The organism is Dyella sp., assembly GCF_051954575.1.
Classification (GTDB): domain Bacteria; phylum Pseudomonadota; class Gammaproteobacteria; order Xanthomonadales; family Rhodanobacteraceae; genus Dyella_B.
Genome location: NZ_JBQCHP010000041.1, coordinates 1 through 88,877 on the forward strand (window position 1 = coordinate 1; position 88,877 = coordinate 88,877).

Consider the following 88,877-nt stretch of genomic DNA (forward strand, 5'->3'; position numbering starts at 1 on the left):
GGCGGGCGACAACGTGGGCCTGCTGCTGCGCGGCACCAAGCGTGAAGACGTGGAGCGCGGCCAGGTGCTGGCCAAGCCCGGTTCGATCACGCCGCACACGGAGTTCGAGGGCGAGATCTACGTGCTGTCGAAGGAAGAGGGTGGTCGTCATACCCCGTTCTTCAGCAACTATCGCCCGCAGTTCTACTTCCGTACGACGGACGTGACCGGCGCGATCAAGCTGCCGGAAGGTACGGAGATGGTGATGCCGGGTGACAACGTAAAGATCTCGGTGACGCTGATTGCCCCGATCGCGATGACCGAAGGCCTGCGCTTCGCGATCCGCGAAGGTGGCCGTACGGTGGGCGCCGGCGTCGTCGCCAAGATCACCAAGTAAGTGGATGAACGGAAATCGCCTGCCTCGCGCAGGCGATTTTCCTTAAGAGGCTTGTCACACGGCCGTAAACAGGCTATAGTCGCCAAGTTCTCGTTGCCGGATTTGTCCGGCGACCTACCGCGAAATGAGGCGCAGGAAGTGCTTCGAGTTCGCTAACAAGGACGTTGCGGGATCCCCGGGGCAGAGCTTAGTTCTCCGTCATCACAAGGTTTCCGCACACGCTATCTGTCTGGGCAGGCCGCAAAACGGCCTGCCCGGCGTTTTGAAGTCTTCTGGGTACACAGATGCACAGGGGCTTTCTGCAGGATCTGCAGTGCAGTTAAGGGTTGTGCGAGGTGGTGAGAAGCCACTTCGATTCACAAAGTCGTTCTTTAGATAACAGGACACGGTTATGGCGAACCAAAAGATTCGCATTCGGCTCAAGGCGTTCGATCATCGTCTGATCGACCGCTCGGCCAGCGAAATCGTCGAGACGGCCAAGCGCACCGGCGCTACGGTTCTCGGTCCGATTCCGCTCCCGACCAAGATTGAGCGCTACACCATTCTGGTGTCGCCGCACGTCGACAAAGACGCTCGCGATCAGTACGAAACCCGCACCCACAAGCGCGTGCTGGACATCGTCGATCCCAACGACAAAACCGTGGACGCGCTCATGAAGCTCGATCTCGCCGCGGGCGTTGACGTTCAGATCAAGCTTGGTTGAGCGATAGACAGGATACGAACATGAGTATCGGACTGGTTGGCCGCAAATGCGGCATGAGCCGACTCTTCACCGAAGATGGCCGCTCGATTCCGGTGACGCTGATTGAAGCGACGCCGAACCGCGTGACCCAGGTGAAGACGGAAGATAACGATGGTTACAGCGCGGTGCAGGTCACCGCAGGCGCCAAGCGCGCCAGCCTGCTGACCAACCCGGAAAAGGGCCACTACGCCAAGGCGAAGGTCGAGCCGGGTCGCGGTCTGTGGGAATTCCGCCTGAATTCGGCCGACGCCGGCAAGTATGCCGTCGGCGCCGAGATCAAGGCGGAGGAAGTATTTCAGGTCGGCCAGACGGTCGACGTGGCCGGCGTGAGCAAGGGTAAAGGCTTCCAAGGCACGATCAAGCGCCATGGTTTCACCATGGGTGACGCAACCCACGGTAACTCGCTGTCGCATCGTGCGCCGGGTTCGATCGGTCAGCGTCAGACGCCAGGTCGCGTGTTTCCGGGCAAGAAGATGTCCGGCCACATGGGTGCGGTCAATCGCACCGTACAGGGTCTGGAAGTGGTCAAGGTCGACGCCGAGCGTCATCTGATCGCGGTGAAGGGTGCCGTGCCGGGTGCTACCGGCGGCGACGTCATCATCCGCCCGACCACCAAGGGTTGAGGAGAGACGGCATGGAACTGAATGTTATTGGCGCCAAGCCTGTGACCGTGTCGGACGACGTGTTCGGCGGCGAGTTCAAGCAAGCCCTGGTCCACCAGGTCGTGGTGGCCTACCAGGCGGGTGGTCGCGCCGGCACGCAGTCGCAGCTTTCGCGCAGCGACGTGTCCGGTACCACCAAGAAGTTCAAGAAGCAGAAGGGCGGCGGCGCCCGTCACGGCGACTATCGCGCCCCGATCTTCGTTGGCGGCGGTGTGACGTTCGCGGCCAAGCCCCGCAGCTATGAGCAGAAGGTCAACCGCAAGGCCTATCGCGTGGCGATCCGCTCCATCCTTTCGGAGCTGAACCGCCAGGGTCGTCTGAAGGTGGTCGAGGGCTTCGGCATCGACGCCCCGAAGACCAAGGCGATGATCGCCAAGCTGGCCGAGCTCGAAGTGTCCGGCCGCGTGCTGCTGGTGTCGGAAGACACGAGCGAGGCGCTGTACCTGGCTTCGCGCAACATCCCCTATCTGCATGTGGTGGATGTGCTGGCGCTGAACCCGGTCAGCCTGGTCGGTTCCGACTATGTCGTGATGACCGTCGAAGCGGTCAAGAAGGTCGAGGAGTGGCTGGCATGAGCAACGAACGCATTCTGAATACGCTGCGCGCGCCGCATATCTCCGAGAAAGCGGCCCGTCTGGCCGAAAACAACCAGTACGTATTCGTGGTTGCTCCCGAAGCAACCAAGGCTGACGTCCGCGCAGCGGTCGAGAAGATGTTCGACGTCAAGGTCGAGCAGGTGAACCTCGTCAATGCAAAGGGCAAGGTCAAGTCCTTCCGTTTCCGCGCGGGCAGCCGTCAGGGCAAGCGCAAGGCGTACGTTCGCCTTGCCGAAGGCCAGACGATCGACGTGTCGGCCAAGGCCTGAGCCAGGAGTTCTGACAGATGGCACTAATCAATCACAAGCCAACCTCGCCGGGTCGTCGTGACGCCGTCAGCGTCCGTACCGAGGGGCTGCACAAAGGCGCGCCATACGCGCCGCTGACCGAAAGTCAGTCCAAGACGGGTGGCCGCAACCATTTCGGTCGCATCACCACGCGTCATCGTGGCGGCGGTCACAAGCAGGCCTACCGCATCATCGACTTCAAGCGCGACAAGGAAGGCATCGCCGCCAAGGTCGAGCGCCTGGAATACGATCCGAACCGCACCGCGCACATCGCGCTGCTGTGCTACGCCGACGGCGAGCGCCGCTACATCATTGCGCCGGCTGGCGTGTCGGTGGGTGACCGCGTGGTCTCCGGCCACGACGCCCCGATCAAGGTCGGCAACAGCCTGCCGCTGCGCAATATCCCGGTCGGTTCGACCGTGCATTGCGTGGAAATGAAGCCTGGCAAGGGTGCGCAGATCGCGCGTTCGGCCGGCGCCTCGGTGCAGCTGATCGCACGTGAATCGGGCTATGCCACGCTGCGTCTTCGCTCCGGCGAAATGCGCAAGGTGCCGGTCGATTGCCGCGCCACCATCGGCGAAGTCGGCAATGCCGAGCACAGCCTGCGCAAGCTGGGCAAGGCCGGCGCCACGCGTTGGAAGGGCATCCGCCCGACCGTCCGCGGCGTGGTCATGAACCCGGTCGACCATCCGCACGGCGGTGGTGAAGGCCGTACCTCAGGCGGCCGTCATCCGGTCAGCCCGTGGGGCCTGCCGACCAAGGGCTACAAGACTCGTAACAACAAGCGCACGCAGCAGTTCATCGTGCGTCGTCGCAAGTAATAGGAAACCGTCATGCCGCGTTCTTTGAAGAAAGGTCCTTTCGTCGACCTTCACCTCATCAAGAAAGTGGAAACCGCGGTTTCCACCAACTCCAAGCGTCCGATCAAGACCTGGTCGCGTCGTTCCATGATCCTGCCGGAAATGGTGGGATTGACCATCGCCATCCACAACGGTCGCCAGCACGTACCGGTACTGGTGAACGAGAACATGGTCGGGCACAAGCTCGGCGAGTTCGCGGTCACCCGCACCTTCAAGGGCCATGGCGGCGATAAGAAGGGCAAGTGATGAGCACCGAAGCCAAAGCGATCCTGCGCAGCGCTCGCATTTCAGCGCAGAAGGCACGCCTGGTAGCTGACCTGGTCCGCGGAATGCCCGTGGGCCGTGCCAGCGACGTGCTCCAATTCACCAACAAGAAGGCCGCGCACATTGTCCGCAAGGTGCTGCTGTCGGCCGTCGCCAACGCCGAGAACAACCTCGGCGCCGATGTCGACGAGCTGAAGGTCTCGCGCATCTTCGTGGACGAAGGTCCGGCGATGAAGCGCATGTATGCCCGCGCCAAGGGTCGCGGTTCGCGCATCCTTAAGCGCACCAGCCACATCACCGTGGTCGTTGGCAACTAAGAGGACGAAAGACGATGGGTCATAAAGTTCATCCCACCGGTATCCGCCTCGGCATTGCCAAGGACTGGAACTCGAAGTGGTACGCAAACAAGGGCGATTACGCCAAGTATCTCGCTGCCGACCTCAAGGTCCGCGAGATGCTGCGCAAGAAGCTCGCCGCCGCCGGCATCTCGAAGATCCAGATCGAGCGCCCGGCCAAGACCGCTCGCGTGACGATCCACACCGCCCGTCCGGGCGTGGTGATCGGCAAGAAGGGCGAGGACATCGAAAAGCTGCGCAAGGAAGTCAGCGACCTGATGGGCGTTCCGGCGCACATCAACGTCAACGAAGTGCGCAAGCCCGAGATCGATGCGCAGCTGGTGGCCGAGTCGATCGCGCAGCAGCTCGAACGCCGCATCATGTTCCGTCGCGCCATGAAGCGCGCCGTGGGCAATGCGATGCGCCTGGGCGCGCTGGGCATCAAGATCAACGTGTCCGGCCGTCTGAACGGCGCCGAGATCGCCCGCTCCGAGTGGAGCCGCGAAGGTCGCGTGCCGCTGCACACCCTGCGTGCGGACATCGACTACGGCACCGCCGAGGCGAAGACCACCTACGGCATCATTGGCATCAAGGTCTGGATCTACAAGGGCGAAATCTTCGACCTGTCCCAGGTCGGCCAAGAGCCGAAGGAAGAGCAGTCCGCCCAGCCGCGTCGTGAACGCGAGGGTGGTGAGGGTCGTCGTGAAGGGCGTCGCGATCGTGACGGTGGCGAAGGCCGCCGCGAACGGTCGGCGAAGTAAGGGAGAGTTGCCATGTTGCAACCCAAGCGAACCAAATACCGTAAGCAGTTCAAGGGCCGCAATGACGGCCTGGCATTCAGCGCCAACCTCGTCAGCTTTGGCGAGTACGGCCTCAAGGCCACCACGCATGGCCAGTTGACCGCGCGCCAGATCGAAGCGGCTCGTCGTTGCATCACGCGTTTCGTGAAGCGCGGCGGCAAGCTGTGGATCCGCGTGTTCCCGGACAAGCCGATCACCAAGAAGCCGATCGAGGTCCGCATGGGCGCCGGTAAGGGTGGCGTGGAATTCTGGGTCGCTCCGATCCAGCCGGGCCGCATGCTTTATGAAATCGAGGGTGTCGACGAGACGACAGCACGCGAGGCGTTCCGCCTGGCCGCTGCCAAGTTGTCGGTGCAGACCCAGTTTGTGACCAGAGCGGTGATGTGATGGCCATCAAAGACCTAACAACCAAGTCGGCCGAAGAGCTGAAACAGCACCTGCTGGACCTGCGCAAGGAGCAGTTCAACCTGCGCATGCAGAAGGGCACCGGCCAGCTCAGCCAGCCGCACCAACTGCGCCGTGTCCGGCGCGATATCGCCCGCACGAAGTTCGTGCTCGGCGGCAAGAAGTAAGAGGCGGCCGACATGAGCGACAACACCAAGCAGGCGCGCACCCTTGAGGGCCGCGTCATCAGCAACAAGATGGAAAAGACGGTCACCGTACTGATCGAGCGCCAGGTGCAGCATCCGCTGCTGGGCAAGATCGTGCGCCGTTCCACCAAGCTCCACGCGCAGAACGACCTGGGCGCGAACGAGGGCGACGTGGTGCGCATCGCGGAATGCCGTCCGCTTTCCAAGACCAAACATCACCGCGTGGTCGAAATCGTCACGCGCGCCGAAGGCTAAGGGGAGGGTGCAGCCATGATCCAGATGCAAAGCACGCTTTCCGCTGCGGACAACAGCGGCGCCAAGGAACTGATGTGCATCAAGGTGCTCGGCGGCTCCAAGCGCCGTTACGCCGCGATCGGTGACGTCATCAAGGTCACCGTGAAGGATGCCATCCCGCGTGGCAAGGTGAAGAAGGGCGAGGTCTACAACGCCGTGGTGGTGCGTACCGCCAAGGGCGTGCGCCGCGCCGATGGTTCGCTGATCCGTTTCGACGGTAACGCGGCCGTGCTCCTCAACAACAAGCTCGAGCCGATCGGCACCCGTATCTTCGGGCCCGTGACTCGTGAGCTGCGCGGCGAGAAGTTCATGAAGATCGTCTCGCTCGCACCCGAAGTGCTCTGAGGCGGAGAAGAACCATGAACCGTATCCGCAAAGGCGATCAGATCATCGTGATCGCAGGCAAGAACAAAGGTCAGCGCGGCGACGTGCTGCGTGTTGAAGGCGATCGCGTGTTCGTCTCCAACGTCAATCTGATCAAGCGCCACACCAAGCCCAATCCGCAGGCCGGCCAGGCCGGCGGTATCGTGGAGCGTGAGGCCTCGATCCATATTTCCAATGTGATGCTGTTCAACCCCGCCACGAACAAGGGTGAACGCGTTGGTGCCAAGACGCTCGCTGATGGGCGCAAGGTCCGCGTGTACCGTTCGTCCGGCGAGGTCGTGGACGCGTGAGGAACACGAACATGACGCGCCTTGAAACCTTTTACAAAGAACAGGTCATCCAGAAGCTCACCGAGCGCTTCGGATACCAGAACGTGATGCAGGTTCCCCGCATCACCAAGATCACGCTGAACATGGGCGTGGGCGAAGCTGCGGGCAACAAGAAAGTGCTCGAGAACGCCGTGGCCGATATGGCCAAGATCGCCGGCCAGAAGCCGATCACGACCAAGGCGCGCGTCTCCGTGGCCTCGTTCAAGATCCGCGATGGCTGGCCGATCGGCTGCAAGGTCACGCTGCGTCGCGCCACCATGTGGGAATTCCTGGATCGTCTGATCAACATTTCGCTGCCCCGCGTCCGCGACTTCCGCGGCGTCTCGGGCCGCGCCTTCGATGGCCGTGGCAACTATAACTTCGGCATCAAGGAACAGATCATCTTCCCGGAAATCGACTTCGACGCGATCGACGCCATGCGCGGTATGGATATCTCCATCACCACCACCGCCAAGACCGACGAAGAAGCGAAGGCGCTGCTGGAAGCCTTCAGCTTCCCCTTCCGTAATTAAGACGCGATCGCCAAAGAGAAATAATCATGGCAAAAACATCGATGGTTAACCGCGACATCAAGCGGTCCAAACTCATCAAGAAGCACGCCACCAAGCGCGCTGAGCTGAAGGCTATCGTGGTGAATCCGAAGTCCTCCTACGAGGAAAAGATGGACGCCCAGGCCAAGCTGCAGAAGCTGCCGCGCGATTCCAGCGCCAGCCGTCTGCGCAACCGTTGTGAACTGTCGGGCCGTCCGCGTGGCGTGTACCGTAAGTTCGGCCTCGGCCGCAACAAGCTGCGCGAAGCGACCATGCGCGGCGATGTTCCGGGTCTGCGCAAGGCCAGCTGGTAATTCCGTAGGCACCTCTTCTTCCGGGACGGGGTGCTCAAGGCGAGGACTAGTGTCCCGCCAGATGTTGTTCCGCCGGGCGCGCTGCAGTGATGCCACCGCCTGCGTTGTTTCGGCAAGCCGACCTCTTTCCGTGGGAAAGCGGTTTTTACGACTTTGTCGCAGCGATATTCGCAAAAGCTGGAAAAGCTGATATGATCGACGGTCTGCACGCCGCAGGCCGACCGCTTTGTCGGCTCACAATCTGAATTGATTTCCGGTTTTATCGGATATCGGTGCACTCTGAAGGAAGTTTTCATGAGCATGACTGATCCCATCGCCGATCTGTTTACGCGCATCCGCAACGCCCAAGCTACGGGCAAGCAGGCTGTCAGCGTGCCGTCGTCGAAGCTGAAGGTGGCGCTTGCCAACCTTCTCAAGAACGAGGGCTACATCCTCGACGCCAAGGCCTCCAGCACGGAGGGCAAGCCGGTGCTCGAGATCAAGCTCAAGTATTTCGAAGGCCGCCCGGCGATCGAGCGCATCGAGCGCGTCAGTCGTTCGGGCCTGCGCGTGTACCGCGGCAAGGACGAACTGCCGAAGGTGCTCGGTGGCCTGGGTATTTCGATCATTTCGACGTCCGCCGGTCTGCTGACCGACGCGCAGGCTCGCGCCAAGGGCGTGGGTGGCGAAGTCATCGGCCTGGTCGCCTAAGGAGTTCCCGATGTCTCGTGTAGCCAAGAAACCCATCAATCTGCCCAAGGGCGTCGAGCTCAAGATCGCCGAGGACAGCATTGCCGTGAAGGGCCCGAAGGGCACTTTGTCGGTCCATACGTTGCCGGGCGCTTCGGTGTCCATCGACAACGGCGTGGTCAACGTCCAGGTCGCCGAAGGCGCCGAAGACAAGTTCGGCGGCACCGTTCGCGCACTGCTGGCCAACATGGTCAAGGGTGTTTCCGAAGGTTATGAGCGCAAGCTGGAGCTGGTCGGCGTGGGTTACCGCGCTTCGATGGCCGGCAAGGCGCTCAACCTGAGCCTCGGTTTCTCCCACCCGGTCGTGTTCAACGCACCGGAAGGCATCACCCTCGAAACCCCGACGCAGACCGAAATCCTGATCAAGGGTTCGGACAAGCAGCTGGTGGGCGAGGTTGCCGCCAAGATTCGCGGTTACCGTCCGCCGGAACCCTACAAGGGCAAGGGCGTGCGCTATGCCGGCGAGAAGATCACCCTGAAGGAAGCCAAGAAGGCGTAAGGGGTTAGTACGCAGTCCCTGCGTGTGGAAGCGGCCATCCATGGCCGCACTCTTCACAAAGAGCCGATAACTGACCTCGATCTAGCCGATCCGTTTCCTGGAGATTTACGATGAACAAGAATGAAGCCCGTCTGCGCCGCGCCAAGTCCACGCGCGCTCACATCCGCAAACTCGGCGTGCCGCGCCTGTCGGTGCATCGCACCGGTCAGCATCTTTACGCGCAGGTGTTCGATGCTGCGGGCGTGAACGTGGTGGCTGCCGCTTCCACCGTGCAGAAGTCCGTGGCCGAAGGCCTCAAGGGCACCAAGAACCTCGAAGCCGCCGCGGCGGTGGGCAAGGCGGTGGCCGAGCGCGCCAAGGCTGCCGGTATCGAAGCGGTGGCGTTCGATCGCTCCGGCTTCCGTTATCACGGTCGCATCAAGGCGCTTGCCGATGCCGCCCGCGAAGCTGGCCTGAAGTTCTAAGTAGTACCCACAACAACTCCAAGCGGCACAGCCGCAAGCAAAAGTCCCGGATGGTCCGGGCATACGGAAAAGATAAATGTCTTCTACTGATCGCGAAAACTCAGACGGCCTGCTCGAGAAGCTGATCGCCGTCAACCGCGTGGCCAAGACCGTCAAGGGCGGCCGCCAGATGAGCTTCACCGCGCTGACCGTGGTCGGCGATGGCGAGGGCAAGGTCGGCTTCGGCTATGGCAAGGCGCGCGAAGTGCCGGTGGCCATCTCCAAGGCCATGGACCGTGCCCGCCGCAATATGGTGAGCATCGATCTGAACAACGGCACCTTGTGGTACGCCATCAAAGCCAATCACGGTGCGGCGCGCGTGTACATGCAGCCAGCCTCCGAAGGTACCGGGGTGATCGCCGGCGGTGCGATGCGCGCGGTGCTGGAAGTGGTCGGTGTGAAGAACGTGCTGGCCAAGGCGGTCGGTTCGCGCAACCCGATCAACCTGGTGCGCGCCACCATCAAGGGCCTGCAGGCCGTTGCCTCGCCGAAGCAGATCGCTGCCAAACGTGGCAAGACCGTGGATGAGGTGCTGGGCAATGGCTAACAACGAAAAAACCATCCGCGTCCGCCTGGTCAAGGGTCTGCGCGGCGTACAGGCCCGCCACCGCTTGAGCGTGAAGGCGCTGGGCCTGAACAAGACCAACGACGTCCGTGAACTGAAGGACAGCCCGCAGGTGCGCGGCCTGATCAACACGGTCTACTACCTGGTGCGGGTCGAGGAGTAATCATCATGCGTCTGAATGACATCAAGCCGGCAGCCGGTTCGCGCAAGACGCGCCTGCGCGTCGGTCGTGGTATCGGCTCGGGCCTGGGCAAGACCGCCGGTCGCGGCCACAAGGGTCAGCATGCCCGTACCGGTCGCAGCCATCGCCTGGGTTTCGAAGGCGGCCAGATGCCGCTGCAGCGTCGCCTGCCGAAGGTCGGCTTCCGTTCGCTGAAGAAGGCCGAGAGCCAGCAGGTGTTCCTGTACCAGCTCGCCAACCTCAAGGCTGACGTGATCGACGCTGTCGTGCTGCATCAGGCTGGCCTGATCGACAGTCGCGCCAAGAAGGTCAAGGTCGTCGCCAAGGGCGAGATCGGCCGTGCGGTGAAGCTGTCCGGTCTGCTGGCTACGGCCGGCGCCAAGGCCGCCATCGAAGCTGCCGGCGGCAGCGTGGAGTAACGCGTGGCCGCAGCCAAGGGCACATCGGTCGGATCGCTCGGTAAATTGACCGAGCTGCGTCAGCGCATCTTCTTCGTGATCGGTGCGCTGATCGTGTACCGCCTCGGCTCGTTCATCCCGGTGCCGGGCGTGAATCCGGATGCGATGGCCAACTTGATCGGCCAGAGCGGCGGCATCCTGGACATGTTCAACATGTTCTCGGGTGGTTCGCTGGGACGTTTCTCGGTATTTGCGCTAGGCGTGGTGCCGTACATCTCCGCATCGATCGTGGTGCAGATGATGGGTTCGGTGATCCCCAGCCTGCAGGCGTTGCGCAAGGAAGGACAATCGGGGCAGCGCCAGCTGACGATGTATACCCGCATCGGCACGGTCGGCCTGTCGGCCTTCCAGGCGTTCGGCATTGCCGTGGCGCTGATGAAGCAGCAGACCGCAGGCGGCGTGCCGGTGGTCTACATGCCGGGATTCGGTTTCATCCTGTCCTCAGTGGTCGGTCTGACGGCGGGTTCGCTGTTCCTGATGTGGCTGGGTGAACAGATGACCGAGCGAGGCATCGGCAACGGCATTTCGCTGCTGATCTTCGCCGGCATCGTGGCCGGTTTGCCGGGCGCGGTGGCGCACACCCTGTCGATGTCCGGCAACGGAGAGCTGAGTACGATCAAGCTGGTGATGGTTGTCGCGCTGGTACTGGCGGTGACGGCGTTCGTGGTGTTCATGGAGCGTGCGCAGCGGCGCATCACCGTGAATTACGCGCGGCGTTCGGGTGGGCAACGGTCGTACATGAACCAGACCTCGCACCTGCCGCTGAAGATTAACATGTCCGGCGTGATTCCGCCCATCTTCGCGAACAGTATCCTGATGTTCCCGGCGATGGCGGCCACCTGGGGCAATGCCAGCCACCAGTCGCGCTGGTTGCAGAACGTGGTGCAGGTGCTCACCCCTGGCGAGCCGCTGTACGACATCGTCTACGCGGTCCTGGTGATCACGTTCGCCTTCTTCTATACGGCGATCGTCTTCAACTCGCAGGACACGGCGGACAACCTCAAGCGGTCCGGCGCGCTGATTCCGGGTATCCGCCCGGGTCGTTCGACGGCTGACTACATCGATTCGGTTATGACCCGCCTGACTGGTGTCGGCGCCCTCTACCTGGTGCTGGTCTGTCTGGTCCCTACGTTCATGCAGAACGCCTGGCATGTTCCGTTCTACTTCGGCGGTACCTCGCTGCTGATCGTGGTGGTGGTGGTGATGGATTTCACGGCTCAGGTGCAGGCACACCTGGTCAGTCACCAGTACGAAGGTTTGCTCAAGAAGGCCAACCTGCGCCGCGGCTGAGGCGCAGGCAGGTCCCGGTGGAAGGTAAGCGGTGCCCAGGTGCCGCGGGACTTTCCTGACAGTTTGATTAAGGTTAGAATTGCGCGTTTACCGCGCTGAAAGCATCGGAGAAAGTACATCATGGCGCGCATTGCGGGTGTCAATTTGCCGGTCCAGAAACACGTCTGGGTTGGCCTGCAGAGCATCTACGGGATCGGTCGCAGCCGGGCCAAGAAGGTCTGCGTGGACGCGGGTGTGAACCCGAACGTACAGATCAAGTCGCTCAGCGAAGGCGAGGTGGAGAAGATCCGCCACGAAATCGCCAAGTACGTCGTGGAAGGCGACCTGCGCCGTGAAGTCGGCATCGCCATCAAGCGCCTGATGGATCTGGGGTGCTACCGCGGCCTGCGCCATCGCCGCGGCCTGCCGGTGCGCGGCCAGCGCACGCGTACCAATGCGCGCACCCGCAAGGGCCCGCGTCGCGCGATCAAGAAATAATTGGAATAAGTCATGGCAAAGCCGGTTAAGACCAAGAAGAAAGTCAAGCGCGTCGTCACCGATGCGGTGGCCCACGTGCAGGCCTCCTTCAACAACACCATCGTCACCATCACCGATCGCCAGGGCAACGCCCTCTCGTGGGCGACCGCCGGTGGCGCGGGCTTCCGCGGTTCGCGCAAGTCCACTCCGTTCGCTGCCCAGGTCGCCGCCGAAAAGGCCGGTCGTGCCGCTGGCGAATACGGCGTGAAGACGGTGGAAGTGCGGATCAAGGGCCCGGGCCCGGGCCGCGAGTCGGCGGTGCGTTCGCTGAACGCCCTCGGCTACAAGGTTCTCAACATCATTGACGTAACGCCGATTCCGCATAACGGCTGCCGTCCCCCCAAAAAGCGTCGCGTGTAAAGGAGCGCAACCATGGCACGTTATCGTGGAGCTACCTGCAAACTCGCGCGCCGCGAAGGTTCGGATCTGAGCCTGAAGAGCCCGGCGCGCGCGATCGATTCCAAATGCAAGCTGGAGAACAAACCCGGCCAGCACGGCGCCAACAAGCGCATGCGCATGTCCGACTACGCTGTCCAGCTGCGCGAAAAGCAGAAGGTCAAGCGCATCTACGGTGTGCTCGAGCGTCAGTTCAGCAACTACTACACCAAGGCGTCGACCCTCAAGGGCAACACCGGTGAGAACCTGCTACGCCTGCTGGAAAGCCGTCTGGACAACGTCGTCTATCGCATGGGTTTTGCGGTGACCCGTTCGCAGGCCCGTCAGCTGGTGTCGCACAAGGCGGTGCTGGTAAACGGCAAGAAGGTCAACATCCCGTCCTACCAGGTTCGCCCGGGCGACGAGATCGCGCTGACCGAGCGTGCGCGCAATCAGCTGCGCGTGCAAGAAGCCGCCACCGTGTTCGACACGATGGACCTGCGCCCGCAGTGGGTCGAAGTCGACGCCAAGAAGTTCGCCGGCACCTTCAAGTCGGTTCCAGATCGCGCGGATCTGCCGACCGACATCAATGAAGCGCTGATCGTCGAGCTTTACTCGAAGTAATCAACCGGAGCCCTGCATGGCAGTTTCGTCAACTAGCGTGCTGCGGCCTCGCGGCCTCAGCGTTGAACAGCTCGGACCGAATCGCGCCAAGGTGGTGGTGGAGCCGCTTGAACGCGGCTTCGGCCACACCCTGGGCAACGCGCTTCGTCGCGTGCTGCTCTCCTCGATCCCTGGCAGCGCCATCGTCGAGGTTGAAATGGATGGCGTGCTGCACGAGTACACCACCCTGGAAGGTCTGCAGGAGGACGTCATCGAAGTCCTGCTCAACCTCAAGGAAGTGGCGATTCGTCAGCACACGGGTGACGAAGTCACCCTGACTTTGTCCAAGAAGGGCAAAGGCGTGGTCACGGCCGGCGACATCGCCGTCGACCATTCGGTGGAGATCATCAATCCCGAACACGTGATCTGCCATCTCACCAAGGACATCACGCTCAACATGCGCCTGAAGGTGCGTCGCGGCGTCGGCTACCAGCCGGCCAGCGCGCGCCAGCATCCGGACGACGAAGCGCGTCCGATCGGCCGCCTGCAGCTGGATGCCTCGTTTGCGCCGGTGTTGCGCGTGGCTTACGAAGTTGACGCGGCTCGCGTTGAGCAGCGTACCAACCTCGACAAGCTGATCCTCGACATCGAGACCAACGGCACCATCGGTGCGGAAGATGCGGTGCGCAAGGCCGCTGAAATCCTCAACGACCAGCTGTCGGTGTTTGGCGATTTCTCGCGCCGCGAGAGCGCCACGGACAAGGCGGAGAAGGGCGGTTTTGATCCGCTGCTGCTGCGCCCGATCGACGATCTGGAGCTCACCGTGCGTTCGGCGAACTGCCTGAAGGCCGAGAGCATCTACTACATCGGCGACCTGGTGCAGAAGACCGAGGTGGAGCTCTTGAAGACGCCGAACCTCGGCAAGAAATCGCTCACCGAAATCAAGGACGTCCTTGGCGTGCGTGGCCTCGCCCTGGGCATGAAGCTGGAAAACTGGCCGCCGCCGGGCTTGTCGCACGGCATGCAGCTGGGTTGATGGTTTATCTGTGCGATCGTCCTTGATCGCGGCTACCGAAACGGTTGCGTTGTGGTGACCGTTTCGGTGTTTTGGAAAGTTCAAAAGCGGCCATCCATGGCCGCACTCCTCACAAGAGCGCTTGCTTCGATGGAGTTTTAAAGCCCGGTTTATAGGGCCATAAAAAGCGGGAAACCCGCGGGAAGCCGGCCATAAGGACCGGTTTTTCATAACAACAGACAAAGAGAGTCTCATCATGCGTCACATGAAATCCGGGCGTAAGCTCAACCGTACCAGCAGCCATCGCGAAGCGATGTTCAAGAACATGGCGTCGTCGCTGATCAAGCACGAGCTGATCCGCACCACGCTGCCGAAGGCGAAGGAACTGCGCCGCGTTGCCGAGCCGCTGATCACGCTCGCCAAGAGCGACAGCGTGGCCAATCGCCGTCTCGCCTTTGCGCGTCTGCGCGACAAGCAGGCCGTGGGCAAGCTGTTCGTGGAAATCGGCCCGCGTTACCGCGAGCGTCCCGGCGGCTACCTGCGCATCCTCAAGTGCGGCTTCCGCCCCGGCGACAACGCGCCGATGGCGTACGTCGAACTGGTGGATCGTCCGCGCGCCGAAGCGGCGGCCGAGTAAGCTTCGTTCCAAACTAGTTTGGACGTCCAAATGCGAGCCCTGGCCGGGTGACCGGCTGGGGCTCGTTGCTTTTGGAATTTAAGGAAAGCGCCTGCTGACAGCGTCGCGGGGAGCGGGTAATGTCAGCATCCCGTCCCTCGATCGCCCCACCATGAATCCCCTTCGCTGGTCCTATCGCGTCAGCTTTCTCGTTGGTTTTCTGGTCTGCGTGGGCCTGCTCGGTTTCGCGCTGTACGCCGAATACCAGTGGGGCCTGGAGCCGTGCCCGCTGTGCATCTTCCAGCGCATCGGCTTCATGGTCATGGCCGTGTTCTTTCTGCTGGGCGCGATCCACGGACCGCGCGCCGGCGGTCGCTGGTTCTACACGGGGCTGGTGCTGCTGGGAGCCGTGTTCGGCATCGCGGTGGCGGGGCGCCATCTGTGGATCATGTCGCTGCCGCCGGATCAGGTGCCCGCATGCGGCCCCAACCTGGCCTATATGTTCGACGCCTTCCCGCTGGCAAAAGTCCTGAAGATGGTGTTCACCGGCTCCGGCGAATGCGCCAAGATCCAGCCGATTCTCGGCCTGCCCATCCCGCTGTGGGCGTTGTTGTGGTTCGTCCTTCTATCCATATTGGCGCTCCGCGCGACGGTGCAGCGCGCGACGCCGAGGTTGCGTCCATGAGCCAGACCGCACGCTCCATCGAATCACTCAACTGGACCCCGACGTCCTGGCAGCAACGCGTCGCCTTGCAGCAGCCGCAATATGAAGACGCGACCGAGCTCAATCAGGCGATCGGCGAACTGTCGCAACTTCCGCCGCTGGTCACCTCCTGGGAAGTGCTGGCGCTGAAGCAGGCGCTGGCCGAAGCGCAGGAGGGCAAGCGCTTTCTGCTGCAAGGTGGCGATTGCGCGGAAAGCTTTGCCGATTGCACCAGCCCGATCATCTCCAATCGCCTGAAGGTGCTGCTGCAGATGAGCCTGGTGCTGGTGCACGGGCTCAAAAAGCCGGTGTTGCGCGTCGGGCGGTTCGCCGGCCAGTACGCCAAGCCGCGCTCGGCCGATACCGAAACGCGCGACGGCGTTACGCTGCCCAGTTTCCGCGGCGACGTCATCAACGGCCCCGAATTCACCCCCGCAGCGCGCCGCCCCGATCCGCAGCGCCTGATCCGCGCGCATGCGCATTCCGCGCTCACCATGAACTTCGTGCGCGCATTGATCGACGGTGGCTTCGCCGATCTGCATCACCCCGAATACTGGGATCTGGCCTGGGTGGAGCATTCGCCGTTGGCGGCCGAGTACCGCCGCATGGTCGCGGGCATCGGCGATTCGCTGCGTTTCATGGAAACCCTGGCCGGGCCGATCGCCGGTTTCACGCGCGTGGATTTCTTCACCTCGCACGAAGCGCTGCTGCTGCATTACGAGCAGGCATTGACGCGCCAGGTGCCGCGCCATCACGGCTGGTTCAATCTCTCCACCCATTTCCCGTGGATCGGCATGCGCACGGCCGCGCTGGACGGTGCGCACGCGGAATATTTCCGCGGCATCCGCAATCCCATCGCGGTGAAGGTGGGGCCGTCGGTAACACCGGAGCAATTGCTGCCGCTGATCGACGTGCTCAATCCCGAAGACGAGCCGGGTCGCCTCACACTGATCCATCGCATGGGTCACGCACAGATCGCCGCCAAGCTTCCCGCATTGCTCGAGGCGGTGAAGCGCGAAGGCCGCCGTGTGCTATGGGTGGCCGATCCGATGCACGGCAACACCGAAAGCACCTCCAACGGCTACAAGACGCGCCGCTTCGACAATATCCGCAGCGAGCTGGACCACGCGTTCGATATCCACGCGGCCGTCGGCACGCGCTTGGGTGGCGTGCATCTGGAATTGACCGGCGAAGATGTCACCGAATGCATGGGCGGCGCGCGCGATCTGAACGAAGCCGACCTGCAACGCGCCTACAAGTCGATGGTCGATCCGCGGCTGAACTACGAGCAGTCGCTGGAACTGGCGATGTTGATCGTGCGCAAATCCGGGCGCGTGAGCTGATCACGTAGGCTGGGATGACAATCCCAGCTTTATTTGCATGGCTGGGATTGTCATCCCAGCCTACGAGGCTTTTCGTATGCCGGCTTCCTTGCGCAGCCGCGCTTCCAGATTCTGCTGTCCGTCGGCCGCGTAAGCCTTGCAGGCCTGCGCATCGATCAAGGGATTGGGCTTGCCCGGCGCGATGCGTGCGGCCTTGTCGAAAAAGCCGTGCTGCGGATGCGGCGTCAGCAGGATGTCGCAAGGCAGCGCTGCCAACATCGCCAGTGCATGCCGATAACCCGCCAGGCGTTCCGGATGGGCCGGATCGGTGTAGCGATAGTCATCGGTACTGAGCAGTGAAAGGCTGTCGGCATACACCATCGGCAGGCAGTGCTGCTCCTCGCAGGAACGCCAGGTCCAACCGCTACTCCCGGGCGTGTGCCCGGGCATGGCGTGCATCTGCAACGCCAGCTGGCCGACGTGCACAGTCTGCCCATCGACCAGTACGCGAACCTTCGCAACCTTGGGATAGAACGGCGCCATGCCGTGCTGCGGATCGTCCGGATCGTCGCCGCCGAGTTTCAGCGCCTTGGCCGAAGCCGCGCTTGCGGCGACCTGCGCACCGCTATCGCGCGCCAGCGCGGCGATGGCCCCGGCGTGATCGCCATGCGCGTGGGTGTTGAGAATCAGCTTGATGTCCTGCACGCGAAAACCCAGCGCGCGGATGTTCGATTCGATCATCGGCGCGTTTTCCGGCAAGGTGCCGTCGATCAACACGTGACCTTCGGGTGAGGTGATCAGGATGGCGCTAAGACCATGCGAGCCGACGTAGTAGGTGTTGCCGTAGATGCGAAACGGCTTTTGCGGCTGGGTCCAGGTCGCGCGCATATCCGCATCGACGGCATTGGCATGCGTCGTCGCACAGGCCAGCAACGTGGCACATAAAGCAGGCCAGGGTTTCATGGAACCTCCACGCTGAAAGGAGGTGGCACCTTATTCGAAGGAACGGGCCAGGCCGAGCAGCTTTCGGCCAGCCCGATGCGCATTTAATGGCTTTGCGCGGGCGCCGGCGCGTAAGCGCTGCCATCCACCGTCGGCAGGAATTTCGGCGGCTGCCATGCATGCGTGTGCTGTTCGAAACCGTAGGCGATCGAAATCAGCGTCGGTTCGCTCCACTTGGCGCCGAAGAACACGATGCCCACCGGCAAGCCGTGCGCCCAGCCAGCCGGTACGGCGATCGAGGGATAGCCCGCCACCGCCGCCGGTTGCGAGGCGCCGCCGATGGTCGGATTGCCGCTGACGATGTGATCGCCAAGCACCAGGTCGGTCAGGTACGCCGGCCCCCATGATGGCGAAAGCAGCGCATCCAGGTGGTTCGCCTGCAGCGCCGCATCGATGCCTTGCGGCCCCGAGAACTGCTTGGCCTTGTTCAAGGCATCCAGATACGCCTTGTCGGTAAGCGGGCCTTTGGCCTGCGCCTGCTCGAACAGATCCTGCCCGAACCAGGCCATTTCGCGTGGCGCTTCCTGTTTGTCGAAGGCGATCAGGTCCGCCAGTGTTTTCACCTTCAGGCCTTGGCGGCCAGCGAGATACGCGTTGAGGTCATGCTTGAAGTCGTACAGCATCACGGTCATTTCCGGATCGCCGAGTTCGGCCAGATGCGGCAGCGTGACCGGATCGACAATGATCGCGCCCTGCGCTTTCATTGCGGCGATTGCTTCATCCAGCACGCGATCGGCATTCGGCTCGTTACCGGCAAGCTGGCGCACTACGCCGATGCGTTTGCCGCGCAAGCCGTTCGGATCGAGAAAACGCGTGTAATCGGTCGCATGCTTGTTTGCTTCCGCCGTGGCGGGATCCTGCGAATCACTGCCTGCCAGCGCAGTAAGCAACATGGCCGCGTCGGTGACATTGCGCGCGAGCGGGCCGGCCGTGTCCTGGTTGTGGCTGATCGGAATGATGCCGCTGCGGCTGACGAGACCCAAGGTCGGCTTGATGCCCACAATGCCGTTCATCGATGCGGGACAGATGATCGAGCCGTCCGTCTCTGTGCCCACCGCCGCCGGCACCAGGCCCGCCGCGACCGCCACCGCTGAGCCGGAACTGGAGCCGCATGGATTGCGATCCAGCGCATACGGGTTGCGCGTCTGCCCGCCGCGACCGGTCCATCCGCTGCTGGCATGGCTGGAACGAAAATCCGCCCACTCGCTGAGGTTGGCCTTGCCCAGAATCACCGCGCCCGCGTCGCGCAGACGCGTAACCAGTGAGGCGTCTTTTGCTGCCGGCGCATCCATCAAGGCAAGCGAACCTGCGGTGGTCAGGGTGTGATCGCCGGTGTCGATGTTGTCCTTCAGCAGCACCGGCATGCCATACAGCGGGCTGTGCAAGGGACGGCGTTTCGCGTCGAGTTTCTCGGCGATCTTCAACGCATCCGGATTGACCTCCAGCACCGCGCGCAGCGTCGGGCCACTTTGGTCGATCTGCTGGATGCGCGCGATGTCTTCCTGCACCAGCGCCTTGCTGGTCAGCTTGCCAGCGTCGATGTCCTGCTGCAGTTCGGTCACGCTTCGCCATGCCACATCACCGGCGTTCTCCTGGGCCAACAGCGCGGCGGAAGGCCAAAGGGCAAGCACGATGGCGGCGCCTAGCAGCGGTCGTCGGAACATGGCAGTACTCCCCAACAAAGCATGTGGCGTGATGCCGCAGCATAACCGCAGGCGTCGTGGTTGGCGCGTGGCGGACCCCTATACTTCCGGCATGGGTGCCAGGGGCCGGACCAACATGTCGACACGATTTTGGTGGGCGCTCGCTGTGGCCTTGATGGGCTGTAACGTGGCGCACGCCGATCCATCGAGCGTGCCCGACACGCTGCAGCAGCGTATTGCGGCGTGCACGAGCTGCCACGGCGTGCACGGCGAAGGTTCTTCCGGCAGCGGTTTTTTCCCGCGCCTGGCGGGCAAGCCGGCCGGCTATCTGGTCTTGCAAATGCAGAATTTCCAGCGCGGGCTGCGCAAATACGCGCCGATGGAATACACCGTGCGTCCGCTCACGCTCAGCTATATGCAGGAGATCGCTGCGTATTTCTCAGCGCAACAGGTGCCCTATGCGCGCAAGCCGCTGCCTGCGCTGGCTCCATCCGCGCTGCAGCGTGGCGAGCAACTGGTTACCGCCGGCGACCCCGCGCGCAAGATACCGCCGTGCCAGGCGTGCCACGGCACGCAGCTCACCGGCACGGAGCCGTTCGTGCCGGGGCTGGTTGGCCTGCCGTACGACTACATCAGCTCGCAGCTTGGTTCGTGGCGCACGGGTACGCGCGCATCGGCGGCGCCCGATTGCATGGCCGAGATCGCCAATCGCCTTGCGCCGGCGGACATCACCGCGGTTTCAGCGTGGCTGGCGAGCCGTGAGGTGCCCGCCGATACGCACGCACAAGCGGCAGGCTCGATCACGCCACCACTGCATTGCGGGGTACTGCAGGCGCAGGGGAGCGGCCTATGAATCGACTGCGTGGGTTATGGATGGTGCTGGTGGTGCTGGTGCTGGTTGCCGGTGCGTGGCTGTCGCAACGGCATACACCTGCATCGCCGTCGCCGGAAGATCCGGCGATCGCCGCCACTTTGAAAGATCCGCTCGTCATTGCCAAGGGCCGTTACCTGGCCGCGGCCGGCGATTGCGTTTCCTGCCATACCATGCGTGGCGGCGCGCCTTATGCGGGCGGGCGCATGTTGCCCACGCCGTTCGGCAATATTCCGGCGCCCAACATCACGCCGGATGGCGAAACCGGCATCGGTGCATGGACATTCAGCGACTTCTGGCGCGCCATGCATGAAGGTGTCGGGCGGAACGGCGAGCTGCTGTATCCCGCGTTTTCGTATACCTCGTTCACCAAGGTGACGCGCGACGACGCCATCGCGCTGTTTGCATACCTGCGTTCGCTGCCGGCCGCGCGCCAGCCGAATGCGCAGCTTGAACTGCGCTTTCCCTACAACGTGCGCAGCACGCTCACCGCGTGGCGCGCGATGTATTTCAAGCCGGGCGTATATCGGGCCGACCCTTCGCAACCGGCGTCATGGAACCGTGGTGCGTATTTGGTGCAAGGCCTTGGGCACTGCAACGAATGCCACGCCACGCGTGACGCATGGGGCGGCTTGAATAGCGGCGCGACGCTCAGCGGCGGGCTTATTCCCGAACAGGATTGGTACGCGCCGGATTTGAGCATGCAAGCCAACGGTGGCCTGCAGGGATGGAATAGGCAGGACATCATCGACGTGCTGAAAACCGGGCAGGCCTCCAAGGGTGCTGCAATTGGCCCGATGGCGGATGTGGTGGCGCACAGCACGCAGCATCTGCACGACGACGATCTGCAAGCCATCGCCGACTATCTGCTGTCGCTATCTGCGCGCAGCACGCTGGCAGTCGTGCGCGCGAGTTTCGATGGCAAGTCGCTGGCCGATCGCGGTCATGCCATCTACGAGGAGCATTGCGCGGATTGCCACGGCAAGGATGGCGCCGGTGTTGCGGGCGTCTATCCGGCGCTGGATGGCAATGCATCGGTAGTGGAACCCACCGGCGTCAACGCGACACGCATCGTGCTGCTGGGCGGCTTTCCGCCGGTGACGATAGGCAACCCTCGGCCGTATTCCATGCCGCCGTATGCGCAGCAGCTGAGCGATGCGGACGTGGCGGCGGTGGTGACCTATATCCGGCAGGCTTGGTCGAATCATGCCGCTGCGGTGCAGGAACGTGATGTGGCGGTGTATCGGCATACGCCGATTGATTGAAGGAAAGGAGTCAGCCGTAGGTTGGGGTGCAAACCCCAACATTGCCGTGTACCCAGGAATCACGATGTTGGGGTTCGCACCCCAACCTACGGAAGCCGTTGCTTTTGCGCAGCATTCGGCTCGCTCAGTTTCACCTGCTGACCCTCATACAGCGAATCCGGCGGACTCAGCACGACACGGTCGCCATCGGCCAAACCTTCGATGATTTCCACCGTGCTGCCGAAATCGCGGCCGATCGTGACGTGCTGCAAATGCACGCGCTGCTGCCCATCGATCAACGCAAGCTGCAGCCCTTCGGCGCGGAACAGCAGCACGTTGGCAGGCACGACGTAGTTGCGCGTGGCGGTCGACAGCTGCAGCTTCACGTTGGCGTATACACCGGGCACCAGTTGCTGATCGTCGTTGGCGACGTCGATTTCGGTGCGCAGCGTGCGCGTATTCGGATCTAGCGCATCGGCCGTGCGCGCCACGGTGCCTGCGAACGGTTTCGCGCCATAGGTATTTAAGCTGACCTCGGCCGGCATGCCGACGCGTACGCTGGCGGCATAGGTTTCCGGCACGTCCACGTAGATGCGCAGCTTGCTGGTATCGGCGATCACGAACAGGTTGCTGCCGCTGGCGCCCGAATCCACCAGCGCGCCGATGTTCAAGTTGCGCTGGGTGATGATGCCGTCGTACGGCGCGTCGATGTGCTTGAAATCCTGCAGGGTCTGCAGCCGCGCCACGTTCGCCTGATCGGCCTGCACGGTGGCGGCGTCGGCCTTGTATTGCGCCGTGTACTGGTCGGCGATCTGCTGCGCCACCAGGCCTTGCGTGGCAAGTTTTGCGTAGCGATCGGCGGTGACTTTAGCGAACGCCTCGTTGGCCTGGTCGGTGCGCATCTGCGCCTTGCCTTGCAGCAGTTGGTTGTCGACGTCCGGTGTATCCAGGTCGGCCAGGCGTTGCCCCTTTTTCACCTTGGCGCCGATATCGACGTACCACTTGGCGACGTAGCCGGTGGTGCGTGCATACACCTGCGCGTCCTGCCACGAAGCCACCGTGCCAGGCAGGGTCAGCGCCTCGTCCTTGGCCGCGGCCTTGGGCGTGATCGTCGCCACGGTGGGAATGGCGTTGCGCTGGGTGTCCTGGGTCAACTCGTGGCGCGCCTGCACGCGCCTGACGATGCCGAACACCGCCAGCGCAACCAGCACGATGCCGAGGCCAACCAACGTAAGCCGCGCGCCGCGCGATGGCTTGGGAGGAGAATGCGAAACATTACTGGACATGATCGGTTCTCACACTGCAGCCGCATCGCGGCGCGCCTTGCGGCGGCGATGCAACAGACTGAAGAAGGTCGGTACGAAGAACAAGGTGGCGGCCGTGGCCAGCAGCAGGCCGCCGATCACGGCGCGGCCCAGCGGCGCATTCTGTTCGCCGCCTTCGCCCAGGCCCAGCGCCATCGGCACCATGCCGATGATCATCGCCAGCGCCGTCATCAATACCGGGCGGAAACGCTGGAAGCCGGCCTCGATCGCCGCCTGCACCGGATCGTCGTGATGCGCCAGCCGCTCGCGCGCGAAACTGATCACCAGGATCGAGTTGGCCGTCGCCACGCCCATGCACATGATCGCGCCCATCAGCGCCGGCACCGACAGCGGCGTACCGGTGAGGAACAGCATCCACACCAAACCCGCCAACGCCGCGGGCAACGCCGCGATGATGATCAGCGGATCGAGCCAGCTCTGGAAATTGACCACGATCAACAGATACACCAGCACGATCGCGAACAGCAGCCCGCCGATCAGCCCCTTGTAGGACGCTTGCATGGTCTGCACCTGGCCGCGCACGTCGATGTTCACATCGCGCGGCAAGTGCTTGGCATGCTCCGCCACCACGCGCTGCACATCGCTCGCCACCGCGCCAAGATCGGTGCGGTCGACCGAGGCATACAGATCCATCGTCGGCCGCGTGCTGTAGTGCGTGACGATCGCCGCGCCCTGGCTGCGCGAGAAGTCGGCGAGATTCTGCAGCGTCTGGCTGATGGTGCTGCCCGATGAACTGCTGCTCGCCGCAACGTTGCCCGACACGCTGCGGATCGGCAGATTCTTCAGCGCCTGCAGGGAATCCAGACGATATTGCGGCGTCTGCGTGGCGATGGAATAGCTGATGCCGGTTTTCGGATCGACCCAGAAGGTGGGGCTGACCTGCGACGAACCGGCTAGCGCCGTCAGCAGATTACTCGCGACATCCTGTGTGGTGAGGCCGACCAGGCTGGCGCGCGTGCGGTCCACCGTTACGTTGAGCTGCGGCAGGTTGAGCGCCTGCTGGATACGCAGATCGACCAGCCCGGGAATCTTCAGCAGATCCCCATGCAATTCCTTGGCGATCCTCGCCGATGCGGTGGGATCGTGACTGGATACCTGCACATCGATCGGCGCCGGCGCGCCGAAGTTCAGGATCTGCCCCACGATGTCCGCCGGCAGGAAGGAGAAGATCACGCCGGGATATTTCTGTGCGAGCTGCCGGCGCAGGTTGCGCACGTAATCGATGGTTGGGCGATGATCTTCATTGAGCGTCACGAAGATGTCGCCGTCCGACGTGCCCACCACGCCAGTATTGCTATAGGAAAGATTGATGCCGCTGTAGGGAATGCCCAGCGTGTCGACGATGCTGGCCAGTTCCTGCTGCGGGATGGCGTCGCGAATCACGCCCTCGATGCCATCGGCCAGCCGTGCGGTTTCTTCGATGCGCAGTCCCACCGGAGCACGGAAATGCAGCTTGATCTGGCCGCCGTCCACGTAGGGGAAGAAATCGCGTCCCAGCCATGGCACCAGCAGGCCCACCGATAGCGCGCACGTTGCGAAAAACAGTATCGCGAACAGGCCACGATGGCGTTCGGTGGTTTCCAGCGCGCCGCGATAGCCTTCGCGCAGGCGTTCGAAGCGGCGTTCGAAAGCGAGCTGGAAATGGCTGAGCGGTCCGTTGGCCTGCTTCTCATGCTGGTGCTTCTTCAGCCAGAACAGCGAAAGCGTGGGCACCAGCGTTCGCGACAGCACATAGGAAGCCAGCATCGCGAACACCACCGCTTCGGCCAGCGGCGCAAACAGGTATTTCGCCACGCCGCCGAGAAAGAAGATCGGCACGAACACGATGCAGATCGACAAGGTCGATACGAACGCCGGTATCGCGATCTGGTGCGCGCCTTCCATGATCGCGTCGTAGACCTCCTTGCCTTCTTCCAGGTGCGAGTTGATGTTCTCGATCGTCACCGTGGCGTCGTCCACCAGGATGCCCACCGCCAGCGCCAGGCCACCCAGCGTCATGATGTTGATGGTCTGGCCGAGCGCCGACAGCGCAATGATGGAAGCGAGAATCGAAAGCGGAATCGAGATGGCGATGATCAGCGTCGAGCGCCAGGAGCCCAGGAACAGCAGGATCATCAAACCGGTCAGGGTCGCCGCGATCACGCCTTCGCGCACCACGCCGGAAATCGCCGCGCGCACGAAAAGCGACTGATCGGAAAGCGAATGGATCTCCAGGTTCTGCGGTATCGCCGCGCGAATGGCCGGCAGCATGCTGTTGAGGCTGTCGACGATATCCAGCGTCGATGCATCACCGATCTTAAGGATCGACATCAGCACCGCGCGCTGGCCGTTCACGCGCACCACGTTGGTCTGCGGCGGCGAGCCGTCGTGCACGTGGGCGACGTCGCGAATATAGGTGGTGACGCCGTTGACGGTGCGGATCGGCGCGTTGTTGAGCTCCTCGATCTGCTGCGGGCTGCCGTTCAAGCGCACGCTGTATTCGGTATCGCCGATCTTCTGCGTGCCGGCGGGCAGGATCAGGTTCTGCGCGCCGATCGCCGCCACCACGTCGCTGGGCGACAACTTGTGCGCGAGCAGCGCCTGCGGATTGAGGTCCACCTGCACCTGGCGCTGCTTGCCGCCATAGGGGTAGGGCGTGGCCGCGCCGCGCACGGAGGTGATGAAGGTGCGCACGATCTGGTTGGCGTCGTCGAAGATCGTAGTTTCCGACAGCTCCTTCGACGACAGCGCGAATTGCAGCACCGGCACGGTGGACGCGTTGTAGACCAGGATCAGAGGCGGGTTCGTGCCTTGCGGCATGCCGCGCAATACCGTTTGCGAGATCGCGGTGACCTGCGCCACGGCCATGTCGATCTTCACGTTCGGCTGGAAATACACCTTCACCAGGCCGACACCGTTGAGCGATTGGGTCTCGGTGTGCTCGATGTCGTTGACGGTAGTGGTCAGCGCGCGCTCGTAACCGCTGATGATGCGGTTGTTCATGTCCTCGGCGGGTAGCCCGGTGTAATTCCACACTACGGAAACCACCGGAATGTCGATGTTCGGAAAGATGTCCACCGGCGTGCGCAGGATCGCCAGCGGCCCGAGGATCAGCAGCAGCAGCGCCAGAACGATAAAGGTAAGCGGCCGTTCGAGCGCGATTTTGACGATCCACATAACCGATGCTTTCCATCAGCCTTGCGACCGCCGCGCGGTTCGCATCGACTGACTATAGAAGGTTGCCGGGAAGATGCTAGCCTAAGCAATTTTCCTGACGGCAATCATGTGCCGGAGGCCATGCGCACGGCCGTATGTATTTGCGTTACGTCGTCGCCAGGGCGATCCAATGGGCGAGATCCCAATGCCCACGCGCCTGCCCGGATGGCGAAGGCAGCACGAAGACCTTGGTCGAACCGAATGCACGATCCTGCAAGCCGTAGCGCACGTCCGCGCCGAGTACCGCGCGTGCCGCGTGCTTGCTGGTGAAGGCCAGCATGCCCGGCGCGTGGCGTTCGATCTTGGCCAGCAGCGCGGGTACATCGAACGCATCCCTGGGCAGTTCGTCGTCATTGCCCACGTGGCGCTTGGCCAGGTCGGTCAGGCCGATGCCGAAGTCGGGCAACAGCGGGAACTCCTGCGGCGCCAGCCGCCGCGGGGTGAGCCCGGCCTGAAACAGCGCGCGCCAGAACATGTTGCCCGGATGGGCGTAGTAGGCCCCTTCGTGGGCCGAGCGTTTGCCCGCGGCCGTGCCGCAGAACACCAGGCGCAGGCCAGGGCGCAGAACGTCCGGAAGGATCGGGCGGTCAAAGGGGGCTGAACCGGTTTTGGGCGCGCGCATGCAGGACACTTTACCGAACTCGGCAGTACAGCAGGAGGCGTGCGCTGCGCATCGACAGTTCTCTCAGCTAACGGCTATAAATGCCGGAATGTCTGGGGAATTTAAGTGAGCGAAGAAATCCTTATCAATATGACCCCGCGCGAGACCCGGGTCGGCGTGGTGGAGAACGGCATGCTGCAGGAGCTGCATGTCGAGCGGGCGTCCCGGCGCGGCTACGTCGGCAACGTCTACAAGGGGCGGGTGCAGCGGGTGATGCCCGGCATGCAGGCGGTGTTCGTCGACATCGGCCTGGAGCGCGCCGCGTTCCTGCACGCCTCGGACATCGTGCGGCCGCCGCTGCCGGAAGGCGCGGACATCGCCGCCAGCAACGGCAACGGCCACATGCCCTCGATCAGCGAGCTGGTGCACGAGGGCCAGGAGATCGTGGTGCAGGTGGTGAAAGACCCTATCGGCACCAAGGGCGCGCGACTGTCCACGCATCTGTCGATCCCCTCGCGCTACCTGGTGCTGCTGCCGCATGCGCGCACGCTCGGCATTTCCACGCGCATCGAGGACGACAACGAACGCCAGCGCCTGAAGGACGTGCTAACCCCGCTGATCGGGGAGAACCCACTCGGCTACATCGTGCGCACCAATGCCGAAGGGCAATCGGCCGAATCGCTCGCCTTCGACGTCACCTATCTGGGCAAGGTCTGGCGCGTGGTGCAGGAAAATATCGCCAAGGCGAAAGTGGGTGACCGCGTCTACGAAGAACTGGCGCTGCCGCTGCGCGCACTGCGCGACCTGCTCAACGATGACATCGAGAAGGTGCGCGTGGATTCGCGCGAAACCTACGAGAAGGTCGCCAAGTTCGTGCACAAGTTCATGCCGCACCTGGACGATCGCGTGGAGCACTACGCCGGCGAGCGGCCGATCTTCGACCTGTACGGCGTGGAAGACGAAATCCAGCGCGCGCTGCGCAAGGAAGTGCCGCTCAAATCCGGCGGCTACCTGATCGTCGACCAGACCGAGGCGATGACCACCATCGACGTCAACACCGGCGGTTACCTAGGTACGCGCAATCTGGAAGAAACGGTCTACCGCACCAACCTGGAAGCCGCGCAGGCGGCTGCGCGCCAGCTTAGGCTGCGCAACCTGGGCGGCATCATCATCATCGACTTCATCGACATGACCGATGAAGAGCACAAGCGGCAAGTGATCCGCATGCTGGAAAAAGGCCTGGCGCGCGATCACGCCAAGACCACGGTGTACCCGATGTCGCCGCTGGGACTGGTGGAAATGACGCGCAAGCGCACCACCGAAAGCCTGGAGCGCCAGCTGTGCGAACCGTGTCCGGCCTGCATGGGGCGCGGCGCGGTGAAGACAGCCGAAACCGTCACCTACGAAATTTTCCGCGAGATCACCCGCGCCGTGCGGCAGTTCAACGCGCAGAAACTTTTGGTGATGGCGAGCCCCAAAGTGGTGGGTCGCATTCTCGAAGAAGAATCCACCGCCGTGGCCGAACTGGAAGAGTTCATTTCCAAAAGCATACGCTTCCAGGCGGAGGAGCATTACTCGCAGGAACAGTTCGATGTTGTATTGCTGTAATTGTCTTGAGTTCCCTAGCACCGGTGCAGTCCCTGCATGAGCGTGTGGCGGCAAGCATGGATCGGGCGCATGACACGCGCGCTTGGCTGGACCTTGGGTGTGGCGTTGATTGCGTTCGCCCTTGCCGCAGCACTCGCACAAGTGTTGCTGCCGCTGCTGGCACGGCATCCGCAATGGGTGGCGCAGGAACTCAGCGCCAAGCTGCAGCGCCCGGTGAGCTTTGCGTCGCTGCAGGGGCGCTGGGAGCCATCCGGCCCGCGCTTCGTCATGCACGAGGTGGTGTTCGGCCCGGGCGAGGCGAGCAGCACGCCGCTGCACATTCCCGAGGTGGACCTTAAGCTGGATTTCGGCGGCTGGCTGCTGCCCTCGCGGCATCTGTTGAACCTGCAGGCCAGCGACCTGGAGCTGGACCTCACGCGTGACACCGATGGCCGCTGGCACATCAACGGCATCGGCAAGGCCGGCGGTACCGAACGGCAGAACATTTCGTTTGGCCGTCTATCCGTCGAACTGTGGCTGGACAACCTGCGCGTCAACATCGATGACCAGCTCATCAGCCAGCGCTACACCCTGCTGGCCGATCAGCTGCGCGTAACGCATCAGGGCAGTCACATCCGCGTGGGCGCGCGCGTGCATCGCATGGGCGCTACCGGCGTACTGCGCGCGGCAGGCTGGTTCCGCGACGACGGTGCCAGCGGAAAACTGTGGCTCGCCACGCAGAACGCCGATCTGCACGGTCTGCTGACCGGTTTGGACCTGCGCGGCTATGGTGTGGACAGCGGCCACGGCGATATCGCCGCGTGGATGGACTGGCGCGACAACCGCATCGTGCGCGACCTGTTCCAGCTCAACCTGCGCGACCTGGCCGTACGCGGCCCTGCAGGCGCCAAGGTCAACGTTGCGCAATTGAACGGCCTGGCCGAGCTCAGCCGGCGTGACGATGGCTATACCGTGCGCTGGGCCGACCATGACGGCGGCGCGCTGCGCGCGGACGTGGATCACTTCGGCACGCCGCAATCGGACATCAAGGCCGTGGCCAGTCGCCTGCAGCTTGCGCCGCTGCTGCCGTGGCTCGCCTTGAAACCCGGATTGCCTGCAGGCCAGGCGCAATGGGTCGGCACGGGACAGCCGCACGGTCTGATCGAGCGCGCCACGTTCCATTGGAACAGTGCCGCGCAAGAGCGAACGCTGGACGTGGCGTTCAGCGATCTCGGCATCCAGTCGGTCGGCAAGGCGCCGGGGCTTGACCATCTGCATGGCGAAGTGCGCAGCGATGCGCAAGCCACGTCGCTGGAGCTGCCGGCGCAAGCGGTCACGATCAGCATGCCGCATACATTCCGCAAACCGTTCGTGATGAGCCGGCTGGCCGGCACGATCGCCGCATGGCGCGACGACGACGCCACCCACATCGGCTTGGCGGATCTGGATTTCGAAGGCGAGGGTTATGGCGGCAATGCGCAGGGCGAAATCGCCATGCCGAGCGATGGCGGACGTCCATTCCTGGATGTCTATCTCGCGCTGACGCACGCGGACGTCGTCGCAGCCAAACTGTTCTGGCCGATCGACTCACTGAACCCTCATGCCGTCGACTGGCTGGACCAGGCGTTCGTCAGCGGCCATATCGACGACGCCGCCGTGCTGGTGCGCGGCAGCCTGGCGAACTGGCCGTTCCATCACAACGAAGGCCGCTTCGAGGCGCACGCCAACATCAACGATCTCACCTTGAGTTACGGCAAAAGCTGGCCGGTGGCCGAGCACGTACAAGCAGTGGCCAGCTTCACCGACATGGGCATGCTGGTTGAAGCCAACAGCGGCGATTCGCTGGGCGTGAAGATGAATCGCGCGGTGGCGGTGATTCCGGAACTCGGCCACACCACGCTCGACCTCAACGTGAGCGGCGAGGGCAATGCGTCGGACCTGCTCAACTTCGTCGCCAACAGCCCGATCGGCAACAAGCATGCGGACGTGCTGGCCAAGTTGAAGCTGGGCGGTACCGGCAACTTCGATTTCCATTTGTCGCTGCCGATGAAGGACATGCACGACTTCCTGCTCAACGGTACCGCGCAATTGAAGGATGTCGATCTCAACATGGAAGAATCGCATCTGCAGCTGGACAAGCTCAGCGGTCCGGCCACGTTCGATGCGCACGGTTTTCATGCCGGCCCGCTGGCGGGAGGATTCCATGGCGAACCGTCGCAAGTGGAGCTGGCCGTGGCCGGCGCCACCGGCGATCCGAACGTGGTGATGACGGCCAAGCTCGACGGCAACTTCCCCGTGCAGGAGCTGCTGCAGGGCTATCCGCAATTGAACTGGCTGGGCGAAGTGGCCGACGGCCGTAGCGCGTTCTCCATCGGCTACCGGATTGCGCGCACCGGCACGGGCAGTCCGGACGTGCAAACGCTGAGCATCGATTCGCCGCTCTCCGGCGTGGCGCTGAACTTCCCGGTGCCGTTGAACAAGGCGGCTGACGACAGCTTGCCGCTGCATGTCACGCTGGGCTTGCCCACAGCCGGCGCCGAGATGCAGGTATCGATCGGTTCGGTCGTGCGGGGCCGCCTGCGCTTGCCCAACGGTGAGCAGTCGCCGCTGGCCGCCACTTTCGCCTTCGGTGACCAGATGCCCGATGGGCTTCCAGCGCAAGGCATGCGCATTCGCGGCGACGCGCCGCAACTGGACGTGACCGGCTGGATCAAGCATTCCATCGCCGGCAGCAGCGGCGGCAAGGGTATGAGCCTGGAGACGATCGACGTCACCACCGAACACGCCGAAGTGTTCGGTCGCGATTTCGCACAGATGCATGTCACCGCCGCTCCAAAAGCCGACACACTGGAACTGGACGTGGACAGCGCTTCGGCATCCGGCCACTTCAGCGTGCCTACGGTGGATTTGAACAAGCGCGGCATCACCGCACGGCTGCAGCGCATGTATTGGCCCAAGCAACCGACCGCGCCGGCCAAGAAGCCTGGGGAAGCGCCGGTTCCCATACCGGTGACCGATCCGGCCAACACCGGCATCGATCCGCATACCATTCCGCCGCTGCATTTCTGGGCGCACGATCTGCGCCTGGACGAGGCCAAGCTCGGCGAGGCGCGCCTGGAAACCTGGCCGACGCCCGATGGCATGCATATCGACCAGCTTTCCACCCAATCGCGCAGCGTGCAGGTCAACGGCAGCGGCGATTGGAATGGCACGCCCACCCACAGCAGCACGCACCTGCGCGTGGATTTCGGCGCAGGCAATCTTGGCGACATGCTGACCGCATTCGGTTATGCAGGCATTTTCGACGGCGGCAAGACGAAGGCGCAGCTCAACGCCACCTGGCCCGGGGGTCCGTGGGCATTCGAGCTGGGCAATATGGAAGGCACGCTCGGGGTCGACGTTACCAATGGCAATATTCCCAAAGCCTCGCCAGGCGTAGGCCGCCTGTTCGGCCTGGCATCGATTGCGGATCTGCCGCGCCGCCTGTCGTTCGATTTCAACGACGTGTTCGGCAAGGGCTTCGGCTTCGACTCGATCAAAGGTGATTTCAAGCTCGGCAACGGCAACGCCTATACCGACAACTTGAAGATCCACGGCCCTGCCGCGGAAATTCGCGTCACCGGCCGCACCGGTTTGCGCAACAAGGATTACGACCAGCAGATGGTGGTGATCCCGCACATCGGCAACAGCCTTCCGATCGTAGGTGCCGTGGTGGGCGGCCCGATCGGTGCAGCAGCGGGCCTGGCAGTGCAGACGGTGCTGGGGAAGGGTCTCAATCACGCGGTGACCCAGCGCTATCACGTCACGGGAAGCTGGGATAAACCGGTGATTACATCGACGGGATCTCCGCCATCGGCGGCGCCGGCGAGCAGTGCTTCTTCAGCGCAGCCGGCGGCGGCTTCGAGTGCTGCACATTAGGCAGTTAGCTGTTCATTCGTAGATTGGGTTACCCCGGACTTGATCGGGACAACCCAACGATGTCGCGTCGAACGTGTCGGGTTATCCCCAGATCAAGTCCGGAGTAATCCAACTACGCGCGCGCTACGAAAGCGCATTGCTGTCCGGGGGAATCAGACCGTGCCGACGCCGCTAGGCTTGCCGAAAGTGCGTGCAAATACCAAACCAAAGCCGCTCAAGACGTTGCAATTCGCCGGCCCGAAGTAAATCTCTTAAATAACTTCACCCGCTATACACGCAGGCCGGCGTAAAGCGCCGGGCTGGATATCTGCCAGCAGGCAATATCCAGGAGGGAGGTCGAATCATGGCTGCGGGCATCGCAGTGTTCGATTCAACAAGCTTGCCAAGGTACGGCCTTTGACGATTCATGAGTGTGTTTCGCGTTTCCTGTCATTAGGAGGATGAAGGTATGTACGTGACAAAAACACGCGGCTTCGCGACGAAGCTTGGAACGACTTTGACTGTGTTGATTTTGTCCCTTATTGCAGTGGGAATGCCTGCAGCGCCGGTACGGGCTCAGGGCAGTGAGCCACTGCTCGAGTGCGTTGGCACACACACAGCAACGTATTCGCCAGGAGTTACATCTACACCTCAGAGCGTAACTGTTTCTGCCAAGAATCTGTTTGTATGTCCCTTGTCTTTGGTTGGGACTGCATCATATGAAACGACGTTTACCAGCTCGCTATCGTGTGATTCGCTGCTACAGCAGACGCCTTTTACAACCCGCAAAATTAATTGGGGTGACGGCGAAACTAGTACTGCTCAATTGAGCCAGACTGGCAGCAACATTAATGGTACCTTTGTCGTAACCCTACAGGGGAAGATCACTGCTGGGCTTTATGAAGGGAATAACGTCGTAATCACAGTGACCGATGTGAATCTGCTCGCAACGTTGCAAAATGATTGCGCATCTTCTGGCGTAACAAGTTCTGGCGGACCGTCGACACTGACCATCACCCCGATCTAGTAGTTGGACTCTGTCTGTAAGGCAGCCAAGCGGCTGCCTTACACTGGATAAACTGGTCATTGCCCCAGTGGGATCTTCCATGCCGGCGACGCCCGCAGGCAGCGCGTAGGTTGGGTTAGCGCAGCGTAACCCAACGATGCCGCCTTGAACGTGTTGGGTTACGCTGCGCTAACCCAACCTACGCACGCTACTTGCCGCGAAACGGAAACAACTGCTGCCGCACAAAACCATCCGGCATGTAGTCACCGACTACGCCGTACTGCTCGGGAAATTTCTTCTTCGACTTCACCGCCGTGCCGAACAGGTAATCGAGAAACGCATAATGCGCCGCGTAATTGCGATCGATGGCCTCGTCATCGGACGCATGATGCCAATGATGGAAATCCGGCGTCACCAGCACGTACTTCAGCGGCCCCCACGGCAGATGCACGTTGGCGTGATTGAACACCGCCTGGAAGCCGACCACGATGATGTAGGCGTTCATCACGCCTTCGCTGAAGCCAAGCACATACAGCGGCGCGAGCACGCACACGCGGGTGGCGATCAGCTCCAGCATGTGCTGGCGCGAGCCGGCCAGCCAGTCCATGGTTTTCACGCTGTGGTGTACGGCGTGGAAGCGCCACAGGAACGGCACTTCGTGATAGGCGCGATGCGTCCAGTACTGCGCCAGGTCGGCCGCCAGGATGCAAAGCAGCAATTGCGGCAGGAACGAAATATGTTGCACGTATTGCTGGAACGTACTGCTGAGCAAGCGGCCGAACAAATGATGCAGCAGAAAGTTCACGGTCAGCAGGGCGAGGCCGACAATGAAATGATTGACCGCGAAGTGTTTGAGATCGGTCTGCCGTTCCTTGCGAAAAACGGTCTGCCCTTTGTACAGCGGGAACAGTTTTTCGATCACCACGAAGATCAGCGTGGAACCGAGCAGATCCAGGATGAACCAGTCCAGCCCGATGTACGGCGTGTGATCGGGAAAACTGCCGACCGGCACACGCGATCCGCCCAGCGCGGTGGCGAGCACGACGAAGCCGAACGCGACGATGCTGATCTCGCGCCGACGTCCCAGGATCACATTGGCCAGGGACAGCCCGCCCGCCACCAGCAAACCCACCAGCAGCAACTGGCGCAGCACATCCACTGAATATTTGTGCCGCAGGTCCGGCGTGGTCAGGTATTGCGGAAAATGGAAGGCCAGCACCGCAAGCAGGCACAGGATGCCCAGCGACAGCGCGATGACGCTGCTGACCGTTCCTTGCCCGGGCTTCAGCTCGCCGCTGCTGCGCAACAGCTCACGGGTTTCCTCGACCGGCGTCTTGAGGGTGCGGTCGATCAGTTTTTCCAGCAATTCCGGCTTCGGTATATCAGTCATGGTGTTCCTTCACAGCGCTCGTTGGCGGGCAGCCAATGGTGGTCATCCTAACGTATCGTCGACCGCGCGCCGCATGGGTTTTAAACTGCCCCGTGCAACCCCAGATTGACCAGACCGATTCCACCAAGCGGGCCACCCTTCATGAATTCCCTTATCGCCCAGGCCGAAAACCGCCTGCTCACTCCCGGCGGCCTGGCCACCGGCGACCTCGATCGCGTATTCACCCAGTTGATGGGCCCGTCGATCGACGCGGCCGACCTGTACTTCCAGCATTCGCGCAGCGAGTCCTGGGTGCTGGAAGAGGGCATCGTCAAGGACGGCAGCCACTCCATCGAGCAGGGCGTGGGCGTGCGCGCGATCAGCGGCGAGAAGACTGGCTTCGCCTATTCCGACGAGATTGTGCTGCCGCAGTTGCTGGAAGCGTCCAAGGCGGCGCGCGCCATCGCGCAGGGCGGCAACGGCGCGGGCAAGCCGCTGGCGGTCAATGGCGTGAAGGCGCTCTATCCGGCCATCGATCCGGTGGACAGCCTGCCGAACCCCGACAAGATCGCCGTGCTGCGCGAAGTGGACGCCTATGCGCGCTCGCGCGACCCGCGCGTGAAGCAGGTGATCGTGAGCTTGAACGCCACGCTCGACACCGTGCTGGTGGCCGGCTCCGACGGCACGCTGGCAGCGGACGTACGCCCGCTGGTGCGGCTCTCGGTGCAGGTGATCGTGGAACAGAACGGTCGCCGCGAGCAGGGTTATTCCGGCGGCGGCGGCCGCTACGGTTATCGCGAGCTGCTGGAAAACGGCCGCGCCCATGCCTTCGCGGAAGAAGCCGTGCGCCAGGCCCTGGTGAACCTGGACGCGGTGGAGGCGCCGGCCGGCACCATGACGGTGGTGCTCGGCCCGGGTTGGCCCGGCGTGCTGTTGCACGAGGCGATCGGCCATGGCCTGGAAGGCGATTTCAACCGCAAGGGCAGCTCCGCCTTTGCCGGACGCATCGGCCAGCGCGTCGCCGCGCCGGGCGTCACCGTGGTGGACGACGGCACGCTGCCGGGTCGTCGCGGTTCGTTGAGCGTGGACGACGAAGGCACGCCTACGTCGTGCACCACGCTGATCGAGGACGGCATCCTCAAGGGCTATATGCAGGACAAGCTCAACGCGCGCCTGATGGGCATGGCGCCCACCGGCAACGGCCGGCGCGAATCCTTCGCGCAACTGCCGATGCCGCGCATGACCAACACCTACATGCTCGCCGGCCAGCACGATCCGCAGGAAATCCTCCGCTCGGTAAAGAAGGGCCTGTATGCCGTGAACTTCGGCGGCGGCCAGGTCGACATCACCAACGGCAAGTTCGTGTTCTCCGCCAGCGAGGCGTACCTGATCGAAGACGGCAAGGTCACCACGCCGGTGAAAGGCGCCACCCTGATCGGCAGCGGGCCCGACGTGCTTACGCGCGTGTCGATGATCGGCAACGATCTGGCGCTCGACGAAGGCATCGGCGTATGCGGCAAGGATGGCCAGAGCGTGCCGGTCGGCGTAGGCCAGCCGACGCTGCGCGTGGAGAGCATGACGGTGGGTGGAACGGCGTCGTAGTTTTGAGCCGGCGCCGGCGTCATATCACGCGCGATTGGGCAACGAATCGATGGTGCAAGATGTGCCGGGTGGCGCAGTGCTTGCGTAGGTTGGGTTACCCCGGATCAAGTCCGGGGTAACCCAACCTATGTGTGCACCACGCTTACGTATCGTCTTCGGCCAGGCTTTTCAGCAACTGGAATATCTCGCGATAAGCACGCGGAGGCTTGTTCGCCTCACGCTCGATGCGTGCTTGGCGAATCAACGAACGCAAATGCTGCCGATCGATCGTCGGATACTGGTCGACCAGTTCTTCAAACGCTTCATCGTTTTCCAGCAGGCGCTCGCGCAAGGCTTCCATGCGATGCATGGCGGCGGTTTCCTTACGTTGCTGCTCGCGGTCTTCGCCTAGTAGGGCGCGCGCGCCAGTGAATGCTTCGTCGTCGTGGCGGCGCATCACCTTGGCCAGAAAACCGAGCTGGCGCTTGCGTGCAATATGCGAAGTGATGCGGCGCAGATGATCGATTTCGCGCATCACGTCGTCCGGCAGGTTGGCTCGCGCGAGTTTCGACGGCGGCAGTTCCGCCAGTTGCGAGGCCAGCGCCAGCACGGCCAGCGCATCGCGCCGCTGCTGCGTGCGGGTGGGGCCGTAGTCGTGTTCGGGGTCGTCGGTGTAAGTGCGGTTCACAGCTGGTTCCGGTCGGTGGCCTGGGCGAATTCGGGCGGCATCGCTTCCACCAGCGTGAAGCGGGGAATCGGCTCGCCTTCCAGTTCCACGTTCTCGGCGAACATCATGGCGGGCCGCACCCACAGGCCGTAATCGCCATAAAGCGCCTGGTATACGACCAGCTCTTCCATGGTCTCGCTGTGCCGGGCGGTGCCGATCACGCGGTAGCTCTGGCCTTTGTAGTGACGATAGATGCCGGTGGCTATGGACATGGGCCGCTCCTATGGCACCCTTCGGGATTCAACTATTGGCAATGGGTCGGGATGGCCCCACCTGTGCTTATTGTACCCATCTACCTCGACAGGAATCCCACGTGAGCGATGTTGCCACCCGCCAGGACGCCAGCCAGCGCGAACTCGACCGACTGGCCGAACTGGCCGAAGATGTGATTCGCCGCGCGCGCGCCGCAGGCGCCAGCCAGGCGGAGGTGTCGGCGAGCATCGATACCGGGCTCAACGTGAACGTGCGCCTGGGCGAGGTGGAAACGGTGGAGCACACGCGCGACCGTGGCTTCGGGCTCACCGTGTATTTCAGCCAGCGCAAGGGCTCGGCCAGCACTGCGGACCTCAATGCCGACTCCATCCAGGCCACGCTGGACCAGGCGTGCGCGATCGCGCGCTACACCGAAGAAGATCCCGCCGCCGGGCTGGCTGATGCCGCGCGCATGGCCAAGGTGTTTCCCGAGCTGGACCTGTGGCATCCCTGGTCGATCGATACCGCCGATGCGATCGCACTGGGCCAGCGGATCGAAGCCGCCGGCCGCGCCCATGCGGGCATCACCAATTCCGATGGCGCCAGCGTGCAGGCGGGCGAGAGCCTGTCGGTGTACGCGAACTCGCATGGCTTCGTGGGACGCGAACGCGGCACGCGGCATTCGCTGTCGCTGTCGTTGATCGCCGGCGACGATGCCGGCATGCAGCGCGACTACTGGTACGACAGTGTGCGCAGCGCCGATGACTTCATGGACGCCGCAGCGCTCGGCGACAAGGCCGCCGAACGCACGCTCGCCCGCGTTGGCGCGCGACGCCTGTCCACGCGGCAGGCGCCAGTGCTGTTCGCACCGGAAATCGCGCGCGGCCTGATCGGCCACATGGTGGGCGCGGTGAGCGGCGGGGCTTTGTATCGCCGCGCGAGCTTCCTGCTCGACCATGCGGGCAAGCAGATCATGCCGTCGTGGCTCACCATCGTGGAGCGTCCGCATCTGCCGCGTGGGCAGGGCTCGGGCAATTTCGACGCCGAAGGCGTGGCCACGCGCGACAACGTGCTGATCGAAAATGGCGTGCTTGCCCGCTACGTGCTGGGCAGTTATTCCGCGCGCAAGCTGGGCCTGCAATCCACCGGCAACGCCGGCGGCATCCACAACCTGATGGTCGAGCCAGGACACGGCGACGGCGGCAAAGCGGACGACTTCAACGGTATGCTGCGCCGGCTCGGCACCGGCTTGCTGGTGACCGAAGTGATGGGGCAGGGCGTCAACACCATCACCGGCGATTACTCGCGCGGCGCCGCGGGTTTCTGGGTGGAAAACGGCGAGATCGCCTATCCGGTGGAAGAAATCACCATCGCCGCCAACCTGCGCGACATGCTGATGGGCATCGTGGCGGTGGGCAGCGACGTGGACAAGCGCTCGCACTTGCTCACCGGTTCGATCCTGCTCGATCGCATGACCATCGCCGGCGAATAACGAATCGAATAGGAAAAAAGCCTAACGGCAAGTTCCTGCGCACCCTGCTAGGATGCTTCGCACACCGGCAGCGGCCGGCGTTTGCACGACTTGAAAGGAGATGCTTATGAGCGTTCCGCCCGAGTCCGTCGTACCGCCTCCACCGAGCGAACCCATCGGTGGAGATATTCCCGCCGAAGAGCGTACCTGGGGCATGTTCGCGCACCTGTCGGCGTTGCTGGGGGCCTTGCTGACCGCTTCGTTCTGGGGCTTGGCGTGCTTTATTGGCCCGCTGGCCATCTGGTTGATGAAGAAGGAATCCATGCCTTTCGCTAGCGACCAAGCCAAGGAAGCCCTCAATTTCAACATTACGATGGCCATCGGCCTTGCCGTGCTATGGGTCCTGTCGATCATCACCTTTGGTATCGGCTTTATCATTGCGATCCCCCTGTTGGGGATCATGTGGTTGGCTTGGCTGGTGCTGACCATCATCGCCGGCATGAAGGCCAACGAAGGCGTGCGCTATCGCTATCCGTTTGCGCTGCGGCTCATCAAATAGCCAATGCCACCTAGATTGGGGTGCGACCCCAACATCGCGACGTCGGCAGATACCTATGTTGGGGCTTGCACCCCAGCCTACGTTTCGGGCGTGAACGGCTCGGCCGCTTGCGGCGCATCCGGATCGAGCAGCAGGCGCACGCGCAGCTCGGCCTGGTCGAGGGCCTGCTGGCAATGGCGATAAAGGCCGATGCCGCGTTCGAAGGCGCTGAGCGATTCGTCCAGGCTCATGTCGCCGCCTTCCATGCGCGCCACGAGTTGTTCCAGTTCGTCGAGCGAGTGCTCGAAGTCGGCGACCGGAGTGGTTTCGGCAGGGGCGGAAGTGGGCTTGGCCATGGCGGGCAACGCTAGCGCAGCGTTAAGACGGAATCAATCGTTGCTGCGGATCGGCATGGCCTGGATGTGGAACGCGTAGCGTGCAGCGACGCAAAGCGTTGTCCGGACCGTCACGAATGCCTGTCCTGACAGGCTTGATTTCGATATATCGAAGATATATCCTGCGACCCTCCCCAAAACCCGCGCGAGGCCAGGAAGGCTCGCCATAGGAGTTCTTGTGACGACGACTGCGTCCTCGCCTGCCGCCGAACCGGGCGGCATGGGCTTTTCCGGTTATCAGAAATTCGTCGTGGCCGTGCTGGCCTTCCTGCAGTTCACCATCGTGCTGGATTTCATGCTGCTGGCGCCGCTGGGTGCGCTGGTGGTGCCGGCCCTGCACATCACGCCCGAAAAGTTTGGCCAGGTAGTGTCCGCGTATGCGTTTGCTGCGGGCGTATCAGGCATTCTCGCGGCCGGCTTTGCCGATCGCTTCGACCGCAAAAAGCTGCTCCTGATCTTCTACAGCGGCTTCATGCTTGGCACCTTGTTCTGCGCGCTTGCGCATACGTATACGCTGCTGTTGCTGGCGCGCATGTTCACGGGCCTGTTCGCCGGCGTAGTCGGCGCAGCGTCGATGGCGATCGTCACTGATCTGTTCCCGTTGTCGATGCGCGGACGCGTGATGGGTTTTATCCAATCGGCGTTCGCGGCCAGCACGGTGCTGGGTTTGCCGTTGAGCCTGTGGCTGTCCAGCCACTGGGGCTGGAATGCACCGTTCTTTTTGATCGTGGTGGTGTGTACGGCGGTGGGCGCTGCGATCCTTGGTCGGCTGCGTCCGGTCAATGCGCATCTGGCGCTGCGGCCGGATCGCAATCCGCTGCATCACCTGCTGCACACGCTGACTACGCGCGACTATCTGATCGGCTTTGCCACCACGGCCTTGCTGACCATGGGCGGCTTCATGCTGATGCCGTATTCGACCTTGTTCATCGTGAACAATCTCGGCATTCCCATGGCGATGCTGACGGTGGTGTATCTGATCACCGGTATGGTGTCGGCCGTGATGGGGCCGCTGCTCGGGCGCGCCAGCGATGTGTTCGGCAAGTTCCGCATCTTCGCCTTCGGCTGCGCGGTGACGATCGTGATGGTGCTGATCTATACGCGCATGTCGAACGTGACGCTGTGGACCTTGATCACGGTGAGCGCCTTGCTGCAGATCGGTATCTTCTCGCGCATCATCTCGTCGTCGGCCTTGATGTCCGCTTTGCCCAAGCCGAGCGATCGCGGTGCGTACATGTCGATCAGTTCCTCGCTGCAGCAGGTATCTGGCGGTCTTGCCGCGATGCTGGGCGGCATGGTGGTGGTCCAGTCGGCGGGCGACAGGTTGCTGCACTTCGACGTGCTCGGCGACATCCTGGTCTTCACGACGCTCGCTTCGTTTGTGTTGATGTATTTCGTCAACCGCAAGGTGATGGGGGCGGCCACTGCGCCTGCGCCACAGCCTGTGAAAAGCGATGCGTGAATATGCGCTTCTATGCTTGATGGCCATAGCGCACGTGTTTGTGCAATTGCATGCTTCAGCGTTCTGGTTGTCGGTAGCGTGGATAACAGGCAGACCATAGGAAGTGGTGCAGAGCATGTTTTACATCGAAGCCTCGCATTTCAGATCTGCGCTATGCGTCACCTGCCGTTTCACTAGCACTTCACGATGATGGGGGCACCTTTATGCGGGCGCGCATACATCACATGAGCTGGATGGGACATCTATCGCCCATGCCGCAGCTCGGCTCCGTGACGCAGTGTTGGTGTTCCTCGGTGTTCGTCATCCATCAGGCTCGACAATGTGATCCTTGGCCAAGGAGGGGCCACGCAAGCCGGAAGAATTTTCCTGATCACCATCAATGGCATCTCTTAAGGCAACACTGATCAAGTATCGCCGTCGTCATGATGTCTGGAAGGCTCGCAGGGTGTGCCGCGTGGCGCCGGGAAGACTGGCCGTCTTGCCAGGCCGCGCGGCGTAGCCTGCGGGCCTTCCAGACATCACCCCATCACTTTGAATTCAACATGTCGGGGCCAGCCCTGTCTGTTCGCAGGCCGCAGGGCCCCGTCTCGACGATGCGCCAGTCTGCCTTCGCCGACGGCCCTGCGGCCTGCGAACAGACAGGGCGGGTGACGACGGCGATACTTGATCAGTGTTGCCTTGAGTTATGAAGATTCGCGGCAGTCGTTCTGGCGCGAACGTGTGAATCTTTTTCTTCGCCCGCGCCTACAAATGGGTAATCAGAAAAATTTTTGGTAGCACGTTGTTTGCGAGATGCTCGCGGTAACGGTGTCCTTTCCAACAATGCTCAGGTGCTAAAACGTCGACCTCTGTCGGCCATCGTTGCATTCGAGCAGATTTTGTTTACTCGTCATCTTCAAGCGTGCTTCTTATGCATGGTCGGTGTCATGCATTGTCATGACGCCGTCGGGCGGTGGCGAATGGCAAGCTTTTTTTCAATCATGATGAACATCTGATAGTCGATCGCAATGCGAGATTGAGGTAGGGCGTTGTATTTTCGTGTCGACGCGAGCGTAGTGATCAACCCATGCAAGCCGTTAATCCCGGACAGGAATAAGGAGCTGAACATGAACGATTCTGCCGCCATGGATTCTGTAATCTCCCGTATCAAAGCGTTGGCTGCGCGTATTGGCGTAAAGGACATCGCGCCGATTGCATTGGAGTCACGTGCGCAATTTCGCCGTCGCGTGAAAGGCACGCTGAGTACCACCGAGGCGACCGACCTGTATCGCGAAGCGCAGCGCCAGCTGAAAGACGCTCGATTGTTCGAGGCTAAGCTCATCAGTCGCAGCTCGCCTGCGCTCAAGACCATCAAGAGCTTGAGCGACAATGCTGAGCGCGTAAACCTGTTGGGATACGAGGATGAATTCGGCGGCCGCGCGTTGCGCTATACGCGTCCCGGCACGGTTTCTTCGATGTTCTCGCCGGCGGCTTATCTGACCGAATTGTACCGCGAGGCTCGTAACTTGCACGGGCAGGACAGCCCCTGCCATATCGACAACCGCCGGCCCGATCTCAAAAGCCTGGTCCTGAGCCAGGACAATATGGACGTGGAAGTGCCTGCGCTGGAATTATGCGACGAGGTGCTGATCAGCAAGGTCGCCACCGTAATGAATCAGAATGCGGGCACCGTGCTGCGTCATCTTGCCGAGCGCCGGGCAAGTGGGCAGACGCCTTACCACGATCTATATACGCGGGTACGCGAGGGGGTGCGTCTGAAGGCGCCGACATTCCCCGATGTCGATACGGTGCCGCACGTGCTGGCCGATATCCAATTGCCCCGTGCGGCAACCGAGATGGATATATCGCCGGAGGACTGGAGGCTTCTGACGGAAGAGATTTCCCGCGACGATAACGGGGAAATGTTCCTTAGAAATTTCGGCGATGTATCCCCGCACCAGTTGATGAGCGTTTCGGTGCTGGCGCGCTGGTACCAATGCAGCGCAGAAGACATCAGGACATTGATTGCGGCGCAGCATAGCTACGTGGGTCTGCGGCTACCGATATTGGACTTGGTTTCGCTCGATGGCGATCGGATTCAATGCCACGGATTCCTGTCATCTTCCGCAAATCCTACGACCGATCTCGGTCCGGATGATGAGGATATTGAAGATCTCGAATTTGCACACCTTTATCCAAAAGGCGATGGGTTGTTCAGGCTGGTGGTTCGGTTTAAGAATGTGCCAGGAGCAACGGGAACTGGCCGTCAACTCTATGCAAGGGTGGGTAGCAGCGGTGCTGAGCAACTGGTCAATAGCGGTGACACTTATGTCTGGCCCGATATCACTGGTGATGGCACCATCCGTGGTGTTCCGGTAGACGCTGAGGGGCAGGTTTTGCCATGCCTGTTGCTTCTTCGCCGTCCAACCAATGCAAACAAGCAACGATATAGCACGGTTTCTTTTGCCAGGGCGACCGGTACCAATGAGGGCCTTCTCCGTCACTGGCTGCTGCGGTTCAATGTGTTCGTTCGTTTGTGGCGCGCCACTCAGTTCGCGCCACTAGCGTTGCGTCAAGCGCTGGGCCGCCTTACGAAGGAGGACTACCATGTCTCCGGCGAGGTGCTTGAGCAGTTGGCTCTGGCCAAACGTTACATGCGGCGTTACGGCATTGAGTTGGATGACGCCATGGTGTTGGGCGGCGCTGCCATATCCGCATTCACTGAGGAAGGTGAGGTCGGTCAATTCGATCGCATTTTCAATTCGCCTCCTTTCAATGGTTTCCGTTTGCCAAGAAGCACGTTACATATATCTTTGGATCCATCCAGCGAGAATTATTCGAGGGCGTCATCAACGAACCAGTCGATTTGTGCTGGATTAGGTGTGGATGCCTTTGAGTTGTATCTGATGGCGAGGGCAACTGCCTTAAATGTCAATATTAATCACTACTCCCATTGGTATCGAGTTTCGCTGATTGCCAGAATTCACGGTCTGAGTGTTTTGGATCTGTCGTTGCTGTGGCAAGCCTATGGCTATGCCGGAAACTTTTCTGGCCTGGAATCCCAGCTGCGGCAACGCATTGAAACGACCTACCGTGCCGTGCAGGATTTGCGCAGCATGGACGTGACGCCCTATGAACTGTGGGCGATGACCACTGCGCAGTCTGTGACCGTCACGACGCCCGAGTTGCGGAATTTTTTGCAAAGCCTACAAGCGATTGAGGTGGGCGTGGACAATGACTTGCCTGCGATGCTGGCACCTGAAGTGGCCGTCTTGTTGGAGTTGCCCTCCTTGGAGGCGGCGCAAGCCGTATTGCAATGGGTAGATCGGCTTGGGCCGGGCCGGCTCAACCTGCAAGCGTACTGGGACAAAGTAAAGGCCGGCAAACATGACGATGTGTCGGTTGTTGCGTTTACGTGTGCACTGCTGCAACGGGCATGGGTGGCACGAAAGCTTGCACTGCCGGCATCGGCTTTGTTGCTGTTCGTCAAGCAGCCGTTGCGGTTGGATCCGCAAGAGGATGAGAGGTTGCTCGGCACGTTGGCTCAGACTGTGATGGCATTGCACCGCTGTGCCCGGTGGCTAAATGGTCTGGGCGAGGGCGCCACGGCAGCGCTCACCGAGTTCATCGAAGGCAATGGGCTGACGCCACAGGGCTTGGCCACCGCCATCAGGCGGCAAAGCAACGAGGTTGCAAGCGCGGCCAGCTACGCGAAACTTCGCAACCAGATTCAAGACGATCAACGCCTGGCAAGCTGGACGGAGATCGACGCGGTGCTGCAATGGTTGTCGCTCGGCGATCTGCTGAGCATGCCGCCCATCGGTATCTCGGAGTTGTTGGATCTCAGTTATGGGGCGGCTGCTGAGGTTGACCCATGGGGCCGTTGGCAGAAGGTGGCAGACTTTGTACGAGGAGGTTTGACGGAGGAGGAATTAACGGCGCTGGAAGCTATCCGGCTGCCGCGGCTAACAGCCGCGCTGTGCAGCGCATTGATGTCAGCCGTGGGCTCCAGGGCACTGCCTACAACGGCCACAACCAGCCGAGAGGCGCTGTATGCCTATCTGTTGCTCGACAACCTTAACAGTGGACACATCCGGAGCACGCGCATTGCCGAAGCCATTGCCAGCTTGCAATTGCATATTCATCGCGCGCTGACAGGCGTTGAGCAACCCGAGGACAGCGCGCCGCTATCCTGGCAATTCTTTATCGACTGGCAGCCATACAACAGCCGCTATGCCACCTGGGCCGGTCTGTCGAAGCTCATTTACTACCCTGAAAACTATATTGACCCCACAGTCCGGCACGGCCAGACGATGCTGATGACCGAGATGCTGCAGCAGCTTGGCCAGGCGCAATTGAACGTGGATACGGTCGGCGACGCCTTCCAGGCGTATCTGACCGGCTTCGAGGAAGTGGCCAACTTGCGCGTAATCAGCGGTTACCACGATGATCTGGACGCCACCAAGGGTAAGACCTATTTCGTGGGGCGCAGCGATGCGGGCGAGTATTACTGGCGCAGCGCCGATGAAAACAAGCGCGCTGAGACCGGGGTGTTGCCCGCCAACGCCTGGGCCGACTGGCAGAAGATCGGCTGCGCGCCGGCGCCGCATGGCGAGCTGATCCGCCCGGTAGTGTTCAAATCGCGGCTGTACGTTTGCTGGTTGGAGCGGCGGGATGTGACGCCGCCGGATGACACAGGCCATCTGCCTGAGAAGCGTGAGTATCAACATGAACTCAAGATATCGCATCGGCGCTACGACGGCAGCTGGAGCATACCTTTAAGCCTTGATGTGCCGGAAAAAGTTGGCGAGATCATTGTTAATGCCGATTCGGCGCTCTATTGCAGCAACTACCATGCGGAAGATGCACTGATCGTCGTGGTCTACAAGAAGCCCGGCGCAGCAGGCGACGTGCCCGGAGTAGATGGGCTCCATGGGTTCCGTATCCGAAGCGATATGACGGTCGATACGGAACACAAGAGCGAATATTTCCATGGCATTCTGCAAGTCGTGCCTCATGAGCTCGATACGGCGGAGCTGAAACGCGTCAATAATATTTTGCAGCTAGTAGGTTTTAGTGTGCCTACTGTCGTGCCGTTCTCTCTGGAATCATCTGGAGGTGGGCAATTGAATGGCCGTATCGACAATATATCGATAACCACGCCAGAGCCCAGTACCGGAAAGCTATCGATCGGTATGGATGTTTCGTTCGACGCGGTCCTGCCTGGGCCATGGCAGATTCTCGTGGGTTATCTTTCCGCCGATCAATCGAGCGCGATCAGGCGATTCAGCAGCGCTCCAGATGGGGTGTGGAATGCGTTGGTCGCAAACGATGGCACCATCCTGCTTCATGGCGTAGCGGCAGGCCCGCCTACAAGAATCGACATCGACCATCCTGGCGGTACGTCGCAGGCAGATTACGTCGAATATTTTCCGGAACATGGCGGTGTCTATAAATATCGTTCAAACGTAGCAGTAGGAGCGATACGCTTCATGGATGTAATTCCATCGGGTTGGTTACCCATATCTAAGCGTCTTCTTGAGAGAAACGACCATCTTGCGGAAGATGGCGTATCCATCGAATTCGAAATTGATAATGATCTCGTCGTCAAGCGCTACGTTGATCATCAGAGCCCGGACAGCCGTTTTGAACCATGGTGGGCGTATGTCAGGTTTGCCCGATTTGTAATTGATGTAGACGAGAGGCCTGCGCGCAAAAATATTCCCTTTCAGGTCATTGCGGGGGGCATGTCCGTGTCCAGGCATATACCCGTGACTGCCCAGATCAACTCCAGCACCAATGTCATCACCTTGGGTACGGCAGATAATGGGGCGCAGTACATGGAGCTGCTGGCGGAGCGGCTGGCGTATCGCACGCGCCTGAACACCTTGTTCGCACGTAAATTGGTATCGAAGGCGGAAGGTGGCGTCGACGCCATTCTCAATCTACAGACTCAGCAGATACCCGAGCCGCCCTTGGGGTTGGGGATTTATCTTACGCTGCAACTACCGCGCTATCAGCCGTCGATTCACGGCGATGAACCGTGGGTGAAAATCTACTATTCCTACTTTCTCAAGGAAAAAGATCAGTATCTCTGCTGGGAGGGCCGTGTCGATCCGTATCGCACAACGGAGGTGACATTGTTCGTGCCTTATCCGGAAGGGGGCTGGGCGCCGCATGGAAGCACAGGCAAGCCCGGCCCGCACAATGACGCCAATATCGACATTCAGTACAAGGCGACTGACAGCCTCGCCATATACCACCGTTCTGTCTGGCTCAGTTACGTACCGGCGTCCAATACCGCGACCATCATGCGACCATCGGCGGAGCTGCCTCTTAATCCGGGCATCGCCGACCGTGTTTTCATCTCCACCCAGCAAACCGAGCCAATGGATTTTGCGGGTGCCAACGCGCTGTACTTCTGGGAGCTCTTCTATTACGCCCCCATGATGATCGCCCAGCGCATGCTGGACGAGCAGCGCTTCGACGAGGCCCAGCGCTGGCTCAATTACGTATGGAGCCCGTGCGGCCGCCCGCTGCGCGACGATGATGGGCAGATCGACGACTGGACCAAGCGGCAGTGGAACGTTCGCCCCTTGCTGGAAGATGTGTCCTGGAATAGCGATCCGCTCGATTCCAGCGACCCGGACGCCGTGGCGCAGCACGACCCCATGCACTACAAGGTCGCCACCTTCATGCGCGCGCTCGATATCCTGATCGCACGTGGCGATGCGGCGTATCGCAAGCTGGAGCGCGATACGCTCAACGAAGCCAAGATGTGGTACAGCCAGGCGTTGAATCTGCTCGGCGAGCGGCCCTTCGTCGATGCGGATACGGCCTGGGATGCTCCCACTTTGGGCCAAGCCGCCAGCGATAGCGCGCTGAGCGAATATTGGGCGATGCTGAGCCGGGTTATGCGCGGGTTCGGCGCGGATGAGTCAGGCGATGGTGCGAATGAGCCGTCGGAGCGCTCGGCAAACAGTCTCTTGAAGGTCTTCGTGCCCGAGATCAATGACATGTTGTTCGGCTATTGGGACACGCTTGCCCTGCGCATGTATAACTTGCGCCACCATCTTTCCATTGACGGACAACCGCTGAGTCTACCGATATACGCCACGCCGGCCGATCCCAAGGCGCTGCTGACGGCGGCGGTTGTCGCCGCGGGCGGCGGCAACGATCTGCCCAAGGTCGAGGACAACCACGAATGGCGTTTTACCACCATGCTGGACAGCGCCAAGAGCATGGTGTCGCAGCTGATCGGCCTGGGTACGACGATCCGCCTGTTGATTGATCGCCAGGATGCCGAAGCGCTTGCCATGCTGCTGGGAACGCAGGCGGGCGAACTGATGCTGGACAGTTTGAAGCTGCAGGATCAAACGCTCATGGAGTTGGAGGCCGACGAGCAAGCGTTGAAGGAGTCACGCACTGCTGCGACGAACCGCCGCGACCATTATCAGCGGCTTGTCAAAGAGGGGGTGAGTTTATATGAGGGCCTCGCGGAAGGCGCACTAAGCTTCGCGAAGCTGGCCAAGGTAAGAAGCATGCCATTGGTGTTCGCGATAGCTGCGGCCAAAACATTACCTAATAAGCTTGGTTTCACTACAGGTCCTGAAACCTGGGCGGGTACGCCCGTCGCGCTTAAAGATATTTCCGAAGTCGTCAGTGCAATCGCTGAAGTGACGGGCGATAGGCTCAAAATGGAGGCGGGGTATGAGCGCCGCCGTCAAGATTGGGATCTCGCGCGCAAGAATGCAGAAGGAGAAGTACGTATTTTAAACGCCCAGCTGAGAGTCCTGAAAATACGCCAGGAATCGGCGCGCCTGCAAAAAGCGCATCTGGAAACGCAACAGGCACAAACGCAGGCGCAGTTCGCCTTCCTGCAGACCAAGTTTACCGGCCAAGGCCTGTATAGCTGGCTGCGCGCCCGGCTGGCGACGGTGTTCTATCAGTATTACGACCTGACCGTAGCGCGTTGCCTGATGGCGCAAAAAGCTTTTCAGCGGGAACTTGACGACGAAACGGCGGATTTCATCAAGCCGGGTGCTTGGCAGGGTAACTGGGCCGGCTTGTCGAGCGGCGAGACGCTGCTTCTGAATCTGGCGCGCATGGAAGACGCCTACCTGAAGGGTAGTGCCCGAGGGTTGGAGGTGCGCCGCACGGTGTCACTCAGCATGGTGTATGAAGCGCTCGAAGCGCCGTTCATGCTCGGCGATGCCGTGGCGGCCTTGATCAACGGCAGCACCCAGGCCTATGGCCAGGAGAAGACCGCCGTATCGATAGAGGATGGATGCCTGGCAATCAAGCTTTCACTGAAGGATCTGCGTTTGCAGGACGACTATCCGCACTACGCCGGCAAAAAACGCCGAATTAAGCACATCGGCGTGTCATTGCCTGGGATGCTGGGGACTTCTCAGGACATTCAGGCCGAGCTTGGCTATAGCGACCATGCCAGTCTGTCAAAGGGCATCCATGCCATGGCCGTATCGCATGGCGTGCAGGATGACGGTTTGTTCCGCCTGGACTTCCATGACGGCCGCCTTCTGCCGTTCGAAGGCGTCAATGCGGACAGCGGCGTGCTGGCGTTGAGGTTTCCCAATCCAACCGGCAAGCAGAAGGGAATGCTCGAAAACTTGAGCGATGTCATCCTGCATATCCAATATGTGATTCGGTAGCGGATAAACCGGATGGATTCTGCTCGGCGAATGACCTTCACTTCAAACCTCGCCACTCATGAGTTGCCCGGCCGCCAGCGCGGCCGGGCGCCAGCCTCACGGAATAGTGATTCGGCGCGTGCGCTCAACCAGCGGTCGGCAACGGCGATCAGTTCATTTTTTTCATAAAGCAAGGGACACGCGTCGCGTTGCCATGGCGGGATCGCGCCGGCTTGAAACAGTGAACGAAGATCGCGTGTATATCGATCACCGGCTGGCTTGATCCGTTCGCCGCCGCTGCGCCAGCGTACGGTCAAGGCAATCGGAAGCGTTGCTTCGGGTTCCAGACTCAAGCGACCACCATCAGGCAAGCGTAGCGGTTGGCCCTGCCATTGCAGTGCCGCGCACGCATCGGTTGCGTGGCTCGGCGCCATCGCCCATAGGCGATGCTTCCAGACATGCACTTCGGCACCCGCCCATTGGATGCACGGCAGCTGGCCGTCCTGTGCGGTGCATTGGCGTTCGATCTGCTGGCGCTGTGCCGTGGTCGGCGCCGGCAATCCCTGCGCGTGCAGCCAATGCGCCAGCAGCGGATCGCGCAGTGCGGCGGGCAGCGCGAGCCAGCCGCGTACATCGAGGCTGTTGGTGGTGTCGTCGCGCAAGGTTTCCAGCGCAGCGAGCCAATCGTTCTGCAGCGTATCGGCGGCGGCGCGGCACAGCTTGGCGCTGTGCGTGATGGAGATCGCCGCGTGCGGCCAATGCGCCTTCAATAACGGAATCACTTCGTGCCGCAGGTGATTGCGCGCGAGTTGTCGATCGTCGTTGGACGGATCATGGACGCTAGGCAGGTCGTGCGCCTGAACATAATCGAGCAGCAGCTGCCGCGGCACGTCGAGCAACGGTCGCCATACTAGACCTTGTCCCAAGGGGCGCTCCGCCCGCATTCCTCCAAGACCTTCCGGCCCGGCGCCGCGCAACAGTTTCAGCAATACGGTTTCCGTCTGATCGTCCAGGTGATGCCCGAACACCAGGCGTTCGTCCGCATGCAGGTGTTCGGCAAAGATCGCGTAGCGCGCCTGGCGCGCCGCCGCTTCCAGACCGATGCCGCCGGATAGATCCACCTTGGTGACGTAGACGTCGCACGGCACGCTCAACGCTGCGCAGAACGCACGGCAATGCGCCGCCCAGCGCGCGCTTTCGGCCTGCAGGCCGTGATCCACATGCAAGGCTCGCAAGCCGCGCGCACGTGCTGCGGGTGAATGTGCCAGGGCATGCAGCAATGCAGTGGAATCCGGGCCGCCGCTATACGCCACGCACAAGGCGCCTTCGGGCCGCCCCTGCAGGGCGGCGTCGAGCAGTGTCGGCAAAGTGTTTTGGGCCATGAGCGCTTTCACTCGCGCGCTGCCGGCTTCCGCTTGTTGCGCACATAGATCGCCTTGGGCCTTCCTTCGCCCGGACTGCGCCGATCCAGTTCGAACAGATCGATCGCCGCGATCAGGTCGCTCAGCTTGCCGTAGCCGTAGCTGCGCGAATCGAAATTCGGGCGCTGCTTGGTGATGATCGAACCCACGCCGCCCAGCCCCGCCCAGCCTTCGTCGTCGGAGGCGGCGTCGATGGCGTTGCGCAGCAGGTTGATCAGGCCTGCGTCCTTCTTCAGTTGCGCCGGCGAGCGTGGTTGCAACGGCTGTTCTTCGTCCGCCTTGGAAGCGAGGATTTCGGTGTAGATGAACTTGTCGCACGCGGCCACGAACGGCTCGGGCGTCTTGCGTGCACCGAAGCCGTAGACGATCAGGCCCGATTCGCGAATGCGCGCGGCCAGTCGCGTGAAGTCGCTATCGCTGGATACGATGCAAAAGCCATCGAAGCGCCCGGAATAGAGCAGATCCATCGCATCGATGATCATCGCCGAGTCGGTGGCGTTCTTGCCGCTGGTGTAGCTGAATTGCTGGATCGGCTGGATCGACTGCGTAAGCAGTTGTTCCTTCCAGCTCTTGAGCTGGGTGCCGGTCCAGTCACCGTAGGCGCGTTTGACATGGGCCGTGCCGTACTTGGCCACTTCGGCCAGCAGGCCGTCGGTGATGGCCGGTTGGGTGTTGTCCGCGTCGATCAGCACGGCGAGTTTGGTGGCTTGGTCGTTGGCCATGGGCGCAGTCGGCTGGGAGGGCGGAGGGGATGGTAGCGCGTCCGCCGGGGCGCACGGCGGTATCGAATCCGGTCCATGCCTTCACCCGTACTTAATCCCGGCAGGTTCAATGTGGGCGCGTCTCGCTAGCCACACGGCGGCGAGGCGATGGGGAAGCAAGCGCGGGCCGCTTCTGCACGGGTCGATGCGCTGGAAACAAGCGAAATCAGTCGATGAGTCGGGATCAAGGAGGGACCGTCCATGCTGACACCGCAACTGTCTTTTTCGCATTGGCTACCCGAAGTAAGCGCCTTGGTAACCGCCGCCGCCCGGATCGGGCTGGAGTTCGTGCTGGCGCTGGTGATCGTGTTGCTGGGTTTCTGGGCCTCCAACCGGGTGGTGGCGCTGCTGCACAACGCGATGCACAAGATACATACCGATGCCACCTTTATTTCGGTGATATGCAATTTCGCCAAGTGGGCCGTGCGCGTGGTGGCCTTTATCTTCGCACTTGGCCAGATCGGAGTGGCCACCGCCAGCGTGCTCACCATGCTGGGCACGGCGGGACTTGCGATCGGGCTGGCCTTGCAGGGCACGCTGCAGAACATCGCGGCGGGACTCATGCTGTTGCTGTGGCGGCCGTTCCGGGTAGGCGACATGATCGAAAGCGCCGCGCCGGTGACCGGAACGGTGGTGGACGTCACGCTGTTCACCACCCATCTGCTCAAGCTCGACGGCACGATGATGTACGTGCCCAACAGCCAGCTATGGTCCAATCCGGTAACCAACCTCAGCGCGCGTCCCCACCGCCTGATGAACTTGCAGGTGTTGATCGCCCGGCGCGATGACATCGAGATTGCGCTGGGCGTGCTCAGCCGCCTCATCGAAGCCGATCCGCGCATCCTCAAGGAGGATGGCGCCCAGTCCAGCGCCGTGGTGGCCGACTACACCGAACTGGGGACCAGGCTCAGCATGCTGGTATGGACGAAACTGGCCGATTTCTATCCCACGCGCGCCGATCTGCTGCGGATGATCAAGCCGCAGTTGGAGGCGGCCGGCTGCACCATTCCGTGCATACTGTCCCGGCAACCGCCCGCGTCGGCGCCGCTGATGTTGCGCAAGCAAGAAAGCGGCAACGTGGCGACCATGGCTTAGGGCCCGTTCGCACTATTGGCGTGGCCCTAGTGAACTTGCTCGAATGCGAGCAGACGACTTTCCAGTACCCACTGCACGGTGGCCTTTTCGCTGCCGGCCAGAAAGCGCTGGCAGGCAGCGCCAGGATGACTATCGCCAAGTGCGTCGCCCTGGCAGGCCTTCGATGCCCACAGGCTTTCGCCTGGCAGGAAACTGTAGGTGAGGCTGTTGCGCGCCAACTGTTTCAGCGTGGCATAGCTCAGTCCGAAATCCTCGGCGGCGCGCACGTATTCGTGGGTGAGGTCGATGCGCGAGACGCCTTCGTCATCGGTGGACAGCGCCACCGGCACGCCGTGCTGGAGATATATCGGCAACGGATGATCCGCGCCGCGCACGCCCAGGATCACGTCGTTGCTGGTGAGATTGATCTCCACCATCACGTGTCGTTGCGCCATCTCCTCGAGCAGGCTTTCGGGATGGTCTTCATACATCACGTCCACGCCGTGGCCGATGCGTTCGGCATGCGCCACGTCGATCGCCTCGCGAATGTGGAAGCGCAAGCCACCCGGCGGCACCAGGCCGGGCGCCAGTTCGCCTGCATGCAGGCTGATGTGCACCTTCGGATACAGGCGATGCAGGTATTGGAGCATGTGCATCTGCAGGTCGTAATCGCGCATCGACAGATAACCGTCTTCGGGCATCACGAAATTGATGCCGACCCAGCGCGGATCGGCCGACGCCAGCTCGAAGCCGAGCAGGGTCTGCGCGAACACGCGCTCGGGCGCCGCGCCGCGCAGCACTTGATACAGAAAACGCATCTGCACCGCGCAGCCGGGGTCGGCCTGGGCGCTGTCGCAATGTTGCTGGCGCTTGCGTTCCGCCAAGGCCTGGGTGAGCAGTTGTTCGTCGGCGGCCATGTCGTCCTTCAAGCCGTGCGCCAGCAGTTGTTTGCGCATCGCATCGAAATCGGCTTGCCAGCCCAGTGTGCGCGCCAGTTCCCTGGCGTGCGCAAACGGTGGCGTCACCATCAGTTCCAGGTATTGCTCGTTTTGCGTGGCGGCGCGTGTGCTCACCTCGGTGAGCCAGTCGCCCATATGCCGTTCTGGCGAAACGGCCTGGAAGCGGCCGAAGCTGTCGAAGAAATGGTCATGTCCCGAGTTGCCCGCGGAAGGCACGAAGCTGCGCATGGAGAAAACGTCTACCAGCGTGTCGTAGAAATGCTGGTCGTTCAGCGCATCGGCGGCGGGACGCTGGCCGTCGCCGCAGTTCGGGGCGCTGACGCGGTGCTTGTCGATCAGGCTGGATGTGGCGATGTCCACGCACAAACCATCCGCCGCGGCTTGCGCGATCCACGATTCGGCATACACCGCGCCACTCAAGTGATTGTGCAGGTCGCCACCCTTGGGCATGGCGGCGAGAAACGCGTGCAAGGCAAGCGGTCCTTGCTGGCGGGCTGCGTCGAAGGCCCTGGCGGTGCGCGCCTCGGCGGCGTCAGCAAGCTTCGGCGCGCCTTGCGCGGAAACGTGAGTCGCACAGATCGACAGCGCGCCGATGAGTGCGCAGCGCAAAAGAGAGCAAGCCTGCATGGAAGCATCACCAAGTGAATGTCGGGCGATTCTTCAGCAAAATTCGACAGGCTGCCAGTCCGCAGGGTGGGATGCGAACCCCAACACCTGTCAGCTGCGGAAATTCAATTCCACGCCGACGCCGGCCGGATCAGTGAGAAACAGCTGCACCTGCGGCGGCATATCCACCACGTCGATGCGATAGGGGACGCCGGCCGCATCCAGTTTGGCGCGCATGGCCGGAAGGCCTGCGCAGGCGAAGGCAATATGGTCCAGCCCGCCGGTGGTTTGCGCACGCGCTTCGCCCGTCAGATGCATCACCGGCTCGGTGCCCGCATACAGCCAATAGCCGCGCGAACCGGAACGGAACGTAGGACGCGGACCTTCGCGCAGGCCGATCACATCTACATAGAAATGGCGAACTCGCTCGAGCAGCTCGACGGGCGCGCTGAGGTTGACGTGATCGATACCTTGCACGCCCGCCATGCTGCATGCGCCTATTCGATGTAGGCGCCGTAACTGCGCAGGCGACGATAACGCTGCTCGAGCAGTTGCGGCACCGGAATGGCCTGGAGCTTGTCCAGTTCGTTGAGCAGTACCGCCTTCAGGCGCACCGCCATCGATTGCGGATTGCGATGGGCGCCGCCGAGCGGCTCGCGGACCACCTTGTCGATCAGGCCCAGTTCCAGCAGACGTGGCGCGGTGATGCCCAGCGCTTCGGCAGCGTCCTTGGCCTTTTCCGCGCTCTTCCACAGAATCGAGGCGCAGCCTTCCGGCGAGATCACGGAATAGGTCGAATACTGCAGCATGATCGTGCGATCGCCCACGCCGATCGCCAGCGCGCCGCCCGAGCCGCCTTCGCCGATCACTGTGCAGATCACCGGTACTTTCAGCTCGGCCATTTCCAGCAGATTGCGCGCGATGGCTTCGCTCTGGCCGCGCTCTTCGGCGCCCACACCCGGGTAGGCGCCGGGCGTGTCGATCAGCGTCAGCAGCGGCAGTTTGAAACGTTCGGCCATCTTCATCAGGCGCAGCGCCTTGCGATAACCCTCCGGCCGCGGCATGCCGAAATTACGGCGCACCTTGCCCTTGGTATCGCGCGCCTTCTGGTGGCCGATGATCGTCACCGGGCGACCGTTGATGCGGCCGATGCCGCCGACGATGGCGGCATCATCGGCGTAGGCGCGATCGCCGGCCAGTTCGTGGAATTCCTCGCATATCACGCCGATGTAGTCGAGCGTGTACGGACGGGCGGGATGGCGCGAGAGCTGGGTGATCTGCCAAGGCGTGAGGTCGCGGAAGATGTCGTTGGTCTTCAGCTTGAGCTTTTCGCGAAGACGGCCGACTTCTTCGTCGATATTGAACGACTGGCCGGAGCTGGCATGCCGCAGCTCCTCGATCTTGGCCTCCAGCTCGGCAATCGGTTGTTCAAAATCGAGGAAATTGGGATTCATTCGGGCACTAGGTGGCACAGAAGCGGGGCAGTATACCCGGGGCGCGTGACGGGGCGGGAACGGGGGCGTATGGGGCGTTACTCGGCGGTGACCATTGCCCTTATTCCGACTTCACGATCCTCACCCCCGCCCCCAGCACCCCTGGCATGCCCCGCACCGTGCGCAGCAGCTCCGGAATGGCGTGCACCTTCCACTCCTGCCCGAACTCGATGTCCGCCTGCGCCAGTGCGTTGTGATAGCCGCTGAGCAGCACGGCCGCGTTGCCGCCGCGATGGCCGGCCAGGGCCTGGCGGAACTGGGCGATGAAGTCGGGGCCGATGCCGTTCACCTTCACGCGCAGCAGCCGGGCGAAGCGGCGACAGGCGTCGGCCAAGGTGTAGGCGCTGCGGGCGCGCACCTGGAAGCCGCCACCGGAGAAGTCGTCGATGCGCAGGCCGCCTTCCACCACCAGCAACTCGTCGCGGGTGAGCAGGGGGGCGACCTGCTGGTAGAGCTCGCCAAAGAAGCTCACCTCGATGCTGCCGGTGCCGTCTTCCAGCCGTACGAAGGCGTCGCTGTCGCCGCGTTTGCGTACGGCCACCACCATGCCGGCGACGGTCCAGGGCGTGTCGGGGCCGCGTCGGAAGCGATTGTCGTCGCCGTCGTTCTTGCGCGGGCGCGGCGGCTGGTAGCGGTCTGCGATTTCGCCCAGCGGGCAGGTGGACAGCTGGGCCAGTTCCTCGCGCCACGGATCGGTGGGGTGGCCGGAGAGATAATGGCCGAGCGTGTCGCGCTCGCCCTGCAGCTTTTGCTCCAACGGCCATTCCGGCGCGGTGGGCAGATCCACCTGCACCACGGGCGCGGCGGCGCCCAACGCAGCGCCGAACATGTCGTTCTGGCCAGACTGGCGATCGCGCAGGTGCTGTTCGGCCGCCTTGATCGCATCCGGCAGTTGCAGCATCAGGCTGGCGCGGGTGGGCGCCAGGGCGTCCAGTGCGCCGGAAAGGATCAGCGCTTCCAGCACACGGCGGTTGAGTTTGGTGGGGTCGACGCGGCGGCAGAAATCGGCCAGATCCTTGTACGGGCCGCCTTGCTTGCGTTCCTCGGCGATCGCCTCGCAGGCGCCCTGGCCGACGCCCTTGATCGCACCTAGTCCGTAGCGGATCACCCGGGGCTCGACGGCTTCGAACATGAAGACAGAGGCGTTCACGTCCGGCGACAGGATCTTCAGATCGATCGCGCGCGATTCGTTGAGGAAGGTCACCACCTTGTCGGTGTTGTCCATGTCCGACGAGATCGTCGCGGCCATGAATTCGGCCGGGTAGTGGGCCTTCAACCACGCGGTCTGGTAGGAAACCAGCGCGTAGGCGGCGGCGTGCGACTTGTTGAAGCCGTAGCCGGCGAATTTTTCCATCAGGTCGAAGATGGCGTCGGCTTTTTCGCCGCTGAGCCCGTCCTTGGCGGCGCCTTCGCGGAACTTGGCGCGCTCCTTGGCCATTTCCTCGACTTTCTTCTTGCCCATCGCGCGGCGCAGCAGGTCGGCGCCGCCGAGCGAGTAGCCGCCGACGATCTGCGCCATCTGCATCACCTGCTCCTGGTAGACCATGATGCCGTAGGTCTCTTTCAGGATGGGCTCGACGCGCGGATCGGGATATTCCACTTCCTCGCGGCCGTGCTTGCGCGCGACGAAGCTGGGAATCAGGTCCATCGGGCCGGGGCGATACAGCGCCACCAGCGCGATGATGTCTTCGAAGCGGTCGGGTTTCGCGTCCTTGAGCATGCGCTGCATGCCGGAGGATTCGAGCTGGAACACGGCGACGGTCTGCGCCTTCTTCAGCAGCTCGTAGGGCGCCGGATCGTCCAGCGGCAGCGCGGCGATATCCAGTGGTTCTTCACCGCTCTTGGCGCGGCGCGCGTTGATCGCCTTTACCGCCCAATCGATGATGGTGAGCGTGCGCAGGCCGAGGAAGTCGAACTTCACCAGGCCGACCGCTTCCACGTCGTCCTTGTCGTATTGCGTCACCACGCCGCCGCCGCCCGGTTCGCAGTACAGCGGCGCGAATTCGGTGAGCGGCTTCGGGCTGATCACCACGCCGCCGGCGTGCTTGCCGGCGTTGCGCGTGAGGCTTTCCAGTTTGAGCGCCAGATCAACGAGCGTCTTGGCTTCTTCGTCCTGCTCGTACAGCTCGCAGAATTCCTTGACCACGCGATCGGGTTCTTTCTGCGATTTTTCGGAACGGCCGAGTGCATCCGAAAGCGTCAGATCGAGCGGACGCGGCGGAATCAGCTTGGCGATCTTGTCGACCGCGTTGTAGCCCATGCCGAGTACGCGGCCGGAGTCGCGCAGCACCGCCTTCGCGGCCATCGAACCGTAGGTGATGATCTGGCTGACGTGGTCGCGGCCGTATTTGCGCGCGACGTAGTCGATCACTTCGTCGCGGCGATCCATGCAGAAGTCGATGTCGAAGTCGGGCATCGACACGCGTTCGGGATTCAAGAATCGCTCGAACAGCAGATTGAATTGCAGTGGATCCAGGTCGGTGATCTTCAACACCCACGCCACCAGCGAGCCCGCGCCCGAACCGCGGCCCGGCCCCACCGGAATGCCGTTCTGCTTACCCCAGTTGATGAAGTCCGCCACGATCAGGAAGTAGCCGGGGAAGCCCATCTTGATGATCACGTCCAGCTCGCGTTCCAGGCGCGCTTCGTAATCGGCCAGCGTGTGGCCTTCTGCAAGCGGTGCGTGGGCGAGGCGTTCCTTCAGGCCTTCGCGTGCGATCTGGCGAATGTAGCTGGCCAGGTCGTGGCCTTCGGGCACCGGGAAATCGGGCAGGTAATAGGTGCCGAAGCTGAGTTCGAGGTTGCAGCGCTTGGCCAGCTCGACGGTATTTTCCAGCGCCTCGGGAATGTCCGCGAACAGCGCGGCCATTTCCTCGGGTGTTTTCAGGTATTGCTGGTCGCTGTAGTCGCGCGGGCGCTTGGGATCGGCCAGCACGCGGCCCTGGTGGATGCACACGCGCGCTTCGTGCGCTTCGAAATCGTCCTGCTTGAGGAAGCGCACGTCGTTGCTGGCGATCACCGGCAGATCGTGGCCGGTGGCGAGCAGCAATGCGGCGTTGTTCCATGCTTCCTCGCCTTCGCGGCCGCAACGGGTGAGTTCCAGGTACAGACGATCGGGAAACAGGTTCGTCAGCACGTGCAGGCGTGGTGCTGCGGCATCGGTGCCCTGGTTGACGGCGGTGCGTCCGATTTCGCTCTCGCGGCCGAGTAGGGCGATCAGGCCGGCCGTCGCACCGGGCGTGAGCCATGCGGCGTCGACCAGCGCGCGTCCGCCGTGCTGGCCTTCGCGCCAGGCGCGCGAGACCAGGCGCGAAAGATTGAGATAACCGTCGCGGTTCTGGCACAGCACCGTCATGCGCCAGGGGCGCGGATCGTCCGGCGCGCTGATCCACAGGTCGCAACCGCCGATCGGCTTGATGCCCGCCGCGCTGCACGCCTTGTAGAACTTCACCAGGGCGAACATGTTGCACTCGTCGGTGAGTGCGACGGCGGGCGCACCGGCCTGCACGGAAGCGGCGACCAGCGCCTTGATGCGGATGGTCGAGTCGACCAGCGAATATTCGCTGTGCAGATGCAGATGAGCGAAACGGACGGACATGGCTCGCACGCGAAGCAATGGCTCAGCCTAGCGGGGCGGGTCGGAGCGGGCAAGAATTGACAAGGGGCTGGAACGTAAATCGGGAATCGAAGAGCATGGTCGACGAGTTTGCACCGGACCGTTCTTAACTAGTCCCGATTGACGGCGCCTAAAACAACTGGCCTTGATCCAGCAGCAATCTGACCGGCTCGAAGCTGCGCCGGTGCTCGGCGCAGGGGCCAAGGCGCTGCAGCGCGGCGAGATGGGCCGGAGTGGGATAGCCCTTGTGGTCGGCGAAACCGTAGCCCGGAAATTGCGTATCCATCGCCACCATCAGGCGATCGCGGCTGACCTTGGCCAGGATCGATGCGGCGCTGATCGAGGGCTCCAGCGCATCGCCGCCGATGAGGGCGCGGGCGGGGCAGGGAAGGTTTTTCGGCAGCTGGTTGCCATCGATCAGCGCTTCGGTGGCGGCGGGCATCAGGCCGAGCAGCGCGCGCGTCATGCCGACCATGGTGGCCTGGAAGATATTGATGCGGTCGATTTCCTCGCGGTCGATCACCACCACGCTGTACGCCACCGCGCGTTCGACGATGCGCGCGTAAAGCGTTTCGCGCTTGGCCGCGGTGAGCTTCTTGGAATCGTCAAGGCCGTTGATGCGGCGGCGCTTGTTGAGGATCACCGCAGCGACCACCACCGGCCCTGCCAGCGGGCCGCGGTCGGCTTCGTCCACGCCCGCCACGAGCACCTGCTTGGTGATGGCTGCAGTCGCGTCCGGCGCGAGGGCGGCAGGCAGGGGAGTGGCTTGGACAAGTTCCATGGACGGGAAACCGGGATCAGCGCTTTATCGTAGCCGGTGCATCGATCAATTCAATGATCGCCGCCGCCGCATGATCGCCGGCATGGCCGGGCAGATGGCCGCGCAAGGCCTCGTGCAGTTGTTCGAATGCGGCGACGATGGCGCCGCGCCGCTCGCTGTCGCGGAACAGTTGCAGCGTGGCGTGCGTGAGCTTTTCCGCGGTGAAGTCGTCCTGCATCAGCTCGGGTGCCAGCACTGCGTCCTTGCCCATGCCGCAGGCGCGGGCGAGGATGTTGGGCAGCGCGTAGACATCGGTCTTGAGCATATTGAACAGGCGCGCGATGCGGTAGCTCCACGGCGATACGCGATAGCCGACCACCATCGGGCGCTTGGCCAGCATGGCCTCCAGCGTGGCCGTTCCGGACGCCAGCAGCACCACGTCGGCGGCGAGCATGGCTTCGTGTGCGTGGCCGTCGATCAGGATCGGCGCCGCATCGTCGTGCGGTCCCCGCGCAAGCATAGATTTCAGCGTGGCGAGCGCGCGCGAGTTGGCCGCCGGAATCACCACGCGCAAACCGGGCATGGCAGTGGCGATGCGACGGGCAGCGTCGAAGAAGATCGCGCCCATGCGTTCGAGTTCGGAATGCCGGCTGCCGGGCAGCAGCGCCAGCACCGGCGCATCCAGCGGCAACTGCAGGGTGCGGCGCGCCGGCACGCGGTCGGAAACCAGCGCAAAGCGATCGGCCAAGGGATGGCCGACGAAGCGCGCATCGATGCCGTGCCGCGCGTAGATCGACGGTTCCATCGGAAACAGGCACAGCACGCGATGCACGCTGAGGCCGATCTTGTCGGCGCGCTTCTCGCGCCACGCCCAGATCGATGGGCTCACATAGTGCACGGTGCGCAAGCCCGCCTGCTTCAAGCGACGCTCGACGCCGAGATTGAAATCGGGCGCATCGATGCCGACCACGATCGCCGGTTTCGCCGCCAGCAATCGCGCGACCAGTTCCTTGCGCAGCTTGAGCAGCCGTGGCAGGTGGCTGATCACTTCGGCGAAACCGAACAGCGACAGTTCGCGGATGTCGTACCAGGATTCGAAACCCTGCTGTTGCATGCGCGCGCCGCCGATGCCGATGAACCGCGCCTGCGGATAGCGTCGGCGCAACGCCGCGATCAGATCCGCGCCGAGCTGGTCGCCGGAATCTTCACCGGCGATCAGCGCGATCAGGGGCGCTTCGGTTTCAGCGGACATAGCGTGCGGGGCGCATGGCGGTTAGCGCGCCAGTCCGCGCTCGCTGCGATCGAGGAAATCCAGCATCGCGCGCACGTCCTCGCTGTCCTTGGCCTGCGCGACCAGTTGCTCGCGCGCCTCGGCCAGCGACAGGCCGGAGGTGTAGAGCGTGCGGTAGGCGCGCTTGATCGCCGTGATGCGCTCGGAATCGAAGCCGCGGCGCTTGAGGCCGGTGGTGTTCAGGCCGCGCGGACGGCCGCCCTGGTCGTTGGCCATCATCAGGAACGGCGGCACGTCGGCACCGAGCAGGCAGCCCATGGCGATGAAGGCGTGCTCGCCGATCTTGCAGAACTGGTGCGCGCCGGAATAGCCGGAGAACACCGTCCAATCGCCGACTTCCACGTGACCGGCCAGCGCCGAGTAGTTGGAAAAGATCGTGTGATTGCCAATCTTACAATCGTGCGCCACGTGCACGTAGGCCAGCAGCCAGTTGTCGTTGCCGATGCGCGTGACGCCGCCGCCGTCGCCAGTGCCGCGGTTGATGGTGACGAATTCGCGGATCAGGTTGCGGTCGCCGATCAGAAGCTCCGTGCGCTCGCCGTTGAATTTCATGTCCTGCGGATCGCCGCCGAGCGAGGCGAACTGCGCGATGCGATTGTCGCGGCCGATCTTGGTGGGGCCCTGCACCACGACATGCGGCCCGATCACCGTACCGTCGCCGATCTCCACGTCCGCACCGATCACCGTGAAGGCGCCGATGCTCACGTTGTTGCCGATGACGGCGGAAGGATCGATTTGCGCGGTCGGATGGATCATTTATCCGACCTCGCGGCGCACATCAGTTCGCAACTGGCCACTTCCTTGCCGTCGACCAGGGTGCGCGCCTCGAACAGGCCCATGCTGCGCAGCAGGCGCTTCAGGCGCACTTCCATGCGCAGTTGATCGCCCGGCACCACCGGTGCGTTGAAGCGCGCGTTGTCGACCTTGGCCAGGTAGAACAGCGGGCTGGCGGCATTGCCTTTCAGGCGTGCGCTGATCTGCGTGAGCAGGCCGGCGGACTGCGCCATCGCCTCCACGATCAGCACGCCGGGCATCACCGGGTGGCCGGGGAAATGGCCGTTGAAGAACGGTTCGTTGATGGTCACGTTCTTCAGCGTGACCACGCTCTGTTCGGGCACGATCTCGATGACCCGGTCCACCAGCAGGAACGGGTAACGGTGCGGCAGCAGTTGCTGGATCTGCTCCACGGTCACCGGCAGGGTGATCGTCGGGGCGGTGTTGTCAGTCATGTTTCTTATCCTTTTCCAGCGCCGACAATCGGCGCGCGTACTCATCCAGGTGCTTGAAGCGGGCCGCGTTGCGGCGCCACTGTCGGTTCTCTTGCAGCGGCACCCCGGAGGAATACTCGCCAGCCTCCCGAATCGAATGCGTCACCAGGCTCTTGGCGGTAATGGTAACCCGGTCGGCCAGTTCGAGATGGCCAAGCACGCCGGCGTTGCCGCCAATCATGCAATAACGGCCGATTTTCGCACTGCCGGCGACGGCGGCGCAGCCGGCCATGGCGGTGTGTGCGCCGATGTAGACGTTGTGGGCGATCTGGATCTGGTTGTCCAGCCGCACGTCTTCCTCCAGCACGGTGTCGTCCAGTGCGCCGCGGTCGATGGTGGTGTTGGCGCCGATCTCGCAGTCGTCGCCAATGCGCACGCCGCCGAGTTGCGGCAGCTTCACCCAATGGTCGCGATCGAAGGCGAGACCGAAGCCATCCGAGCCGATCACTGCGCCCGGATGCACCAGCACGCGCTTGCCGAGCGTCACGCGGATCACCAGGGTGACGCGCGCGACCAGCCGCGCTTGCGCGCCGACCACGCATTCGGGACCGACGATGCAGTGGGGCCCAAGGATCGCGCCGTCTTCCACCACGGCGCCGTCCTGGATCACGCAGCACGGGCCGATGCTCGCCGAGGCGCTCACGCGTGCGCTGGGCGCCACCACGGCGGACGCATGGATGCCTGGCACGGCCGCGGGAAGGCGCTCGAACAGGGCGGCGATATGGGCGTAAGTCACATAGGGATCGCGCGCGATCAGCGCGGCGGTAGGGCAACTGTCCGCGGCCTCGGCGCTGAGCACCACGACGCCTGCCCGCGTGCTTGCCAGCTGCGCGGTGTATTTGCTGTTAGAGAGAAAGCTCAGTTGCGTCGGCCCCGCGCCGGCCAGCGTGCCGACGCCGTCGATGATGCGCGCGCCGTCGCCACGGAATTCCAGGCCGAAGCGCTCGGCCAGCTCGGCAACGCTGTAGTGGGTCGTGCTCATCCAAAGCTCCAAGGGCAACCGGCGCATTGTAGAGGTTCGCCCCCGGCTGCGGGCGCCCGCCTGCCGCCGCGTGCGTGTCTGGGACGCAGGCGCATGGCAATCGCCTGTGTGGCCTGCATCAGGGCGCGAGCGCCTGTAGCTTCTTCTGCAGGCGGTTGCCCCAGGTCTGGCGTGCGCCGTCTTCCATCGTCGCGGCCACCTGCAGCGCTTTGGCATAGGCTTCGCGGGCATGTTGCTTGTCGCCGGTGGCGGCCAGCGCATCGCCCAGCGCTTCCTGCGGCTGCAGGTCGCCCGGCGCGATCGCGGCCGCTTTTTGCGCTTCCGCCAGGGCGCCGGCGAGGTTCTTCTGCTCCAGCAGAATCGCCGACCGCTGCACGTGGCTGAGGGCCGCAGCCAGCGGTAGGTGGAAGTCGCCTTCGTAGACCAGTACGCCGCCCTGGATCACCGCGGCCGGCGCCAGCGCCTGGAACGAGCGGTAAGGATTGAGCACACTCGAACCCATCTCATACCAGGTCCAGTCGCCGGCGCTGATCAGCACCGGTCCGTGGACCTGCTCGGGCACTTCATAAGCCGCCCGTTCCCACATTGCATCAGGCGTAGGCATCGGCTTGCACGGAATGCCGTAGTCGGCGGGTCGCAGGAACGGATCGGCGAAATACGCAAACCAGCACTGCTTGATGCCGCGCTGGTCGAGATACTGCTTCACCGCCAGCAGTTGCTGCGCCCAGTCCGCATTGGAATCGGTGAGCACCTTGTAGGTTTGCATGGGCCCGCCCCACAGCTCGTTGGAGTAGGCCATGTAGTTGGGATACGCGCGCAGCGATGAGCCCACGTGCGCGCACAGCAGCACCGCCACCACGGCAGCCCACGGACGGCTCCATGCGCCGGCGCGCCACACCCAGGCCCAGCATCCGCCCGCCGCCAGCAGGGTGAGGAAAACGTACACCGGCAAGATGTGCCGGGCGCCGATATTCAAACTGGAAGTCATCGCCACCACGAAATAGACCAGCGCCGGCAGCAGCAGGAACAGCGCCGCGCGCCATTGCCGCAACCTGCCTGTCGCCAGCGCCACCAGCGCGAGCACGGTCGCGGCCAGCCAGCCGAGCGTCGATTTGATCGTCAGCACGGCGGGGAAGTAATAGGCCACGCCGTGCTCGAACACCTTGCCGAAGATGAAGCTGGACATGCCATTGGCCATCGAGCGCACGTCCGTCAGCCCATACAGGTAAGCTTCCGGCAGCACGTGCCAATGCGCCAGCCACAGCACGCCCTTGGCTTCCAGCGGGCTCAGCGGTTTGACGTAGTCGACCAGCGACGGCGTCAGCTGGAGCGTTCCCGGACGGGCCGCGTAGCGAAAACCGTAGAAGCTCCACAGGACCAGCAATGCGATGGCGCCGATCGCAATCAACGCCCCGCCCAAATGCAGCGTGCGTCTGGGCAGGCTCGCACGTACTTCCTGCTCCGCCAGCGGATAGAAAAGCTCCAGCAATGCCAACGCGCCCAGCATCGGAATCAGCAGGATTGCGGAGTGTTTCGTCGCCAGCGCGAGTCCCGCCGCGATCGCGGCCACCAGCAGGCGCGATATGGAGGGCTTTTTCCGATAGCGATAGAACGTGTACACCGCCGCCAGCAAGAAGCACGAAACGCCGATGTCGGTGGTTACCAGCGCGCTGTGCGCCAGGATGTTCGGATCGAACGTAAGCAGCGCCAGCGCCAGCAGGCCCGCGCCCATGCCGAACATTTCCCACGCCGCACAGAACACCAGCGCAGCCAGCAGCAAGGCGACGATGCCAGCGGCGAGGCGCACGCGCAGCGTCAGCGCTTCCACGCTGTAGGGCGGGTTGTGGAACAGCAGCTCGCGGCCGTCGAGATAGGCTTCTTCCTTGAAGTAGCGCTGCTGATCCGCCGGCACCTTCAGCGGCAGGCCCAGCAGTGGCAGGGTCGCCAGCGCCTTCATCAACGGCGGATGTTCGGGGTTGTAGCGGTAGTCGTGGGTTTTCCACGCCATGTAGCCGGCGAAGATATGGTCGCCTTCATCCCAGCTGAGCGATTCCTGCCGCACCACGCTGACGATCTGGATGGCGAACAGCAGCATCAGCAGTGCGGCTGCGATCCCGATCAGACGGCGTTGCATGTTTGAATGCGCAAGCGGCTTCACGTCAGGCCGGGCGGTCTGCATCGTTGGTCTTCCCCTGTTTCGAAGAAAAGGAGATTCGTGCAGAAGCGGGATGTTTTGCAACCGCTGTCGACCTCAAGAAACGACGAAGGCCGCGTGTCGTGCGGACACGCGGCCTTCGTGATCCAAGCAAGCGGCAATTAGAACTGGCTGCCGAAGGTGAACTGGATGCGTTCTTCGTACTGGCGATCCGCCGGCTGCGTGCGGAACGGGAAGCCGAGGCTGATGATCAGCGGGCCGATCGGCGCCTGCCAGTGCAGCGAGACACCGGCCGATGCATCGAGCTGGCTGGCGCTGAAGCTCTGCACGTCCCTGTACGCCTGGCCGACGTCCATGAACAGCGACACGCGTGCGGTGTTGATGTCCTTCAGGAACGGCAGCGGCAGGTACAGTTCCGCCGTGCCCAGCACCTTGAACGCACCGCCGATCGGCTGCGCGTAGGTATAGGCGCTGCCTTGGCAGTAGCCGTTGGTGGCCGGCTGGATCGGCTTGCCGGTGCTGGTGTCGAAGCCTGCGCACGCGCGCGGGCCGAGCGTGTTGTCCTGGAAGCCGCGCAGGTCGGTTACGCCGCCGGCGTAGAAGTTCATCCAGAACGGGAAGGTGACCTTGTCGCCGGCCTTGTAGCCGATCACGTTCTTCGGATCGGACGCGTCGTAGTCGGAGGTGGTGTTCTTGAATTTCTGGGTGCCGTAGGTATCGCCGTAGCCGACCTTGCCGTCCAGGTACAACACGAAGCCTTTCCACAGCGGCCAGTAGTGGTTGGCCTCGGCGTTCAAGGTCCAGTACTGCACGGTGGAGCCGGGCAGCGCCACGTTCACGCCGGCGGTGAGCTGGCCGCCGTGGGTCGGAGCCCAGTACGAGTTGCGCGTGTCGTGCACCCAGCTCAGCGAGCCGGTCCAGGTATGGATGGTCTGGTGGCCGAGTGCGTTGATGTAGTCGATCAGCACCTGCGGCGTATAGCCCTCGTAGGTGTTGATCTTGGTGCTCCCGATGCCGAGGCTGGCGCTCAAGCGGTCGAAGTCGGTGATCGGAACGCCCAGCGTGGTCGAGAACGACTTGGTGCTGTTCGAATAGCTGGCGTACTGGCTGCCCAGGCTGCTGTAGTCGGCCTTGGAGAAGGTGGCGTTGTAGCCGATGCCGATGCCGTTGTCGGTCAGGTACGGGTTGTAGTAGCCCGCATTGATCGAGGTGAGGTAGTCGCTGCGCTGCGCGCCGATGCTGAAGCGGTCGCCGGTACCCAGGAAATTGTTCTGCGACACCGAGGCCGACAGGATGATGCCGGAGTACTGCGAATAACCCACGCCGAAGGTGAGGCTGCCGGCGGATTGTTCTTCCACTTTCGCCGTCAGGTCGACTTCGTCATCGCTGCCGGGCACCGTCTGCTTGTCGATGGTGACGGTCTTGAAGTAGCCCAGCTGCTGCAGGCGGATCTTCGAGCGGTCGATCGCCGCCTGCGAATACCACGAGCCTTCGAGCTGGCGCATTTCACGGCGCAGCACGTCGTCTTCGGTGCGGGTGTTGCCCTGGAAGATCACGCGGCGCACGTACACGCGCGGACCCGGCTGGATGTACCAGGTCACATCGACGGTCTTGTTCGGCTTGTCCAGCTTGGGCACCGAGTTCACCTTGGCGAACGCGTAGCCGATGTTGGCCAGCAGCGCCTTGATCGAGTCGGAGGTCGCTTCGATGGCGCGGCGGTTGAAGAGATCGCCGTCCTTCACGAACACCAGCTTGCGCAGCGTTTCTTCCGGAAGGATCAGCTGGCCGAGCAGGTGCGTGCCGGAGATGTGGTAGATGTCGCCTTGCACCACGTCGGCGGCGATGTACATCGCGCGCTTGTCCGGCGCGATCGTCACCTGGGTGGAGTCGATGCCGAAGTCGGCGTAGCCGCGGTCCATGTAGTAGGACTGCAGTTTCTTCAGGTCGCCGGAGAGCTTGTCCTGCGAGTACTGGTCGTTCTTGGAGTACCACGAAAGCAGGTTGGTGGTGCCGGTCTCGAAATTGCTTTCGATCTCTTTGTCGGTGAACGCCGTGTTGCCGACGATGTTCACTTCCTTCACCTTGGCGACCTTGCCTTCGCGGATTTCGATGTCGATCGATACGCGGTTGCGGTCCAGCGTGGTCACGTGCGGCGACACCGACACGTTGTACTTGCCGCGGTTGTAGTACTGGCGGATCAGTTCCTGCTGCACGCGGTCCAGCGCGAGGCGGTCGAAGGTTTCGCCTTCGGACAGGCCGATTTCCTTCAGGCCTTTCTTGAGATCATCGGTCTTGATGTCGCTGTTGCCGCGGATGCTGAGCTTGGCGATGGAGGGACGCTCGGTCACCTTGATCACCAGGATGCCGCCGTCGCGTTGCAGTTCCACGTCGCTGAAGAACTTGGTGCCGTACAGGGCGCGGATCGCCTGCTGGGCTTCTTCGGTGGTGAGGCGGTCACCTTTGTTGATCTGCAGGTAGTTGAATACCGTGCCGGCGGAGATGCGGTTGAGTCCTTCGATACGGATATCGGAAACGACGAATGGCTCGAGTGCGAACGCACTCGTAGAGAGGGAGGCAAGCAGGATCAGGGCGGCGATACGCTTCATCGTCGATTCCGTTGTGTTATTCGGACGGGGCCGCCATTGGCAGCCCCGCGGCATTTTTTTTCCAAAGCCGGCATCATCCCGGCTTCGCGTTGTTCCGCGCATGACACTTAGGTTCCCCGTGCGACAGGACGATCGCGGCCAGCGTTCAACCGGAGGTTGCCAGCGGCGCGCATCCGTCTCACGAGGGCAGGATGATGCGGTGGATGTCGTTGTAGAACGCCAACCCCATCAGCGTGAACAGCAAGGCGATGCCCACGTACTGGCCCGCGACCATGGTGCGCTCGCTGACCGGGCTGCCTTTGATCAGCTCGATAAGGTAATACAGCAGATGGCCGCCATCCAAGACCGGGATGGGTAGCAGGTTGATGATCGCCAGGCTGAGCGACACCAGGCCGAGGAACTCCAGGAAGCGATCCAGTCCTGCCTGGGCATAGGCATTCGCTGCCTGGGCAATACCGATCACACCGGACAGGTTCTTGGTCGACGCTTCGCCGGTGATCATCTTGCTGACCATGGTGAAGGTGTCGGTGGTGCGCTGCCAGGTCACGGCAAGCGATTCGGCCAGCGCCTTCGCCGGACTGTAATGCTGGACGGCGATTTCAGCGGCCGGGTGACTTATGCCGATGAGCCACTGTGGCGGCAACCCTTGTTCTGACTTCATGCGCGCCGATACCAGGAAAGTCATCGTCTTGCCGTTGCGTTCGATGTCCATTGACAGCTTGGGAGATTTGGCAGCGGCGGCCTTGACCTGCGTACCGATGTCGTCGAAGGTCTTTACGCTGTTGCCGTTGATGCGCAGTATGCGATCTCCTGCCTGCAAACCTGCTTCAGCGGCTGGATCACCGGGCGTGACAGTTGCTGCGATGGGGGGCGGGGGGGCGGGTTCCAGCCCGAGCTTGTCTGCGTATTGCTTAAGATCTTCGCCGGCCGGCAGGCGGTTGAGCGGCAGCACCAGCGAGCGCTCCGTACCGTCCGATCCACGGACGGTCACGGCGAGTGGTGCGCGGCTCAACAGTGCATTGCCGATGATGTCGTACGAGCCGCTCCAGGTGGTCACCGGTGTGCCGCCCACGGTAAGCAGCCGGTCGCCCGCATGGATGCCCGCCTGCGCGGCCAGGCTTTGCGGCGCGGCGGTAACGACCGGGGCATAGTCGGCTCGCCCCAGCACGAACATCAGCCAGAACGCGAAGATGGTGAAGATGATATTGAAGCCCGGGCCGGCGGCCACGATGGCGATGCGTTTCCAGATCGGCTGCGCGGTGAATTCCTGGTCGCGCAGCGCCGGGTCGACCTCGCCCTCGCGCGCGTCCAGCATTTTTACGTAGCCGCCCAGCGGAATGGCGGCGATCTGGTATTCGGTGCCGTCGCGGCCGATGCGCTTCCAGATGGCATTGCCGAAGCCGACCGAGAAGCGCAGGACCTTCACCCCGCAGCGGCGCGCCACCCAGTAGTGTCCGAATTCGTGAAAGGTAACCAGCACGCCGAGCGTGACGAGCAGCCAGAATACGGAGCCGAGGAAGGGATTCATCAAAGCAGGTACGTCTCTTGGGAACTCAAAGCTTATCAGCAAGCGTTGCGAAGTACCCGCCGCAAACGCTGACAGGCGGCGCGGGGGCGTACGCTCGGGGTTGGGATATCGACCGCACTGCGCGGCGGCAGTTCCATTTGTGAAGGCCGCGCGCTCAAAGCCCCAGCAGCAATTTCCCCAAGGCAAACAACGGCAGGGCGGCGAACACGCTGTCCAGGCGGTCGAGCAGGCCGCCATGGCCCGGAAACAGTGCGCCGGAGTCCTTCACGTTGGCGTGGCGCTTCATCAGGCTTTCCAGCAGGTCGCCGACGATGGAGCTTGCCACTGTCAGGATGGTGACCACGATCAGGCCGAGAAGGCGCAGGTCGCGCACACCCAGCAGCCAGCCGGCCACCGCGGCCACCAGCGCGCTGGTGGCGAAGGCGCCATAGACCCCGACCCAGGTCTTGCCGGGGCTGATCTGCGGGGCCAGCTTGCGCTTGCCCTTGCCGAAGTAGCTGCCGGCGAAATAGGCGCCGGTATCGGCCGCCCACACCAGCAGCATGGCCAGGAACGCCCAGATGTGGCCGTGCGACGGGCTGCCATGGATGCTTATGCCGGCGACCCAGGCCGGCAACACCACGAACGCGCCGGCCAGGAGTTTCAGGTTGCGGTTCTCGGTAGTCGGCGCGGCGGCGAAGGCGAAGTGGCGCAGCCACACGCACACCAGCACCCACCAGGCCACGCCAGCGACGATCAGCGCCGGCCATAGCCAGGCCAGATCGCGCAGCGACCACAGCGCGACGAAGGCGATCATCACAACGCCCAGCGCCACACCGCGCGCGATGCGGCTGCGCATGCCGGCCAGCCGCGTCCATTCCCACGCGGCGGCCAGGAACGCGATGGCGAGCAGGCCGGCGAACACGCTGGTCGGCAGCAGCAGGATCAGCAGGATCGCCAGGGGCGCAAGAAGCAGGGCAGTGATGATGCGCTGTCGCAGCATGGACGTTCTCTAGAGCCTGGTCACGGCGACGGCGCAGGCCGCGCGCCGATGGCGCGGAAGGCAAGCAGGGAAGGGGCGGTTCGCATTCCGGCGAGGTCCTTGTTCGGTCGCATGTCGGCATGCGTGCGCAGGTTGGGCGTGACCGCACGGAACGAACGGCCGGATGCCGGCGCCACCGCCTGCCGGCTCAACGGGCCGCCGCCTGGGCGACCTGGTCGCCGGTGCGGCCGAAACGTCGTTCGCGACGGGCAAAGTCGTTGATGGCTAATTGCAGCGAGGCCTGGTTGAAGTCCGGCCATAGCGTCTCGGTGAAGTACAGTTCCGCATAGGCTAGCTGCCACAGCAAGAAATTGCTGATGCGGTGGTCGCCACCCGTGCGAATGAACAGGTCCAGCGGTGGCGCCTCGCCCAGGCTGGTCCAGCGATCGAACGCCGCTTCGTCGATGGCCTCGACCGCAAGATCGCCGCGCGCCACTGCCATGGCCGCCTTGCGCGCAGCCTGCACGATGTCCCAGCGGCCACCGTAGTTCACGGCGATGTTCAATTGCAGTTTGGTGTTCTCTGCGGTGCGCTTGGCCGCATCGAGCATGCGCTTGTGCAGGGTGTTATCGAAGGCGGACAAGTCGCCGATGAAGCGCAGGCGCACGTTGTTCTCGTGCAGTTCGTCCACTTCCTTGTCCAGCGCGCGCATGAACAGGTCCAGCAGGGCGCCGACCTCGTCCGGCGGGCGCTGCCAGTTCTCGCTGGAGAAAGCGAACAGGGTCAGCGCTTCCACGCCGTGGCGGATGCAGCCTTCCACTACTTCGCGCACCGCCTTGCGCCCGGCGTTGTGGCCGAAGCTGCGCGGGCGGTGGCGGGCTTTCGCCCAGCGGCCATTGCCATCCATCACGATGCCTATATGGCGCGGTACGTAGTTGTGCGTAGTCGTGGTCATGGATGGAGAGTAACTGGAGCGGAAACACCTGCTTCATCGAGGCATTTGCCAAAAACGCACGCGTCAGGAAAAGGCCATAGGCCGGCACCTTCCTGCCTCGCGGCCGCGAGAATGATGGCGGAAGCGGGGTTCACGCGGCGAACAGGCCCGGAACCCCGAAGGGGGCGGCGGTTGTGCAAGATGGACCCCTCACCCTTCTTTGCCTCCGTCTGATGGCGTCAATGCCAGGTGCCGGTGTTCGGTTCCCGTACGCCAATGGCCTTACATGGACATCAGCTCTTCTTCTTTCGCCTTGGCCAGCTTGTCGACTTCCTTGACGAACTGGTCGGTGAGCTTCTGGATCTCGTCGTCCGCCTTGCGCTCGTCGTCCTCGGTGATCTTCTTTTCCTTGAGCAGATCCTTCACATGCTGCAGCGCGTCGCGGCGCACGTTGCGGATGGCGATCTTCGCGTTCTCGCCTTCGTGCGACACATGCTTGGCCAGCTCGCGGCGACGTTCCTCGGTGAGCGGCGGCATGTTCAGGCGGATGACCGTACCGGCCGTGGTCGGCGTGATGCCGAGGTCGGATGCCAGCAGGGCTTTTTCGACCGGGCCGACCATGCTCTTCTCGAACGGGGTGATCACGATCGAGCGGCCGTCGGCGAGGGCGACCGATGCCACCTGGTTCAACGGCATGTCGGAGCCGTAGTAGGGCACCTTGATGCCGTCGACCAGCGACGTGCTGGCGCGGCCGGTGCGCAGGCGCGACAGGTCATGCTTGAGGGCATCGATGCTCTTGCCCATGCGGGTCTGCGCATCGCGTTTAATGTCGTTGAGCATGTGGAATCACCCGTTGGCGTGCAAGCCGGCAAGTATAGCAGGGGGTTAAGAGAGGATGAGGGGCGGTCGGCCAGGACGGCAACCCGGGTTCAGGGCAGCGTCGAATGCGTTCCGCGCCTTCGTGGATAGCGTGGGTCAGCTGGCGTCGACCAGCGTGCCGATCGTCTCGCCGCGCATGATGCGCATCAGGTTGCCCGGCACCGTCATGTCGTAGATGCGCAGCGGCATGCGCTGGTCGCGGCACAGGGCGATGGCGGCGGTATCCATCACCGCCAGCTTGCGCTCGATCACCTGGTCGTAGGTGAGCTTCTCGAAGCGCGTGGCATCGCGGTGCTTGGCCGGGTCCGCGCTGTACACGCCGTCGACCTTGGTGGCCTTGAGCAGGAGGTCCGCGCTCACTTCGATCGCCCGCAGCGCGGCGGCCGAATCGGTGGTGAAGAACGGATTGCCGGTGCCGGCGGCGAACAGCGCAATACGGCCTTTTTCGATGTGACGGATCGCGCGGCGTCGGATGAAATCCTCGGCGACGTCATGGATCTGGATCGCGCTCATCACGCGGGCGAAGCCGCCGCGCTTTTCGATGGCATCCTGCATGGCCAGCGCATTCATCACCGTGGCCAGCATGCCCATGTGGTCGCCGGTGACGCGGTCCATGCCGGCCGCGGCCAGGCCTGCGCCGCGGAAGATGTTGCCGCCGCCGATCACCACGCCGATCTGTACGCCGGCCTTCTGCACTTCGATGATTTCATCGGCGAGGCGGCCGATCATCTTTGGGTCGATGCCGTAGTCGGCGTCGCCCATCAGCGCTTCACCGGAGAGTTTGAGCAGGATGCGTCGATACTTTAGCTGGTCGCTCATGAGAACTCCGGGTGGATATGTGGAACACCGGCAACGGCTGCGAGACGTTTCCGGACGCCGATCTGGCATGACAACTTGCAGGCGGCACGTCGACGCGCCGTGAGGCAGGCGCGCGTTTTTCCGATGCCACGCGCAAAACGACCGCATTGTAGCGGAGCGCGCGGCAGACGTCAGCGCATCGTGCGTTTATGCTTGATCCCTGTGCTTCACCACGCAATCACAGCCGGAGCCCGTCATGCAGCACACCATCGCCGCCATTGCACTGCTGGTGCGTGACTACGACGAGGCGATCGCGTTCTACACCCGTTGCCTGGATTTCGAGCTGATCGAAGACACCCCGCTCGGCGGTGGCAAGCGCTGGGTGCTGTTGGCGCCACCCGGTTCGCGCGAGACGCGCCTGTTGCTGGCACAGGCGAGCACGGCCGAACAGGATGTTCATGTGGGCGAGCAGGGCGCCGGGCGCGTATTCCTGTTCCTGCACGTCGATGACTTCTACGCGCGCTACGAAGCGATGCGTTCGCGCGGCGTGCGTTTTCTTGAATGGCCGCGCGAGGAACCGTACGGCACGGTGGCGGTGTTCGAGGATCTGTATGGCAACAAATGGGATTTGTTGCAGCCGCGCACGTAGGCTTAGGATGCAATCCCGGCTTTGCTGTGCAGCTATACATCGTGATGCTGGGATTGCATCCGGCCTACGTGTAAAACAAAAAAAGGCCGCGGTTTCCCGCGGCCTTTCGTACAAACAAAGCGCAGCGGTTTACGCCAGGCCTGCCTGCTTCATCACTTCGGCGGCGAAATCCTCTTCCACCTTCTCGATGCCTTCGCCAACGGCCAGGCGCACCACCGACACCACATCGGCGCCTTCCTTCTTCAGTGCGTCGGCGACGGTGACGTTGGTATCCAGCACGTAAGGCTGGCCGAGCAGGGTGACTTCGGAAATGATCTTGGCGACCTTGCCGCTGACGATCTTTTCCAGAATGTCGGCCGGCTTGTTCTTTTCCTTGTCGGACATCTGGCTCAGCGCGATTTCCTTTTCCTTGGTCAGGAAATCGGCCGGTACGTCCTCGGCGCGCACGAACTGCGGATTCATCGCCGCAACGTGCATGGCGACACCCTTGGCCAGCTCTTCGGAACCGCCCTTGAGCGCTACCAGCACGCCGATGCGGCCGCCGTGCAGGTAGCTGGCGATGACGCCGTCATTGGCCACGCGCGCCATGCGACGCACCTGGATGTTCTCGCCGATGGTGGCGATCAGCGTCTTGGAGGCTTCCTCGACCGTGCCGCCGCCCGGATAGGCGGCCGCCTTCAGGGCCTCGGCGTCTTCGGCGCCGGACTTCAACGCGATCTCGGCGACGCTGTCGCTGAACTTCACGAAGTCGGGGTTCTTGGTGACGAAGTCGGTTTCGCAGTTCACTTCGACCAGCACGGCGTTGCCGTTGGCCTGGGCGGCCACGATACGGCCTTCGGCGGCCACGCGGCCGGCCTTCTTGTCGGCCTTGGCCAGACCCGACTTGCGCAGCCATTCCATGGCCACTTCGATGTCGCCATTGTTCTCGACCAGCGCCTTCTTGCATTCCATCATGCCGGCGCCGGAACGCTCGCGGAGTTCCTTGACCAGTTGGGCGGAAATAGTGCTCATGGGATCCTCGGAAAACTTGGGGGCGCCAGGCGATCGTGCCGACCGCCTGGCGCGGGGTGAGACTTATTCGGCGTCGGCGGTGTCGTGCTGTGCGCGACCGCCACGACCGCCGCGGTTGCCACGGCCACCGTCGCGATCGCCACGGCCGGCGCCCTTCTTGGCCGGCGGATTGCGACGCGGCGCAGCGGCGCGGCGCTCATCCTCGTCCTTGGCGACCGGGTTGCCTTCCTCGTCCAGCTCGACGAACTCGTTGGCGTCGCCCTGGGCGGCGGCCGGTGCGGCAGCCTTGCCTTCCAGGATCGAGTCGGCGGCGGCACGGGCGTACAGCTGGATGGCGCGGATGGCGTCATCGTTGCCCGGGATGGGGTAATCCACCAATTCGGGGTTGTAGTTGGTGTCGACCACGGCGATCACCGGGATGCCGAGCTTCTTGGCTTCCTGCACGGCGATGTTTTCGTGGCCGATGTCGATCACGAACAGCGCGTCGGGCAGGCGGTTCATGTTCTTGATGCCGCCGAGCGAATTTTCCAGCTTGGCGCGTTCGCGGCGGCGAGCCAGCACTTCGTGCTTGACCAGCTTGTCGAAGCTGCCGTCGGTTTCGGCCGCTTCCAGTTCCTTCAGGCGGGCGACCGACTGCTTCACGGTGCGGAAGTTGGTCAGCATGCCGCCGAGCCAGCGGGCGGTGACGAAGGGCATGCCGGCGCGCGCGGCTTCTTCGGCCAATGGCTCACGGGCGGAACGCTTGGTGCCCACGAACAGCACGGTGCCGCGCTTCTGCGCCAGGCCCGACAGGAAATGCATCGCGTCGGTGAACAGCGGCAGCGTCTTTTCGAGGTTGATGATGTGGATCTTGCCGCGGGCGCCAAAGATGTACGGAGCCATCTTCGGGTTCCAGTAGCGGGTCTGGTGACCGAAATGCACGCCAGCTTCCAGCATCTGACGCATGGTGACTTGAGCCATGGTAGTACTCCTGCAGTGGGCCTTTTTAAGGTGGCCCGGGGGTTGGGACCTCCACGTATCCCCGGCTTCGACCGTAGCGTTCCCATGGCTTGGAGAGGGGCGGCTACGGCACCCCGAAGACGGTGCCGATACGTGTGTGGCATTGGTTGGGGTTGTACCGCAGCACGGTTACAATCCCGCTTCGCTTTGCGCCGTGCGGGCCATCAAATGGCCGGAAGCGGTCTGCAAAACCCGGAAATTGTAGCCGGGACCACCGCTTCGCGGCAAGTTGGGCTGGCTTTTGCCCGTCTCGCCGCCATATTCACGAACAGCTATGGCTATTACCCTCAAAACCGCTCAAGACCTCGATAGCATGCGCACTGCCGGCCGTCTGGCCGCCGAAGTGCTGGCCATGCTCAAGGAATACGTCAAGCCCGGGGTGACCACCGAGGACCTCGACCGCATCGCCTATGAGCACATCGTGAAGGTGCAGAAGGCGATTCCGGCCAACGTGGGCTACCACGGCTTTCCCAAGACCCTGTGCACCTCGGTCAACCACGTGATCTGCCACGGCATCCCCAGCCCGGGCAAGGTGCTGAAAGACGGCGACATCATCAATCTGGACGTCACCGTCATCAAGGACGGCTGGCACGGCGACACCAGCCGCATGTACTTCGTCGGCAACCCCGGCGTGCTGGCCAAACGCCTGGTGGATACCACCTATGAAGCGATGATGCGCGGCATCGAGGCGGTGCGCCCCGGCGCCACGCTCGGCGACGTCGGCCATGCGATCCAGAAGCACGCCGAGGCGGCGGGTTTCTCGGTGGTGCGCGAGTACTGCGGCCACGGCATCGGCAAGGTCTATCACGACGAACCGCAGGTACTGCATTACGGCAAGCCCGGCACCGGCGTGGTGCTGCAGAAGGGCATGACCTTCACGGTCGAGCCGATGATCAACGCCGGCAAGCCGCAGACCAAGCAGCTGCCGGACGGCTGGACCGTGGTCACCAAGGATCACTCGCTGTCGGCGCAGTGGGAGCACACCATTGCGGTGACCGATGACGGGTTCGAGATCCTCACGCCCTGGCCGGATGCGTGAAGCCATAAGTTGGGGTGCAAACCCCAACATGTCATGTCGATGTGGGTGATGATGTTGGGGTTCGCACTCCAACCTACGTCGGAAGAAAGCCCCGAACGCGGACTTGAACCAAACACCCATGACCCCATCCGCCGTGCCCCTGCCGCCGCTGCCGCGCCTTCCGGTCGCCATTCCGCGCTCTGGCGTCTCCAGCGAAGCGCGCATCGCGCTGCGCCAACTGCTGGGCGATCTCAACCGCGCCATCGAGCTGGCGTTTCGCGATGGCGCCGACGCCACTGATCTTGCGCGCCGGCGCGGCGATTCGGTGACGCGCATCGTGGCGCACGTATGGATGGCCTGCCTGGGCGAGGTCACCGACGCGGCGCTGTTCGCCATCGGCGGCTTCGGGCGCGGGCTGTTGTTTCCGTATTCGGATATCGACTTGCTGGCCTTGGTGCAGCATGCCGATTCATCGCGCCTGCGCGCGCTGGAGCAATGCTTCGCCACCTTCTGGGACATCGGCCTGAAAGTCGGCCATGCGGTGCGCGATCCGGAACAATGCCGCACGCTGGCGGCGTCAGATGCGAGCGTGTTCACCAGCCTGCTCGATGCGCGGCGATTGGCTGGCGATCCCTCGCTGGATGAAAGCCTGCGCAGCATCGTCGAAGCGCCCGACATGTGGCCGCCGCGCCCCTACCTGCAGGCGCGCCTGGCCGAGCGCGATGCGCGCTTCAAGCGTTTCGACGACACCGCCTACAACCTCGAGCCCAATCTCAAGGACGGCCCGGGTGGGTTGCGCACGCTCGATTCGCTGCGCTGGCTCGGCAAGCGTCTGGCGCATGCGCCGGATTTTCCGGACATGGAGGCCGAAGGGCTGCTCGATCCGGCCGAATGCGACACCTTGCTGCAGGCCGAGGCGACGCTGCGCCGTTATCGCTTCGCCTTGCATCTGGAAGCGGGCCGTCCGGAAGAACGCCTGTTGTTCGACTATCAGCGCGCGCTTGCCGCACGGCTTGGCTTCGAAGACGAGCACGAAAAAAATCTCGGCGTCGAGCAATTCATGCAGGGCTACTACCGCGCCGCCAGCCAGGTGGAACGGCTGGGCTGGCAGATCGCCGAACGCTTCGTGGAAATGCTGGAGCCGCCGAGCGACGCGCAGCCGGTCGGCGAGGATTTCGTGCGTTATGGCGCGCGCATCGCCGTGCGCGATCCGGACCTGTTCACCCATCGTCCGGCTGCCCTGGTCGACATCTTCATTGCGCGTCTGGACCAGCAGGGTGTGATCGGCTTCACCGCCGACACCATGCGCCGCGTGCACCAGGCCACCGCGGCGATGAGTACGCAGTTGGCAGACGATTCGCAGGTGCTGGCCTCGTTCCTGCAATTGTTGCGGCATGGTGCGCCGGCGGTTGACGCGCTGTGGCGGATGAATCGCCATGGCCTGCTCGCGGCGATCCTGCCGGCGTTCGGCAAGGTGTTCGGACGCATGCAGTACGACCTGTTCCACGTCTACACCGTGGACGAACACACGCTGCGCGTGCTGCGCAACGTCGCGCGTTTTGCCGATCCTTCCACGCAGGCGGAATTTCCGCTGGCCTGCGAAGTATGGTCCACCTTGCCGAAGCCGGAAGTATTGCTGCTGGCCGCGCTGTTCCACGATATCGCCAAGGGCCGCGGCGGCGACCATTCCGTGCTCGGCGAAGAAGATGCGCGCGCCTTCGGCAAAAAACTCAGCCTGCCGGACGAGGACATCGAACGCGTGGCCTGGCTGGTGCGCTGGCATCTGTTGATGAGCACCACCGCGCAGCGTCAGGACATCACCGACCCCGACGTCGTGCACCGCTTTGCCGACATCGTCGGCGGACGCGAACGACTCGGGCAGCTTTATCTCCTGACCATCGCCGACATCATCGGCACCAGCCCGCGCCTGTGGAATGCGTGGAAAGATCGCCTGCTGGCCGATCTTTATACGGCTACCCGCTACGCCTTGCGGCGCGAAGCCAAGCCATCGCCTGGCGCCGCCGCGCGTGCGCAAGCATGCCGCGAACAGGCGATGGCCTTGCTCACTGCCGAGGGCAACGATGCGACGGCGGTGGCGCAGCTATGGGACAGCTTCCCGATGGTGAGCTTCCTGCGCCATCGGCCGGAGCAGATCGCCTGGCAGACTTCGCAGATCCTGCACGGCCAGGGCAAGCTGCCGTTGATCGCGGTCAACCCGCTGTCGATACGCGGCAGCACCGAGCTGTTCGTCTACGCGCCCGATCGCGACGGCCTGTTCGCCAACGTCACCGCCATGCTCGATCGCCTGCATTTCTCGGTGATGGAAGCGCGTGTGTTGAGTTCGCCGGACGGCAAGGCGATGGATACCTTCCTGCTGCTGGAAGCGGAAAACCAGAAGCCGGCCAGCCACGAACGCGCGGAGGAACTGCAGCAGCGCCTGCATCGCGCCTTGTCGCAGTCGGCGCCGATCATGCCGCCACGGCGCAGCATGTCGCGGCACCTGAAGCATTTCCAGATGACCCCGCGCATCGACTTCAAGCAGTCGGACGGACGCACGCAGATGGCGCTGGTGTGCAGCGACCGTCCCGGCCTGCTCGCCGCCGTCACGCAAGTGCTGATGGCCTGCGAAGTGCGCGTGCACGATGCGCGCATTGCCACCTTCGGCGAGCGCGTGGAAGATTTCTTCCAGCTCACCGATCGCCGCAATGCGCCGCTGAGCGAGACACAGCAACAGCGTTTGTGGCAGGCTTTGGCGGAGCGGATCGGACCACAGAGCTTGTCCGCATAGCCCAGGCATCGTCCTTACCCATGGCTAGGCAAGCTCGCAAGGAGCGTGAAAGCGAATGATTCACGCGCCTTGGCTGGGAATGATTTCCCGCCACGGCTGCATCGGCAGCCTGCCATCACCCAATCCTTTTATTCTTTGGCCGAAACAGGCCGCGTAAGGCTGTGCTTCCATGTCCGCATCTCATACCTTTCTCAAGCTTGCTCGACAACTTCACCTGTACATCGGCGTGTTCATTGCGCCGGCCGTGTTGTTCTTCGCATTCACCGGCGGTTTGCAGGTCTTCGGCCTGCATGAAGCCTCGCGCAGCAGCGACTACAAACCGCCCGCATGGTTGGCGATTGCCGGCCAGTTGCACAAGAAACAGACCGATGTGATGCCGGTGCGCAAACTGCGGCCGACGGAAACCGCCCCTTCATCGAGCCTGGCCAATACCCCCTCACCGATGAAGCCGGATCTGCCCTCTGCATCCGTCAGGCATCCACTGCCGTTGAAAATTTTCTCCGCCTTCGTTTCCTTCGGGCTGTTCGTATCGACCTTGCTCGGCCTGTACATGGCCTATCGCTATACGCGCAAACACCTGCTTATAAGCGCGCTTTTGATCCTGGGAACGGTGGTGCCGGTCGTGCTTGCCTTGATTTGAGGCGGACATGAAGAGCGGCACGCTTTGTCATTTGGGCAAGGCGCGGCCAGTGCGCTATCTTCCCCTGATCCGAATACGAGCCTTTCCCCATGCAGTCCATCGAAACCCTGATCAACGACGCCTTCGAGCGCCGCAACGACCTCACCCAGGCCGAGGTCGAAACCCACCTGCGTCCCGCGCTGACCCAGGTCATGAATCTGCTCGAATCGGGCGAGCAGCGCGTGGCCGCGCCGGACGGGAAGGGCGGCTGGACGGTCAATCAATGGTTGAAGAAAGCGGTGCTGCTGTATTTCCGCATCAACGGCAACCGCGTGGTGGATGGCGGCCCGGCGCTCGCGTTCGACAAAGTGCCGCTGCGTTTCGCGCACGGCGACGATGCATCGCTGGAAACGCTTGGCGCGCGCGTGGTACCCGGCGCATTGGTACGTCGTGGCGCGCACATCGCCAAAGATGCCGTGCTGATGCCGAGCTACGTGAACATCGGCGCCTACGTCGGCGCCGGCACCATGGTCGATACCTGGGCGACGGTCGGTTCCTGCGCGCAGATCGGCGCGGGCGTGCACTTGTCCGGCGGCGTCGGCATCGGGGGTGTGCTGGAGCCGTTGCAGGCCAATCCCACCATCATCGAGGACAACTGCTTTATCGGCGCGCGTTCCGAAGTGGTCGAAGGCGTGGTGGTGGAACGCGGCAGCGTGATCGGCATGGGTGTATTCCTCGGCCAGTCCACGCGCATCTACAACCGCGCAACAGGTGAAGTCAGTTATGGCCGCGTACCTGCGGGCAGCGTGGTGGTGGCCGGCAACCTGCCGGCGAAGGACGGCAGCCACAGTTTGTACGCGGCCATCATCGTCAAGCAGGTGGACGAAAAAACCCGCAGCAAGACCGGCATCAACGAACTTCTGCGCAGCGGCGAATGACATGAGCGCGATCACTCTCTACGGCCTGCCCAACTGCGATACCTGCAAAAAAGCGCGCAACTGGCTTGCCCGCTTCGAGGTGGCGCACGAGTTCGTCGACTATCGCGCCCATCCGGTGCCGCCAACCACGCTCAAGGCCTGGGCGCAGCAACTCGGTGGCTGGGAGAAGCTGGTCAACAAGTCCAGCACCACCTGGCGCAACTTGCTGCCGCAGCGCAAGAACCCCGGCACTGACCCGGAATGGACATTGCTGCTGAAAGAATACCCCGCACTGGTCCGCCGCCCGGTCGTCGTGCAGGCCGATGGCGCAGTCAGCGTGGGATTCACCGATAACGGCTTCAAGAAACTGTTCGGGCGTTAAACATCATGTCAGAGGTGTTGGATCTTGCTGTCGATCTCATTCGCCGCCGTTCGATCACGCCGGAAGATGCCGGTTGCCTGCCGGAAATCGGCGCACGGTTGACCCGCCTGGGTTTTCGTATCGAGCACCTGCGCTATGGCGAGACGGATAACTTCTGGGCCACGCATGGTGCGGACAATGCGCCGGGGCAGGGGCCGCTATTGGTGTTTCTGGGCCATACCGACGTCGTGCCGAGCGGTCCGGAAGAAAACTGGCAGAGTCCGCCGTTCGAACCGAGCGTGCGCGATGGCCGTCTATACGGCCGTGGCGCAGCGGACATGAAAGGCGCAGTGGCGGCGATGACGATAGCGCTGGAACGCTTCGTATCCCTGCATCCGGATCATCCGGGCCGCGTGGGCTTGCTGCTGACCAGCGACGAGGAAGGCCCGACCAATCTCGATGGCGTGCGACGCATCGCCAGTTATCTGCGCGAGATCGGCGACCATATCGACTGGTGCGTGGTGGGCGAGCCTTCGTCCAAGGAAAAGCTGGGTGACCTGATCCGCGTCGGGCGGCGCGGTTCGCTCTCGGGCACGTTGACGGTGCGCGGCGTGCAAGGGCACGTGGCGTATCCGGAAAAGGCATTGAACCCGATTCATGCATTTGCGCCGGCGCTGGCCGAACTGGCGGCAGAACGCTGGGACGAAGGCAACGCGGATTTTCCGCCAACCTCGTTCCAGGTTTCCAATCTCAACGCCGGCACCGGCGCGACCAACGTCATTCCCGGCTCGCTCACCGCGCTGATCAATTTCCGCTACAGCACCGCCAGCACGGCGGAGAACCTGCGCAAGCGCACCGAGGCGATCCTCGCCAAGCACGACCTGGATTACTCGCTGGAATGGACGCTCTCCGGCGAACCCTTCCTGTGTCCCTCCGGCGGACGCCTGCGCAGCACGGTGGTCTCCGTATGTCGCGAGCTATGCGGCACCGAACCGGAACAGAGCACCGGCGGCGGCACGTCCGATGGCCGTTTCATCGCGCCGATGGGTGCGGAAGTGGTGGAGCTCGGGCCGGTCAACGCCACCATCCACAAGGTGGATGAATGCATCGACGTGGCGGAACTGGAGCGCTTGCCGGAGTTGTATCAGGCGATCTGCGAGCGGATGCTGTTGAAGTCGTGTTGCTGATGGGGTGCAAACCCCAACATCACCATGCACGCATACATCCCGACGTTGGGGTTCGCACCCCAACCTATGCCGTCCCGTTCAACGTGACGCAGGCTCCAACACCAACGTATGCCGATCCTCACCCGGCATCAGCGGCGTAGGCTTTCCGCGCACCCAATCCTCGTGACCGGCGCCATAGAACGGCGACAGCGGGTTGTCACTTTGCCCACCGGGCATTTCCAGAATGCCTTCGTCTTCGTGACCGGGTGACACATCGATGCGCTCGGACGCGCCGAACCCCGGCGAGGCCACGCGCGGCATGTTGTGATCGCCGGGCAGCGGTTCGTCCGGCATGTCGAGCCAATGGCCGACGAAGCCGGGCAGGGCGCGCGAAAGCGGATGACGCACGCCAGCGCGATTCACTTCACCCCACGTCCGCGCACCCAAACCACCTGGTTGCTTGCCCAGGCTATCGGCGACATCGCGCGCCGCCTGCAGCAACAACGCGTGCCAATCGCGATAAGCCGGATCGAGCAGATGCGGCGGTTGTTGCTGGATCAACATCCATACCGCCGCTTCCTGGTTGCCTGGGCCGGGCCATTCGAAATCCTCAAAACGCTGCTGGATCTGCGCGGCGAATGGCGCCAGCACCAGCTTGTGCACCTCGTCGCGGAAGGCGTGCACCAGGCGGTAATCCACGCTGTCCGGCGCGGCCTGGTTGCGCCACGCGGCGGTGAGCTGGCGCAGCTGATTGAGCGAAGGATCCTGCACGTTCGCCAGCGTGGCCTGCAGCAGTTGCTGCCAGCGGGAAAGGAACAGGGCGTGATCATCCAGCTGGATGTCCAGCAGATTGCCTGGACCGAAATCGGCGCGTGCGCGCAGGTCGTCACGAATCTGCTGCGCGCGTGCGCCGATGTCGTGCCCGCCTTCGCCGAGCAAGGCCAGTTCGTCGGTGCCCACCGTGCGGTTGTTGGCCGTCCACAAGCGTCCGTCGGCGGGATTTTCGATGCGCGGGTATTGCGAAGGCATGGCCCAGCCGGTCCAGCCGGTATTCGCCTGCGACCAGTCGGCCGGACGCTGCGGATCGAAGCCGGTGCGCAGCGGAATGCTGTTGCCGGCAATGGTCCAGCCGATATGGCCGGCGCTGTCGGCGACCAGGAAATTCTGCGGCGGCATGCCGAAGCTCGGCGCCAGATCCAGCGCGGCCGATGCGCTGCCGGCGTGTTCGAGCTGCATCAGCGCCACGTTGTAGGCGCGCGGCAGATCGCCGATCCATGCCAGCGCGAGCGGCGTGCCGTCGGTGTCCTTGTTGAGGATGGGTCCCCAGCGCGTGTCTTCCACGCGCAAGGTATAAGGTGCGGCGCCTTTGACGCGGATGATCTCGTCATGCGATTCGATCGTCGCCCAGCCATCCGGCACTTTGTAGCGGTTCGCATCGTGCGGATCGTGTTGCACACGTACCCAATCCTGCCAGTCGCCATAGCTATTGGTGAAACCCCAGGCGACCTGCCCATTCGAGCCCACCACCAGCGCCGGCGTGCCGGGCAGGGTGACGCCGACGACATCGCGCTGTCCCTTCGGCGCGGACGGATCGGGATAACGCAGGCGCGCGCGGAACCAGATGTCCGGCACGCGCAGGCCCAGGTGCATGTCATTGGCGAGAATCGCCGCGCCCGTGCGCGAAATGCTGCCCGCCACGGCAAAGCTGTTGCTGCCGGGATAGGCGCGGTCCACCGACGGAATGGACGCAGCGGCCAACGGCGCGCCGCCGCTTGGCGCGTGTGCACGGCGCAGGTCGAAAACATCCGCGCCGGGTATCACCGGCGATGGCGAGGTGCCATCTTTCAACGGCGCTTCCCAGTTCGGATCGGGCGAGATCAGGAAATTCACCAGCGGCTCGGGCAGCGCTGCGCGCATCTGCGCGATGTGCAGCTCGCGTTGGTTGAGGCCGTCGTCGTTCAAGTCCAGATACATCGCCGCGATCACCAGCATCGAATCTTCCGAACGCCACGGTTGCGGCTTGGTGCCGAGCAGCAGGTATTCCCACGGTTTCTCGCGCAGGTTGGCCAGGCCCGCGTTGACACCGTCGCGATAACTATCCAGCGTGTGCTTCTGCTCGGGCGAAAGCGCCGCATAGGCGGCCTCGGTCACGGCGCGCAGGCGATGGCGGCGATGCTTGATATCGGTATCCAGCGCCGCCGCACCCACCAGTTCCGACAGCTCGCCCGCCGCCACGCGGCGCATCAGGTCCATCGGAAAGAAGCGTTCCTGCGCGTGCACGTAGCCGAGCGCATAGCTGATGTCGTCGCGCGATTGGCCGGTGAAGGTGGCCGTGCCCAGGGCATCGCGCGTGATGGTCACTGCGTGCTGCACGCCAGGCACCTGGCGATGGCCATCCAGTTGCGCGCGGCTGCCGGCGAGCAGCCACCAAGCGCCGGCGATCAGCGCCAGCACCACGAACAGCAGGAAGATGAGAAGTGCGCGGAACCAACGTACCCGAGGTTTCGTTGTCATTGATCGGCAAACACCGCAAAGATGCCCGCGTAGGGCTTGACCATGAAGGTGGGAGCGCCGGCGTAGCCGGTGCCGTCGATGTAGAACTGCGAAATGCTGCCGTCGAGATAGAGCGCGTCGCGGCAGCCGAGCTGGTCGCGGAACAACTGCGCGAAAGTGTGGAAATTGACCGGCGTATCGCTCACCGCAAACACCACCTGGTGCGGCGTGCGCGCGCACACGCCGCTGCGCCACTTGGTGCTGGCCGAATCATGCACGAACTGCTCGTTGATCTTGCCGTCGATCACCAGCATCGGCCCCGATTGCGTGGCCCAGTCCGCCGGTTTGCCGTCCGTCTTGAAATCAGTGCTGGTGCGCACCGCGGCATGGCCGTCCGGATAAATGGCGAACACGCCGTTGGGGCGGATCGAGAAATTGCCCGCCGCCGGATTGCCGCGAAACAGGTTCAGCGGCACCAGTGTCTTGCCGTGTTCCACGTACAGGCCCAGCGGTGCGTTCGACTGGTCGTAGATGCCGGCATTGGCGGCGAACATCAGCCGCTTGCCGTTGGCCGCGCCCCATTCGCGCAGGCTCTGGATATCGCCGAACGGCTCGCCGGTATCGGGATTTTTCCAATGCAGCGTCAGTGCTTCGCGATGGAGGTCAAGGCTCACCACAGTGAAATCCTGGCCCTGGAAATTCACTTCGCGGCTCTCCATCGGCTGTACCTGGCTGCTGCAGGCAGCCAGGCATGCCAGCGCCGCCAACAGGGCGGGCAGGCGATGCAGCAGGCTGCGACGCAACCGTTGAGAAGGGGCGGACGAGCGCATCCGGGGATGGTCGCCGCACCAGCGCGATGGATGCAAGAGCATCGACGCCGGTTCCGCGCGTAAACTTCAGCTTTGAGACTTCAGTACCCGCAAGGGATGCCCATGCCCTACACGCCCATCGTCGCCACGCTCGGTTACGTGCTCTCGCCGGATCGGCGCAAGGTGTTGATGATCCACCGCAATGCGCGGCCCGACGACCAGCACCTGGGCAAGTACAACGGCCTGGGCGGCAAGATGGAGCCTGGCGAGGACATCGCCGCCTGCATGCGCCGGGAGATCCATGAAGAAGCCGGCATCGAGTGCGAAACCATGCACCTGCGCGGCACGCTCAACTGGCCCGGCTTCGGCAAGCGGGGCGAAGACTGGTTGGGTTTCATCTTCGTCATCGACAGCTTCAGCGGCGAGCCGTACACGTCCAACCCCGAAGGCACGCTGGAATGGGTCGAGCTGGACCACTTGATGGACCTGCCGATGTGGGAAGGCGACCGCCACTTCCTGCCGCTGGTGTTCGACCGCGACCCGCGTCCGTTCCACGGCGTGATGCCCTACAAGGATGGGCGCATGCAGTCGTGGTCGTTTACGCGGCTGTGATCGCTTGTAGGTTGGGGTGCGAACCTCAACACGGCCATCTACAAACACGGCGACGTTGGGGTTTGCACCCCAACCTACGATGCCTGGCGCACCACGACGACTGCATTCAATCCCCCGAATGCAAACGAATTGCTCAGCGCCGCGCGCACGTTCATGGCGCGTGCTTCATGCGGCACGTAATCCAGATCGCAGGCGGGATCGGGCGCAACGTAGTTGAGGGTGGGCGGCACGATGCCGTGGCGCAGCGCGCCGATTACCGCGAGCATTTCCAATGCGCCGGCCGCGCCGAGCGCATGGCCATGCATCGGCTTGGTCGATGTCACTGCAAGACGGTGCGCATGCTCGCCGAACACCGTGTGAATGGCGCGCGTTTCGGTCGAATCGTTGGCTGCAGTGCCGGTGCCGTGCGCGTTGATGTAGTCGATCTCGCCCGGCTGCATGCCGGCATCGTTCAACGCGGCCTGCATGGCCGCTGCTGCGCCGACGTCCGAAGGCGCGGCGATGTCGCCGGCGTCCGCGCTCATGCCCGCGCCGGCCAATTCCGCCAGGATGGTCGCGCCGCGCGCCTGCGCGCTTTCCAGGGTCTCCAGCACGAACATTGCCGCGCCTTCACCCAGCACCAAGCCGCGACGGTTGGCGCTGAACGGACGGCAGGTGTCGGGCGCCAGTACGCGCATTGCTTCCCAGGCCTGCATCACGCCGGGAGTAATGCATGCTTCGGTGCCGCCGACCACGGCGGTATCGACCAGGCCGGCGCGTATCATCATTGCGGCCTGTGCAAAGGCATGATTGGACGACGCGCACGCGCTGGCTACGGTGAAGGTAGGGCCGGTGATGCCGTGCGCCATGCTGATATGGCTGCAGGGCGCGCTGCTCATGATGCGCACGATGCCCAGCGGGTGAAAACGGCCGGATTTCTCCGCGTAAAGCTTGCGGTACAAACCGTCACGCGTTTCTTCGCCGGCCGCGCCGGTGCCGACCACCACGGCGGTGCGCGCGGTGCGCTCGTTGCGAAAGTCCAGGCCGGCCTGCCGGATCGCCTCGCCTGCGGCAACCAGCGCGTACTGGCTCAGCGGATCGAGGAACGGCAATTTCGCTTCCTCGATAAACGCCAGCGGTTCGAAATCGGCGATTTCCGCGCCGACCGGATTCCCGCGCATCAGGCTGGCGTCGAAATGCTGCAAGGGCGCGATGCCGCTGCGGCCCTCGGTCATCGCCTGCCAGATATCCGGAACGTTGTGGCCGAGCGCGCAGATGCCACCCATGCCGGTGATCACGATACGGCGCATATCAGCTGTCGGCGGGTTTCTGCGCGAGCTGGCGCTCCACGGCACCGATCAGGTCGCCGACGGTACCGCTCTCGAAATTGACGTCGTCGTTGGGCAGGTTGATGTTGAAATGTTCTTCGATGTCGAAAATCACTTCGATCGCGTCCAGCGAAGCGATGCCCAGATCCTTGAGCGTGGACTCGAGCTTGATGGTGCCTATATCGATCTTCGCCTGCTTGCTGATGATCTCGAAAACTTCTTGTTGCACTTGGCTCATGAAAACGTCCCCGTTGATCCCCTGCTCCAAGCGTGACGAAGCGCGCGTGCATTGTCCATATGAGCGGGAAGCGTAATTTTTCAGGTTCCCCGGCTCGTTCGTTCACCGCGCTTTGCCGGGGGCGCGATACATCGTCGCGTGCGATAGCTGAACCTTGCAGTTCTTGAATGGCCCCGCCCGCCAAATCAATCGCCCGCGATGACCTCGGGATGCTCTGACCTATTCCACGTACCCGTCACCACACGGTATGCGCGCCTCGCTGTGCTCCAGTGGCGAAGGCAGACTGGCGCATCGTCGAGACGCTGGGGTGCAGCGAGGCGCGCA

81 protein-coding genes and 1 pseudogene are annotated in these 88,877 nt (G+C 63.0%); 49 read left to right on the forward strand and 33 right to left on the reverse strand.

The features are described from left to right. The 30 genes and pseudogenes from tuf to ACTHNE_RS05905 form a co-directional block, all read left to right on the forward strand. Positions 1-376: pseudogene (gene tuf, locus ACTHNE_RS05760) on the forward strand (elongation factor Tu); the annotation flags it as partial. 391 nt (positions 377-767) lie between these two features. Continuing rightward, the gene (rpsJ, locus tag ACTHNE_RS05765) at positions 768-1,079 is read left to right on the forward strand and encodes a 30S ribosomal protein S10 (RefSeq protein ID WP_014402136.1); all 312 of its coding nucleotides are present in this window, start codon (positions 768-770) and stop codon (positions 1,077-1,079) included. Between the two features lie 20 nt (positions 1,080-1,099). Then, positions 1,100-1,741: a 50S ribosomal protein L3 gene (gene rplC, locus ACTHNE_RS05770; protein ID WP_440268745.1), complete on the forward strand. Its 642-nt coding sequence runs from the start codon at positions 1,100-1,102 to the stop codon at positions 1,739-1,741. Positions 1,742-1,752: 11 nt separating this feature from the next. Then, a complete protein-coding gene (rplD, locus tag ACTHNE_RS05775; RefSeq protein ID WP_440268746.1) occupies positions 1,753-2,355 on the forward strand; it encodes a 50S ribosomal protein L4 in 603 nt (200 codons plus the stop codon). Beyond that, on the forward strand, positions 2,352-2,645 hold the full coding sequence (gene rplW / locus ACTHNE_RS05780) for a 50S ribosomal protein L23 (protein ID WP_440268747.1): 294 nt from the start codon (positions 2,352-2,354) through the stop codon (positions 2,643-2,645). The genes rplD and rplW overlap by 4 nt, the downstream gene beginning before the upstream one ends. A 17-nt stretch (positions 2,646-2,662) precedes the next feature. Beyond that, the gene (gene rplB, locus ACTHNE_RS05785) at positions 2,663-3,484 is read left to right on the forward strand and encodes a 50S ribosomal protein L2 (protein ID WP_440268748.1); all 822 of its coding nucleotides are present in this window, start codon (positions 2,663-2,665) and stop codon (positions 3,482-3,484) included. Positions 3,485-3,496: 12 nt separating this feature from the next. Then, positions 3,497-3,769: a 30S ribosomal protein S19 gene (gene rpsS, locus ACTHNE_RS05790; protein WP_188792860.1), complete on the forward strand. Its 273-nt coding sequence runs from the start codon at positions 3,497-3,499 to the stop codon at positions 3,767-3,769. Then, positions 3,769-4,104: a 50S ribosomal protein L22 gene (rplV, locus tag ACTHNE_RS05795; protein WP_074547432.1), complete on the forward strand. Its 336-nt coding sequence runs from the start codon at positions 3,769-3,771 to the stop codon at positions 4,102-4,104. Before rpsS ends, rplV begins: the two co-directional genes overlap by 1 nt. A 14-nt stretch (positions 4,105-4,118) precedes the next feature. Next, positions 4,119-4,883, forward strand: a complete 765-nt coding sequence (gene rpsC / locus ACTHNE_RS05800) for a 30S ribosomal protein S3 (RefSeq protein ID WP_440268749.1) — start codon at positions 4,119-4,121, stop codon at positions 4,881-4,883. Between the two features lie 12 nt (positions 4,884-4,895). Further along, positions 4,896-5,309, forward strand: a complete 414-nt coding sequence (gene rplP, locus ACTHNE_RS05805) for a 50S ribosomal protein L16 (RefSeq protein WP_440268750.1) — start codon at positions 4,896-4,898, stop codon at positions 5,307-5,309. Beyond that, a complete protein-coding gene (rpmC, locus tag ACTHNE_RS05810) occupies positions 5,309-5,494 on the forward strand; it encodes a 50S ribosomal protein L29 (RefSeq protein WP_109723395.1) in 186 nt (61 codons plus the stop codon). The genes rplP and rpmC overlap by 1 nt, the downstream gene beginning before the upstream one ends. Positions 5,495-5,506: 12 nt before the next feature. Beyond that, positions 5,507-5,767 (forward strand): 30S ribosomal protein S17, encoded by a 261-nt coding sequence (gene rpsQ / locus ACTHNE_RS05815; protein ID WP_324943500.1) that lies wholly within the window; start codon positions 5,507-5,509, stop codon positions 5,765-5,767. A 15-nt stretch (positions 5,768-5,782) separates the two neighbouring features. After that, the gene (rplN, locus tag ACTHNE_RS05820) at positions 5,783-6,151 is read left to right on the forward strand and encodes a 50S ribosomal protein L14 (RefSeq protein ID WP_115477106.1); all 369 of its coding nucleotides are present in this window, start codon (positions 5,783-5,785) and stop codon (positions 6,149-6,151) included. A gap of 14 nt (positions 6,152-6,165) precedes the next feature. Further along, on the forward strand, positions 6,166-6,480 hold the full coding sequence (rplX, locus tag ACTHNE_RS05825; RefSeq protein WP_324943448.1) for a 50S ribosomal protein L24: 315 nt from the start codon (positions 6,166-6,168) through the stop codon (positions 6,478-6,480). An 11-nt stretch (positions 6,481-6,491) separates the two neighbouring features. Then, positions 6,492-7,031: a 50S ribosomal protein L5 gene (gene rplE / locus ACTHNE_RS05830; protein WP_284333569.1), complete on the forward strand. Its 540-nt coding sequence runs from the start codon at positions 6,492-6,494 to the stop codon at positions 7,029-7,031. A gap of 26 nt (positions 7,032-7,057) precedes the next feature. Beyond that, positions 7,058-7,363 carry a 30S ribosomal protein S14 gene (gene rpsN / locus ACTHNE_RS05835; protein ID WP_324943455.1) on the forward strand — a complete coding sequence of 102 codons (306 nt, stop codon included), beginning with the start codon at positions 7,058-7,060 and terminating at the stop codon, positions 7,361-7,363. A gap of 294 nt (positions 7,364-7,657) precedes the next feature. Further along, on the forward strand, positions 7,658-8,053 hold the full coding sequence (gene rpsH / locus ACTHNE_RS05840) for a 30S ribosomal protein S8 (RefSeq protein ID WP_324943458.1): 396 nt from the start codon (positions 7,658-7,660) through the stop codon (positions 8,051-8,053). Between the two features lie 10 nt (positions 8,054-8,063). Beyond that, a complete protein-coding gene (gene rplF, locus ACTHNE_RS05845) occupies positions 8,064-8,591 on the forward strand; it encodes a 50S ribosomal protein L6 (protein ID WP_324943461.1) in 528 nt (175 codons plus the stop codon). Positions 8,592-8,701: 110 nt separating this feature from the next. After that, positions 8,702-9,055: a 50S ribosomal protein L18 gene (gene rplR / locus ACTHNE_RS05850; protein ID WP_324943463.1), complete on the forward strand. Its 354-nt coding sequence runs from the start codon at positions 8,702-8,704 to the stop codon at positions 9,053-9,055. A 76-nt stretch (positions 9,056-9,131) separates the two neighbouring features. After that, positions 9,132-9,641, forward strand: coding sequence for a 30S ribosomal protein S5 (gene rpsE / locus ACTHNE_RS05855; protein WP_324943467.1), 510 nt, complete (start codon positions 9,132-9,134; stop codon positions 9,639-9,641). Further along, positions 9,634-9,822, forward strand: a complete 189-nt coding sequence (gene rpmD, locus ACTHNE_RS05860) for a 50S ribosomal protein L30 (RefSeq protein WP_324943470.1) — start codon at positions 9,634-9,636, stop codon at positions 9,820-9,822. Before rpsE ends, rpmD begins: the two co-directional genes overlap by 8 nt. After that, positions 9,822-10,259 carry a 50S ribosomal protein L15 gene (gene rplO / locus ACTHNE_RS05865; protein WP_440268780.1) on the forward strand — a complete coding sequence of 146 codons (438 nt, stop codon included), beginning with the start codon at positions 9,822-9,824 and terminating at the stop codon, positions 10,257-10,259. Before rpmD ends, rplO begins: the two co-directional genes overlap by 1 nt. A gap of 3 nt (positions 10,260-10,262) precedes the next feature. Continuing rightward, positions 10,263-11,588: a preprotein translocase subunit SecY gene (secY, locus tag ACTHNE_RS05870; RefSeq protein WP_324943476.1), complete on the forward strand. Its 1,326-nt coding sequence runs from the start codon at positions 10,263-10,265 to the stop codon at positions 11,586-11,588. A 120-nt stretch (positions 11,589-11,708) separates the two neighbouring features. Further along, the gene (gene rpsM / locus ACTHNE_RS05875) at positions 11,709-12,065 is read left to right on the forward strand and encodes a 30S ribosomal protein S13 (RefSeq protein WP_284333564.1); all 357 of its coding nucleotides are present in this window, start codon (positions 11,709-11,711) and stop codon (positions 12,063-12,065) included. 12 nt (positions 12,066-12,077) lie between these two features. Then, a complete protein-coding gene (rpsK, locus tag ACTHNE_RS05880) occupies positions 12,078-12,464 on the forward strand; it encodes a 30S ribosomal protein S11 (protein ID WP_115495826.1) in 387 nt (128 codons plus the stop codon). A 12-nt stretch (positions 12,465-12,476) separates the two neighbouring features. Next, entirely contained in the window at positions 12,477-13,103 is a 627-nt protein-coding gene (gene rpsD / locus ACTHNE_RS05885) for a 30S ribosomal protein S4 (RefSeq protein ID WP_324943483.1), read from the forward strand. A 16-nt stretch (positions 13,104-13,119) separates the two neighbouring features. After that, a complete protein-coding gene (locus tag ACTHNE_RS05890; protein WP_324943487.1) occupies positions 13,120-14,118 on the forward strand; it encodes a DNA-directed RNA polymerase subunit alpha in 999 nt (332 codons plus the stop codon). Between the two features lie 235 nt (positions 14,119-14,353). After that, on the forward strand, positions 14,354-14,734 hold the full coding sequence (gene rplQ, locus ACTHNE_RS05895; protein ID WP_324943490.1) for a 50S ribosomal protein L17: 381 nt from the start codon (positions 14,354-14,356) through the stop codon (positions 14,732-14,734). Positions 14,735-14,885: 151 nt separating this feature from the next. After that, positions 14,886-15,398 (forward strand): disulfide bond formation protein B, encoded by a 513-nt coding sequence (locus tag ACTHNE_RS05900; RefSeq protein WP_324943492.1) that lies wholly within the window; start codon positions 14,886-14,888, stop codon positions 15,396-15,398. After that, positions 15,395-16,759, forward strand: coding sequence for a class II 3-deoxy-7-phosphoheptulonate synthase (locus tag ACTHNE_RS05905; protein WP_324943497.1), 1,365 nt, complete (start codon positions 15,395-15,397; stop codon positions 16,757-16,759). The genes ACTHNE_RS05900 and ACTHNE_RS05905 overlap by 4 nt, the downstream gene beginning before the upstream one ends. Positions 16,760-16,819: 60 nt before the next feature. On the opposite strand, the gene bla is transcribed toward ACTHNE_RS05905, so the two are convergent. Beyond that, a complete protein-coding gene (gene bla / locus ACTHNE_RS05910; protein WP_440268751.1) occupies positions 16,820-17,701 on the reverse strand; it encodes a subclass B3 metallo-beta-lactamase in 882 nt (293 codons plus the stop codon). 83 nt (positions 17,702-17,784) lie between these two features. Continuing rightward, a complete protein-coding gene (locus ACTHNE_RS05915) occupies positions 17,785-19,404 on the reverse strand; it encodes an amidase (RefSeq protein ID WP_440268752.1) in 1,620 nt (539 codons plus the stop codon). A gap of 154 nt (positions 19,405-19,558) precedes the next feature. Between ACTHNE_RS05915 and ACTHNE_RS05920 the strand changes: the two genes are divergently transcribed. Both ACTHNE_RS05920 and ACTHNE_RS05925 read left to right on the forward strand, forming a co-directional pair. Then, a complete protein-coding gene (locus ACTHNE_RS05920; RefSeq protein ID WP_324946150.1) occupies positions 19,559-20,236 on the forward strand; it encodes a c-type cytochrome in 678 nt (225 codons plus the stop codon). After that, positions 20,233-21,519, forward strand: coding sequence for a c-type cytochrome (locus tag ACTHNE_RS05925; RefSeq protein WP_440268753.1), 1,287 nt, complete (start codon positions 20,233-20,235; stop codon positions 21,517-21,519). The genes ACTHNE_RS05920 and ACTHNE_RS05925 overlap by 4 nt, the downstream gene beginning before the upstream one ends. Before the next feature lie 86 nt (positions 21,520-21,605). Here ACTHNE_RS05925 and ACTHNE_RS05930 read toward each other — a convergent pair whose 3' ends face one another. From ACTHNE_RS05930 to ACTHNE_RS05940, 3 genes are all read right to left on the reverse strand, one after another. After that, complete coding sequence (locus ACTHNE_RS05930; RefSeq protein ID WP_324947065.1) at positions 21,606-22,784, reverse strand: efflux RND transporter periplasmic adaptor subunit; 1,179 nt, start codon at positions 22,782-22,784, stop codon at positions 21,606-21,608. A gap of 9 nt (positions 22,785-22,793) precedes the next feature. Further along, positions 22,794-25,979 carry an efflux RND transporter permease subunit gene (locus ACTHNE_RS05935; RefSeq protein ID WP_324947067.1) on the reverse strand — a complete coding sequence of 1,062 codons (3,186 nt, stop codon included), beginning with the start codon at positions 25,977-25,979 and terminating at the stop codon, positions 22,794-22,796. A gap of 145 nt (positions 25,980-26,124) precedes the next feature. Beyond that, positions 26,125-26,640 (reverse strand): mismatch-specific DNA-glycosylase, encoded by a 516-nt coding sequence (locus tag ACTHNE_RS05940; RefSeq protein WP_440268754.1) that lies wholly within the window; start codon positions 26,638-26,640, stop codon positions 26,125-26,127. Positions 26,641-26,745: 105 nt separating this feature from the next. Here ACTHNE_RS05940 and rng point away from each other — a divergent pair, with 105 nt between their 5' ends. The 3 genes from rng (at position 26,746) to ACTHNE_RS05955 (ending at position 33,130) form a co-directional block, all read left to right on the forward strand. Beyond that, complete coding sequence (gene rng / locus ACTHNE_RS05945) at positions 26,746-28,227, forward strand: ribonuclease G (RefSeq protein WP_324947071.1); 1,482 nt, start codon at positions 26,746-26,748, stop codon at positions 28,225-28,227. A 36-nt stretch (positions 28,228-28,263) separates the two neighbouring features. Next, positions 28,264-32,124, forward strand: coding sequence for a YhdP family protein (locus ACTHNE_RS05950; RefSeq protein WP_440268755.1), 3,861 nt, complete (start codon positions 28,264-28,266; stop codon positions 32,122-32,124). Positions 32,125-32,572: 448 nt separating this feature from the next. Then, complete coding sequence (locus ACTHNE_RS05955; RefSeq protein ID WP_440268756.1) at positions 32,573-33,130, forward strand: hypothetical protein; 558 nt, start codon at positions 32,573-32,575, stop codon at positions 33,128-33,130. Positions 33,131-33,317: 187 nt separating this feature from the next. Here the strand turns inward: ACTHNE_RS05955 and ACTHNE_RS05960 are convergent, their stop codons facing one another. Beyond that, positions 33,318-34,499 (reverse strand): sterol desaturase family protein, encoded by a 1,182-nt coding sequence (locus ACTHNE_RS05960; protein WP_440268757.1) that lies wholly within the window; start codon positions 34,497-34,499, stop codon positions 33,318-33,320. Between the two features lie 141 nt (positions 34,500-34,640). Here ACTHNE_RS05960 and tldD point away from each other — a divergent pair, with 141 nt between their 5' ends. Beyond that, positions 34,641-36,080, forward strand: a complete 1,440-nt coding sequence (tldD, locus tag ACTHNE_RS05965; RefSeq protein WP_324947079.1) for a metalloprotease TldD — start codon at positions 34,641-34,643, stop codon at positions 36,078-36,080. A gap of 142 nt (positions 36,081-36,222) precedes the next feature. Here tldD and yjgA read toward each other — a convergent pair whose 3' ends face one another. Next, on the reverse strand, positions 36,223-36,747 hold the full coding sequence (gene yjgA, locus ACTHNE_RS05970; RefSeq protein WP_324947081.1) for a ribosome biogenesis factor YjgA: 525 nt from the start codon (positions 36,745-36,747) through the stop codon (positions 36,223-36,225). After that, positions 36,744-36,998: a DUF1653 domain-containing protein gene (locus ACTHNE_RS05975; protein ID WP_324947083.1), complete on the reverse strand. Its 255-nt coding sequence runs from the start codon at positions 36,996-36,998 to the stop codon at positions 36,744-36,746. Before ACTHNE_RS05975 ends, yjgA begins: the two co-directional genes overlap by 4 nt. Before the next feature lie 101 nt (positions 36,999-37,099). On the opposite strand from ACTHNE_RS05975, the gene pmbA reads away from it, so the two are divergent. Beyond that, positions 37,100-38,470 (forward strand): metalloprotease PmbA, encoded by a 1,371-nt coding sequence (gene pmbA, locus ACTHNE_RS05980; RefSeq protein ID WP_324947085.1) that lies wholly within the window; start codon positions 37,100-37,102, stop codon positions 38,468-38,470. A 106-nt stretch (positions 38,471-38,576) separates the two neighbouring features. After that, positions 38,577-39,008, forward strand: coding sequence for a DUF4870 domain-containing protein (locus ACTHNE_RS05985; RefSeq protein WP_440268758.1), 432 nt, complete (start codon positions 38,577-38,579; stop codon positions 39,006-39,008). Positions 39,009-39,085: 77 nt separating this feature from the next. On the opposite strand, the gene ACTHNE_RS05990 is transcribed toward ACTHNE_RS05985, so the two are convergent. After that, entirely contained in the window at positions 39,086-39,343 is a 258-nt protein-coding gene (locus ACTHNE_RS05990) for an exodeoxyribonuclease VII small subunit (protein WP_324937136.1), read from the reverse strand. Between the two features lie 217 nt (positions 39,344-39,560). Between ACTHNE_RS05990 and ACTHNE_RS05995 the strand changes: the two genes are divergently transcribed. Together ACTHNE_RS05995 and ACTHNE_RS06000 are read left to right on the forward strand one after the other, a co-directional pair. Then, positions 39,561-40,844, forward strand: a complete 1,284-nt coding sequence (locus ACTHNE_RS05995; RefSeq protein ID WP_324937134.1) for an MFS transporter — start codon at positions 39,561-39,563, stop codon at positions 40,842-40,844. 1,106 nt (positions 40,845-41,950) lie between these two features. Beyond that, positions 41,951-49,495, forward strand: coding sequence for a neuraminidase-like domain-containing protein (locus tag ACTHNE_RS06000; RefSeq protein ID WP_440268759.1), 7,545 nt, complete (start codon positions 41,951-41,953; stop codon positions 49,493-49,495). Positions 49,496-49,551: 56 nt separating this feature from the next. Here ACTHNE_RS06000 and tilS read toward each other — a convergent pair whose 3' ends face one another. Together tilS and ACTHNE_RS06010 are read right to left on the reverse strand one after the other, a co-directional pair. Further along, a complete protein-coding gene (gene tilS / locus ACTHNE_RS06005; protein WP_440268760.1) occupies positions 49,552-50,856 on the reverse strand; it encodes a tRNA lysidine(34) synthetase TilS in 1,305 nt (434 codons plus the stop codon). An 8-nt stretch (positions 50,857-50,864) separates the two neighbouring features. Beyond that, the gene (locus tag ACTHNE_RS06010) at positions 50,865-51,617 is read right to left on the reverse strand and encodes an NYN domain-containing protein (protein WP_324944290.1); all 753 of its coding nucleotides are present in this window, start codon (positions 51,615-51,617) and stop codon (positions 50,865-50,867) included. 240 nt (positions 51,618-51,857) lie between these two features. Between ACTHNE_RS06010 and ACTHNE_RS06015 the strand changes: the two genes are divergently transcribed. Next, on the forward strand, positions 51,858-52,751 hold the full coding sequence (locus tag ACTHNE_RS06015) for a mechanosensitive ion channel family protein (RefSeq protein WP_324944293.1): 894 nt from the start codon (positions 51,858-51,860) through the stop codon (positions 52,749-52,751). Between the two features lie 26 nt (positions 52,752-52,777). On the opposite strand, the gene ACTHNE_RS06020 is transcribed toward ACTHNE_RS06015, so the two are convergent. The 16 genes from ACTHNE_RS06020 to pyrH all read right to left on the reverse strand — a co-directional run bounded on the left by ACTHNE_RS06020 (position 52,778) and on the right by pyrH (position 73,587). Continuing rightward, the gene (locus tag ACTHNE_RS06020) at positions 52,778-54,316 is read right to left on the reverse strand and encodes an adenosine deaminase family protein (protein ID WP_440268761.1); all 1,539 of its coding nucleotides are present in this window, start codon (positions 54,314-54,316) and stop codon (positions 52,778-52,780) included. Between the two features lie 90 nt (positions 54,317-54,406). Further along, positions 54,407-54,781: a VOC family protein gene (locus ACTHNE_RS06025; RefSeq protein WP_324944299.1), complete on the reverse strand. Its 375-nt coding sequence runs from the start codon at positions 54,779-54,781 to the stop codon at positions 54,407-54,409. Positions 54,782-54,792: 11 nt separating this feature from the next. Continuing rightward, on the reverse strand, positions 54,793-55,749 hold the full coding sequence (gene accA / locus ACTHNE_RS06030) for an acetyl-CoA carboxylase carboxyl transferase subunit alpha (RefSeq protein WP_324944302.1): 957 nt from the start codon (positions 55,747-55,749) through the stop codon (positions 54,793-54,795). A gap of 100 nt (positions 55,750-55,849) precedes the next feature. After that, entirely contained in the window at positions 55,850-59,386 is a 3,537-nt protein-coding gene (gene dnaE / locus ACTHNE_RS06035) for a DNA polymerase III subunit alpha (protein ID WP_440268762.1), read from the reverse strand. Positions 59,387-59,534: 148 nt separating this feature from the next. Further along, positions 59,535-60,185 (reverse strand): ribonuclease HII, encoded by a 651-nt coding sequence (gene rnhB, locus ACTHNE_RS06040; protein ID WP_440268763.1) that lies wholly within the window; start codon positions 60,183-60,185, stop codon positions 59,535-59,537. 16 nt (positions 60,186-60,201) lie between these two features. Further along, on the reverse strand, positions 60,202-61,416 hold the full coding sequence (lpxB, locus tag ACTHNE_RS06045) for a lipid-A-disaccharide synthase (protein ID WP_440268764.1): 1,215 nt from the start codon (positions 61,414-61,416) through the stop codon (positions 60,202-60,204). A 21-nt stretch (positions 61,417-61,437) separates the two neighbouring features. Next, entirely contained in the window at positions 61,438-62,211 is a 774-nt protein-coding gene (gene lpxA, locus ACTHNE_RS06050; protein ID WP_440268765.1) for an acyl-ACP--UDP-N-acetylglucosamine O-acyltransferase, read from the reverse strand. Next, positions 62,208-62,684, reverse strand: a complete 477-nt coding sequence (gene fabZ / locus ACTHNE_RS06055; protein ID WP_440268766.1) for a 3-hydroxyacyl-ACP dehydratase FabZ — start codon at positions 62,682-62,684, stop codon at positions 62,208-62,210. Before fabZ ends, lpxA begins: the two co-directional genes overlap by 4 nt. Then, on the reverse strand, positions 62,677-63,705 hold the full coding sequence (gene lpxD, locus ACTHNE_RS06060; RefSeq protein ID WP_440268767.1) for a UDP-3-O-(3-hydroxymyristoyl)glucosamine N-acyltransferase: 1,029 nt from the start codon (positions 63,703-63,705) through the stop codon (positions 62,677-62,679). Before lpxD ends, fabZ begins: the two co-directional genes overlap by 8 nt. Before the next feature lie 118 nt (positions 63,706-63,823). After that, on the reverse strand, positions 63,824-65,839 hold the full coding sequence (locus ACTHNE_RS06065; protein ID WP_440268768.1) for a glycosyltransferase family 39 protein: 2,016 nt from the start codon (positions 65,837-65,839) through the stop codon (positions 63,824-63,826). A gap of 182 nt (positions 65,840-66,021) precedes the next feature. Continuing rightward, positions 66,022-68,466 (reverse strand): outer membrane protein assembly factor BamA, encoded by a 2,445-nt coding sequence (bamA, locus tag ACTHNE_RS06070; protein WP_440268769.1) that lies wholly within the window; start codon positions 68,464-68,466, stop codon positions 66,022-66,024. 178 nt (positions 68,467-68,644) lie between these two features. Next, positions 68,645-69,994 carry an RIP metalloprotease RseP gene (rseP, locus tag ACTHNE_RS06075; protein WP_440268770.1) on the reverse strand — a complete coding sequence of 450 codons (1,350 nt, stop codon included), beginning with the start codon at positions 69,992-69,994 and terminating at the stop codon, positions 68,645-68,647. A 154-nt stretch (positions 69,995-70,148) separates the two neighbouring features. After that, the gene (locus ACTHNE_RS06080; RefSeq protein WP_440268771.1) at positions 70,149-70,976 is read right to left on the reverse strand and encodes a phosphatidate cytidylyltransferase; all 828 of its coding nucleotides are present in this window, start codon (positions 70,974-70,976) and stop codon (positions 70,149-70,151) included. 187 nt (positions 70,977-71,163) lie between these two features. Beyond that, positions 71,164-71,910, reverse strand: a complete 747-nt coding sequence (gene uppS, locus ACTHNE_RS06085; RefSeq protein ID WP_440268772.1) for a polyprenyl diphosphate synthase — start codon at positions 71,908-71,910, stop codon at positions 71,164-71,166. A gap of 261 nt (positions 71,911-72,171) precedes the next feature. Beyond that, positions 72,172-72,729: a ribosome recycling factor gene (frr, locus tag ACTHNE_RS06090; RefSeq protein ID WP_440268773.1), complete on the reverse strand. Its 558-nt coding sequence runs from the start codon at positions 72,727-72,729 to the stop codon at positions 72,172-72,174. A 135-nt stretch (positions 72,730-72,864) separates the two neighbouring features. Further along, complete coding sequence (gene pyrH / locus ACTHNE_RS06095) at positions 72,865-73,587, reverse strand: UMP kinase (protein WP_440268774.1); 723 nt, start codon at positions 73,585-73,587, stop codon at positions 72,865-72,867. 235 nt (positions 73,588-73,822) lie between these two features. On the opposite strand from pyrH, the gene ACTHNE_RS06100 reads away from it, so the two are divergent. Then, the gene (locus tag ACTHNE_RS06100) at positions 73,823-74,215 is read left to right on the forward strand and encodes a VOC family protein (protein WP_324939126.1); all 393 of its coding nucleotides are present in this window, start codon (positions 73,823-73,825) and stop codon (positions 74,213-74,215) included. 129 nt (positions 74,216-74,344) lie between these two features. On the opposite strand, the gene tsf is transcribed toward ACTHNE_RS06100, so the two are convergent. Together tsf and rpsB are read right to left on the reverse strand one after the other, a co-directional pair. Beyond that, positions 74,345-75,226 carry a translation elongation factor Ts gene (tsf, locus tag ACTHNE_RS06105; RefSeq protein WP_324939129.1) on the reverse strand — a complete coding sequence of 294 codons (882 nt, stop codon included), beginning with the start codon at positions 75,224-75,226 and terminating at the stop codon, positions 74,345-74,347. 63 nt (positions 75,227-75,289) lie between these two features. Then, entirely contained in the window at positions 75,290-76,186 is an 897-nt protein-coding gene (gene rpsB, locus ACTHNE_RS06110) for a 30S ribosomal protein S2 (protein ID WP_440268775.1), read from the reverse strand. Between the two features lie 313 nt (positions 76,187-76,499). On the opposite strand from rpsB, the gene map reads away from it, so the two are divergent. The 6 genes from map (at position 76,500) to dapE (ending at position 83,115) form a co-directional block, all read left to right on the forward strand. Then, positions 76,500-77,264: a type I methionyl aminopeptidase gene (gene map / locus ACTHNE_RS06115; RefSeq protein WP_324943786.1), complete on the forward strand. Its 765-nt coding sequence runs from the start codon at positions 76,500-76,502 to the stop codon at positions 77,262-77,264. Positions 77,265-77,382: 118 nt separating this feature from the next. Then, the gene (gene glnD, locus ACTHNE_RS06120) at positions 77,383-80,031 is read left to right on the forward strand and encodes a [protein-PII] uridylyltransferase (protein WP_324943791.1); all 2,649 of its coding nucleotides are present in this window, start codon (positions 77,383-77,385) and stop codon (positions 80,029-80,031) included. Between the two features lie 169 nt (positions 80,032-80,200). Beyond that, positions 80,201-80,671 carry a PepSY domain-containing protein gene (locus tag ACTHNE_RS06125; protein ID WP_440268776.1) on the forward strand — a complete coding sequence of 157 codons (471 nt, stop codon included), beginning with the start codon at positions 80,201-80,203 and terminating at the stop codon, positions 80,669-80,671. A gap of 89 nt (positions 80,672-80,760) precedes the next feature. After that, entirely contained in the window at positions 80,761-81,588 is an 828-nt protein-coding gene (dapD, locus tag ACTHNE_RS06130) for a 2,3,4,5-tetrahydropyridine-2,6-dicarboxylate N-succinyltransferase (RefSeq protein WP_324943797.1), read from the forward strand. Between the two features lies 1 nt (position 81,589). Then, positions 81,590-81,949 (forward strand): arsenate reductase, encoded by a 360-nt coding sequence (locus tag ACTHNE_RS06135; RefSeq protein ID WP_324943800.1) that lies wholly within the window; start codon positions 81,590-81,592, stop codon positions 81,947-81,949. A 5-nt stretch (positions 81,950-81,954) separates the two neighbouring features. Further along, positions 81,955-83,115 (forward strand): succinyl-diaminopimelate desuccinylase, encoded by a 1,161-nt coding sequence (gene dapE, locus ACTHNE_RS06140; protein ID WP_440268777.1) that lies wholly within the window; start codon positions 81,955-81,957, stop codon positions 83,113-83,115. 78 nt (positions 83,116-83,193) lie between these two features. On the opposite strand, the gene ACTHNE_RS06145 is transcribed toward dapE, so the two are convergent. Continuing rightward, complete coding sequence (locus tag ACTHNE_RS06145) at positions 83,194-85,608, reverse strand: penicillin acylase family protein (RefSeq protein WP_440268778.1); 2,415 nt, start codon at positions 85,606-85,608, stop codon at positions 83,194-83,196. Continuing rightward, entirely contained in the window at positions 85,605-86,417 is an 813-nt protein-coding gene (locus ACTHNE_RS06150) for a phosphodiester glycosidase family protein (RefSeq protein WP_324943809.1), read from the reverse strand. Before ACTHNE_RS06150 ends, ACTHNE_RS06145 begins: the two co-directional genes overlap by 4 nt. A gap of 102 nt (positions 86,418-86,519) precedes the next feature. On the opposite strand from ACTHNE_RS06150, the gene ACTHNE_RS06155 reads away from it, so the two are divergent. Then, positions 86,520-87,008 (forward strand): NUDIX hydrolase, encoded by a 489-nt coding sequence (locus tag ACTHNE_RS06155; RefSeq protein ID WP_440268779.1) that lies wholly within the window; start codon positions 86,520-86,522, stop codon positions 87,006-87,008. 74 nt (positions 87,009-87,082) lie between these two features. Here ACTHNE_RS06155 and ACTHNE_RS06160 read toward each other — a convergent pair whose 3' ends face one another. Together ACTHNE_RS06160 and ACTHNE_RS06165 are read right to left on the reverse strand one after the other, a co-directional pair. Next, positions 87,083-88,297, reverse strand: a complete 1,215-nt coding sequence (locus ACTHNE_RS06160) for a beta-ketoacyl-[acyl-carrier-protein] synthase family protein (RefSeq protein WP_324943815.1) — start codon at positions 88,295-88,297, stop codon at positions 87,083-87,085. A gap of 1 nt (position 88,298) precedes the next feature. Beyond that, positions 88,299-88,553 carry an acyl carrier protein gene (locus tag ACTHNE_RS06165; protein ID WP_324943818.1) on the reverse strand — a complete coding sequence of 85 codons (255 nt, stop codon included), beginning with the start codon at positions 88,551-88,553 and terminating at the stop codon, positions 88,299-88,301. Positions 88,554-88,877: the final 324 nt, after the last annotated feature.

Excerpts from the sequence above, each read along its gene's own strand:
- rpsJ (WP_014402136.1), top strand. The coding sequence starts at position 768 with ATGGCGAACCAAAAGATTCGCATTCGGCTCAAGGCGTTCGATCATCGT.
- rplC (WP_440268745.1), top strand. The coding sequence starts at position 1,100 with ATGAGTATCGGACTGGTTGGCCGCAAATGCGGCATGAGCCGACTCTTC.
- rplD (WP_440268746.1), top strand. The coding sequence starts at position 1,753 with ATGGAACTGAATGTTATTGGCGCCAAGCCTGTGACCGTGTCGGACGAC.
- rplW (WP_440268747.1), top strand. The coding sequence starts at position 2,352 with ATGAGCAACGAACGCATTCTGAATACGCTGCGCGCGCCGCATATCTCC.
- rplB (WP_440268748.1), top strand. The coding sequence starts at position 2,663 with ATGGCACTAATCAATCACAAGCCAACCTCGCCGGGTCGTCGTGACGCC.
- rpsS (WP_188792860.1), top strand. The coding sequence starts at position 3,497 with ATGCCGCGTTCTTTGAAGAAAGGTCCTTTCGTCGACCTTCACCTCATC.
- rplV (WP_074547432.1), top strand. The coding sequence starts at position 3,769 with ATGAGCACCGAAGCCAAAGCGATCCTGCGCAGCGCTCGCATTTCAGCG.
- rpsC (WP_440268749.1), top strand. The coding sequence starts at position 4,119 with ATGGGTCATAAAGTTCATCCCACCGGTATCCGCCTCGGCATTGCCAAG.
- rplP (WP_440268750.1), top strand. The coding sequence starts at position 4,896 with ATGTTGCAACCCAAGCGAACCAAATACCGTAAGCAGTTCAAGGGCCGC.
- rpmC (WP_109723395.1), top strand. The coding sequence starts at position 5,309 with ATGGCCATCAAAGACCTAACAACCAAGTCGGCCGAAGAGCTGAAACAG.
- rpsQ (WP_324943500.1), top strand. The coding sequence starts at position 5,507 with ATGAGCGACAACACCAAGCAGGCGCGCACCCTTGAGGGCCGCGTCATC.
- rplN (WP_115477106.1), top strand. The coding sequence starts at position 5,783 with ATGATCCAGATGCAAAGCACGCTTTCCGCTGCGGACAACAGCGGCGCC.
- rplX (WP_324943448.1), top strand. The coding sequence starts at position 6,166 with ATGAACCGTATCCGCAAAGGCGATCAGATCATCGTGATCGCAGGCAAG.
- rplE (WP_284333569.1), top strand. The coding sequence starts at position 6,492 with ATGACGCGCCTTGAAACCTTTTACAAAGAACAGGTCATCCAGAAGCTC.
- rpsN (WP_324943455.1), top strand. The coding sequence starts at position 7,058 with ATGGCAAAAACATCGATGGTTAACCGCGACATCAAGCGGTCCAAACTC.
- rpsH (WP_324943458.1), top strand. The coding sequence starts at position 7,658 with ATGAGCATGACTGATCCCATCGCCGATCTGTTTACGCGCATCCGCAAC.
- rplF (WP_324943461.1), top strand. The coding sequence starts at position 8,064 with ATGTCTCGTGTAGCCAAGAAACCCATCAATCTGCCCAAGGGCGTCGAG.
- rplR (WP_324943463.1), top strand. The coding sequence starts at position 8,702 with ATGAACAAGAATGAAGCCCGTCTGCGCCGCGCCAAGTCCACGCGCGCT.
- rpsE (WP_324943467.1), top strand. The coding sequence starts at position 9,132 with ATGTCTTCTACTGATCGCGAAAACTCAGACGGCCTGCTCGAGAAGCTG.
- rpmD (WP_324943470.1), top strand. The coding sequence starts at position 9,634 with ATGGCTAACAACGAAAAAACCATCCGCGTCCGCCTGGTCAAGGGTCTG.
- rpsM (WP_284333564.1), top strand. The coding sequence starts at position 11,709 with ATGGCGCGCATTGCGGGTGTCAATTTGCCGGTCCAGAAACACGTCTGG.
- rpsK (WP_115495826.1), top strand. The coding sequence starts at position 12,078 with ATGGCAAAGCCGGTTAAGACCAAGAAGAAAGTCAAGCGCGTCGTCACC.
- rpsD (WP_324943483.1), top strand. The coding sequence starts at position 12,477 with ATGGCACGTTATCGTGGAGCTACCTGCAAACTCGCGCGCCGCGAAGGT.
- ACTHNE_RS05890 (WP_324943487.1), top strand. The coding sequence starts at position 13,120 with ATGGCAGTTTCGTCAACTAGCGTGCTGCGGCCTCGCGGCCTCAGCGTT.
- rplQ (WP_324943490.1), top strand. The coding sequence starts at position 14,354 with ATGCGTCACATGAAATCCGGGCGTAAGCTCAACCGTACCAGCAGCCAT.
- ACTHNE_RS05900 (WP_324943492.1), top strand. The coding sequence starts at position 14,886 with ATGAATCCCCTTCGCTGGTCCTATCGCGTCAGCTTTCTCGTTGGTTTT.
- ACTHNE_RS05905 (WP_324943497.1), top strand. The coding sequence starts at position 15,395 with ATGAGCCAGACCGCACGCTCCATCGAATCACTCAACTGGACCCCGACG.
- bla (WP_440268751.1), bottom strand. The coding sequence starts at position 17,701 with ATGAAACCCTGGCCTGCTTTATGTGCCACGTTGCTGGCCTGTGCGACG.
- ACTHNE_RS05915 (WP_440268752.1), bottom strand. The coding sequence starts at position 19,404 with ATGTTCCGACGACCGCTGCTAGGCGCCGCCATCGTGCTTGCCCTTTGG.
- ACTHNE_RS05920 (WP_324946150.1), top strand. The coding sequence starts at position 19,559 with ATGGGCTGTAACGTGGCGCACGCCGATCCATCGAGCGTGCCCGACACG.
- ACTHNE_RS05925 (WP_440268753.1), top strand. The coding sequence starts at position 20,233 with ATGAATCGACTGCGTGGGTTATGGATGGTGCTGGTGGTGCTGGTGCTG.
- ACTHNE_RS05930 (WP_324947065.1), bottom strand. The coding sequence starts at position 22,784 with ATGTCCAGTAATGTTTCGCATTCTCCTCCCAAGCCATCGCGCGGCGCG.
- ACTHNE_RS05935 (WP_324947067.1), bottom strand. The coding sequence starts at position 25,979 with ATGTGGATCGTCAAAATCGCGCTCGAACGGCCGCTTACCTTTATCGTT.
- ACTHNE_RS05940 (WP_440268754.1), bottom strand. The coding sequence starts at position 26,640 with ATGCGCGCGCCCAAAACCGGTTCAGCCCCCTTTGACCGCCCGATCCTT.
- ACTHNE_RS05950 (WP_440268755.1), top strand. The coding sequence starts at position 28,264 with ATGAGCGTGTGGCGGCAAGCATGGATCGGGCGCATGACACGCGCGCTT.
- ACTHNE_RS05955 (WP_440268756.1), top strand. The coding sequence starts at position 32,573 with ATGTACGTGACAAAAACACGCGGCTTCGCGACGAAGCTTGGAACGACT.
- ACTHNE_RS05960 (WP_440268757.1), bottom strand. The coding sequence starts at position 34,499 with ATGACTGATATACCGAAGCCGGAATTGCTGGAAAAACTGATCGACCGC.
- tldD (WP_324947079.1), top strand. The coding sequence starts at position 34,641 with ATGAATTCCCTTATCGCCCAGGCCGAAAACCGCCTGCTCACTCCCGGC.
- ACTHNE_RS05975 (WP_324947083.1), bottom strand. The coding sequence starts at position 36,998 with ATGTCCATAGCCACCGGCATCTATCGTCACTACAAAGGCCAGAGCTAC.
- ACTHNE_RS05985 (WP_440268758.1), top strand. The coding sequence starts at position 38,577 with ATGAGCGTTCCGCCCGAGTCCGTCGTACCGCCTCCACCGAGCGAACCC.
- ACTHNE_RS05990 (WP_324937136.1), bottom strand. The coding sequence starts at position 39,343 with ATGGCCAAGCCCACTTCCGCCCCTGCCGAAACCACTCCGGTCGCCGAC.
- ACTHNE_RS06000 (WP_440268759.1), top strand. The coding sequence starts at position 41,951 with ATGAACGATTCTGCCGCCATGGATTCTGTAATCTCCCGTATCAAAGCG.
- tilS (WP_440268760.1), bottom strand. The coding sequence starts at position 50,856 with ATGGCCCAAAACACTTTGCCGACACTGCTCGACGCCGCCCTGCAGGGG.
- ACTHNE_RS06010 (WP_324944290.1), bottom strand. The coding sequence starts at position 51,617 with ATGGCCAACGACCAAGCCACCAAACTCGCCGTGCTGATCGACGCGGAC.
- ACTHNE_RS06015 (WP_324944293.1), top strand. The coding sequence starts at position 51,858 with ATGCTGACACCGCAACTGTCTTTTTCGCATTGGCTACCCGAAGTAAGC.
- ACTHNE_RS06020 (WP_440268761.1), bottom strand. The coding sequence starts at position 54,316 with ATGCAGGCTTGCTCTCTTTTGCGCTGCGCACTCATCGGCGCGCTGTCG.
- ACTHNE_RS06025 (WP_324944299.1), bottom strand. The coding sequence starts at position 54,781 with ATGGCGGGCGTGCAAGGTATCGATCACGTCAACCTCAGCGCGCCCGTC.
- accA (WP_324944302.1), bottom strand. The coding sequence starts at position 55,749 with ATGAATCCCAATTTCCTCGATTTTGAACAACCGATTGCCGAGCTGGAG.
- dnaE (WP_440268762.1), bottom strand. The coding sequence starts at position 59,386 with ATGTCCGTCCGTTTCGCTCATCTGCATCTGCACAGCGAATATTCGCTG.
- rnhB (WP_440268763.1), bottom strand. The coding sequence starts at position 60,185 with ATGGAACTTGTCCAAGCCACTCCCCTGCCTGCCGCCCTCGCGCCGGAC.
- lpxB (WP_440268764.1), bottom strand. The coding sequence starts at position 61,416 with ATGTCCGCTGAAACCGAAGCGCCCCTGATCGCGCTGATCGCCGGTGAA.
- lpxA (WP_440268765.1), bottom strand. The coding sequence starts at position 62,211 with ATGATCCATCCGACCGCGCAAATCGATCCTTCCGCCGTCATCGGCAAC.
- fabZ (WP_440268766.1), bottom strand. The coding sequence starts at position 62,684 with ATGACTGACAACACCGCCCCGACGATCACCCTGCCGGTGACCGTGGAG.
- lpxD (WP_440268767.1), bottom strand. The coding sequence starts at position 63,705 with ATGAGCACGACCCACTACAGCGTTGCCGAGCTGGCCGAGCGCTTCGGC.
- ACTHNE_RS06065 (WP_440268768.1), bottom strand. The coding sequence starts at position 65,839 with ATGCAACGCCGTCTGATCGGGATCGCAGCCGCACTGCTGATGCTGCTG.
- bamA (WP_440268769.1), bottom strand. The coding sequence starts at position 68,466 with ATGAAGCGTATCGCCGCCCTGATCCTGCTTGCCTCCCTCTCTACGAGT.
- rseP (WP_440268770.1), bottom strand. The coding sequence starts at position 69,994 with ATGAATCCCTTCCTCGGCTCCGTATTCTGGCTGCTCGTCACGCTCGGC.
- ACTHNE_RS06080 (WP_440268771.1), bottom strand. The coding sequence starts at position 70,976 with ATGCTGCGACAGCGCATCATCACTGCCCTGCTTCTTGCGCCCCTGGCG.
- uppS (WP_440268772.1), bottom strand. The coding sequence starts at position 71,910 with ATGACCACGACTACGCACAACTACGTACCGCGCCATATAGGCATCGTG.
- frr (WP_440268773.1), bottom strand. The coding sequence starts at position 72,729 with ATGCTCAACGACATTAAACGCGATGCGCAGACCCGCATGGGCAAGAGC.
- pyrH (WP_440268774.1), bottom strand. The coding sequence starts at position 73,587 with ATGAGCGACCAGCTAAAGTATCGACGCATCCTGCTCAAACTCTCCGGT.
- ACTHNE_RS06100 (WP_324939126.1), top strand. The coding sequence starts at position 73,823 with ATGCAGCACACCATCGCCGCCATTGCACTGCTGGTGCGTGACTACGAC.
- tsf (WP_324939129.1), bottom strand. The coding sequence starts at position 75,226 with ATGAGCACTATTTCCGCCCAACTGGTCAAGGAACTCCGCGAGCGTTCC.
- rpsB (WP_440268775.1), bottom strand. The coding sequence starts at position 76,186 with ATGGCTCAAGTCACCATGCGTCAGATGCTGGAAGCTGGCGTGCATTTC.
- map (WP_324943786.1), top strand. The coding sequence starts at position 76,500 with ATGGCTATTACCCTCAAAACCGCTCAAGACCTCGATAGCATGCGCACT.
- glnD (WP_324943791.1), top strand. The coding sequence starts at position 77,383 with ATGACCCCATCCGCCGTGCCCCTGCCGCCGCTGCCGCGCCTTCCGGTC.
- ACTHNE_RS06125 (WP_440268776.1), top strand. The coding sequence starts at position 80,201 with ATGTCCGCATCTCATACCTTTCTCAAGCTTGCTCGACAACTTCACCTG.
- dapD (WP_324943797.1), top strand. The coding sequence starts at position 80,761 with ATGCAGTCCATCGAAACCCTGATCAACGACGCCTTCGAGCGCCGCAAC.
- ACTHNE_RS06135 (WP_324943800.1), top strand. The coding sequence starts at position 81,590 with ATGAGCGCGATCACTCTCTACGGCCTGCCCAACTGCGATACCTGCAAA.
- dapE (WP_440268777.1), top strand. The coding sequence starts at position 81,955 with ATGTCAGAGGTGTTGGATCTTGCTGTCGATCTCATTCGCCGCCGTTCG.
- ACTHNE_RS06145 (WP_440268778.1), bottom strand. The coding sequence starts at position 85,608 with ATGACAACGAAACCTCGGGTACGTTGGTTCCGCGCACTTCTCATCTTC.
- ACTHNE_RS06150 (WP_324943809.1), bottom strand. The coding sequence starts at position 86,417 with ATGCGCTCGTCCGCCCCTTCTCAACGGTTGCGTCGCAGCCTGCTGCAT.
- ACTHNE_RS06155 (WP_440268779.1), top strand. The coding sequence starts at position 86,520 with ATGCCCTACACGCCCATCGTCGCCACGCTCGGTTACGTGCTCTCGCCG.
- ACTHNE_RS06160 (WP_324943815.1), bottom strand. The coding sequence starts at position 88,297 with ATGCGCCGTATCGTGATCACCGGCATGGGTGGCATCTGCGCGCTCGGC.
- ACTHNE_RS06165 (WP_324943818.1), bottom strand. The coding sequence starts at position 88,553 with ATGAGCCAAGTGCAACAAGAAGTTTTCGAGATCATCAGCAAGCAGGCG.